The sequence below is a fragment of the Frischella japonica genome, assembly GCF_014489845.1.
Lineage (GTDB): Bacteria > Pseudomonadota > Gammaproteobacteria > Enterobacterales > Orbaceae > Frischella > Frischella japonica.
The window spans coordinates 346,029-461,371 of the sequence record NZ_JABURY010000006.1; the positions used below are offsets into that span (position 1 = coordinate 346,029).

The 115,343-nt window shown below is 34.5% G+C and carries 109 protein-coding genes and 1 riboswitch (2 of these 110 cut by a window edge); of the genes, 66 read left to right on the top strand and 43 right to left on the bottom strand.

Features of this window, described 5'->3' with window-relative positions; translation table 11 throughout:
- The 5 genes from FcAc13_RS02950 to FcAc13_RS02970 all read left to right on the top strand — a co-directional run.
- On the top strand, positions 1-154 hold the 3' portion of the coding sequence (locus FcAc13_RS02950) for a pyrimidine-nucleoside phosphorylase (protein WP_187754700.1). It extends 1,148 nt beyond the left edge of the window; only the last 154 of its 1,302 coding nucleotides appear in the window; its start codon lies off the left edge, out of view; its stop codon occupies positions 152-154.
- A gap of 830 nt (positions 155-984) precedes the next feature.
- Complete coding sequence (gene mukF / locus FcAc13_RS02955) at positions 985-2,307, top strand: chromosome partition protein MukF (RefSeq protein ID WP_187754701.1); 1,323 nt, start codon at positions 985-987, stop codon at positions 2,305-2,307.
- A complete protein-coding gene (gene mukE / locus FcAc13_RS02960; RefSeq protein WP_187754702.1) occupies positions 2,288-3,076 on the top strand; it encodes a chromosome partition protein MukE in 789 nt (262 codons plus the stop codon). Before mukF ends, mukE begins: the two co-directional genes overlap by 20 nt.
- Positions 3,077-3,078: 2 nt before the next feature.
- Positions 3,079-7,485 (top strand): chromosome partition protein MukB, encoded by a 4,407-nt coding sequence (gene mukB, locus FcAc13_RS02965; protein ID WP_187754703.1) that lies wholly within the window; start codon positions 3,079-3,081, stop codon positions 7,483-7,485.
- Positions 7,486-7,971: 486 nt separating this feature from the next.
- Positions 7,972-9,561, top strand: a complete 1,590-nt coding sequence (locus FcAc13_RS02970; protein WP_187754853.1) for a hypothetical protein — start codon at positions 7,972-7,974, stop codon at positions 9,559-9,561.
- A gap of 84 nt (positions 9,562-9,645) precedes the next feature.
- Here FcAc13_RS02970 and FcAc13_RS02975 read toward each other — a convergent pair whose 3' ends face one another.
- Both FcAc13_RS02975 and dapD read right to left on the bottom strand, forming a co-directional pair.
- Entirely contained in the window at positions 9,646-10,137 is a 492-nt protein-coding gene (locus FcAc13_RS02975) for a YajQ family cyclic di-GMP-binding protein (protein WP_187754704.1), read from the bottom strand.
- A gap of 80 nt (positions 10,138-10,217) precedes the next feature.
- Positions 10,218-11,042, bottom strand: coding sequence for a 2,3,4,5-tetrahydropyridine-2,6-dicarboxylate N-succinyltransferase (gene dapD / locus FcAc13_RS02980; protein WP_187754705.1), 825 nt, complete (start codon positions 11,040-11,042; stop codon positions 10,218-10,220).
- Between the two features lie 348 nt (positions 11,043-11,390).
- Between dapD and prmB the strand changes: the two genes are divergently transcribed.
- The 5 genes from prmB (at position 11,391) to plsY (ending at position 18,195) form a co-directional block, all read left to right on the top strand.
- Positions 11,391-12,293 carry a 50S ribosomal protein L3 N(5)-glutamine methyltransferase gene (gene prmB / locus FcAc13_RS02985; RefSeq protein WP_187754706.1) on the top strand — a complete coding sequence of 301 codons (903 nt, stop codon included), beginning with the start codon at positions 11,391-11,393 and terminating at the stop codon, positions 12,291-12,293.
- 44 nt (positions 12,294-12,337) lie between these two features.
- The gene (gene aroC / locus FcAc13_RS02990; RefSeq protein ID WP_187754707.1) at positions 12,338-13,423 is read left to right on the top strand and encodes a chorismate synthase; all 1,086 of its coding nucleotides are present in this window, start codon (positions 12,338-12,340) and stop codon (positions 13,421-13,423) included.
- Positions 13,424-13,646: 223 nt separating this feature from the next.
- Positions 13,647-14,405, top strand: coding sequence for a TSUP family transporter (locus tag FcAc13_RS02995; protein ID WP_187754708.1), 759 nt, complete (start codon positions 13,647-13,649; stop codon positions 14,403-14,405).
- Between the two features lie 292 nt (positions 14,406-14,697).
- Entirely contained in the window at positions 14,698-17,529 is a 2,832-nt protein-coding gene (gene uvrA / locus FcAc13_RS03000) for an excinuclease ABC subunit UvrA (protein ID WP_187754839.1), read from the top strand.
- Positions 17,530-17,601: 72 nt separating this feature from the next.
- The gene (gene plsY / locus FcAc13_RS03005) at positions 17,602-18,195 is read left to right on the top strand and encodes a glycerol-3-phosphate 1-O-acyltransferase PlsY (protein ID WP_220679606.1); all 594 of its coding nucleotides are present in this window, start codon (positions 17,602-17,604) and stop codon (positions 18,193-18,195) included.
- A 716-nt stretch (positions 18,196-18,911) separates the two neighbouring features.
- On the opposite strand, the gene FcAc13_RS03010 is transcribed toward plsY, so the two are convergent.
- From FcAc13_RS03010 to mtnN, 3 genes are all read right to left on the bottom strand, one after another.
- Positions 18,912-21,266, bottom strand: a complete 2,355-nt coding sequence (locus tag FcAc13_RS03010) for a TonB-dependent hemoglobin/transferrin/lactoferrin family receptor (RefSeq protein WP_187754709.1) — start codon at positions 21,264-21,266, stop codon at positions 18,912-18,914.
- A 204-nt stretch (positions 21,267-21,470) separates the two neighbouring features.
- Positions 21,471-22,109 carry a TRIC cation channel family protein gene (locus FcAc13_RS03015; protein ID WP_187754710.1) on the bottom strand — a complete coding sequence of 213 codons (639 nt, stop codon included), beginning with the start codon at positions 22,107-22,109 and terminating at the stop codon, positions 21,471-21,473.
- 15 nt (positions 22,110-22,124) lie between these two features.
- Positions 22,125-22,823 (bottom strand): 5'-methylthioadenosine/S-adenosylhomocysteine nucleosidase, encoded by a 699-nt coding sequence (gene mtnN / locus FcAc13_RS03020; RefSeq protein ID WP_187754711.1) that lies wholly within the window; start codon positions 22,821-22,823, stop codon positions 22,125-22,127.
- 122 nt (positions 22,824-22,945) lie between these two features.
- Here mtnN and FcAc13_RS03025 point away from each other — a divergent pair, with 122 nt between their 5' ends.
- Both FcAc13_RS03025 and FcAc13_RS03030 read left to right on the top strand, forming a co-directional pair.
- On the top strand, positions 22,946-23,719 hold the full coding sequence (locus FcAc13_RS03025) for an SDR family oxidoreductase (RefSeq protein WP_187754841.1): 774 nt from the start codon (positions 22,946-22,948) through the stop codon (positions 23,717-23,719).
- A 25-nt stretch (positions 23,720-23,744) separates the two neighbouring features.
- Complete coding sequence (locus tag FcAc13_RS03030) at positions 23,745-24,614, top strand: co-chaperone YbbN (RefSeq protein WP_187754712.1); 870 nt, start codon at positions 23,745-23,747, stop codon at positions 24,612-24,614.
- A gap of 70 nt (positions 24,615-24,684) precedes the next feature.
- Here FcAc13_RS03030 and FcAc13_RS03035 read toward each other — a convergent pair whose 3' ends face one another.
- Both FcAc13_RS03035 and FcAc13_RS03040 read right to left on the bottom strand, forming a co-directional pair.
- Positions 24,685-27,945 (bottom strand): sel1 repeat family protein, encoded by a 3,261-nt coding sequence (locus FcAc13_RS03035; protein WP_187754713.1) that lies wholly within the window; start codon positions 27,943-27,945, stop codon positions 24,685-24,687.
- Between the two features lie 57 nt (positions 27,946-28,002).
- Positions 28,003-28,689: a JAB domain-containing protein gene (locus FcAc13_RS03040; RefSeq protein ID WP_187754714.1), complete on the bottom strand. Its 687-nt coding sequence runs from the start codon at positions 28,687-28,689 to the stop codon at positions 28,003-28,005.
- A 577-nt stretch (positions 28,690-29,266) separates the two neighbouring features.
- Here FcAc13_RS03040 and prlC point away from each other — a divergent pair.
- The 6 genes from prlC to FcAc13_RS03070 all read left to right on the top strand — a co-directional run bounded on the left by prlC (position 29,267) and on the right by FcAc13_RS03070 (position 36,402).
- Positions 29,267-31,306 carry an oligopeptidase A gene (gene prlC / locus FcAc13_RS03045; RefSeq protein WP_187754715.1) on the top strand — a complete coding sequence of 680 codons (2,040 nt, stop codon included), beginning with the start codon at positions 29,267-29,269 and terminating at the stop codon, positions 31,304-31,306.
- Positions 31,307-31,336: 30 nt separating this feature from the next.
- The gene (locus FcAc13_RS03050) at positions 31,337-32,053 is read left to right on the top strand and encodes a class I SAM-dependent methyltransferase (protein WP_187754716.1); all 717 of its coding nucleotides are present in this window, start codon (positions 31,337-31,339) and stop codon (positions 32,051-32,053) included.
- 189 nt (positions 32,054-32,242) lie between these two features.
- Positions 32,243-33,061 carry a purine-nucleoside phosphorylase gene (locus tag FcAc13_RS03055; protein ID WP_187754717.1) on the top strand — a complete coding sequence of 273 codons (819 nt, stop codon included), beginning with the start codon at positions 32,243-32,245 and terminating at the stop codon, positions 33,059-33,061.
- A gap of 75 nt (positions 33,062-33,136) precedes the next feature.
- Complete coding sequence (locus tag FcAc13_RS03060) at positions 33,137-34,369, top strand: nucleoside permease (RefSeq protein ID WP_187754718.1); 1,233 nt, start codon at positions 33,137-33,139, stop codon at positions 34,367-34,369.
- A 258-nt stretch (positions 34,370-34,627) separates the two neighbouring features.
- Entirely contained in the window at positions 34,628-35,533 is a 906-nt protein-coding gene (locus tag FcAc13_RS03065) for an EamA family transporter (protein WP_187754719.1), read from the top strand.
- Positions 35,534-36,213: 680 nt separating this feature from the next.
- On the top strand, positions 36,214-36,402 hold the full coding sequence (locus FcAc13_RS03070) for a hypothetical protein (RefSeq protein ID WP_187754720.1): 189 nt from the start codon (positions 36,214-36,216) through the stop codon (positions 36,400-36,402).
- A 69-nt stretch (positions 36,403-36,471) separates the two neighbouring features.
- On the opposite strand, the gene FcAc13_RS03075 is transcribed toward FcAc13_RS03070, so the two are convergent.
- On the bottom strand, positions 36,472-37,122 hold the full coding sequence (locus FcAc13_RS03075) for an NAD(P)H-dependent oxidoreductase (RefSeq protein WP_187754721.1): 651 nt from the start codon (positions 37,120-37,122) through the stop codon (positions 36,472-36,474).
- A 14-nt stretch (positions 37,123-37,136) separates the two neighbouring features.
- Positions 37,137-38,387 (bottom strand): AmpG family muropeptide MFS transporter, encoded by a 1,251-nt coding sequence (locus FcAc13_RS03080; protein ID WP_187754722.1) that lies wholly within the window; start codon positions 38,385-38,387, stop codon positions 37,137-37,139.
- Between the two features lie 316 nt (positions 38,388-38,703).
- On the opposite strand from FcAc13_RS03080, the gene FcAc13_RS03085 reads away from it, so the two are divergent.
- Positions 38,704-39,696 (top strand): NAD(P)-dependent oxidoreductase, encoded by a 993-nt coding sequence (locus FcAc13_RS03085; RefSeq protein ID WP_187754842.1) that lies wholly within the window; start codon positions 38,704-38,706, stop codon positions 39,694-39,696.
- 187 nt (positions 39,697-39,883) lie between these two features.
- Here the strand turns inward: FcAc13_RS03085 and FcAc13_RS03090 are convergent, their stop codons facing one another.
- Positions 39,884-40,471, bottom strand: a complete 588-nt coding sequence (locus FcAc13_RS03090) for a Maf family protein (protein ID WP_187754723.1) — start codon at positions 40,469-40,471, stop codon at positions 39,884-39,886.
- Between the two features lie 119 nt (positions 40,472-40,590).
- Positions 40,591-41,607, bottom strand: a complete 1,017-nt coding sequence (gene galE / locus FcAc13_RS03095) for a UDP-glucose 4-epimerase GalE (protein ID WP_187754724.1) — start codon at positions 41,605-41,607, stop codon at positions 40,591-40,593.
- A gap of 221 nt (positions 41,608-41,828) precedes the next feature.
- On the opposite strand from galE, the gene creB reads away from it, so the two are divergent.
- The 7 genes from creB (at position 41,829) to FcAc13_RS03130 (ending at position 47,661) form a co-directional block, all read left to right on the top strand.
- A complete protein-coding gene (gene creB, locus FcAc13_RS03100; protein ID WP_187754725.1) occupies positions 41,829-42,515 on the top strand; it encodes a two-component system response regulator CreB in 687 nt (228 codons plus the stop codon).
- Between the two features lie 10 nt (positions 42,516-42,525).
- A complete protein-coding gene (gene creC / locus FcAc13_RS03105; RefSeq protein WP_187754726.1) occupies positions 42,526-43,989 on the top strand; it encodes a two-component system sensor histidine kinase CreC in 1,464 nt (487 codons plus the stop codon).
- An 11-nt stretch (positions 43,990-44,000) separates the two neighbouring features.
- Positions 44,001-44,696: a YggN family protein gene (locus FcAc13_RS03110; RefSeq protein ID WP_187754727.1), complete on the top strand. Its 696-nt coding sequence runs from the start codon at positions 44,001-44,003 to the stop codon at positions 44,694-44,696.
- Between the two features lie 157 nt (positions 44,697-44,853).
- Complete coding sequence (gene folD, locus FcAc13_RS03115) at positions 44,854-45,705, top strand: bifunctional methylenetetrahydrofolate dehydrogenase/methenyltetrahydrofolate cyclohydrolase FolD (RefSeq protein ID WP_187754728.1); 852 nt, start codon at positions 44,854-44,856, stop codon at positions 45,703-45,705.
- A 70-nt stretch (positions 45,706-45,775) separates the two neighbouring features.
- Positions 45,776-46,267, top strand: coding sequence for a peptidylprolyl isomerase B (gene ppiB / locus FcAc13_RS03120; RefSeq protein ID WP_187754729.1), 492 nt, complete (start codon positions 45,776-45,778; stop codon positions 46,265-46,267).
- 16 nt (positions 46,268-46,283) lie between these two features.
- Complete coding sequence (locus FcAc13_RS03125; RefSeq protein WP_187754730.1) at positions 46,284-47,024, top strand: UDP-2,3-diacylglucosamine diphosphatase; 741 nt, start codon at positions 46,284-46,286, stop codon at positions 47,022-47,024.
- Positions 47,025-47,292: 268 nt separating this feature from the next.
- On the top strand, positions 47,293-47,661 hold the full coding sequence (locus tag FcAc13_RS03130) for a RidA family protein (protein ID WP_187754731.1): 369 nt from the start codon (positions 47,293-47,295) through the stop codon (positions 47,659-47,661).
- An 80-nt stretch (positions 47,662-47,741) separates the two neighbouring features.
- Here the strand turns inward: FcAc13_RS03130 and fabA are convergent, their stop codons facing one another.
- On the bottom strand, positions 47,742-48,263 hold the full coding sequence (fabA, locus tag FcAc13_RS03135; RefSeq protein WP_187754732.1) for a bifunctional 3-hydroxydecanoyl-ACP dehydratase/trans-2-decenoyl-ACP isomerase: 522 nt from the start codon (positions 48,261-48,263) through the stop codon (positions 47,742-47,744).
- 74 nt (positions 48,264-48,337) lie between these two features.
- Positions 48,338-50,071 (bottom strand): AAA family ATPase, encoded by a 1,734-nt coding sequence (locus tag FcAc13_RS03140; RefSeq protein ID WP_187754733.1) that lies wholly within the window; start codon positions 50,069-50,071, stop codon positions 48,338-48,340.
- Positions 50,072-50,320: 249 nt separating this feature from the next.
- Here FcAc13_RS03140 and FcAc13_RS03145 point away from each other — a divergent pair, with 249 nt between their 5' ends.
- The 5 genes from FcAc13_RS03145 (at position 50,321) to FcAc13_RS03165 (ending at position 54,449) form a co-directional block, all read left to right on the top strand.
- The gene (locus FcAc13_RS03145) at positions 50,321-52,060 is read left to right on the top strand and encodes a DUF3413 domain-containing protein (protein ID WP_187754734.1); all 1,740 of its coding nucleotides are present in this window, start codon (positions 50,321-50,323) and stop codon (positions 52,058-52,060) included.
- 125 nt (positions 52,061-52,185) lie between these two features.
- Positions 52,186-52,656 (top strand): NanQ anomerase/TabA/YiaL family protein, encoded by a 471-nt coding sequence (locus tag FcAc13_RS03150; RefSeq protein ID WP_187754735.1) that lies wholly within the window; start codon positions 52,186-52,188, stop codon positions 52,654-52,656.
- A 31-nt stretch (positions 52,657-52,687) separates the two neighbouring features.
- Positions 52,688-52,945 (top strand): YcgL domain-containing protein, encoded by a 258-nt coding sequence (locus FcAc13_RS03155; RefSeq protein ID WP_187754736.1) that lies wholly within the window; start codon positions 52,688-52,690, stop codon positions 52,943-52,945.
- A gap of 21 nt (positions 52,946-52,966) precedes the next feature.
- A complete protein-coding gene (locus FcAc13_RS03160) occupies positions 52,967-54,022 on the top strand; it encodes a lytic murein transglycosylase (protein WP_220679617.1) in 1,056 nt (351 codons plus the stop codon).
- 1 nt (position 54,023) lies between these two features.
- Entirely contained in the window at positions 54,024-54,449 is a 426-nt protein-coding gene (locus tag FcAc13_RS03165; RefSeq protein WP_220679618.1) for a YcgN family cysteine cluster protein, read from the top strand.
- Positions 54,450-54,532: 83 nt separating this feature from the next.
- Here FcAc13_RS03165 and FcAc13_RS03170 read toward each other — a convergent pair whose 3' ends face one another.
- From FcAc13_RS03170 to FcAc13_RS03205, 8 genes are all read right to left on the bottom strand, one after another.
- Complete coding sequence (locus FcAc13_RS03170) at positions 54,533-55,360, bottom strand: heme biosynthesis HemY N-terminal domain-containing protein (RefSeq protein ID WP_187754737.1); 828 nt, start codon at positions 55,358-55,360, stop codon at positions 54,533-54,535.
- A 9-nt stretch (positions 55,361-55,369) separates the two neighbouring features.
- On the bottom strand, positions 55,370-56,800 hold the full coding sequence (locus tag FcAc13_RS03175; RefSeq protein WP_187754738.1) for a uroporphyrinogen-III C-methyltransferase: 1,431 nt from the start codon (positions 56,798-56,800) through the stop codon (positions 55,370-55,372).
- An 8-nt stretch (positions 56,801-56,808) separates the two neighbouring features.
- Complete coding sequence (locus tag FcAc13_RS03180) at positions 56,809-57,576, bottom strand: uroporphyrinogen-III synthase (protein WP_187754739.1); 768 nt, start codon at positions 57,574-57,576, stop codon at positions 56,809-56,811.
- A 36-nt stretch (positions 57,577-57,612) separates the two neighbouring features.
- On the bottom strand, positions 57,613-58,533 hold the full coding sequence (hemC, locus tag FcAc13_RS03185) for a hydroxymethylbilane synthase (RefSeq protein WP_187754740.1): 921 nt from the start codon (positions 58,531-58,533) through the stop codon (positions 57,613-57,615).
- A 135-nt stretch (positions 58,534-58,668) separates the two neighbouring features.
- Positions 58,669-60,036 (bottom strand): adenylosuccinate lyase, encoded by a 1,368-nt coding sequence (gene purB, locus FcAc13_RS03190; RefSeq protein ID WP_187754741.1) that lies wholly within the window; start codon positions 60,034-60,036, stop codon positions 58,669-58,671.
- Positions 60,037-60,096: 60 nt separating this feature from the next.
- Positions 60,097-60,735: a high frequency lysogenization protein HflD gene (gene hflD / locus FcAc13_RS03195; RefSeq protein ID WP_187754742.1), complete on the bottom strand. Its 639-nt coding sequence runs from the start codon at positions 60,733-60,735 to the stop codon at positions 60,097-60,099.
- Between the two features lie 30 nt (positions 60,736-60,765).
- Complete coding sequence (mnmA, locus tag FcAc13_RS03200) at positions 60,766-61,881, bottom strand: tRNA 2-thiouridine(34) synthase MnmA (protein WP_187754743.1); 1,116 nt, start codon at positions 61,879-61,881, stop codon at positions 60,766-60,768.
- 261 nt (positions 61,882-62,142) lie between these two features.
- Positions 62,143-62,859: a LexA family transcriptional regulator gene (locus FcAc13_RS03205; RefSeq protein ID WP_187754744.1), complete on the bottom strand. Its 717-nt coding sequence runs from the start codon at positions 62,857-62,859 to the stop codon at positions 62,143-62,145.
- Positions 62,860-63,035: 176 nt separating this feature from the next.
- On the opposite strand from FcAc13_RS03205, the gene FcAc13_RS03210 reads away from it, so the two are divergent.
- Positions 63,036-63,251, top strand: coding sequence for a helix-turn-helix domain-containing protein (locus tag FcAc13_RS03210; protein WP_187754745.1), 216 nt, complete (start codon positions 63,036-63,038; stop codon positions 63,249-63,251).
- A gap of 164 nt (positions 63,252-63,415) precedes the next feature.
- Here the strand turns inward: FcAc13_RS03210 and tpiA are convergent, their stop codons facing one another.
- Complete coding sequence (gene tpiA / locus FcAc13_RS03215) at positions 63,416-64,180, bottom strand: triose-phosphate isomerase (RefSeq protein ID WP_187754746.1); 765 nt, start codon at positions 64,178-64,180, stop codon at positions 63,416-63,418.
- 98 nt (positions 64,181-64,278) lie between these two features.
- Between tpiA and zapB the strand changes: the two genes are divergently transcribed.
- Complete coding sequence (gene zapB, locus FcAc13_RS03220; protein ID WP_187754747.1) at positions 64,279-64,524, top strand: cell division protein ZapB; 246 nt, start codon at positions 64,279-64,281, stop codon at positions 64,522-64,524.
- A 233-nt stretch (positions 64,525-64,757) separates the two neighbouring features.
- Here the strand turns inward: zapB and FcAc13_RS03225 are convergent, their stop codons facing one another.
- Genes FcAc13_RS03225 through FcAc13_RS03240 form a run of 4 tightly spaced genes read right to left on the bottom strand, consistent with a single transcriptional unit; the run spans position 64,758 to position 66,906 of the window.
- Positions 64,758-64,955: a YpfN family protein gene (locus tag FcAc13_RS03225; protein ID WP_187754748.1), complete on the bottom strand. Its 198-nt coding sequence runs from the start codon at positions 64,953-64,955 to the stop codon at positions 64,758-64,760.
- 5 nt (positions 64,956-64,960) lie between these two features.
- Positions 64,961-66,094, bottom strand: coding sequence for a succinyl-diaminopimelate desuccinylase (gene dapE, locus FcAc13_RS03230; protein ID WP_187754749.1), 1,134 nt, complete (start codon positions 66,092-66,094; stop codon positions 64,961-64,963).
- 4 nt (positions 66,095-66,098) lie between these two features.
- On the bottom strand, positions 66,099-66,449 hold the full coding sequence (locus FcAc13_RS03235; protein ID WP_187754750.1) for an ArsC family reductase: 351 nt from the start codon (positions 66,447-66,449) through the stop codon (positions 66,099-66,101).
- Between the two features lie 19 nt (positions 66,450-66,468).
- A complete protein-coding gene (locus FcAc13_RS03240) occupies positions 66,469-66,906 on the bottom strand; it encodes a YaiI/YqxD family protein (protein ID WP_187754751.1) in 438 nt (145 codons plus the stop codon).
- 285 nt (positions 66,907-67,191) lie between these two features.
- Between FcAc13_RS03240 and ilvI the strand changes: the two genes are divergently transcribed.
- Both ilvI and ilvN read left to right on the top strand, forming a co-directional pair.
- On the top strand, positions 67,192-68,910 hold the full coding sequence (ilvI, locus tag FcAc13_RS03245; protein ID WP_187754752.1) for an acetolactate synthase 3 large subunit: 1,719 nt from the start codon (positions 67,192-67,194) through the stop codon (positions 68,908-68,910).
- Positions 68,910-69,404, top strand: a complete 495-nt coding sequence (gene ilvN, locus FcAc13_RS03250) for an acetolactate synthase small subunit (RefSeq protein WP_220679621.1) — start codon at positions 68,910-68,912, stop codon at positions 69,402-69,404. The genes ilvI and ilvN overlap by 1 nt, the downstream gene beginning before the upstream one ends.
- A 52-nt stretch (positions 69,405-69,456) precedes the next feature.
- Here ilvN and cyaY read toward each other — a convergent pair whose 3' ends face one another.
- The 3 genes from cyaY to FcAc13_RS03265 all read right to left on the bottom strand — a co-directional run bounded on the left by cyaY (position 69,457) and on the right by FcAc13_RS03265 (position 71,189).
- On the bottom strand, positions 69,457-69,768 hold the full coding sequence (gene cyaY, locus FcAc13_RS03255) for an iron donor protein CyaY (protein ID WP_187754753.1): 312 nt from the start codon (positions 69,766-69,768) through the stop codon (positions 69,457-69,459).
- 166 nt (positions 69,769-69,934) lie between these two features.
- A complete protein-coding gene (locus FcAc13_RS03260) occupies positions 69,935-70,447 on the bottom strand; it encodes a surface-adhesin E family protein (RefSeq protein WP_187754754.1) in 513 nt (170 codons plus the stop codon).
- A gap of 1 nt (position 70,448) precedes the next feature.
- Entirely contained in the window at positions 70,449-71,189 is a 741-nt protein-coding gene (locus tag FcAc13_RS03265) for a hypothetical protein (RefSeq protein ID WP_187754755.1), read from the bottom strand.
- Between the two features lie 488 nt (positions 71,190-71,677).
- On the opposite strand from FcAc13_RS03265, the gene thrS reads away from it, so the two are divergent.
- The 11 genes from thrS (at position 71,678) to FcAc13_RS03320 (ending at position 82,047) form a co-directional block, all read left to right on the top strand.
- Positions 71,678-73,606, top strand: a complete 1,929-nt coding sequence (gene thrS, locus FcAc13_RS03270) for a threonine--tRNA ligase (RefSeq protein ID WP_187754756.1) — start codon at positions 71,678-71,680, stop codon at positions 73,604-73,606.
- Between the two features lie 43 nt (positions 73,607-73,649).
- On the top strand, positions 73,650-74,189 hold the full coding sequence (infC, locus tag FcAc13_RS03275) for a translation initiation factor IF-3 (protein ID WP_187754846.1): 540 nt from the start codon (positions 73,650-73,652) through the stop codon (positions 74,187-74,189).
- An 86-nt stretch (positions 74,190-74,275) separates the two neighbouring features.
- On the top strand, positions 74,276-74,473 hold the full coding sequence (gene rpmI / locus FcAc13_RS03280) for a 50S ribosomal protein L35 (RefSeq protein WP_187754757.1): 198 nt from the start codon (positions 74,276-74,278) through the stop codon (positions 74,471-74,473).
- A gap of 18 nt (positions 74,474-74,491) precedes the next feature.
- On the top strand, positions 74,492-74,845 hold the full coding sequence (gene rplT / locus FcAc13_RS03285) for a 50S ribosomal protein L20 (RefSeq protein WP_024496189.1): 354 nt from the start codon (positions 74,492-74,494) through the stop codon (positions 74,843-74,845).
- Between the two features lie 267 nt (positions 74,846-75,112).
- Complete coding sequence (pheS, locus tag FcAc13_RS03290; protein WP_187754758.1) at positions 75,113-76,096, top strand: phenylalanine--tRNA ligase subunit alpha; 984 nt, start codon at positions 75,113-75,115, stop codon at positions 76,094-76,096.
- Between the two features lie 15 nt (positions 76,097-76,111).
- Positions 76,112-78,499, top strand: a complete 2,388-nt coding sequence (gene pheT / locus FcAc13_RS03295) for a phenylalanine--tRNA ligase subunit beta (protein ID WP_187754759.1) — start codon at positions 76,112-76,114, stop codon at positions 78,497-78,499.
- A gap of 5 nt (positions 78,500-78,504) precedes the next feature.
- A complete protein-coding gene (locus tag FcAc13_RS03300; RefSeq protein ID WP_187754760.1) occupies positions 78,505-78,798 on the top strand; it encodes an integration host factor subunit alpha in 294 nt (97 codons plus the stop codon).
- A 54-nt stretch (positions 78,799-78,852) separates the two neighbouring features.
- Positions 78,853-78,897, top strand: a riboswitch (PreQ1 riboswitch).
- Between the two features lie 2 nt (positions 78,898-78,899).
- Positions 78,900-79,373: a preQ(1) synthase gene (queF, locus tag FcAc13_RS03305; RefSeq protein ID WP_187754761.1), complete on the top strand. Its 474-nt coding sequence runs from the start codon at positions 78,900-78,902 to the stop codon at positions 79,371-79,373.
- Positions 79,374-79,410: 37 nt separating this feature from the next.
- Positions 79,411-80,070, top strand: a complete 660-nt coding sequence (gene queC, locus FcAc13_RS03310) for a 7-cyano-7-deazaguanine synthase QueC (RefSeq protein ID WP_187754762.1) — start codon at positions 79,411-79,413, stop codon at positions 80,068-80,070.
- 21 nt (positions 80,071-80,091) lie between these two features.
- Positions 80,092-81,252: an acyltransferase family protein gene (locus tag FcAc13_RS03315; protein ID WP_187754763.1), complete on the top strand. Its 1,161-nt coding sequence runs from the start codon at positions 80,092-80,094 to the stop codon at positions 81,250-81,252.
- Positions 81,253-81,369: 117 nt separating this feature from the next.
- Entirely contained in the window at positions 81,370-82,047 is a 678-nt protein-coding gene (locus FcAc13_RS03320) for a 7-cyano-7-deazaguanine/7-aminomethyl-7-deazaguanine transporter (RefSeq protein ID WP_187754764.1), read from the top strand.
- A 102-nt stretch (positions 82,048-82,149) separates the two neighbouring features.
- Here FcAc13_RS03320 and fis read toward each other — a convergent pair whose 3' ends face one another.
- Together fis and dusB are read right to left on the bottom strand one after the other, a co-directional pair.
- On the bottom strand, positions 82,150-82,446 hold the full coding sequence (fis, locus tag FcAc13_RS03325; RefSeq protein ID WP_187754765.1) for a DNA-binding transcriptional regulator Fis: 297 nt from the start codon (positions 82,444-82,446) through the stop codon (positions 82,150-82,152).
- 15 nt (positions 82,447-82,461) lie between these two features.
- Complete coding sequence (gene dusB / locus FcAc13_RS03330) at positions 82,462-83,448, bottom strand: tRNA dihydrouridine synthase DusB (RefSeq protein WP_223064511.1); 987 nt, start codon at positions 83,446-83,448, stop codon at positions 82,462-82,464.
- Between the two features lie 325 nt (positions 83,449-83,773).
- Between dusB and cmk the strand changes: the two genes are divergently transcribed.
- From cmk to FcAc13_RS03375, 9 genes are all read left to right on the top strand, one after another.
- Positions 83,774-84,463: a (d)CMP kinase gene (cmk, locus tag FcAc13_RS03335; RefSeq protein WP_187754766.1), complete on the top strand. Its 690-nt coding sequence runs from the start codon at positions 83,774-83,776 to the stop codon at positions 84,461-84,463.
- Positions 84,464-84,556: 93 nt separating this feature from the next.
- Complete coding sequence (rpsA, locus tag FcAc13_RS03340) at positions 84,557-86,239, top strand: 30S ribosomal protein S1 (RefSeq protein WP_187754767.1); 1,683 nt, start codon at positions 84,557-84,559, stop codon at positions 86,237-86,239.
- 131 nt (positions 86,240-86,370) lie between these two features.
- Positions 86,371-86,655 (top strand): integration host factor subunit beta, encoded by a 285-nt coding sequence (locus tag FcAc13_RS03345; RefSeq protein ID WP_187754768.1) that lies wholly within the window; start codon positions 86,371-86,373, stop codon positions 86,653-86,655.
- A gap of 321 nt (positions 86,656-86,976) precedes the next feature.
- Positions 86,977-89,271: a DNA internalization-related competence protein ComEC/Rec2 gene (locus FcAc13_RS03350; protein WP_187754769.1), complete on the top strand. Its 2,295-nt coding sequence runs from the start codon at positions 86,977-86,979 to the stop codon at positions 89,269-89,271.
- Between the two features lie 57 nt (positions 89,272-89,328).
- Complete coding sequence (msbA, locus tag FcAc13_RS03355; protein ID WP_187754848.1) at positions 89,329-91,071, top strand: lipid A ABC transporter ATP-binding protein/permease MsbA; 1,743 nt, start codon at positions 89,329-89,331, stop codon at positions 91,069-91,071.
- Positions 91,072-91,092: 21 nt separating this feature from the next.
- Positions 91,093-92,079, top strand: a complete 987-nt coding sequence (gene lpxK, locus FcAc13_RS03360; RefSeq protein ID WP_187754770.1) for a tetraacyldisaccharide 4'-kinase — start codon at positions 91,093-91,095, stop codon at positions 92,077-92,079.
- Positions 92,080-92,103: 24 nt separating this feature from the next.
- Positions 92,104-92,301 carry a Trm112 family protein gene (locus FcAc13_RS03365; protein ID WP_187754771.1) on the top strand — a complete coding sequence of 66 codons (198 nt, stop codon included), beginning with the start codon at positions 92,104-92,106 and terminating at the stop codon, positions 92,299-92,301.
- Positions 92,298-93,062 (top strand): 3-deoxy-manno-octulosonate cytidylyltransferase, encoded by a 765-nt coding sequence (kdsB, locus tag FcAc13_RS03370; RefSeq protein WP_187754772.1) that lies wholly within the window; start codon positions 92,298-92,300, stop codon positions 93,060-93,062. The genes FcAc13_RS03365 and kdsB overlap by 4 nt, the downstream gene beginning before the upstream one ends.
- Positions 93,059-93,751 (top strand): DUF2461 domain-containing protein, encoded by a 693-nt coding sequence (locus FcAc13_RS03375; protein ID WP_187754773.1) that lies wholly within the window; start codon positions 93,059-93,061, stop codon positions 93,749-93,751. Before kdsB ends, FcAc13_RS03375 begins: the two co-directional genes overlap by 4 nt.
- 36 nt (positions 93,752-93,787) lie before the next feature.
- On the opposite strand, the gene FcAc13_RS03380 is transcribed toward FcAc13_RS03375, so the two are convergent.
- The 8 genes from FcAc13_RS03380 to FcAc13_RS03415 form a co-directional block, all read right to left on the bottom strand.
- The gene (locus tag FcAc13_RS03380) at positions 93,788-94,450 is read right to left on the bottom strand and encodes a MarC family NAAT transporter (RefSeq protein ID WP_187754774.1); all 663 of its coding nucleotides are present in this window, start codon (positions 94,448-94,450) and stop codon (positions 93,788-93,790) included.
- A 757-nt stretch (positions 94,451-95,207) separates the two neighbouring features.
- Positions 95,208-95,429, bottom strand: coding sequence for an IS3 family transposase (locus FcAc13_RS12490; RefSeq protein WP_187754775.1), 222 nt, complete (start codon positions 95,427-95,429; stop codon positions 95,208-95,210).
- The gene (locus tag FcAc13_RS03390; RefSeq protein ID WP_187754849.1) at positions 95,426-95,872 is read right to left on the bottom strand and encodes a DDE-type integrase/transposase/recombinase; all 447 of its coding nucleotides are present in this window, start codon (positions 95,870-95,872) and stop codon (positions 95,426-95,428) included. The genes FcAc13_RS12490 and FcAc13_RS03390 overlap by 4 nt, the downstream gene beginning before the upstream one ends.
- Positions 95,857-96,027: a hypothetical protein gene (locus tag FcAc13_RS03395; protein WP_187754776.1), complete on the bottom strand. Its 171-nt coding sequence runs from the start codon at positions 96,025-96,027 to the stop codon at positions 95,857-95,859. Before FcAc13_RS03395 ends, FcAc13_RS03390 begins: the two co-directional genes overlap by 16 nt.
- A gap of 41 nt (positions 96,028-96,068) precedes the next feature.
- On the bottom strand, positions 96,069-96,350 hold the full coding sequence (locus tag FcAc13_RS03400; RefSeq protein ID WP_187754777.1) for a transposase: 282 nt from the start codon (positions 96,348-96,350) through the stop codon (positions 96,069-96,071).
- A gap of 226 nt (positions 96,351-96,576) precedes the next feature.
- Entirely contained in the window at positions 96,577-97,191 is a 615-nt protein-coding gene (locus tag FcAc13_RS03405; protein WP_187754778.1) for a thiamine diphosphokinase, read from the bottom strand.
- A gap of 41 nt (positions 97,192-97,232) precedes the next feature.
- Positions 97,233-97,679, bottom strand: coding sequence for a ribosomal protein S18-alanine N-acetyltransferase (gene rimI / locus FcAc13_RS03410; protein ID WP_187754779.1), 447 nt, complete (start codon positions 97,677-97,679; stop codon positions 97,233-97,235).
- Positions 97,654-98,070, bottom strand: a complete 417-nt coding sequence (locus FcAc13_RS03415) for a DNA polymerase III subunit psi (RefSeq protein WP_187754780.1) — start codon at positions 98,068-98,070, stop codon at positions 97,654-97,656. Before FcAc13_RS03415 ends, rimI begins: the two co-directional genes overlap by 26 nt.
- Before the next feature lie 80 nt (positions 98,071-98,150).
- Between FcAc13_RS03415 and rsmC the strand changes: the two genes are divergently transcribed.
- The 3 genes from rsmC (at position 98,151) to mgtA (ending at position 102,833) form a co-directional block, all read left to right on the top strand.
- On the top strand, positions 98,151-99,182 hold the full coding sequence (gene rsmC, locus FcAc13_RS03420; RefSeq protein WP_187754781.1) for a 16S rRNA (guanine(1207)-N(2))-methyltransferase RsmC: 1,032 nt from the start codon (positions 98,151-98,153) through the stop codon (positions 99,180-99,182).
- Between the two features lie 512 nt (positions 99,183-99,694).
- Positions 99,695-99,817, top strand: coding sequence for a hypothetical protein (locus FcAc13_RS12270; RefSeq protein WP_255562860.1), 123 nt, complete (start codon positions 99,695-99,697; stop codon positions 99,815-99,817).
- Positions 99,818-100,133: 316 nt separating this feature from the next.
- Positions 100,134-102,833, top strand: coding sequence for a magnesium-translocating P-type ATPase (gene mgtA / locus FcAc13_RS03425; RefSeq protein WP_187754782.1), 2,700 nt, complete (start codon positions 100,134-100,136; stop codon positions 102,831-102,833).
- Positions 102,834-103,010: 177 nt separating this feature from the next.
- Here mgtA and FcAc13_RS03430 read toward each other — a convergent pair whose 3' ends face one another.
- Positions 103,011-103,706 carry a helix-turn-helix domain-containing protein gene (locus FcAc13_RS03430; protein WP_187754783.1) on the bottom strand — a complete coding sequence of 232 codons (696 nt, stop codon included), beginning with the start codon at positions 103,704-103,706 and terminating at the stop codon, positions 103,011-103,013.
- Positions 103,707-104,136: 430 nt separating this feature from the next.
- Here FcAc13_RS03430 and FcAc13_RS03435 point away from each other — a divergent pair, with 430 nt between their 5' ends.
- The 7 genes from FcAc13_RS03435 to FcAc13_RS03465 all read left to right on the top strand — a co-directional run bounded on the left by FcAc13_RS03435 (position 104,137) and on the right by FcAc13_RS03465 (position 112,470).
- Positions 104,137-106,230, top strand: a complete 2,094-nt coding sequence (locus FcAc13_RS03435; RefSeq protein WP_187754784.1) for a 3-hydroxybutyrate oligomer hydrolase family protein — start codon at positions 104,137-104,139, stop codon at positions 106,228-106,230.
- Between the two features lie 406 nt (positions 106,231-106,636).
- The gene (gene cspE, locus FcAc13_RS03440; RefSeq protein WP_187754785.1) at positions 106,637-106,846 is read left to right on the top strand and encodes a transcription antiterminator/RNA stability regulator CspE; all 210 of its coding nucleotides are present in this window, start codon (positions 106,637-106,639) and stop codon (positions 106,844-106,846) included.
- Positions 106,847-106,952: 106 nt separating this feature from the next.
- Positions 106,953-107,822, top strand: coding sequence for a carboxylate/amino acid/amine transporter (locus FcAc13_RS03445; RefSeq protein WP_187754786.1), 870 nt, complete (start codon positions 106,953-106,955; stop codon positions 107,820-107,822).
- 267 nt (positions 107,823-108,089) lie between these two features.
- Positions 108,090-109,223, top strand: coding sequence for a 23S rRNA (uracil(747)-C(5))-methyltransferase RlmC (gene rlmC, locus FcAc13_RS03450; RefSeq protein WP_187754787.1), 1,134 nt, complete (start codon positions 108,090-108,092; stop codon positions 109,221-109,223).
- A 3-nt stretch (positions 109,224-109,226) separates the two neighbouring features.
- A complete protein-coding gene (locus tag FcAc13_RS03455; RefSeq protein WP_187754788.1) occupies positions 109,227-109,916 on the top strand; it encodes an aspartate/glutamate racemase family protein in 690 nt (229 codons plus the stop codon).
- A 178-nt stretch (positions 109,917-110,094) separates the two neighbouring features.
- Positions 110,095-111,654: a glutamate--cysteine ligase gene (gshA, locus tag FcAc13_RS03460; protein WP_187754789.1), complete on the top strand. Its 1,560-nt coding sequence runs from the start codon at positions 110,095-110,097 to the stop codon at positions 111,652-111,654.
- An 18-nt stretch (positions 111,655-111,672) separates the two neighbouring features.
- The gene (locus FcAc13_RS03465; RefSeq protein ID WP_220679641.1) at positions 111,673-112,470 is read left to right on the top strand and encodes an endonuclease/exonuclease/phosphatase family protein; all 798 of its coding nucleotides are present in this window, start codon (positions 111,673-111,675) and stop codon (positions 112,468-112,470) included.
- Positions 112,471-112,537: 67 nt separating this feature from the next.
- Here the strand turns inward: FcAc13_RS03465 and FcAc13_RS03470 are convergent, their stop codons facing one another.
- From FcAc13_RS03470 to rnhA, 3 genes are all read right to left on the bottom strand, one after another.
- Positions 112,538-113,779: a transglycosylase SLT domain-containing protein gene (locus FcAc13_RS03470; RefSeq protein ID WP_187754790.1), complete on the bottom strand. Its 1,242-nt coding sequence runs from the start codon at positions 113,777-113,779 to the stop codon at positions 112,538-112,540.
- Positions 113,780-113,820: 41 nt separating this feature from the next.
- Positions 113,821-114,543, bottom strand: a complete 723-nt coding sequence (gloB, locus tag FcAc13_RS03475; RefSeq protein WP_187754791.1) for a hydroxyacylglutathione hydrolase — start codon at positions 114,541-114,543, stop codon at positions 113,821-113,823.
- A 73-nt stretch (positions 114,544-114,616) separates the two neighbouring features.
- Entirely contained in the window at positions 114,617-115,087 is a 471-nt protein-coding gene (gene rnhA, locus FcAc13_RS03480; RefSeq protein ID WP_187754792.1) for a ribonuclease HI, read from the bottom strand.
- An 86-nt stretch (positions 115,088-115,173) separates the two neighbouring features.
- Between rnhA and dnaQ the strand changes: the two genes are divergently transcribed.
- Positions 115,174-115,343 carry the 5' portion of a DNA polymerase III subunit epsilon gene (dnaQ, locus tag FcAc13_RS03485; RefSeq protein ID WP_187754793.1) on the top strand. The gene runs 580 nt beyond the window's last position, so only the first 170 of its 750 coding nucleotides appear in the window; its start codon is at positions 115,174-115,176; its stop codon lies beyond the right edge, outside the window.

Here is a 115,343-nt window from a genome sequence, read left to right on the forward strand (position 1 = left end):
AGTTGGCGATCATGTTGAAACAGGTGAATCATTATTAACCATTCATACTAATCGTGAAGATATCAACGCAATCAAGCAAAAATTGTATGAGAATATTAAAATTGCTGATCATGCAGAAAGAATCCCATTAATTTATTCAGTGATAACTGAATAAAAATATAAAATTGATTTATGTATAATAACTGTATGTGGTTATTTATTTTTAATTAAAATTTATACCCGGTTAATTTTTGTTACAATTGTTAATCGGGTCTGTTGTTTAATAATTTGAGTTGACTTAAAATTTCCGCCATTCAATAAGTAAGATTATTCACTTGCCTAATAAAATATATTAAATCATTTAGTTATATTGTTTGTATTATGTCTATTCAAATAATATTCGATCACTTTTAAACTCACTAACGATTGACCGTTTGATAAATTATTACTCATGTTTTTTTATATAGTATTGCTTTATAAGCAATATACATAAAGTCTTCGCAACTTAATTGTGATGATCATAATTAGACTAAATCAAAAGATAAGTAATACGATAAAGTGATAAGAGTGGCTAAGTTTAAAATTTTGTGCTCTTGAAAGTGAACTTTATCATAACGTCTAAATCACTATTATCGGATTGATTAGTCTTTTTCTTTCAAAACTCTTCCAGAAATGATGATCAGTGATGTTTACAAGAGGATTATGCCTTTGAAGAATAAGTCATTAAGACCGATGATAACGCAAACTATGATAAACAAGAGAAAATTATTAGTAACATAAATGTCAACCTGATGTTGACTACCAATTTAGAAAGTGATGATTTATGAAGTTTAAATATCAGAGTTTTCAATTAACGTTGTGTTGTACCCCAACAATCCCATTACAATTTATTTACATTTGTTATATAATTAATGATATTTAAGTTTATTACACAACACTTCTCAAACAGATAATAATAACGTTGTTTTAAGCTAGTTAATTAACCGTTTGCTATCAAGGAAAACTATGACTGATTTTTCTCAATCAGTGCCAGAACTCGTCTCATGGGCAAAAAAAAATGATTTTTCGATCTCACTACCTGCGGAAAGATTAGCTTTTTTATTAGCCATTGCCGCCCTTAATGGAGATCGGTTTAATGGTGAAATGAGTGAAGCTGAATTAGTTGATGCATTTCGCCATGTTTCTAAAGTGTTTGCGCAGAGTAATGATACTATAATTGTGAGATCGAACAATGCTATCAATGACTTAGTACGTCAACGTTTAATTAATCGTTTCACCAGTGAAATAAGTGATGGATTAGCCATTTATCGACTTACTCCACTGGGGATTGGTATTACAGATTATTATATTCGTCAACGTGAGTTCTCTTCTTTAAGATTATCCATCCAATTGTCGATTGTGGCACAAGAGCTAAAAAGGGCCGCTGATGCCGCATTAGAAGGGGGAGATGAATTACATTGGCATCGGAACATATTTGCACCATTAAAATATTCAGTTGCCGAGATTTTTGATAGTATTGATATGACGCAACGCATTATGGATGAGCAACAAACTGAGGTAAAGCAAAATATTGCTGCCTTACTGAGCCAGGATTGGCAATCAGCAATAGCGAATTGTGAACGTTTATTATCAGAAACTTCCCTAACTTTACGTGAATTACAAGATACCCTTGAAGCCACCGGCGATAAATTACAAGCAAGCCTATTGTTAATTCAAGATGCTACATTAGGTGATCCCACACTTGAAAAAATTAGTAATGTGGTCATCGATCTGCAAGGCAAACTTGACCGTATTATGAGTTGGGGACAACAAGCGATTGATTTGTGGATTGGTTATGATCGCCATGTTCATAAATTTATCCGTACAGCAATTGATTTAGATAAAAATCGTGTTTTCTCACAACGACTGCGTCGTTCTATTCAAAGTTATTTCACTGCGCCATGGGCATTAACCTATGCTAATGCAGAACGATTGTTAGATATGCGTGATGAAGAACTTGCTTTACAAGATGATGAAGTAATGGGTGAGTTGCCTTCAGAACTGGAATTTGAAGATATTAAACAAATTCAAGAACACATCATTGCTCATATAGAACAAAATCTATTGGTTTTTAAAGAAAAGCAACTACCGCTAGATATGAGTAATGCTATTCATAGTTATTTAACACAATTCCCGCGTGAACAACATTTCGATGTTGCCCGTTTATTTATCGATCAGGCGATCCGCCTTGGGATTGCCGAGGCGGATTTAGCTGGTTTACCTGCTAAATGGAAACCAATCAACGATTATGGAGCTAAGGTACAAGCACATGTCATCAATAGATATTGAACAACTTGATCAAGCGCATAGTGCTGCGCGTAATGAGGGGATTAATCGAGCTAATATTTCATCTCAAGCTTCGATTGAAAAATATATGCCAGTCAAATTGGCACAGGCGATTGCGGCACCATTATTTCCTGAATTAGATAGTATATTGCGTTCAGGACGTCATATTGGCATTGATGATCTTGATAATCATGCTTTTTTAATGGATTATCAAACTGAGCTGGAATTATTTTATCAACGTTATAATGTGGAACTTATTCGTGCACCAGAAGGTTTTTTCTATTTGCGACCACGTTCAACTACATTGATTCCTCGTTCAGTATTATCTGAATTAGACATGCTAGTGGGTAAAGTATTGTGTTACCTCTATTTGAGTCCAGAAAGATTGGCTCATGAAGGAATCTTTAGCTTACAAGAGTTGCATGAAGAGTTAATCGCATTGTCAGATGAAAGTAAATTATTAAAATTAGTTAATCAACGTTCCACTGGGTCAGATTTAGATCGACAAAAATTATATGACAAAGTGAAAACATCACTTAATCGCCTACGTCGATTAGGGATGGTGTTTTTTATTGTCGGCAATGACAGTAGTAAATTTCGGATTAATGAAGCGATTTTCCGTTTTGGGGCTGATGTTAGAAGTAATGATGATATGCAAGAAGCGCAACTGCGCTTAATTCGGGATGGTGAAGCAATGACGATTGAATCGTCGTTATCTTTAACTGATGATACCAATGATTTAACAGATGCTAATGACGAGACGGAGGAATAATTATGATGAAACACGGTAAATTTCGTTCATTAACATTAGTTAATTGGAATGGTTTTTTTGCTAGAACGTTCGATTTAGATGAGTTAGTTACAACTTTATCAGGAGGTAATGGGGCTGGAAAATCTACCACCATGGCGGCATTTGTCACGGCTCTAATCCCCGATTTAACCTTACTCCATTTTAGAAACACTACCGAAGCAGGGGCAACAGGAGGGTCACGTGATAAAGGATTACACGGTAAATTACGCCCAGGTGTATGTTATTCACTTTTAGAAACAGTTAATTCACGCCAGCAACGAATTATCTGCGGAGTTAGATTACAACAGATCGCAGGACGTGATAAAAAAGTTGATATTAAACCTTTTATTATTCAGGGTGTAGAACATAGCATTGTACCGATAGATTTAGTTACCGCTCGAATTGATGAACGTCAGGCTCGAATATTGTCGTTAGCCGAATTAAAAGAGAAGCTAGACAATATCGAAGGTGTCATTTTTAAACAGTTCAATTCCATAAGTGATTATCATTCATTAATGTTTGATTTTGGGATTCTACCTAAAAGGTTACGTTCACCATCTGATCGCAGTAAATATTATCGTTTAATTGAAGCCTCATTGTATGGCGGTATATCAAGCGCAATTACTCGTTCATTGCGTGATTATTTATTGCCAGAAAATAGTGGTGTGCGCAAGGCATTTCAAGATATGGAAGCGGCATTGCGCGAAAATCGTATGACATTGGAAGCGATACGAGTGACACAGTCAGATCGCGATTTATTTAAGCATTTGATCACCGAATCAACCGATTATGTGGCTGCTGATTATATGCGCAATGCTAATGAACGTAAAACACATGTTGAAATGGCATTAATGTTACGTCGTGATTTGTTAACCACAAAGCAGCAATTGAACCATAATCAATATCGTCATGTTGAAATGGCAAGAGAACTACAAGAAAGTAGTGAAGCGCAATCTATATTGGAAATGGATTATCAAGCGGCTAATGATCACCTTAATCTGGTACAAACTGCTTACCGACAACAAGAAAAGATCAACAATTATCAACATGATTTGGATGATCTGAACGAAAAGTTACTTGAGCAGGGTGAAATTGTTGCCGAAACTAATGAACAATATTTAATTTATCAAGAACAAGCCCAAGCCACTGAACAAGAAGTTGATGAGATCAAGACCCAACTAGCTGATTATCAACAGGCATTAGATGTTCAGCAAACTCGTGCTATTCAGTATCAACAAGCTTTACAAGCATTAGAAAATGCTAAACAACTTTGTGCTATGCCAGATTTAACGGTAACAAATGTTGAAAAATATTTTACGATGTTTAAAGCGCAAGAAGAGCAAATAACGGAAACCGTATTACAACTGGAACAAAAACTTGGTGTGGCAGATGCCGCAGTTAATCAGTTTGATCGCGCTTATCAACTCGTGACTAAATTGGTTGGCGAGGTAACGCGGAGTGAAGCATGGCAAGTGGCAAAACAGGCAATGCAAGCTTGGCCCTCAATGCAATATCAAGCACAAAACGCTGAGATATTGCAATTACAATTAGCAGAGTTAGAACAACGTTTTCATCAACAAAAAGATGCCGAAACGTTATTACAGCAATTTTGTAAGCGAATTGGTCGTCAAGTCAATTTTGATGAATTGGATGAGGTTAAATTCACATTGGAAGCGTCGCTAGATGAAAAAGCGACTATGGCAACTGAATCGAGTGAAAAACGCATTGCCATTAAGCAAGAATTAGAACACATTCAACTACAAATGGCTGATTATCGCCAAAAAGCACCGAATTGGTTAAAGGCTCAAGATGCATTAATGACTTTGTGTGAACAAATCGATTCGTCATTATCTGACAGCCAGCAAGTTACCCAATATCTGCAAAAACTATTAGAGCAAGAACGTGAGTTAACCCAAGAGCGCGATAGAGTAGTACAGCGTCGTGATGAATTAGATAAATTTATTAATCAATTAAATCAACCTAATGGTTCTGATGATGGCCGTTTAAGTGCCTTAGCTGAGCGATTTAATGGGGTATTACTTTCTGAAATTTATGAAGATGTTACTATTGAAGATGCCCCTTATTTTTCTGCATTATATGGACCATCTCGTCAAGCAATAGTTGTGCCAGATTTAAGTCAAGTTAAAGCTCAGTTAAATAATTTAGATGATTGTCCAGATGATCTTTATTTTATTGAAGGTGACCCATCATCTTTTGATGACAGTGTGTTTGATAATGAAGAATTAACTAACGCCGTTTTAGTCAAAACCGGTGATCGGCAGTGGCGTTATTCACGTTTTCCACAGGTTCCATTGTTCGGTCGTGCAGCACGTGAAAAACATTTAGAAAAGTTAACTCACGAACGCGATGAATTGCATGAACATTATGCTAGGTTATCGTTTGATTTACAAAAAATTCAACGCATTGAACAAAATTTCAGTCAGTTCGTTGGTCAACATTTAGCGGTTGCTTTTGAAGTTGATCCAGAGGCGGAAATCCAAAAATTAACGGTTCGCCGTAATGATATTGAGCGTGATTTTAATCAGCAACTGATTGTTGATCAACAAAATCAACAACAGGTGACTGAAATCAAAGAACAGCTTAATTTAGTAAATAAACTATTATCTTATTTGCATTTATTAGCTGATGAAGAATTGGCTGATCGTATCGATGAATTGCGCGAACAAGTGCTAGAAGCTCAGGATGCGGTAAATTATGTGGTTAAAAATCAACAATTGATTGTTGAACTTGAACCATTAGTGAATGTGTTACAAAGTGATCCACAACAAAATGATAATTTGCATCAACAATACGATCAAACTATCCATCAACAACGTAAGATTAAGCAACAAATATTTGCATTAACTGAAGTGATACAACGCCGAGTACATTTTAGTTATGCTGATTCAGCCGGTATGTTAACAGAAAATTCTGATCTCAATGAGCAGTTACGTCATCGCTTAGAAATTGTAGAACAAGATCGGCTTACAGCACGTAATAAAATGCGCGACGCCCAGGAGAAATACAATCAAAGCCACCAGACTTTAGCATCGCTAAAAAGTGCCTATGATACTAAACGGGCTGTTCTGGAGGATTTAAGGCAAGAGATTGAACAGATTGGCGTTAAGGCTGATGAAACTACCGAAGAACGTGCTCGTCATCGTCGTGATGAGATACATCAGAAAGTTAATCAAAATCGTCAACAGTGTTCATCACTTGAAAAACAAATTGTTATGTGTGAAAACGAAATGACCCAATTACAAAAGAAATTGCGTCAAGTTGAAAAAGACTATCAAGCACAACGAGAGCAGGTTGTTCAAGCAAAAATTGGTTGGTGTATTGTATTACGTTTAGTGAAAGATCATCGTATCGAACGTCGTTTGCATCGCCGTGATCTGGCTTATTTAAGTGGTGATGAATTACGTTCAATGTCGGATAAGGCATTAGGTTCATTACGTTTAGCCGTTGCCGATAATGAACATTTACGAGATGTTTTGCGATTATCTGAAGATTTAAAACATCCTGAACGTAAAATTCATTTTTATATTGCCGTTTATCAGCATCTGCGTGAACGCATTCGTCAAGATATTGTGAAAACTGATGATCCCATTGAGGCGATTGAACAAATGGAAATTGAACTTAATCGCCTAACCGAAGAGTTAACCACTCGCGAACAGCAACTAGCAATTAGTTCAAAGAGTGTAGCCAATATTATTCGTAAAACAATCCAACGCGAACAAAACCGTATTCGTATGCTTAATCAAGGTTTACAGGCAGTATCATTTGGTCAGGTCAACGGGGTTCGTTTAAATGTAAATATTCGTGAAGCTCATGCTACTTTATTAAGTGCTTTGTCTGATGAACAAGAGGGACATCAAGATCTGTTTACCAGTAACAAAATGACATTTTCAGAAGCATTGGCAAAATTATATCAACGTTTAAATCCACATATCGATATGGGGCAACGTACTGCTCAAACTATCGGTGAGGAACTACTTGATTATCGTAATTATCTTGATTTAGATGTAGAAGTAAATCGTGGTGCAGATGGTTGGTTACGGGCCGAAAGTGGTGCGTTATCCACTGGTGAGGCAATTGGTACGGGGATGTCAATTTTATTAATGGTGATTCAAAGCTGGGAAGAAGAATCAAAACGATTACGTAGTAAAGATATTTTACCATGTCGTTTACTTTTTCTTGATGAAGCAGCACGGCTTGATGCCAAATCAATTGCGACATTGTTTGAATTATGTGAAAAATTGGCAATGCAGTTAATTATCGCAGCACCTGAAAATATTAGTCCTGAAAAAGGAACCACCTATAAATTAGTGCGTAAAGTGGTTAACAATCATGAGTATGTTCATGTGGTTGGTTTAAAAGGTTTTGCCTAATAGAAGATGCCTCCAATAGGCATCTTTTTTATTTGCAACATCAATATCAGTGATTAAATATATCATTAACATATTTTACTTTGTTAAGCATTGTTTCATTAAATGGTAGTTATTTTTGAAAATCTGGCTTGAGGATGATGTGACAATTAAGCGTATTTTTAAAATTAGATATAGCGAACCATTATCTTTAATTGATTATTGCGCTAAGACTTGGCTATTTAATCATTGTTAATAATATTAGATTGTATAATTTAATTTGGTTGTCATCTTTTTTCTTGATTTTACGCAATTTTTAGGAAAAAAATAATCGTTTCAAAGTTTTTTTAAACATATCTTTACATAAATAATTTCTAGATTTTAAATTGTTATTTTATAATTTTTAAACATTAATAATATTATCTTTTATTAAAAAAATAAAAAATAGTCAGTAATAATAAAAAAAAACAATCATATAACATTAACAAGTATTCAAGGAAAGATAAAAATATGATACAATATGGTCTTAAATCGGGCATCGGGCATCGGGCATCGGGCATCGGGCATCGGGCATCGGGCATCGGGCATCGGGCATCGGGCATCGGGCATCGGGCATCGGGCATCGGGCATCGGGCATCGGGCATCGGGCATCGGGCATCGGGCATCGGGCATCGGGCATCGGGCATCGGGCATCGCTTAGTTAAAAAACTATCATTTTTTGATAAAACAGCATTTTGGTTTAAACTTTTAGTATTATCTGTTTTATGGATGGTGAGTTATTATAGTCATGGTATTTTGTCAAATACATCCCAAAGATCCATTATGGGTAATGCTCCAGAAATTATCGTCCTTCCTTCTTTACTCAATTCATTTGGTTTTACTATCAATAATGAATTTTATAGTCAAAGTAACAATAATATTGCACAAGATATGATTAAACTCGTTGATGGTAACTTAACTTTCAATGATTTTAAGCAGCAAGATATACATGCATTATTGGCGAATTTTGATATTGCACAACATTATTATGATCAAGAAGGCGATCCAGTTGATTTAACCGAACCATTCACTATACAATCTGTTAAACATATTTGGTATGACAATAAAGATCAACAGATTCCTGAAAGTGATTTTGGTAAAATTATTGGTTGTGGTAGTGGGTATTCCATGCCATTAAAACTAAATATTAAAGTAACGGTTTCAACACAATCGCAGTTTGGTTCCCCTAGACAGAGTGAACCAGTAACGCTGAGTAAATCTTACCAAATTGCTCCAATATCAGAATTATGTTATGCGAAACCTAATTCAATGATTGTGAAACCTGATAAACAATGGGGTGGTGTTGATAAAACCACTGATACTTATTTTTGGAATCAAGCAAAGTATGCTATGCGTGATTCGTTAACTGGGGGAGGTTATACTCAGGACTTTGTTCCCAATTATGGATTTAAAGCTGAGCCAGTTTTATCTGATAAAAAATTTCCAACTACTGGATTTCCGGGAGCAAAATTTCAATTAGTGATGACTGGAGCCCAAACTGACTATCGTTTTGAGCTTTTAAATAATCAAGGACAAGCTGTAACGATTGATCAAAATGGTATGGTCCAATTAAATGCTAAGCCTAGTGGTGCAATAAAGGTACGAGCAACATTGTTAAGAGATGATTCAATAATGCATGATTATGTATTTAATCCCACTAATCCTTGGATTGAACCACAAGATTTCAGGAGTAATTTTGACGATACTCTAGGGAAATGTGGTGGATTGCAATATATGTTAACTATGGAGGAATTAACTAATTCACCACGATATGAGGTAAAGGCAAACGTACAAGATTCAGGAGATACTGTACTAATATTATCTAATACTTATACACGGGAAATAGGCAATTCTGTTCTTGGGGAATGGGGATGGACGACAAAAACAACTTACCCCGATTCACAATGGCAAGATTATTCTATGCCTTTTAAAAGTCGATATTGGACAACGAAAATCAATGCTTATTTGATGACTGGGTACGTGGTACATAATCACGATGGTTTTGTTGGCGCCTTTTTATTATATGATGATAGATTGGGATATGCTGTTTGTAAAAAATAGTGCATTTTGTCTTTATAGCCAATAGTTAAATATTAAAAGTCGTGTAGTCAGTTATCTGCACGACTTTGATTATAATTAATTCTATTAATCTCTAAAATTATTAAATTGAAAAGGCTGGCCAAGATCTGCGCCCTTTATTAATGCAATAACGCTTTGTAAGTCATCACGCGCTTTACCAGTAACGCGCACTTGCTCGCCCTGAATTTGCGCTTGCACCTTGAGTTTACTATCTTTAATTAATTTCACGATTTTTTTGGCAAGTTCTTTATCAATCCCTTGTTTAAGTTTAACGTTAGTAGAATAAGTTTTTCCACTGTGTTCTAACTCTTCGGATATATCTAATGCACCGCCATCAATACCACGTTTAGCGAGTTTATCTCGAAGAATATCAAGTAGTTGCTGTACCTGAAAATCCGATTCACTCGATACTTTGATGGTTTCATTTTTTTCATTTAATTCAAAAGAAGCAGGAATATTGCGAAAATCCCAACGGGTGTTTAATTCACGGGTGGCATTTTCAACACCATTACGAACCTCAGGCATATCAATTTCTGAAACAATATCAAATGAAGGCATGATTTACTCCCATAATAAACGTCGCTACTAGAGCGACGAAAAAACTGATTAATTTACGTTAAAATAGAATTATACGTGAATCAATCGATAGTACGAAGTAATTCATTAATACCGACTTTACCAAGCGTTTTGGCATCGACCTTTTTAACAATTACAGCACAATATAAACTGTAAGAGCCATCTTTAGAAGGTAAATTTCCAGATACAACGACTGAACCAGCTGGTACACGGCCATAGTGTATTTCACCGGTAGTGCGATCATAAATTCGGGTACTTTGACCAATGAATACACCCATGGAAATCACGCTGCCTTCTTCTATGATCACCCCTTCTACGATTTCACTACGCGCACCAATAAAGCAATTATCTTCAATTATAGTTGGATTTGCTTGTAATGGTTCTAACACACCACCAATACCGACCCCTCCAGATAAATGAACATTTTTACCTATTTGAGCACAAGATCCTACCGTCACCCAAGTATCGACCATTGTTCCTTCGTCAACATAAGCACCAATATTGACATAAGATGGCATTAATACTGTATTGCGGGCAATATAAGCGCCTTTACGAGCAATGGCAGATGGAACCACCCGGAATCCTTCTTCTTTAAAACGTGCTTCATCATAATCAGCAAATTTTAGTGGCACTTTGTCATAGTAGTTGGTTTCACAACCATCAATTAATTGATTTTCGTTAATACGAAACGATAATAATACTGCTTTTTTTAACCATTGATGGGTTACCCAAACACCATTGATTTTTTCAGCTACACGCATTTTACCGCTATCTAAAAGTTTGATAGCTTGATTAATGGCATCGCGAGTTGCAGCATCAACGTTATTAGGGGTAATTTCTGCACGACGTTCAAAAGCCGCTTCAATGATTGTTTGTAATTGTTGCATGATTGTTTTGTCCTTATTAGATCGGATTTGTTAACCCATACGGATTAAAATTAGCCCAACAGTATAATATAAATTTACATAGATTTTAATGGTAGCGATAGTTTTCTTATAATCGTGAAAGTTTAATAATATTTAGTTATTTTGGATTGTTCTTCATCAAACATAGTTTAGCGTAATCAAATGATCTTTATGTTACTGTGAAAGCATGTCATTTATACGCGTTAAACAGTTTTGCAGCGATATTCCGATAAAGTGATCTTATATAACTTATCTTGTATTCTCTGGTTATTCACCCTACAATAGCCAAATCGAGTAAAAGTGTAATAAACTTAGGGCATCAGGGCTGTTATGAGCAATATCATTAATCAATTACATACTATTGGGGACTATATACGTTGGGCGACATCTGAATTTAACTGTTCCGATATATATTATGGGCATGGTACCGACAATGCTATTGATGAAGCTAAACTGCTTGTGCTGTCAGTGTTGCATTTACCATTAACTATCCCTGCTGAGTTTTATACAGCTAATCTGACTAATGAAGAAAAACAACAAGTTATCAAATATGTGTTAGCAAGAACCCAAGAACATATTCCAACCCCTTATTTAACCAATAAAACCTGGTTTTGTGGTCATGAATTTTATGTTGATGATCGTGTGCTTATTCCACGCTCACCAATTGGTGAATTAATCACTCAACATTTAGCCGGCATTATTGAGTTTGAACCAAGGAATATTTTAGATCTTTGCACGGGTAGTGGTTGTATTGGTATTGCGTGTGCTTATGAATACCCAGAGGCTGAAATTGATGTTGCGGATATTTCTGGTGAGGCATTAGAAGTGGCTCAAATTAATATCGAAGGTCATCATTTACAACATCGGGTTTTTCCTATTTTATCCGATCTGTTTGATGATTTACCCGAAGTTGAGTACGATGTTATCATTTCTAATCCGCCTTATGTTGATCAAGAAGATATGGATGACTTACCGAAAGAGTTTACCGTTGAACCTGAATTGGCATTAGCAGCGGGTGCTGACGGCTTAGATATTGTGGTGCGTATTTTGAAACAGGCCGCTGATCATTTATCTAAATATGGCGTTTTAATCTGTGAAGTTGGCAACAGTAGTGTGGCATTACAACAACGTTTTCCTCAAGTTCCTTTTAAGTGGTTGCAATTTAAGCATGGTGGTGATGGTGTTTTTATGCTAACGAAAAAACAGCTCATGGAATATAATAATTTATTCTAATTATATTCTTCAGTATAAAATTATTTACCGATAAAAGGTTAATTATGGCAGGAAACTCAATAGGCAAACTCTTTAAAGTCACAACATTTGGTGAGTCACACGGATTAGCATTAGGTTGCATTGTTGATGGAGTACCACCAGGATTAGATTTGGCGGAGTCGGATCTGCAACATGATTTAGATCGGCGTAAACCGGGCACTTCACGTTATACCACCCAACGCCGAGAAGCGGATCAGGTGAAGATTTTATCGGGTGTATTTGAAGGTAAAACGACGGGTACCAGTATCGGTCTATTAATCGAAAACGCTGATCAACGTTCACAAGATTATAGCCGTATTAAAGATATATTCCGTCCCAGCCATGCCGATTATACCTATCAACAAAAATATGGCGTGCGTGATTATCGTGGCGGGGGGCGTGCGTCGGCCCGTGAAACGGCAATGCGAGTAGCTGCTGGCGCTATAGCCAAAAAATATCTATTTGAAAAATGTGGGATTACGATTCGTGGTTATTTAGCCCAAATGGGCGACATACAATGCGAATTTAAAGATTGGCAACAAGTATCACAAAATCCGTTTTTCTGTGCTGATGAAGAGAAGTTAATACAGCTAGATGAATTATTACGAGAATTGAAAAAAACTGGCGATTCTATTGGTGCCAAGGTGACAATCGTTGCCGAAAATGTCCCTGTTGGCCTAGGTGAGCCCGTATTCGATCGGTTAGATGCCGATTTAGCACATGCCTTAATGAGCATTAATGCCGTTAAAGGAGTGGAAATTGGTGATGGATTTGCCGCTGTTACTCGGCGAGGAAGTCAAAATCGCGATGAAATAACTTCAGCGGGATTTCTGTCTAATCATGCCGGCGGCATTTTAGGTGGGATCAGTTCTGGTCAAAAAATCTGTGCAAATATTGCTTTAAAAGCAACGCCGAGTATTGAAATAGTAGGCAAATCAATTGACATTCATGGCAAAGATGTTGATGTGTCAACACATGGTCGTCATGATCCGTGTGTTGGGATTCGAGCAGTGCCGATTGCTGAAGCAATGATGGCGATCACGCTCATGGATCATTATCTGCGGCATAGAGCACAGTGTAATGATGTTGATGCTATTAATTACTTTAAATAAGAAAAATTTATGCCGCTATATGAATTTGAATTCTATTTTATTTGTTTTTTAAGTTTGTTTTTAGTGATTAGCATTTTAATTGATCGGTTTTTATTTAATGGAAAATTAGCTGAGCTATCTTATTACGCAATGGGATTTTTAATCGGTATTTTGACTGTTATTGGTATTGCTATTTATGTTTATTTAAGGCTCAAACTTGTTCATTAAATAATGGAGAAAGGTAATGGAAATAAGCTACGAATTACTCACCCTTTTATTTGCCGTGGCTTTGGTTGCCGGATTCATTGATTCAATTGCTGGTGGTGGAGGACTACTTACAGTTCCAGCTTTACTCGCAGTGGGGATTCCTCCAGCAAATGCGTTAGCGACGAATAAATTGCAAAGTTGTGGTGGCTCTTTTTCCGCAAGTCTTTATTTTGTTCGTCGACGTATGGTTGATTTACACGACATAAAATTATCCATAGCGCTCGCTTTTATTGGTTCACTATTTGGTAGTTTTTTAATACTCAATATTAATGCTGAATATTTACGTATCTTATTACCGGTTTTAACTATTAGTGTTGGTCTCTATTTTCTGTTTTGTCCGAAGATTGGAGAACAAGATCGTAAACGAAGATTATCAGAATCACAATTTGCTATTTTAGCCGCGATGGTGATTGGTTTTTATGATGGCTTTTTTGGACCAGGTGCGGGATCATTTTATGCTTTAGCGTATGTGACCTTAGCCGGATTCAATCTTACTAAAGCAACCGCACATACTAAAGTGCTCAATTTCACATCTAATTTAGCAGGATTAGTTTTTTTTATTTTTAGTGGTAAAGTCTTTTGGATAATTGGGTTAATAATGTTGGTTGGACAGTTTATTGGTGCGAGATTAGGCGCCAAAATGGTCATCTCTAAAGGTAAAAAATTAATTCGTCCCATGCTGATTATTGTTTCTAGTGTGATGAGTATTAAATTAATTTGGGAAAACTTTTTTTGATGACTGTTATCTATCTTTATTTAGTTGAATAAAAAATATTTTTACTTTTCAATTAAATAATTTTGTTTGTGATAATGCTATTTATTTTATTGAGAATAGTGAAAATTCATTTCATATACATTATAAATAAGTATTTATAATTCATTAGGTTATGTCATATTTCTTTCATATTGAAATCTGCATATAATTGATATATTTTTCTCACAATTACTGATATAGTAAGCGAATTTAAGTGAACATATTTGTTTAAAATATTTTAGTTTCAGCGTCGATAAAGAAGAGATACATGTCAATCAAAGATATTGAAATTCGTGGTGCCAGAACGCACAATCTTAAAAATATTAATGTAACCATTCCTCGAGATAAATTAGTTGTTATTACTGGATTATCTGGTTCGGGAAAATCATCCTTAGCGTTTGATACGTTATATGCCGAAGGACAACGTCGTTATGTTGAGTCATTATCTGCCTACGCACGTCAATTCCTATCCTTAATGGAAAAACCGGATGTTGATCATATTGAAGGTTTATCACCAGCAATCTCAATTGAACAAAAATCCACCTCACACAATCCACGCTCTACAGTTGGCACAATAACGGAAATTTATGATTATTTGCGTTTACTATATGCGCGCATTGGTGAACCACGTTGCCCAATTCATCATTTACCCCTTGCGGCACAAACTGTATCGCAAATGGTAGATAGCATTATGGCTCTAGCACCATCTGAAAATCGCTATATGCTTTTGGCGCCAGTGATTACGGAACGAAAAGGTGAATTTGTTAAATTATTTGAACAACTTGCCGCAAGTGGCTATACCCGTGTTCGTGTCGATGGTGATATTTATGATCTGTCTGAACCACCGCAATTAGAATTGCAAAAGAAACATACTATTGAAGTCGTGGTCGATCGTTTCCGAATTCGCGATGATCTTAAATTACGGTTAGCTGAATCGATCGAAACCACATTAGCCATTACCAATGGTATAGTAAAAGTTGCTAACATAGATGATTCAAGCAGCCAGGAACTTATTTTATCTGCAAATTTTGCCTGTCCAATTTGTGGTTACAGTTTACCTGAACTAGAACCTCGCTTATTCTCATTTAATAATCCAGCAGGGGCTTGTCCTGAGTGTGATGGTTTAGGTGTTCAACAGTTTTTTGATCCCAAACGGATTGTACAAATGCCTGAAGTATCCTTAGCAGCTGGAGCAATAAAGGGTTGGGATCGCCGTAATTTTTATTATTTTCAAATGCTTAAATCGCTAGCCGAGCATTATCATTTTGATATCGATTTACCATTCAATGAGATTCCCGAACAGATTCAAGATATTATTATGAATGGCTCAAATGGAGAAGCAATTCAATTTGTCTATACTAATGATCGGGGGGATTCGGTTATCCGTAAGCACCCTTTTGAAGGGATTTTAAATAATTTAAGCCGCCGTTACAAAGAGACTGATTCACAAACAATACGTGAAGAGCTGGCAAAATATATCAGTCACCGCTCATGCGCTAGTTGTCATGGTTCCCGTTTACGAACAGAGGCACGTAATGTCTTTATCAATGATACTAATTTACCGACTATCACTGAATTGAGTATTCAAAATGCTAAAGGTTTTTTTGATTCGTTAACGTTAACGGGTCAAAAGGCGCAAATTGCTGATAAAATTCTTAAAGAAATCAATGAACGATTACAATTTTTAATTAATGTTGGTCTCAATTATTTAAATTTATCACGTTCTGCAGAAACACTATCAGGCGGAGAAGCACAACGGATCCGGCTTGCCAGTCAAATTGGTGCCGGATTGGTAGGTGTAATGTATGTTTTAGATGAACCCTCAATTGGTCTTCATCAACGTGATAATTCTAAATTAATTGATACCTTAACCCATTTACGTGATTTAGGTAATACAGTAATTGTTGTTGAGCATGATGAAGAAGCTATGTTAGCGGCTGACTATCTCATTGATATTGGTCCGGGAGCTGGCGTTCATGGTGGTGAAATTGTAGCGCAAGGTACGCCTGCACAAGTGATGGAAAATTCAAACTCGATCACAGGGCAATATTTAGTCGGTAAACAAAAAATTGCTGTACCAGCAAAGCGAACCAAAATCGATAAAAAGAAAATATTATCTTTGATTGGAGCAACTGGAAATAATTTAAAAAATGTTACCTTAAATATTCCAGTGGGTCTATTTACCTGTATTACTGGTGTATCGGGTTCGGGTAAATCAACATTAATTAATGATACGCTTTATCCTTTAGCCCAGAATGAGTTAAATCGAGCAGAAAAAAGCGATATTGCTCCTTATAAAGCCATTAATGGACTTGAGTATTTTGATAAAGTTATTGCAATTGATCAAAGTCCGATTGGTCGTACTCCGCGTTCTAATCCAGCAACTTACACCGGTTTTTTTACTGCGATTCGTGAGCTTTACGCGGGTGTACCTGAATCACGAGCTCGTGGTTATAATCCTGGGCGTTTTAGTTTTAATGTTAAAGGTGGGCGCTGTGAAGCTTGTCAGGGTGATGGTTTAATTAAAGTTGAAATGCATTTCTTACCAGATATCTATGTAGCTTGTGATCAGTGTCACGGTAAACGTTACAATCGTGAAACATTAGAAATCAAATATAAAGGTAAATCGATCAATGAAATACTTGATATGACCGTTGAGGAAGGTCGAGAATTTTTTGATGCTGTGCCTATGATCGCTCGTAAATTGCAAACCTTAGTGGATGTCGGTTTAGCCTATATTACCATTGGTCAATCAGCTACCACTTTATCAGGTGGTGAAGCGCAACGCGTCAAACTTTCTAAAGAGCTCTCTAAGCGCGATACCGGCAAAACGCTATATATCCTTGATGAACCTACGACGGGATTACATTTTGCGGATGTAAAACAATTACTTAATCAATTGCATCTACTCAGAGATCGCGGTAATACTATTGTGGTTATCGAACATAATTTAGATGTCATTAAAACTGCCGATTGGATTGTCGATCTTGGTCCAGAAGGTGGAAGTGGTGGGGGTGAGATTGTTGCTGAAGGAACACCAGAAGACATTGCAAAATGTAAAAACTCTTATACGGGCATTTATTTAAAACCGATATTAGCAAAATAGTAAAGTTAACCTAAAGTTAATGAGTTTTTTAACTTAAATACAATAAATGTAATAACGGAAGAGGAAAAATTATTGCTATTAATTACGGTAATGATAATTGTTGCCTATTTATGTGGTTCTTTATCAGGAGCATTTATTGTCAGCGAGCTAATGCATTTGCGAAATCCTCGTGATTATGGTTCACATAATCCAGGGGCGACCAATATGTTACGTGTCAATGGCAAGTTACCTGCACTGTTCGTGCTAATCTTTGATATGTTAAAAGGATTATTACCGGTTTATATTGCTTATCGGTTAACGATACCATCATTTTATTTAGGAATTATTGCTATTGTTGCTTGTTTAGGGCATATTTTTCCGTGTTTTTATCATTTTCGTGGTGGTAAAGGTGTTGCAACCGCATTAGGCTCGATGATGATGATTGGTTTTGATTTTACCGGGCTATTTATTGCAACTTGGATTACAACTGTTCTTATTACGGGTTATGCATCAGTGGCGGCAATTATCAGTTTTTTACTTGCTCCGCTTTATGTCTGGTTCATTCGTCCCGAATTCACAATGCCTGTAGCCATGTTATCTTGTTTAGTGTTGATTAAACATCATAGTAATATGGTGCGACTCTCAAAGGGGTTAGAACCTAAAGTTGTTTTTCCTATGAAGAAATAGGGTATTGTAGTAAATGATAATTATGTATAACTAATGTCTAATTTGCTCTTAGTTGAGCGAAATACATTGAAGGCTGACCAGTCTTTAATCAGGGCATTAATAAATATTAATGTTGTACTTCTACTATTCATGTCCGCCCCTATAGTTTAAGAAACACGTTTCTTAACTTGCAAACTCACTGCTATTGTTAATAATTGTGAACCGATGCTTTCATGATAACTCCGCTATGCATTTCCATTTTCAAGCAACGGCACAATATACGGTTGAGGGTGCTCAGACAACCTGAAGGTTTGTAAACAAAATTCCTGGCTACCGTTTTCTGTTGTTCAGGGCGGAGATTGAGAAGTACCTAGTGATGTTTCAAATTATCAATCTGTTAATTAAATAATGCTGTTTAGCTTTCCTACTTAATGATAATTGAGTGAAGCGATTATCATAGAATATTCGGCAGGGATGCCGAATAAGCTGTGGGTGTATAGCGGATCAACCAAACGCGTGGTAAGTCTTATTGTGAACAAAAGAAGTCACGTTGTGGTGGAGCGCTAGTGGTTTGGGGTGTGAGACTCGCTTACGCCCCTTAATTCGGCCATGAGTAACATGTTTAATATCACACTGCTGCTGTAAATACCTGAAACAATCATGATGGTAAAAAAGAAAATTACTCATTAATCCTTGCGTTAGCAAGTCGGTTTTATTGGTTAACGTTAGCCCAATCCTTAAAATTTAACGATGATACTCGCTTTTATATTGCGGCCCATTCCATAAGTATTTTCACCTAAATAAAGTCGATAATCTTTATTAAATAAATTATCTACAGCAAACTGAATTTCTGCCCTTGGCGTATAAGTAGGTTGCCAAGTAGCAAATAAATTATGTAAGGTATAACCAGACGAAGGTCCTAATGCGTAAGCGCCTAAATCGCTAATACCATCATGATTGCGATCTTCTTTACCCGTTCGATCTTGTTTACGAACAAATTGAGCATTCCATCCTGCTTTTATATTCCAAGAGGGTATTTTAAAACCGGTAGTTAATGTTGCTGTGCGTGGTGCAATGGTTGCCACATAAGTCTTATTATTTATCCATGGTGCTTGTGGTGCGGTATCACGTTCACCTTTTTGAATCGAATAAGTCGCGCTAGCAAACCAGTATCGACTATCATAATATGTTTCAAACTCTAATCCTTTAATTATCTTTTTACCGGGAATATTATGGTAATTAGATTGACCTAGTGGACATTGTCGACCTGGACCACAAATGGTTCCATTAAAACCACGGGTAATAAAGATTTCATTGCTGACACGTTGTTTAAATAGCGTTGTTCTAATTTGTAATTTATCATCGTATGAAAATATATTATTAAAATCTAACATGTTACCTATTCTAAATGATAAATCACGTTCTTTATCTAAATGTCGACTTGTGGCACTAATTTTACCTGAACCACCGTTACTTGGTGTAAATTGTACCTCATAACTTTCATCAACAGTTGGTGCGCGCCAGGCATAACTAATATCGCCGAAAAAGCCAAGATTATTGGTTGCTTGCCAGTAACTACCAAAACGCGGTGTCCAACCAGAATAGCTAACGGGTGAATAGTCATGACCAAAGCGAGGATCAGGATCATTGTAAGCTTGAGCGTAATTTTTTTTACCATGATTACGTACATAATCATAACGCAAACTTGGTGTTAACACTAAATTAGCAATCGACAGTTGATCTTCGATATAAAAACTATAAGTTTGTTGTGTACCTGATGGCATGTAAGCAGGTTGGAAATAACCGTTATTATAATTAGGATTGTTTTTGTATCGTTCATAGTACATTAATGTGTCACGATCATGTAAATGGATTTGCGTTCCAATTAATAATTTGTGGTCTAAAATACCGGTATCAAAAGTACTGATATTTTCCAACTCAAATGTTTTATCAGTGTAACTGACCCAACTCTCATTTCCCATAGTACCTAATGATGCAACTGGATTGTATTTTTTAGGGCGAGTATCATGCTGTTTCGTTTTTGAATATGTGGTATGAAAAGTTAAATCAATTAATGGATTATATGTAGGTTGATAATTCCATTTGAATTGCGCTGAACTATCGGTTTGATCACGTTTTACTAACTTTCTTAACCAGGCACCTTTATAGCCGTATCTTTGGATTTGTTGAGCGGTAGGTGGTGTCATTTTTTCAACAAATTTTGCAGCCCATGGTTGCCATGAATCGCGTTTTGATCTTAATCCCGATATGGTGAAGGTATGTTCTTCATTTGGTCGAAAATTCAATTTTCCCATATAGCTATCCATATCATCTTCTGAAAACATAAATCGACTTCCATCGGGACGTTTAAAATTACCACTATTACGCTTGGTATAATAAATGAGCCCATCCAAGAGATCATCTTCTGTTCTACCATAAATCGCACCGGTGACTAGGTTTTGATGATTATTAGAATGAAAGCTGTGTTTAATCATTCCACCTAATAATCGATTAGGTCCAAGTAAATCAATAGCATCTTTAGTTTCCATTCTAATGACCCCACCAAATCCACCATTCCCAAACTTGACGTCATGAGGACCTTTATTCACTTCAACTTGTTTGAGTAACTCAGGTTCAACAAAAATTGACCCTTGTTGATATTTTTGAAAGCCTTTATGTGCACCATCAACAATAATTTTGACATCTTCGACTTTACTAAATCCCCAGATATTGATCGATTGTCCTCCAGGTCTAACCGATCCGGCTGTGCTAACCCCAGGCAAAGTATTTAATAATTCAGCGACGTTATCAGCCTGTTTTTGTTCGATTAAACCTAAAGACAGCGTTGAGCGTCCTGCTATTATGCTATTCATCTTTTTTAATTGCTCGGCTGATGTTGTATCGGCAATAACCGTCATTACATCTTCAACTTCTTTATTACTTTTAGTTTGTTTTGATCTTGAGCCATTATTAGTATGTGACGATTGTTCTTCTTCTGTATTTTGTTGCTCATTCTCCATGACGGTCGATTGCTGTGCATGGCTCGTAAAACCAAGGAAAAGCAGTAAGATACCTGTCTTTTTAAAATGCATATTTATTCCTTTCATTATGATTAAAATAGTAGCCAACTTGTAAATCACAAGTTAATGATAATCATTATCAATTAATAAGGTTTGGCAGTATATGTTGTCTAATTATTAATAGAAAGAAAAAAATGAAATTTTTTTGTTTTTTTTAACGAAATGATGAAGAAATTACCAAGAGGATACCTAATCCTCTTTGATTGATTAACTTGATTATTCATTAAACTTACTCGTTTTAATACAAATAGCTGGTAATTTTAATTTGCAATAGATCGCTAATAACCGAATCGTTAAAGTAGTGACTATGCCGAATAAAGTAGCGGTTTCTATTGATAAATTCAAATAGCAATAAGAAACCGCATGAATAGTGCCACCGATTAAGCAAGCCGTGGCATAGATATCAGTACGAAATACCATAGGTATATCACGTGCCAGTACATCACGTAAGATACCACCGCCAACACCAGTTAGTACTCCCATACAGATCATAACAAGCTGATTTACTTGCGAAGCAACCGCTTTATTTACGCCAATCCCAACAAATACCGCTAAACCGATAGCGTCTAATACTGGCATCAACCACTTGGGATATTTATCATAGCAAGAATAGCGTATAAATAGCATAGACACTAATGAGGTAATGATCGCAACCCATAGATCGGTTGAATCGGTGATCCAAAAAATGGGACCATTATTTAAAATGATATCGCGAATTGTGCCACCACCTATCGCCGTTATCACTCCTAAAACTAAAGCACCAATTGGATCCATCTCTTTTTTCGCAGCTAACAGCACACCAGAAATTGCAAAGACAATTGTACCTAAAATATCACACCAAAAAATATAATTCATATTATCAAACAATCATTATTTTTCGGCTAGATGTTGTAACATTGTTTCAACAATCAAAGAGGATTGTTTAGCAGCGAGAGGTAAAAATTCTTCAAAGTTTACCGCTGAGGCTTTATCACCATTATCAGAAATGGCTCTTACCACAATGAAAGGAATCGAAAATAACCAACACACATGCGCAATGGCAGCTGCTTCCATTTCAACGGCGATAGTTTCAGGGAATAGATTTTTGATTGTTGCTATTGCTTGCTCACCATTAATAAAACTGTCGCCACTGGCAATCATTCCTTCAACAGCATTTACACCTTGTGCTTCAATCGCTTGTTTAGCGATATGACGTAAGTTATCATCAGTAGTAAAGGTAATGGGGCAACCAGCCATTTGTCCGGGCTTGTAGCCAAATGGGGTTAAGTTAACATCATGATAAGCTGCTTGGGTAGAAACCACAACATCACCAATTTTAAGACGTCGATCAGTACCACCTGCTGAGCCTGTATTAATCACAGCATCGACTTCGTAACGATCTAATAATAAAGTGGTTGCCGTAGCAGCAGCAACTTTACCGATACCACTTTGTAATAATACTATATCACAGCCTTGAATTTGACCGGTTAAGAATTCAAAACCTTGAATATTTTCGATTTGGCAGTCGATAATTTTGGTTTTCAAAATAGCGACTTCTTCTGCCATTGCAGCAATAATTGCAATTTTCATATTAACCTTTTTCGTAATGAGAAAATATTATTAAATAATTGGTTATGTTATGATAAGCAGTTAATTACAAATTTACAATATGAAAGCTGATTGATACGCTTAATTAAATGAAGGAATATTCAATCATGAAATCCATTTTTATAACCGGTTGCTCCAGTGGCATAGGTTTTTTAGCCGCTAATGCATTAAAAGCCAGAGGTTACCGCGTTATTACATCTTGCCGTAAACCGCACGATGTTGAACGCTTGGTAGCTTTAGGATTTGAATCGGTTTTGCTAGATTTAGATGATCCTCAGTCGGTCACACAAGCCGCCCAACAAGTATTAGCCTTAACGGATAATAATCTGTATGCGTTATTCAATAATGCAGGTTATGGTGTTTATGGTAAATTATCAGCAATCAGTCGACAACAGTTGGAACAACAATTTTCAACTAATTTTTTTGCGGTACACCAATTAACACAATTACTTTTACCGGCCATTGAGGCACATGGAGGTGGGCGTATTATTCAAACTAGCTCAATTGTTGGCTTTATTGCTACTCCTAGGCGAGGCGCCTACAGTGCTAGTAAATATGCCTTAGAAGCTTGGTCAGATGTAATGCGTTTAGAATTGGCCTCAAATAATGTGAAAGTGTGTTTAATTGAGCCGGGCCCGTTAACGACTGATTTTAAAGCTAATGTTCAACAAGTAGAACATAATCATACTGTGAATAATCCGCCAATTGCAAAACGATTCACTTTATCACCAGAAGCAATCTTACCTAAACTTTATCATGCTCTGGAAAGCCGATCGCCTAAAGTTCGTTATCGGGTCACAATAGTAACAAAATTAGCTGCCATTGCTAAACGTGTACTACCTGATAAACTAATGGATAAAATCTTAGTGACGAAATAGTGTTTAATTATTGATGGAAAAAACGATGCAAACCTCATTCATTTTCGAAGTTAACGAGCAAAATATTCAACAAATTTTGCAACAATCAACTGAACTACCAGTAATGTTTTATTTTTGGTCTGAGCGTAGTAATCAGTGTCAAGAACTAACAGCTACGCTTGAACGTATTGCAAAAGAATATCAAGGTCGCTTTATTTTGGCAAAACTAAACTGCGATCAAGAGCAAATGCTGGCAGCGCAATTCGGATTGCGTGCAATCCCAACCGTCTATTTGTTTCAAGATGGACAACCGGTGGACGGATTTCAGGGGCCGCAACCTGAGGCTACAATTAAAACTCTATTAGACAAGGTGTTACCAAATGAAGATGAATTGAAACTGATTGAAGCTAAGCAATTAATTGAAGCACAAAATTACGCGGATGCTTTACCATTACTGAAAAAAGCTTGGCAAAATCTGACTGATCATTTAGGTAAATCACGCAGTGATATTGCTTTTTTATTAGCTAAAGCACAAATAGAGTTAAAACAACTTGATGACGCCAAAGCAACTTTAATAACGATCCCATTACAAGACCAAGATTCAACCTATCATGGTTTGATTGCGGAAATTGAATTACTGGAACAAGCTGCTAATTCACCAGAAATTCAGCAATTACAAGCGGCCTTACAACAAGATCCTAATAATATCGAACTTTTGACGCAATTAGCCACTCAATTTATGCAAGTTGGTCGACAAGAGGAAGCGTTAGAATTAGTATTTAAGCCATTAAGTAACGATCTTAATGCGGGCGATGGTCAACTTAAAAAAACCTTACTGGATATGCTCGCTGCACTTGGTACGAGTAATCCACTTGCGGCCAGTTATCGTCGCAAATTATATACTTTACTATATTAATTTATTAGTTAATCATTAAATTTATATTTTAACAGGGCGCATTAACTATCGCCCTGTTATTATTATGAGATTAACGTAATGGCATTTCCGATTGAACTACCTTAATCATAGAATTGCTATGTTTCGATTTCCTAAAATGGTTGGTGATCCATAATTTATGGTGAGGCTGACATTGTGGCCCTAAATAAACTTTGGCAATAAACTCTTCCACTTTACCATAATTAATAAATAGGCTATCTGCTAATCCATATTCATTTGGTGCTTGAATTTTTTCATCAGCAATATGGGTGATATACATAGCTCGACATTCATCCTCATCTTCAAATGCGGCATGTTTGATTAGGCTAGTAATCGGTAAGAGAGCCAAGGTGATAAGTTGATCTAAATTGGTCAATTGTTTTAATTTCTTCGATGAGTTCATTTTATCTATTATTTTTTTAATTTTTTCTAATTTTTTGCGAATCGTAGCAATTTTATTTTCTTCATCTAATACCTGAATATAATGACGCCATTTTTCGTCGATTTCATCTGGCGTATAGCCTTGATATTCCATGTAAAATGAAAATTTATTTCGTTTGGCAATACTGAGATAACCATTATTTGGATCAAAATAAAGACAGCGGAATAATGGTAAAGTATCAAGAATATTGTCTTTTATTATATTGAGGCTTTTATCTGGTGTTTGATTCGTAATCATTGTGGTTTTTGCACATAGCGCAGATATATTTTGGCTTAAGTGACAAAAATCTTCGGGATTAATTTCTTTGACGATATTGTTGGCAAAAAAATCCGGCTTAAGTATGATACTAACACTAGAACCATTAATGTTATTTTCATTACCATAAATCCGAAATTGATTTAATGAGTTATGATTAAATGAAAAACTGGCTAGAAAACTTTTGATTTCAGCATTAGGATCCGTTTTAACATTTAACCAGTTAGTGAGAAGTCGGTTTTCTGTTGGATCACTCATAAAATCAACCACATTTAAGCGAAAATCACTCGGCTGTTTTAATAAACTAAATAATACATCTGGACGGGTATAATGCGCTACTTGGCGTTCAGGTTGTATGACTTGGGCATTTTTCGATTTGTCCAAACTAAAATTAACCAATAGCTGTTGTTGAATATCTAAAGTCAGTTGTCTGATTTTAGTAAGTGGTTTGATTAGAAACTCATCACGTTGAGATTTATCTTCAAAAATAGTTTGAGATTTATGTTTAATCACTTCTAACATAATTTGCGCTGTTAAATATCCGTGAAATGCGGCATTAGAATAGGGAATGCTCTGATAATAGTATTCGGCAGATTTCAAATCAGTAACAACATTTTTATTAAAATAGACACAATCTCCTAATCGGCAATTAATATAACTAAATAGATATTGATCTTCACTTTGACAACATTCTAAAAAAAATTTACTCGCTTGTGGCAGATTATTTTTATTATCTTGATAAATGACACCCAACAAAAATTGAGCTAATTCAAAGGCCTGTTTATTAGCATTTTTGTCAATGTTTAAGTAATGCTGTTCTGCTTGATCGAGATTTTTTTCCTCTATTTGAAAAATATAACCTAAATTTAGTTGTGCTTGGGAGTAAATCAAGGCGTTACTTTTATCAATGTTTAAGTAATGTTGTAGCGCAAGCGCAACATTTTTTTTGTCAAATTGATAAATTTGGCCCAAATTAAATTGTGCTTGAGTATAAATTAACGGATCAACGCCATTTTCAATATTTAAGTAATGTTGTTGGGCTAGCTCTAAATCATTCTTTTCGAATTGGTAGATTTGACCTAAATTAAATTGTGCTTGAATATATATTTTAGGATCATAAGTTTGATCTATATTGAGATAGTGTATTTCAGCTTGCTCATAATCGGCTTCATTAAAATAAAACTGAGCTAATTCGAATTGTGCTTTAGTATAGGCTTTAGGATCATCTTGCTGAGCCACATTTAAATAATGACGTTTAGCTTGTGCCAAATCTTTCCTATCATTTTGATATATCATACCTAAATTAAATTGTGATTTTGCATAAGCTTGCGGTTCATCATTTTGCGTTACACTTGAATAATGGTATTGCGCTCGTTCAAGATCATTTTTTTCAAACTGATAAATATAACCTAAGTTGAATTGTGCTTTTGCATAAGCTTCACTATCATCATTTTTGGCAACATTTAAATAATGAAATTCGGCATATTCAAGATTATTTTTTTGAAATTGCTCAATATAACCCAAATTAAATTGCGCTTTTGCATAAGCTTCGCGGTCATCATATTTTTCAACATTTAAATAATAACGTTTAGCTTGTTCAAAATTATTTTTCTCAAATTGGTATATAAACCCTAGGTAGATTTGAGCCTTAGCAAAGGTTTCAGCATTATCAGCTCTTTTAATATTTAAATAATGTAATTCGGCTTGTTTAGGATCTTTTTTATCAAATTGATAAATTTCTGCTAAATTTAGTTGTGCCAACGCATATGCTTCAGGATCATCTGTTTGACTTATATTTAAATAGTGCTGCTCCGCCTGCTGAAAATTTTTTTTCTCATTAAGACAAATTTGTGCTAAATTGAATTGAGCCTTTGCATAAAGTTCTGGATCGCCCTCTTTAATCACGCATGAATAATATTTTTCAGCCATTGCAAGATTATTTTTTTCCAGTTGATAAATCTCACCTAGACTAAATTGTGCTTTAGTATAATATTCAAGGTCATTTTCTTTCTTTATGTTCAAATAATGCTGTTCGGCTAATTCAAGGTTGTTTTTCTCATGTTGATAAATTTCAGCTAAATTAAATTGTGCTTTGGCATAAGTTTGTGTGTTATCGCTTTTCTTTATTTTTAAGTAATAGCGTTCGGCAAGTTCAAGATTATTTTTTTCCAGTTGGTAAATTTCAGCTAAATTATATTGTGCTCTGATATAAGCTTCGGCATAGTCGGTTTTATTAATATTCAAATAATAGCGTTCGGCAAGTTCAAGATTTTTTTTCTCAAACTGGTAAATTTTACCTAAATTAAACTGTGCTTGCGCATATATTTTAGCATTATCTTTTTTTTCTATGTTTAAATAATGTGATTCTGCTTTATCAAAGTTATTTTCTTCAACTCGATAAATATTTCCTAAATTAAATTGCGCTCTTGCAAAGGCTTTAGCATTATCATCTTTGCTAATGCTTAAAAAATATTTTTCTGCTCGTCCGATATCTTCTTTATCAAAGTAATAAATGACACCCAATTCGGATTGGGCCTGTGCGTAACTCGCTTTACCATCTTTAAGCGTGATTTTTTTGAGTTGCCGAATTCTTTTGTCAATATTTTTTCCATCCATTTTGATATCCTATTCTTTTTTCTTATGTTTAATCAAACATACATATAGTTTTCATTATTATATAGGCGTAACTTTGAGTATTTTTTCTAATTGTTTTACTGTAATATTCAGTATTTTGGCAATCGTTTCCTGATCGACAGCTTTATTAATTAATTCTATTGCTAATAAAGTCGTTTGGGTTTTAGCTCGTTTTTCCGCTTCCTTAGCTGCTTTAGTTTTATCTTTTTCGACTGCTAATTTTTGTTTTGCTATCGCTTGTTCTTGTTTTCGGATTTGTTTAGCGATTTGGTAATTTGGTACATATTTTAAACTTTTTTCTAATTCTGTCATTAATTGTATCTGTCGAAAACTCAGATAGTTTTCGGGGGTAATTATCAAATGATCGACTAACGCTATATTTAATATTTTACCAACCTGAATAAGGCGATCTGTAATATCTCTGTCTTCATTGGAAGGTGTTAAACGACCCGATGGATGATTATGTACCGCAATAAGGCGCGTTGCATTTTTCATGATCGCAACCCGAAACACATTCATTGGCTCAACGGGAACTTCACGTACACTACCTAGAGCAATTAGTTCAATATAAAGAATAAATCCTGCTTCATTCAGACCAAGAATCCAAAAATGTTCTTTATCTCTATCGATTTTATCATCACGTAATAATACTTTTTGCATGATATTAAAGACATCCTCAGTGCCTTCAATAAACTTTTTATCATTTTTGCCGAATTTTATTTCCATATTTTGCCATAAATAAGGTATTTTAAAAATATAACACATTTTAGCAGTAAGTTTACTGTTAGCTAGTGAATTTACTTTCAAGGTTATAATTTTGCGATCTGGATTCTAATTTTAATCAATTTTTTCAAATTGTTGGAACATATAAACAGAAAAACTGTAAAATACAAGATTTAAATTATTTTGTAGTAAAATATAGCCTCTCGATAATCGTAATTATATAGTAATAATTTATTAACGATGGGTTTTTATATTCCATCGTATTATTGCGTAAAAAAGATTTATGTTTATATGTGATTACATGGAAATTTTTATTAGATGGGTTCAATTTTTTATGAACAAGATGATATCATTTCATAATGAAACCATAATTATTATCATGACTCTTGATAAATTTATTAAATCAATATGTTATAAGTAAAATTTAACATAGATTTTATTTTCTATGTCTAAGGAAAAGAATGGCGTTGAACGTTATAAATTATTGCAATGATTAATTATTGTTATTTCCCTTGAATTTATAAAATTTAAGCCAATATAATAGGGTAATCTTTTTAAAATACTTTATAAAGGTATTGTCATGACAAACCCATTATTAATCCAATCAGAATTGCCGTTGTTTTCTAAAATTAAACCTGAACATGTTGTGCCGGCTGTTAAACAGACGATTAGTGATTGCCGTGAGGTAATTGAACGTGTAGTAAATCAAGATCATTATACGTGGAATAATCTGATTCAACCCATTGATGAAGCCGAGGAAAAATTTAATCGAGTTTGGTCGCCAGTCAGTCATTTAAATTCTGTTAAAAATAGCCCAGAACTGCGAGAAGCTTATGAAACGTGTTTACCTTTATTATCCGAGTATAGTACTTGGCTTGGTCAACATAAGGGGCTTTATCAAGCTTATAAAACATTAAAATCTAGCGTGGAATTTAATCAATTAACCAAGGCGCAAAAGAAAGCTATTAACGATGCTTTACTCCAATTTAAATTATCGGGTATTGGTCTACCTGAAGCACAACAAAAACGCTATGGTGAAATTGTCGCTAAACTATCAGAATTATCTTCAAACTATAGCAATAATGTGTTGGATGCCACAATGGGGTGGACTAAATTGATCACTAATCCTGATGAACTAGCTGGCTTACCAGAAAATGCATTAGCAGCTGCCAAAGCTCAAGCGTCAGCTAAAGGTCAAGAAGGTTGGTTACTGACATTAGATATGCCAAGCTATATACCGGTGATGATGTATTGTGATAACCGGGATTTGCGCTATGAAATGTATTACGCTTATACTACACGCGCTTCAGATCAAGGACCAAATGCTAATAAATGGGACAATACCGATAATATAAAACAAATTTTAGCGTTACGTCATGAATTAGCTCAATTATTGGGATTTGACAGCTATGCTCATAAATCTTTAGCCACTAAAATGGCGAAGCGACCAGAGCAAGTGCTTGCTTTCTTAACCGATTTAGCCGAAAAAGCCAAGCCTCAAGGCGAAGAAGAATTAGTCCAGCTTAAACGTTATGCTTATGAGTTTTTTGGTGCCAGTGATATTCAACCGTGGGATATCAGTTATTATAGCGAAAAGCAGAAACAATTCTTATATACAATAAATGATGAGGAATTGCGCCCTTATTTTCCAGAAGAGCGTGTTATTAGTGGCTTATTCGAGGTGGTTAACCGTATATTTGGCATTACCGTTAAAGAACGTAAAGGCGTTGAAGTATGGTCTCCTGAAGTACGTTTCTTTGATCTATTTGATAAACAAGGTCAATATAAAGCGAGTTTTTACTTAGACTTATACGCTCGTGAAAATAAGCGTGGTGGTGCATGGATGGATGATTATATTGGTCAGATGCGATTTGCCGATGGACATTTACAAAAACCGGTTGCTTATTTAACCTGTAATTTTAATCGCCCCGTTGATGATAAGCCAGCATTATTTACCCATAATGAAGTGACTACTTTATTCCATGAGTTTGGTCATGGTTTACACCATATGCTAACCGAAATCGAAACCTCTTCAGTTGCTGGCATCAATGGTGTGCCATGGGATGCGGTGGAGTTACCAAGTCAATTTTTAGAAAATTGGTGTTGGCAGCCCGAAGCTTTAGCCTTTATTTCAGGACATTATCAGACAGGTAAACCTTTACCTAATGATATGCTAAATAAAATGTTGGATGCTAAGAATTTTCAGGCTGCGCTATTTATTTTACGGCAATTAGAATTTGGCTTATTTGATTTCCGTTTACATGCAGAATATTCACCTCAACAAGGGGCATTAATTATGGAAACGTTACAGCAGGTTCGAAAACTTGTTGCCGTGACACCAACAGTTGAATGGGGACGATTTCCACATGCCTTTAATCATATATTTGCAGGTGGTTATGCTGCTGGTTACTATAGCTACTTATGGGCTGAAGTTTTATCTGCCGATGCGTTTTCCCGTTTTGAAGAAGAAGGTATTTTTAATGTTAAAACGGGAAATGACTTCCTTGATCATATTTTATCGCAAGGTGGTAGTGATGAGCCGATGGTGTTATTTAAAAACTTCCGCGGTCGAGAGCCTAAACTTGATGCACTATTACATCATTATGGCATTAAAGCCTAATTGAATAGTAATTAAGGACTCTTTTGATTCATGAACTTGTTTGAACAAGCTAATCATTGGTTGGCTGAACATCAGCTTGATAAGATTTTTAAATTATCAAATGATAATGGTTATTTAACGTTATTTAAAATTGATGAACCAAAATTAGGTGGTATTTTCGTTGATTTTATTGGTGGCGCATCAGCCCATCGCCGGCGCTATGGTGGTGGTAGGGGGGAGGCCATTGCCAAAGCGGTTGGTATCAAAGGCGATTATTTACCAACGGTGCTTGATGCTACCGCTGGACTTGGGCGAGATGCTTTTGTATTAGCCGCTATTGGCTGTCATGTGACTATGTTTGAACGTCATCCGGTAGTGGTTGCATTGCTAGATGATGGTTTAAAACGTGCTTATCTTGACCATGAAATCGGAGAAAGATTACAACAGCTATTGACGTTATTTCACAATAATATTTTAAATAGTCTAACTAATATGCCTGAAAAAGTGGATGTTGTGTATTTAGACCCTATGTTTCCTCATCGTCAAAAAACAGCGTTAGTTAAAAAAGAGATGCGAGTTTTCCAACATTTGGTTGGCAGTGATAATGATGCTGACGGATTATTGTCTTTGGCACGACATATAGCTAAAAAACGGGTAGTGGTTAAACGTCCTGATTATGCGGATTACTTAGATAAGCAAAAACCTGTTTCCTCAATCAAAACGAAGAGTCATCGTTTTGATATCTATGCACCAATCGTCAATGATTGAAAGTAATTATTGTTACTTACATTAGGTAATCAATATGTATATCTCCCAATATTGCCTCTTACTAAGTAAAAATTAATTAAGTTTGGTGTTTTTTACAAGATAATGTTTTGTTATGCATTTTTTTCTGCCATAATTTGCAGCGAAAATTGTCTTGTTTACAATTAACTTTATAATTTGAGGAATTACACCATGCATAAGACCAATGATATTCAAGAAGCGGTCAACTATATACAAAAATTAACTGATATTAAACCTAGTATTGGTATTATATTGGGATCAGGTCTTGGTCCTTTTGCCGATACCTTAGAAAATGCTGTTCGTATTCCTTACGATAATATTCCTCATTTTGCCCAATCTGCTGCCGTGGGGCATGCTAATGAATTAGTCATTGGTGAAATCGCCGGTAAAAAAGTTGTTGCCATGAAAGGTCGTTTTCATTATTACGAAGGATTTACTTTGGATCAGGTTACGTTCCCTGTACGAGTAATGAAAATGCTTGGTGTTGAAAAACTTATCATAACCAATGCATGTGGGGCAGTGAATACTGAATTTGCGCCAGGTGACTTAATGTTAATTACCGATCATATCAATTTAACAGCGAATAACCCACTTATCGGACCAAATAATCCAGAACTTGGCGTTCGTTTTTTAGATGTTAGCGAAGTTTATAGCAAAAAATTACGATCGATTGTGGCAGATGTAGCTAAAGAAATGCATATCACCTTACGCCATGGTGTTTATGCTTGGTGGACTGGTCCTACTTACGAAACTCCGGCCGAAGTACGTATGATACGTGTTCTTGGTGCTGATGCGGTTGGTATGTCGACCGTACCTGAGGCCATTATTGCCCGCCATTCTGGTATTGAAACGGTGGGAATTTCTTGTTTAACTAATATGGCTTGTGGCATTTTAGATCAACCATTAGGTCATGAAGAAGTGATCGAAACGGCGGAAAGAGTCAAATCGACATTCTTAAAACTTGTTACCCAAACAATTGCTAAATTTTAATGTCAATTATTGCTATGTTGATATTTCTATCACGGAAATATCAACAAAAAATATAATAACAGCTAGGATAGAATAATGGATATTAAGTGCCGCTTAAAAGTCATGTTATTTTTACAGTATTTTATTTGGGGATGTTGGCTGATAACACTGGGAGCTTATATGAATAAAACATTAGGCTTTTCAGGAACTGAAGTTGGCTTAGTGTTTAGTTCAAAAGGAATGGCTGCAATATTTGCTCCATTAATCATTGGTATTATTGCTGATAAGTTTATACCTGCTAAATATCTCTATATGTTATGTCATTTAATTGGTGCCATATCATTGTTTTATGCGGCATCAGTCACCGATTCACAGATTATGTTTTTAGTAATGCTAGTAAATATGATGGTATTTATGCCAACAATCGCATTATCGAATTCGATCAGTTATATTACATTAGCCAAAGAAAAATTAGATACAGTAGCCGTATTTCCTAAAATTCGGGTTTTTGGTACTGTAGGTTTCATTATAGCAATGTGGATAATTAGCCTTATGAAATTTGAACTTAGTAAAGTTCAATTATATATGGCATCAGCAGCATCACTAGTGCTGGTGATTTATTCAGCGACGCTTCCTGTTGTGCCTTTAGCGAAAAAACCAAGTCAGTCATGGATCACTTCGTTAGGACTTGATGCCTTTGTGTTATTCAAAAAACCAACAATGGCCGTATTCTTTTTATTTGCTATGTTACTGGGTGCGGTTTTACAAATTACCAATACGTTTGGTGGTACGTTCTTACGCGATTTTGGTTCTAACCCAGCTTATCAAGATAGTTTAGTTGTTCAATATTCAGCAATTTTACTCTCGGTATCGCAAATGGCTGAAATAGGATTTATTTTAGTTATTCCTTTCTTTTTACAACGTTTCGGTATTAAGAAAGTGATGATTATCAGTATGTTAGCATGGACGTTGCGATTTGGTTTATTTGCTTTTGGCGATCCTTCACCAATTGGATTTGGCTTACTTATACTATCCATGATTGTTTACGGCTGTGCTTTTGACTTTTTTAATATTTCTGGATCGATTTTTATTGAAAAAGAGGTATCACCAACCATTCGCTCGAGTGCGCAAGGTTTGTATATGACTATCGTTAACGGTATTGGTGCGATGATAGGTGCTATCGTCAGCGGTAAAGTGGTTGATATATTTACCCATGATGGAATAAAAGATTGGCATACAATTTGGCTGATTTTTGCAGGTTATTCGTTAGCCTTAGCGGTAGTTTTCTGTTTTACATTTCATTATAAATCCAATTCTAACGCTATATAACATCACAAATTAAATATATTTTTTTATTTAACGTTAATATCGGTATTGTAACAATACTGATATTAACGTTTTGCGGTTAAAAATCGGGATAGCATTGTAATAATAGCGTACCCGTTAACTTTATTTCGATTGAATAGCTTAATGTCAATATCACTTTTATCGTGTAATTTTTATTTAATTTTTTTAATTAGCATCATAATTGAATTGATTTTTTAGCGGTTAATCCGGTAAAAATAGTTTAAATAGTAGGTATAAAGTATGAAACAACGTTTTTGGGGCGGTGCACTTGTTTTTTTAGGTGCATGTAGTTTTGGAGTATTATCATCAATCGTTAAGACCGCCTACAAAGCTGGTTATACATTAGGTCAAGTAACCGGTGTTCAAAATTTATTTGGTATGTTAATGTTATGGATTTTATACATTGTTTATAAATTTTTTAGACATTCATCTTTAGCATTGACTGTAAAGCAGCAAACAACCAAAAATTGGCAAGTCTGTTTAGCGGGCATTTTTCCATGTTTAGTCGCCATTTTCTATTATCAGTGTGTTCAATTGGTTCCTGCATCAATTGCTATTATCCTATTAATGCAATATTTATGGATAAGTGTAATTGTGGATTATCTACGCTTCAGAAATAAACCCTCATTACCACAAATCATTGCCGTGGTAATGATTATTGGTGGTAGTATCTTTGCGGCTGGTATATTTAATCAAAATATAACTCTTAACATAAAAGGATATATATTCGGTTTTTTAGCTGCGATTACTTATACTTTATTCATTATTACCAGTAACCGAGTGGGTGTTGACTTGCCTACGCTAAAAAAGAGTGCTTTGATGATTACCGGAGCATGTATTTTAGGATTTATTATTTTTCCACCTATATTTTTATTGCAATTTGCTTGGGATGAAAAACTATATCAATGGGGTTTATTACTCGCATTATTAGGCACCGTGATCCCGCCGTTTTTATTTGCAATTGGGATCCCTAAAGTCGGTATTTCGGTCAGTGCAATATTAACTGCGGTCGAATTACCAGTTGCGGTATTGGCTTCTTATTTTTATTTAAACGAATCAGTCAATGCCAGCCAGTGGTTAGGTGTTTTGATCATATTAATCGCAATTGTTGCTTCGAATTTATTTGTAGCTAAAAAATTAAAATAGAACCTTGTTTGTTAAATTGTGACGATTGTTTTGGACATAAATTGTGAAAATGTAATATTTAAAATTTTTGTTGTGCCAGAATCTAACACTGCTGATTCCGCGATGCTTATTGCTAGCATTAAGGACGCCGTTGGACCTTCCGTCTTTGTCAAATTTTAATGTATCGCGCATAATTTGCTGCTGGCAAAGCACAGGTATGTCACACATTCATGTGTGACATATAACCTTGGAAAGTCATCAGCCCTTTGTAAAGTGCCAATCAAAGTTAATAAATATAAAATTATTCAATAATATATTTAAATAAATAAAAATAACGACTAATTCTACGCTACGCAGCAGTAGGCAGGAACTGGGGTTTTCGTTTAAAAACTTTAGATCGCCTGAGCACATTTAGTGATATATTTTCCCTTTAATTAAAAAGGGCAAACAAGTTGTGCGGTGATTTATTTAGCTCCCTGTTTCACAAAGTTTAACGTTGCAGTGAGTGGATATTTATCTCGAAAATTGTATTTCCCTAATGCTGACTATTAATTTTTTGTATTTTTGGTTTTTAAATAATATGTTTTTTGTAAAAAAATTGTTAAAATATGTTTTTCCCTTGAAAAACAAATAATTACCTTCATAATAACCTCGAACCGTTAATCGGTTTGTGTTTGTTTCTATTGAGGAGATGTGTACTTATGAAAGAAAATTTCACTAAGGAAAAGCTCGAATCTGTTTTGCGTAAGATTAATTGGGCACAGCAGATTTTAGATTCTGCACGTGATAGCTCTGATGATTTACAAGTTATTGATATTTTATCAGGGGTATCGTTTATCATGGATTCAGCATCTGATGATGCTGAGAATCTTTATCGTTCATTGCGTTAGTTTTTAGTGAACGAATTTTTTCATTTATCCTTCAATCCCTTATTAGCCCGCTTTTTTGCGGGCCTTTTTTTATAAAAACGTGGTAATATCGTCCATGGACCAGCGTATTTGTTTTGGCTGTGGATTTTTGCGATAACCAAATGCTAAACATAGTGTAATACCAAAATTGTTGCGACTAAACTGAGGTGTGGCTTTTTCGAGTATTTGAATAACTTTATCTGGCTCGAAACCTCCAATAGTACAAGAATCAATGCCTTGATATGCTGCTGCGGTTAACATATTTGCACTGGCGATGTATCCTTGCATTTCAGACCAATGATCTAGATTGGTTCCCTGTGCTAATAAAAAGTTGGCATAATTAATAAAATATTGGCAAGCAACATCTAAATCATAACTTGTCGCATCACTTGTTAAGCTTCTCTGTTCTGTTTGGCGCAGATATTCACTTTGCATGGTGAACTGTCCTGCTTTGCGGTGTAAAACAATTACTAGATGTGAGCAGCTGGTAACCTGCTCTTGGTTAAAGCATGCTAATTTTAGTTCCGCTTTAAGCAAATCATCTTTAACTACAACGAAATGCCAAGGCTCTAAACCAAATGATGATGGTGATGTTCTTCCTGCCTCAAGGATGTAATTCAAATCATCTGATGGTATTTTTTTTGTTTCATCAAATAGTTTACAAGCATGGCGAAAATGAAAGGCCTGAGTTAATTTATCCATATACTCTCCAAAAATTATTTTTCTATGTTCCACGGTGCGACTTTAAGTAATAAAACCATTCCAGGGAATGCTAAAATAAAGCATAACCAGAAATAGTTAGTCCAACCTAGGCCTTCAGACAATATGCCAGATGTTGCATTGATAAATGTTCTGGGTATAGCCGTAAGGCCTGTCAATAATGCAAATTGCGTGGCGGTAAATTGCGGATTGGTATTCTTAGAAATATAGGTAACCAATGCAGCACTGCCCATTCCGACGCCGATTGATTCAAAGCTGATAACCATTGCGAGCATCGTTAGTTCATAAATGCCAATCGTAGCAAATGGACCTTTACTACTCAGCCATACAAAACCTAATATCGATAGCATTTGTACTAAACCGGAAATCCATAATGCCCGATTCAATCCTAATTTAGCAATCAATATACCGCCAGCAAAAGCACCGAAAAGACTCGGCCATAAACCTGCATTTTTGGTGATAGTACCAATTTGCAACGTATCAAAATTCATATCTACATAGAAAGGTGATGCTAATGCAGTGGCTAGGTTGTCGCCTAGTTTATACCAAATGATAAATAAGATTATCAAGATACTATATTGTAAAGTATTACGATCAAAGAAATCTTGAATTGCATGTTTAAATAATGATTTTTGTTGCTGCTTTTTAAAATGATGAATCGGTTCTTTAATAAATAGTGTGATAATGATGACCGGTATCATAAACGCAGCAGTGAAAAGATAGACCTCAGACCATGGTAGGAATTTGGCAATAATTAATGATAAACCACCCGGTATTAGTCCCGCAATACGGTAAGCATTGGTGTGAATGCTGTTACCAAAACCAAGTTGTTCATCAGTAAGAATTTCTCGTCGATATGCATCAACGGCAATATCTTGTGTTGCTGATAAAAATGCAGTAATTAAACTCAATGAAATAATGATATTGATTTCAGCATTTGGATTAAATATTCCAAAAGCCGGCAAAATTAATAATAGACCAATCTGCGTAACCAATAACCAACCTTTTCGATACCCTAGAGCGAAAGGTGATATTTTGTCTAGCAGTGGTGACCATAAAAATTTTAATGTATATGGGAGCTGTGTTAGGGCAATAAATCCAATGGTTTTTAAATCAACTTGATTAATACGTAGCCAAGCCGGAATTAATTGTAAAATAAAATAAAGTGGTAGCCCAGAACAAAATCCCGTGTAAATACACAATAAAAATTTTTTATTGAAAAACGATGAGGGCTTGGAATAATTCATTAATGATACAGTATTTCTATTTCGCGGATTAAAAAATTTTGGTCATCATAGCATGATATTTCATTTTTCTAAAATCTGTTTTAAAAGTCGTTACTTATTAAAGCAAGAAGAGAACAACTCGATTATGTAGGAGTTAAATCTGCTAGTTTTTAATCTAAAATGATGGGATTACTAAGGATGTTACAGTGAATTTCCACCGTTCGCTAAGTTATTAACGATAGCTGTTATTGCTTTATCTTTATTACGGATTATGCTAATAATTAATAAAATTTAGTACTTAAGCCCTTATAAGGAGTAAGGTTTTATGAAAGATAAATTGAAAATCGCGGTTTTTAGTAGTAAACATTATGACCGTGAACATTTAGAGTTAGCTAATCAGAGTTTTGGTTTCGATCTTGAATATTATGAACATAAATTTAGTTGTAAAACAGCGGTTACTGCGAAAGGTTTTGATGCGGTTTGTATATTTGTTAATGATGAAGCTGATAAAAAAGCGCTGCGAGAATTATCGTCAATCGGAGTAAAGATCCTAGCGTTACGTTGTGCTGGCTTTGATAATGTTGATTTGGATGAAGCTGCAAAATTAGGGATTACGGTTGTACGAGTGCCGGCTTACTCCCCAGAAGCAGTGGCAGAACATGCTGTTGCGTTAATGATGACGCTTAATCGTCGTACTCATAAAGCCTATCAACGGACGCGTGATGCAAACTTTTCTTTAGATGGTTTAACCGGTTTTAATATGCATAACCGTACTGCTGGTGTGATTGGAACAGGTAAAATTGGTTTAGCTATGATCCGTATCCTAAAAGGATTTGGTATGACAATATTGGCTTATGACCCTTATCCAAGTGATACGGCTGTGGAATTAGGTGCACAATATGTCAGTTTGGATGATCTGTATGCGAAATCAGATGTAATCACTTTACACTGTCCAATGTCACCGGAGAATTATCATCTACTAAATGCTGAATCATTTAATAAAATGAAAAAGGGTGTAATGATTATTAATACCAGTCGTGGAGGTCTATTGGATGCAACCGCAGCCATTGATGCATTAAAACAAGCTAAGATTGGTGCGTTAGGAATGGATGTTTATGAAAATGAACGTGATCTATTCTTTGAAGATAAATCCAATGATGTGATTCAAGATGATGTATTTCGTCGTTTATCATCTTGTCATAATGTAATTTTTACAGGTCATCAGGCGTTTTTAACCCAAGAAGCATTGCTAAATATCTCTGAAACCACGTTAGCTAATATTCAAGCTGTTTATGAGAATAAACCTTGCCAGAATATTGTTAAGAAATAAGCTTATTAGCTAATGTGATAACGATTGTTAAAGAAATAGTGTATACTTCAATCGTAATACATGAAAAGTTAAAGAAACGGTGGTAGCTATTTCTTTGATTTTTGTTACACATTAAGCCAGAAATGTTGTTCGCAAAAAGATTAGCTTTTTTTATGCGATTTAAAACACGCTATGGCGAATAAAGAAATTATTTGATTAATAGAGGATTAAAGCCCATCCTAATCATAATTTGATTGAGTTGAATTAAAGGCAAGCCAACGAGAGCATTAAGATCGTTACCATCAAGTTTTTCAAAAAGCGTAATTCCTAGTTCATCACATTTAAAACTTCCGGCACACTGAAAGGGTTGATCTTTATCGACATAAGCCGTGATTTCCGCCAGAGATAATTGTCGAAAAGTGACGTTAAAGGGTTCGTAAGTGGTAATATTCTGTTGGCTAGCAAGATGAATGACGCTTAATCCGGTATAGAAATTAACAGTTTTACCACTACTGGCAAGTAGTTGTGCAATAGCTTTCTCACGAGTATACGGTTTACCAATAATTTTGCTGTCTAACAGACCCACTTGATCGGAACCGATCACAATCGCATCAGGATATTTTTTAGCAATGGACTGGGCTTTAATTTGCGATAATCTTAATACTAGATCTATAGCAGATTCTTGTGCTAAGGGTGTTTCATCACATGTAGGTGCAATACATGTGAAAGGTAGTGCTAATTTTTTCAAGATTTTTTTACGTGATGCGGAGGTGGAAGCTAATATAATGTTTGTCATAGTCAATAAATAATAAATTTCAAATTGAGTTTAAACAGTATTGCAGGTGAAAATTAACTTTGAACGAGGTAGAACATGCGCTACCTCGTCATTTATTGATAATATTATGTGCTCAGTTTTTATTCATCCGGATAGCCATTGGGATTTTTAGATTGCCAATTCCAGCTATCATTTGCCATGTCTTGTAGATTATATTGGGTGCGCCAATTTAATTCTTTTTCTGCTTTGCTTGCATCTGCCCAAAAGGCAGCAATATCACCCGCACGCCGTTCAACAATTTGATAGCTTAATTTTTTACCACAAGCTTTTTCATAGGCGTGTAATACATCGAAGACACTACTGCCGATTCCAGCACCTAAATTATAGATATGGACGCCCGATTGATTCATTTTGTTTAAGGCAACAACGTGGCCTGCTGCTAAATCTTCTACATGAATATAGTCTCTTACTCCCGTACCATCTTGAGTGGGATAATCATTACCATAAATAGATAATTTATCTCGCTTACCAATAGCAACTTGGGCGATATAAGGCATCAAATTATTCGGGATACCTTGTGGATCTTCACCCATTAATCCAGAAGGGTGGGCGCCTACTGGATTAAAATAGCGTAATAATGTTATGCTCCATTGGGGCGAAGCATGAGCAAAATCTTGATAAATCTGCTCTACCATATATTTACTCCAACCGTATGGATTGGTGATATTTCCAGTCGGAAATGTTTCCAGATAAGGTGTTGGATTTTTTTCACCGTAGACGGTTGCTGAAGAACTAAAAATAAGATTATATACCTGATATTCTTGCATAACTTGTGCTAAACAGATCGAACCATAAACATTTTTTTCATAATATGTTAATGGTTTAACAACAGATTCGCCGACAGCCTTAAGACCAGCAAAATGGATGACGGCGGCAATTTGATGCTTTGCAAACACTGAAGCTAAAAATTCTTTATCACAGACATCCCCATAATAAAAAATGGGTTGTTGATTGGTTAATTGTTCAATACGATTTAAGACACTTTTTTTACTATTATATAAATTATCAATGATGATAGGCGTAAAACCTGCCTCAATTAGCTTAACGCAGGTATGACTGCCAATATAACCTAAACCACCCGTTACCAGTATGTTCATAGTATTTTATTAATTAGTTGATATTGTTTTAGTATAACGTGAGTTTAGCTTGAAATATAGTATTATTGCTTTATGATTTTGGCTATTAACTTTAAGTCGCTAATTTAATATTGCGTTCAAAATTAAATTAATAAACTCAATAAAATGGATAACTTAAACTATTAAATTGCTCAGTTTACGATATAATTATGTTAAAATTTTATTAAAATAAAAAAAACAAAATGATGTTAAGTATTTGGTTAGTTGAAGACGAAGCGTATATTGCCGATTCTTTAATCTATATGTTGGAAAAAAATCACTATCAAGTACGATGGTTTGAAAGAGGCGAGCTTATGCTAAAGGCATTGAGTACGAGTCAACCTAATTTAATGATCCTTGATGTGGGACTTCCTGATATTATTGGTTTTGAATTAGCCAAACAAGTTTTATTAAAATATGATATCCCAATTATTTTCCTCACTGCTCGTGATGATGAGATAGATCGAATTATTGGTCTTGAGATCGGCGCTGATGATTATATTGTCAAACCCTTTTCATTAAGAGAAGTTTTAGCTCGAATTAAAACGGTATTGCGTCGATTTCATAAGCAATCCCCTCCGATAGCCAATATTGCCTTAGGACCATTTATGTTAAACGAAGAAGGTTCGGTTATTTATTATTATAATGAAAGACTTTCTTTAACCCGTTATGAATATTCATTATTAAAAACAATGATTAAAGCCCCTAACCGAATTTTTTCCCGAAAACAATTGCTGGATATTGTTTGGCAGGATAATTTATCTTCTATGGAACGTACTGTTGATACTCATATAAAAACAATTAGACAAAAATTAACGATGGTATACTCCGCCGACGAGCAACCCATTCAAACTCACCATGGCTTGGGTTATTCATTAAAAATTGATTAAGGTACGATTCATGCGTATTGGTTTGCAGTTACTTTTTGGCTATGTTTTAGTTGCTATTTTGGCTTGTTATTTAGTATTTACCATTTTTGTTAAAGAGGTTAAACCCACAGTTAGGCGTGCTACTGAAGGTCTATTAATTGATACCGCAACATTATTAGCTTCCATTGTTTCGCAAGAACTTTCTTCCATTAATCAAATAAAAAAAAGTCATTTAGGTAGTGCGTTTGAACATATTAATGAGTTACCTTTTAATATCAATATTGATGGGGTTATTAAGAGTAAAATGGCTTATCGGGTTTACATTACTGACATTAACGGGATAGTTATATTTGATTCTGATAAACGTGATGAAGGTAAAGATTATTCTCGTTGGAATGATGTGTATTTAACGTTGCGTGGAAAATATGGTGCTAGAACAACCCGCGAAAAACCTGAGGATCCTACAACATCGATAATGTATGTTGCAGCACCTATAAAAATTGATGGTCAATTAGTCGGTGTTTTAACGGTAGCAAAACCTAACCAAAGTATGTCCAGTATTATCATTAAAGGGGAAAAAAGAATACTTATTGGTGGTGTTATATTGATTATTGCAGCATTATTAATTGGTATTTTTATTATTTGGTGGATTAATCGTTCAATCAAAAAGTTAGTCGATTATGCCCAACGAGTATCCAACCATGAAGTGGTTAATCTGCCTAAGTTTAGTTCGCCTGAACTGAGTATGTTAGGTCATGCTTTAGAAGTCATGCGTTTAAAATTGGATGGCAAAGATTATATTGAAAAATATGTTCATACCTTAGCGCATGAAATTAAGAGTCCATTATCATCGATTCGGGCGGCAACGGAAATTCTACAGGATACGACTAAAAAAGAACTGGACACTTCCAAAGATATCGAAGAAGTTAAACACACTCAGCAACGTTTTCTATCAAATATTGAACAACAAACGGAGCGGATGAATATTTTGATTGAACGAATGTTACAGTTAGCTCGATTAGAAAGTCGTGTAGGTGTAAATTTTCAAACGATTCAAATGCAAAATCTTATTCAAGACGTGATATCGAGTAAAATGGCAGATGCACAATTACAAGGTGTCAATTTAATTATTGAGCATAATGTAGTAATTAAATTAAAAGGTGATAAATTTCTTTTGATTCAAGCATTATCGAATTTATTAAGCAATGCATTAGATTTTACCCCTAGTGGTGGTACAATTAGGGTCGATACTGAGATTAATGATGGTTATTATTCTATTAAAGTGATTGATTCAGGTATTGGTATACCTGATTTTGCTTTAGAACATGTTTATGAACGGTTTTATTCATTACCAAGACCAAATAAAGGTAAAAGTAGTGGGCTGGGTTTAGCTTTTGTTAAAGAAGTTGCATTGCTACATAATGGTAATATTGTGCTGAATAATCGTGTTAATGAGCAAGGTGCCATTGCAACGTTAATTTTAAAAATTCACTGAAAGGATGTTTTATGTTAAAAAAATTACTATTATTAAATTTATCAATACTACTTATGTCAATGACAAATAGCATTCATGCTAAAACTAAAGAGTGTCCAATCAAGCCAGCTTTTGATATTGTTGTGAGCGACAATTCAGCACACTTGGTTAATAATATGAAAAACATTATTATTGATGCTAATGGTATGATTAATATGAATGGATCTCCACGCAAAGTCGGAAATAATGTGCAACAACAAGCCAAAAATTTGCATGCTTTTCTTCGCCAACAGTTACCCGATTTAGCATATCAATCACAACAACATTTAGATAATCTTCGTAGTGCTTTTAAAACAGCAATTCGCAAGAATTTAGGCAATAAAAGTAAGTTAGCAGAAAATTTAGACGGTTTATATTTCGAAGTAAAGCAGTTATTACAAAATACAATTATTACCCGCGATGGTGTAACCTATTTTTATTATCAACCATTTAACACTTTTAAAAAAGATGGTGAAGCGCTTGGGAAAAAAAGAATTTATAAAATAGTGGGTAATAGTGTTTTACATTTTGATGTTTTTAAAAATTTTTCAACGGTGAAAACAATAGCTGAAAATGAATGGAAAGAGCAAAAAGTTAAACTGGAAAAATTTGATTCGCACGTCTGTGAACTTATCACTCAAATTGATCACAAATATAATCAATTGATTTTACAACTCGGTCAATATTAAATAGTATGATGATATCGTTAACTTTTGTTGCTGCATGCACTCATGTTGGGCATTATTTCGTGTTACAATAAAACGATTATTGACATGTTAAGATTCAATCAAGCTAAATGATTGGCGTTTTATAATTTAAGAACTATATCGGGGAGTTTAAAAGCGAATGAGTGCTAAAATCATCGATGGGAAGTTATTGTCTCAACAAATTAGAGCAAACATTGCTATACAAGTAGCAAATCGTAAACAACACGGTTTACGAGTACCGGGATTAGCGGTTATTCAGGTTGGTACTAATCCGGCATCAAGGATCTACGTTCAAAATAAACAAAAAGCATGTGATGAAGTCGGTTTTCGTTCATTTGCTTATGAATTTGCCGAATCAACAACCGAAGAATTACTCAATCTCATTGATCAATTAAATCATCAAGCTGATGTTGATGGTATTTTAGTTCAATTACCTTTACCGGATAATATTGATAAAACACGCGTACTTGAGCAAATCAATCCGAAAAAGGATGTTGATGGTTTTCATCCATTTAACATAGGCCGTTTATTACAACGAGAACCAATTTTAAGACCATGTACACCTTATGGTATTGTCACAATGCTTCAATCAACGGGTATTAACTTGTCTGGGCTTAATGCGGTGGTAGTTGGTGCTTCGAGTATTGTCGGTAGACCAATGGCATTAGAATTGTTGCTGTTAGGTTGTACAACCACCATTACCCATAGTCGGACTAAAGATTTAGCAGATCATGTTCGCCGAGCAGATATTGTAATTGCTGGAGTTGGGATCGCTAATTTCGTTAAGGGTGATTGGATAAAACCGGGTGCGATTGTGATAGATGTTGGCATTAATCGTTTGGATAATGGTAAAATAGTTGGTGATGTTGAATTTAGTGAAGCTGTCGAACGCGCTGGATTTATTACTCCCGTACCTGGAGGGGTTGGACCAATGACAGTGGCAACATTATTAGAAAATACCTTACAAGCCTGTGAAAAATTTGGCATTTAAAGTAAATAAGTAACATGAAGTGATTTCTGCCACAGCAAGCAGATTAAGATAAGTAATTAAGGAACATTATATGATTATATTTCATACCAATAAAGGTGATATTAAAATTGAAACTTTTGCCGATAAAGCACCGGAAACAGTGAGAAATTTTATTGAATATTGTCAGGATGGATTTTATAACAATACAATTTTTCATCGAGTCATAAATAATTTTATGATTCAAGGTGGTGGTTTTGAACCTGGTATGAAACAAAAACGCACTAAAGCAGCAATAAAGAATGAAGCTAATAATGGTTTGACCAATCAACGTGGTACGTTAGCAATGGCACGGACAATGGATCCTCATTCAGCCACTGCGCAATTTTTTATCAATGTGGTGGATAATGATTATTTGAATTTCCGTTCAGCGGATGCTAATGGCTATGGTTATTGTGTGTTTGCTAAAGTTGTTGATGGTATGGATGTGGTCGATCAAATTAAAACCGTCAAAACGGGTCGCCATGGTATGCATGCTGATGTTCCGGTAGAAGACATTATCATTGAACGTGTTACGGTTGAGTAAAGGCAATATATTCGTAATGCAACGCTTTTTTATTGCCGATATTCATCTTAATGATCATGAGCCTGTAATTACTACAGGCTTTTTACAATTTATTGATAGTTTACCTGCTTATAGTGAATTATATATTTTAGGTGATTTATTTGATTATTGGATCGGTGATGATGAATTGACCCCACTTCATCAGCAAATTGCTTCAGCACTCTGTCACCTTAGACAACGTAACGTTACTGTCTATTTTGTACATGGTAATCGTGATTTTTTGCTGGCGCAAAGGTTTGCGCAAGCTTGTCAAATGCAACTTCTGCCAGATATTAATTTGATTAATAATCAGCATTCAAAATTATTAATTTTACATGGCGATTTATTATGTACTGATGATCAAGATTATCAGAAATTTCGCAAGAAAATGCATAATCGCTGGTTGCAGAAACTGTTTTTATCTCTTCCGTTATTTTTGCGCCGTAAAATCGCCACTAAATTACGAGGTGAAAGCCAACAGCATAATAATCGAAAATCTGAACGCATCATGGATGTTAATCAGCAAGCTGTAGTAGAAATGATACAACAGTATCAAGCTGATATGATGATTCATGGTCACACCCATAAACCGGCAATTCATATTTTTAACGTAAATGCGAAAGAAGTGAAACGAATGGTATTGGGAGCATGGCATGATGGTATCAACTATATTTACCAAAGCGCAGAAGAAACGCTTGAATTTTATCAATTACCAATAGACATTGACCCACCAGCGTAGACATTTTTATAATAAAAGCTTTACGATTTGTTGCGGTTGTATAATCATTTGATTTGTGGTTAGGTTATTTTTGTTTAAATTTTTGATATTTTTATTAAAAAGATAATGGAAATATACTATGTTATTCACAATATTCACAATATTCACAATATTCACAATATTCACAATATTCACAATATTTATAATAAAATTAGCCAAGCAAAAAATGTTTATCTATTTGTAAGTTAATGAAATACAAGCACTTTAATATAAAGGATAAAGAAATACGATGACAATAGAATATATCGATCCGATGGAATGTTGGTCAGAAGCTGTTATCTACAATGGTATTGTATATTATACCAGTGTACCGATAAATTTAGTGGATGATGCTTACATCCAGACGCAAAGTGCCTTGACTGAAATTGATAAGATGTTAGTACGGGTAGGTAGTGATAAAAATCTTATTCTTGATGCAACAATTTTTATTGTTGATAAAGCTGATTTGCCAGCCATGAATCAAGCGTGGAAAGAATGGGTTGTGAAAGGAAGAGCACCGGTGCGATGTACTGTGCAATCTAATTTAATGCATGATGATTATAAGGTCGAAATTAAAATTATAGCGGGGTTAAAGAACAATATGAGTAAACAAATATGATATCAGCAATAGCATTAGCAAATGATAGCCAATAATACATAGTGGGTTTGCTTTTATACCCACTATGGTAAAGAACTAGTCTAAAATGAAGTAGTATCTTGGAATAACCCAACTTTTAGATCAGTTGCTTGATAAATTAATTTACCATCGACAAATACTTCACCATCGGCAATTCCCATGATTAATTTGCGATTAATCACGCGTTTAAAATGGATTTTATAAGTTACTTTTTTAGCTGTTGGTAATACTTGTCCGGCAAATTTAACTTCGCCGACACCTAATGCTCGGCCTTTTCCTTTGCCACCTAACCAACCTAAATAGAAACCTACTAATTGCCACATGGCATCAAGTCCTAAGCAACCAGGCATAACCGGATCATTTTTAAAATGACATTTAAAAAACCATAGATCAGGATTAATATCAAGTTCTGCCTCAACATACCCTTTATTATGTTTACCACCATGTTCATTCATTTCAATTACACGGTCCATCATGAGCATTTGATCGGATGGTAATGGCGGACCATCATGACCAAATAGTTGATTATCACCTGATTTAATTAAATCTTCTTTGGTATAGGATGATTTTTTTTCAAAAGTCATATAAAGCCTTTTATTATTTGAAGTCATAAAAAATTAGCTTACAAGTGTAAGCTTAATTAAATGCTTTTGCAATGCTATTTACGCCATTTATCAAACCAACGAGACGAACGCTTATCACCATTAGTGATAGCCTCAATACGGGCTTTAATTAATTTATAAAGGCTGATTGCTTTATCATCTTTATAAGGAATACCGGTTAATAAATATAATGCATCAGCTATGTTTTCTACGGCCCAAATATGGAATTGCTGATTTTTAACAGCGGTAACTATTTCATCGCTTAAGCATAAATGGTACTGATTAGCGGCAGGAATAATCACACCTTGCTGACCTGTTAAACCTTGATGCTGACAGATAGCAAAGAACCCCTCAATTTTTTCATTAACCCCACCAATGGCTTGTACATGACCAAATTGATCAACAGATCCAGTAACTGCGAGTTGTTGATCAATCGGTTGGCCAGATAAAGCGCTAATAATCACCGATAATCCTGCTAACGAAGCACTATCACCATCCACTTCATTATAGGATTGTTCAAAAACTAATGACGCAGAAAAAGGGAAGGGGTGCGTTAGGGCAAACTGGGCGGTAATGAATGAGTGCATTATCATCATCCCTTTAGAGTGAATATTTCCTGCAAGGTCATTTTTACGTTCAATATCATTGATTTCACCATCACCGTTATGGATAAGGCAGCTTATACGTGTAGGTTCGCCAATTGCCTTTGGATAACCTGGGTACTCAATTACGGATAATCCATTAATTTGGCCTACAATCTGATCATGGGTGTTAATTAAAATCTGTTTATTTAAAATAGCCTCTCTTAATCGAAGTAGTAAATAATTTTCATGCCAGTTTTTACGTTCGGTTGCTTTTCTTATAGCATTATCATCGATATATAGGTCATTTTCTTGAGCAGCATTAACTAATTGTGTATTAATCCAATCAGGGATGAGTGGCAGATAGTTTTGATCTTCAGTGTATTTTATGCCATTTTTGACTAATTCAGCAAAAGCTGTGTTTTTAATACTTGGTAATTTTTGAAATTGAGCAATTGATTTAACATAGCCAGCCCAATGTTGAATAGTTTCATCAGTATTTATAGCTACTTCATTTTCGAACTCACAATATAATGCTGAATTATAAAACTCGGGATCGTAATCTTGTAATTCAGCCATACTTAGTCGATCACCTAGTAATATAATACGAAGATCTAATGGCATAGGTGGAATACTAATCGGTAAGGGATTAGCATCATCAGTGGAAATCCAATTAAATTCTTCATTGATAACCATATGTTTGAGTTTTTGCCAAATATTGGCTTGTGCCATTAATGATCGTAAACTTAAAATTAATATTCCACCATTAGCTTTATGTACGATGCCTGGTTGTAATTTAAAGCGATTGTCTTCGGGTTGTCTGACACAGCCGAATAATCTTTCACTTTCTACGCTGATGGAAAATATACAGCTATCAGTTGCAGCAAAATTATCTTGAGGGCTTTTAGCTTTAGATAATGTCATTTTATTATCTTGGCTATAGTAGGCAAATCCACCCTGATTGATCGGTGTATTTAATATAATATTTCGTTGAAGTAGTGAACCAAGTAAATGGCTGTCAGGTGCTTTTAATAACATAAAACGTGGGTGATAAGGTTTTCTGACTTTTGGACATAGCAACGATAGCGTTGATTTAATTCGCGGTTGCAGTGTTAAAAGATCAGCTTCACGATCGCGTTTATTTAATATAGCAATAAGTTCTTCAACATTTGGCGTAATTGCTTGCCAAGGTAATGTGGTAATAGTCAATTTTTATCATCTTAAAAATAAATTATTTTTTAATTATACTCGAATAGCAACAGTTTGTAATAAATTACACAATAATTTTATCTATAATTAATTGTTACCTTTCAGAAAAAAGGATTAAATTGGACACTCTAATAAAAAGTGTAACGCTTATTAAAATATTGATTCGTTGTAAAAATATACAGAAAGATTTTTTAAAATCAGTTAAACTAATTAGAATTTAACTTAAGCTAGCTAAAATGATTCTCTTTTATGGTCAAACTTGAAAATAATGCATTACATAACGATCGCTGTTCACAGATTATCAGTTGGGGACACTGGTTTGCACTATTTAATATTTTTTTAGTGATTGCTTTTGGAAGTCGCTACCTTTTTATTGCCGATTGGCCTCCTACATTCCTTGGTCGTTTGTATGCCATAATTAGTTGCATTGGGCATTTTAGTTTTTTAACGTTTATTGTCTATTTGATTTTAATATTTCCTTTTGGCTTTATTACTCAATCGGTAAAATGGAATCGGATTGTGGCAGTTATGATTGCGACGATTGCTATAACTTTATTACTGATTGATATAGAGATGTTTTCGGGTTTCAGAATGCATCTGAGTTTTTCGCTCTGGCAGGTTTTAACTTCACCAAATGATAATATTTTAAGTTCTCAATGGCAAAAACTATTTATTTTTGTACCGTTTATTCTACTTATTGAAACGATTTTTGCGTTATGGAGTTGGCGTAAATTACGTAGCTTAAATAAAAGACGTCGTTATTTTCGCCCAGTGATTGGTATATTTATCTTATGTTTTGTTTCGTCACATTTAATTCATATTTGGGCGGATGCCAATTTTTATCGACCAATTACGATGCAACGTTCAAGTTTACCGATTTCCTATCCGCTTACTGCGCGCCATTTTTTAGAAAGATATGGATTTATTCAAGCGGGTAATTATGAAATGCGCGTTGAGCAAGAAGGTAATCCTTTTGCTATTGCCGTTGAATATCCATTAGGTAAGATTTCATTTAATCCATTATCAAAACCGTATAATATTTTAATGATTGTCGTTGATGATTGGTATTCTGTCGATCAATTATCGAATCTGCCTAAGTTAGAAAAATTTGCCAAGCAACATATTCAATTTACTAACCATTTTTCTGCTAGTAATCAAAACTATTTGGGTGAATTTTCTCTGTTTTATGGTTTAGATGCAAATTACTATAATAGTATTCTTGCCAGCCATAAATCATCAGTGCTAATAGATACCTTAACAAAGCAGCATTACAATATTGGTTTATTTTCTGCACAAGGTTTTGCTCACCCTTTGTATCATTATGCTTTACTGTCTAATTTCTCCTTAACTGAAGCAAAAAAGCAAACCAATTTGGAAGTAACACAATTATGGAATAAGTGGTATGCGAATATAAAGGAACAGCAAAACCAGGCACCATGGTTCTCATTTATTCAGTATAAAATTGATCGTCGTAGCAAAGTAAATCTCACTAATCAAATGAAAGGGCTCGATGATAATATCGAAAATATTGTGACCACGTTACAACACTATAATGCCTTTGCTAATACGATCGTGGTCATTACTGCGGCCAATAAACTACATGATCATGATAATCATTTCCAAAGACAATTATTCAATGTACCATTGATTGTTGCTTGGCCTGATAAGAGTAGTGCCATTATCGCTCGGCCAACTGCTCATGTTGATATCATGCAGACTTTGATGCAAGATGCTTTATCAGTAACTACTGCAAGTAAACAATATAGTCAAGGGCAGAATTTATTTGTTGATAATGAGCGTAAATGGTTGATTGCCGGTAAAGAGAATCAAATTACAGCCTTTTTCGCAGATAAGAGTATTGTGATTAATAATACCGGTGGCTATCTTATCTACGATGATCATGATAAACCACTTCATCACGAACAGATTGGTTTAGCGACTTTTTTACAGTTGCTTACTGAAAATAGGCGATTTATGGTAACTAATTAAAATGCCTTAATATAATTGGCTAAAAATGGTTTTATTATTGATTAAATTACCAATATATAATAAGTCGCTTAATACCTATGGTATTTATCTCGCTAGAAAGATAAAGAATTATGGAGATACAATGAATGATTATTGGCAACATTGAACATTTAGATCGGGTTCCTTTTTTACCTAAAAAATTGCAAAGAGCAATCGAATATGTACGTGATAATGTTAATAGCAATACCCCATTAGGGCGGTATGAAATTGAAGGGAATGATATTTTTTTTATCGTTTCAGATAGTTCAACTCGCTTTATTGATGAGGCTTTGCCTGAGTATCATAAACGTTACATTGATGTTCAGATTGTGATTAATGGTGCGGAAGGCATGGCAATTGCTACATTACCAGCGCATACTGAGATAGTTGACGATCGTCTTGAAAAGGATGATATTGCTTTTGTTAAAACACCTTCTGAAGAAACAATGTATGTTGCTCATGTTAATGATTTCGTAATCTTTTATCCTGGTGAATTACATAAACCACTTTGTGCTATAAATCAGCAATTGGCAAAAATTCGTAAAGTAGTGGTTAAAGTTGATGTGAATTGCTTATAATGAAGCAAACTATCAATAAGGATTTAAAATTATGATGTGGTGTTATATTTACCGCAGTACAAATAAAGAAAATAGCTATTTGTATATTGGTAAAGAAAATGATTTTTCAACGGTACCTGAAGTACTCATGAAAGCCTTTGGACAGCCGATTTTTGTTATGAAAGTATTGTTAGATGGTAAGCGCCAATTTGTCGCTGGTAGTGCGCAACATATAGAGGATAAAATTCAGCAAGATGGTTTTTTTCTACAAATGCTCAAAGATAATGATTTTGTTGTTAAAACCCATTAAGGTGATATTAAAGGAGTATTAATGAAAGTTATTCATATCGTTATGACGATAACCATCATGCTTTTTGTAACGAGCTGTGAAAGTGAAACTGCTAATTTAACAACAAATCAATCCTTATTTAGTTTTCACAAACCAAGAGAGGAGCGCTACTTCTCTGATTACGTAACAATGTTAAAAAAATATGCTAAAGCTCAAGGAATTGATAATCAAACTATCGATTTAGCATTTGATAATATCCATTATATTGAACATGTGGTAACTGCAGATAAGAGTCAGCCGGAAAAAAAATCATCAATTAATGATTATTTAGCGCAGCGGGTATCATCAGCCAGAATAAATTTAGCTAAGCAGAAATATTTGCAATATCATAACCAACTAAGCGATGCAACGTTGTTAACCAATATACCGCAACCCTATATTTTAGCCTTATGGGGGGTAGAAAGTGGTTATGGTAAATATCAGGGGAAGGAAGATATCGTATCGGCTCTATCTACCTTAGCTTTTGAGGGTAGACGAGAACCGTTTTTTCTCAAAGAGTTAATTGCCGCTTTAACCATTTTACAAAATGGACATATCCAAAAAAATGAATTCAAAGGTTCATGGGCGGGGGCAATGGGGCAAAATCAATTTATGCCTTCATCTTATTTAGCCTTTGGGTTAGATGGTGATGGCGATGGTAAAATCGATATTTGGAATAATCTATCGGATATTTTTGCTTCGATTGGTAATTATCTTGCTACGATTGGTTGGAATGAAAAAGAAGGTTGGGGGGTAAAAGTTAAATTGCCTGACAATTTTGATCTTGCGCAAGTCGGTTTAGATAATGACAAAGCTAAATCTATTGATGATTGGTTAAAAAATGGAATTACTATTGATAATGTTAAAATGATAACGAATAATCAGACAAAAGCATGGCTAATTATTCCTGATGCCGATAGTCTAGAAGGTTATTTAGTGTTCAACAATTTTAAAACACTTATGCACTGGAATCGATCTTATCACTTTGCCATTAATGTGGGGATGATAGCCGATAGTTTAGTCGGCGGCAATCTAAATACAAGAGTCGGTAAGCAATAATATGAATGCATTTTGGCAAAATAAAACACTGGCACAACTCACTGATGAGGAATGGGAACTGTTATGTGATGGTTGTGGTCGTTGTTGCCTAAATAAATTGATTGATGAAGACACAAATCAAATTCTTTACACTAATGTGGCCTGTAATCAACTTGATAGTCGTACGGGGATGTGTCGTCATTATCATGATCGCTTTCGTTACGAGCCTGATTGTATAAAGCTCACCAGAGAAAATCTGCTGACAATTGAATGGTTACCTAAAACCTGTGCTTATCGCTACTTTGAGGAATTTCAGACGCTACCTGAATGGCATCCCCTAATAACAGGTAATAAGAAAATGATGCATAAAAAAAGAATATCAATTCGCAATCGTGTCGTTTATGAAAAAGATGTGATTCATTGGGAAAATCATATTATTCAAGAATAAAAAAGCGCTGTCAGTTATTATGACAACGCTTTTGTAATCATATCTATAATTATTAGTTAACAATTGATTCCTAAATCAGATACCTAATTATCATTGCCTTCAATTAACAATTTATATTCATTGTTATGGCGGATTGCTTTAGGTTGTTCATTCCACCAACTTTTTAATTCAATGGCGTTATTTTTGGCAAGCAACTGTTTGATTCTTGCTGTATAAGCGACATGTTTTATTTTATCAAGTTGCTCTGTTGTATAAGCATTTGCTTTATACATTGAAGGTAATATTTCTATTAAAGCTTGATAGTCAGCACATTCATTGAATAATAAATAAGCTAAGCGAAGTACTTCTCTGTTTCGAGGGTTTTCATCTAATAGTTTTTCAACATTCTCTTTTGCTGACTCATATAGTTGTGATTTTAGTTGCAATTTTAATTGTACTAAATGAAAAGCAAATTGATATTCAGGTGGACAAGGTTGTTTAATTTGTTCTAAATGATTGTTTGCTGACTTTAACTGATCATGATTAATTTCAATTTGTGCAGCTTGTAGATGTGATAAGACTCGATTTTGTTTACATTTCGCACTTTTTTCTAGCAATTTAAGGGCCTTATCGTCTTCACCCGCTAATAAATAACCTTGGGCTTGTTCAAAGCGTTTTATGGCTTTTTTTCGTGAACTTATATTTACCCATTCACTAAACAATGTGTGTGAAGTAACAAGTGTTCTTAAGATGACAAAAAACACATAAAGTAACACACAGAATATTATTTCGATAATAACAAAAGCCGTTAGGCTCGTTGAAATGCGATAGCCGGCTACTTGGAATAACACTGAGCCTTGATGATTAGCCAATAACGGACCAACAATGATACCAGCAATGAGTACTAAAAAAATAATCAATATACGTAACATCGCTGTCTCCTAATTTGCTAACATTGCACGAACACGTACTTGCATCAATTTGTTCAATTCATTATAACTAGCAAGCTGCTGAGGGACATTTTCATTACTGATGGTTTGTTGTTGTAATGATTTAAGTTCATAAGAGAATGCTTGTACCGCGCTAGCATTTTTATCAAAGTAGATATTTGTCCATTTTATTGCATCATTCAATGCATGTTGATAGATTGTTTCTTGATGTCGAGGAACGGCTTGCGCTGCAATTAATAATCTTAATTTAATATTTTCTCTTAAATAGGGCGCTTGTTCTGGCAGGAGAATAGCATTGTGCTCTTGGCATTGATTAAGCAATTCTTTATCTTGACCAGCATTAGTAATACACTCATTGAAACTATCGTATTTTTCCACTTGAATAAATTTATTGAAAAAAGATTGTGAACTTTTAACTAAATTCTGATACCAATCAGCAATCGAAAAGGAAATACTCGTATCGTTAGCATTATGTTGAGAAGTCACTGAAATTTCATTATTATCTGCTGTCATTTCAATATTGTGATAGTGATCGACTAATGGCAATTGGTTGATCGTGTTAGTTAGATTCATCAATTTAAGCACAATCCCATCAAGATCGGTAAAACTAATTGTCGCCAATGAGGCAATATCTTGGTTTATTGCTTGTCTGGCTGGCAATAAACTTGGATCATTGGCTTGGGCAAGACTCATATCGGCATTTTTAAGTAATAGACGAGCTGTGGTATAGTCTTGATCATTCCATATTTTTCGGCCGGCTAAATTGACGTAATAGTTAGCTTGTGAAATAAGCCAAATATTATTATCTGAGGTTGATAATGCCGCAATACGTTCATTTAAATGCTCAATGTTTTGTTCCGCAACTTGCACGGTGTTACTAATTTGGGACATAAATTTTTGTTGTGATTGTGCTTGCGTAGTTAGTTGCTGATCAACTTTTTGAGTCAGTTCATTTAGTTGCTGATTTTGTTGTTCAGTTAAACTTGCTAATTTATGATTTACAAAATCAAGGAGCGATTGGGATATGGATTGTTCTAAAGAAGATAATTTTAATTGTAATTGTTCAATAGTTTGTGTTTGTTGTTTAGCTTGTTCATGAGCATGGTAATAGAGAAAACCACCTAAACCAAGCGTTAAACCGATAGCGACAAGTGACAGTTTAGAGATAGGTGTTTTGATGGTCGTTCTTTGCTTTGGTTGGCTTGTCTGTTGTTTAGGTAATGAGTTATCACTATTTTTATCTGCCGGTATATCGGCATCAGTTTGTCGAGTTGGTTTCTTCATATCTTGCTGCTCTATAATGGATGGTTGCATTGGTTCGGCATGATTTAATTTTGTGTTAATGACGGTACTGATATTCGAAAGTGTTGCATTAGCACTAACCAAATATATCTTTGACGATGAGATTTTGTTTTTTACCATAATAACATTTAACCTAAAGAGTTTGCCATTGTTACATTATGATGTAGAGTGGAAATCGCGCTCAACAAATTTTGATTGTTGGCATTTTGCGCTAAGTGAATTTTATTCCATCCTAGTGTTTTTGCGAATTGTTTAATTCGCATGCTGCTGACAATTAATATTAATTGCTGTTTTTGTTTTTCAAAACAATATTTTTCGATCTCTAACAAATGTGCCACGCTCGTTACTACCAAAATGTTAATATTAGACAATGTATCGATGTAGTCGTCAAGTACAGTAATGGGGTGTATTATTCTATCTTTATGATAAATATATATATTTTCAACATTTGTTACTAGCAATGATAAACGATCTTTGAGCAAAGTACGCCCATTGGTGCCACATAAAATAAGTATTTTTTGTCGAAGTAGGGGTCTTGGTTGCATAGTTAAAAACTCGAATAATCCTTCACTGCTTTCGTCAGTTGACGGTGATTCGACGATTTGCTGAGTTAACAGGCTAAAGCGAGTTGCAGTTTGCTTACCTACCGCACAATAGCGAATGTGGGGCGGAAATTTAATCGTTGTTTGGTATTGATTAATCATTTCAATAACTTGTGAAGAAGTGACAATCACTACATCATCTGCTTTTAAGGTATTAAGATGATTTTGTAGCGTTTTTGCATCAATTGCTGCGGTGATGTTAAACAAGGGTAAATGTTGGGCAACAAAACCCTTTGCCTGACAGAGGGCCATTAATGATTCACCGTATGGTGAGGGACGCGTAATAATAATCATATATTTCCTGATATGATAATCATGAATATTATCTGATTAATTCGTTCTAAGCAGCTTGCTAGCGCCGCGTTTAAGTAATTGCTGTGCTAATGTCATGCCTAAATCTTGTGCTTGCCGTTTTTTGCCAACAACATGTGCTAATATCATTTGATCACCGTCTAAACTTCCAACTAACCCATGTAATTCAAGTTGATCACCGTTTAGTTTTGAGTGAGCAGCAATTGGTACCTGACAACCACCTTGAAGATGAAAATTCATAGAACGTTCAGCAATAATTTGATAGCGTGTATCCTCATCATCTAGGGGGTTAAGAAGTGATGTTATACGCTTATCATTTACGCGTGTTTCAATACCGATAGCGCCTTGTCCAACGGCTGGCATCATTAATTCAATAGGTATGTATTGTTTAATTCGTTCGGTTAAATTAAGGCGTTTTAAGCCAACTGCTGCAAGTACTATAGCATCATATTCGAGATTATCCAATTTAGCTAGTCGTGTTCCCACATTACCTCTTAAATCTTTGATTTTTAAGTGTGGATAGCGTGCTTTGAGCTGACATTGTCGACGTAAACTTGAAGTTCCAATGGTTGCTCCTGGTGGTAATTCATCAAGATGCTGATAACAATTTGATACCAAGGCATCTCTTACTTCGTCTCGTTGACAAATTGTCGTTAACACTAAACCATAAGGCAATTCAGCCGGAATATCTTTAATAGAATGAACCGCAATATCTGCTTCACCATTTAATAACGCAAGCTCGAGTTGTTTAACGAACAGTCCTTTACCGCCAATTTTTGCAAGTGGACTGTCAAGTAATACATCACCTTGAGTCACCATCGGAATTAATTCGACTGCTATACCAGGGTGATGATTCATCAATTGTGCTTTCACATAATTGGCTTGCCATAGTGCTAATGGGCTCTTGCGGGTGGCTATTTTAATAGTATGATGCGGCACAAAATTTCCTTCTCGAACGACTAAAATTTAACATATCCTTTATAGCGTTACAGGATAACTTCCATAATATTTTTGACATAATTTATATCTCATCAGACCATTAGTTTTCATGGTCAGAGAGTAGATTTTACTGAGTTAAATCTTATTTACCATTTCTTCCGCATAACCGATATAGTTAGCTGGTGTAAGTTGTTTTAAACGTCGCTTTTCATATTCAGGTAATGGCAAAGTATCAATAAATTGTTGCATACCTAATGCATCAACACGTTTACCACGGGTAAGCTCTTTGAGTTTTTCATAAGGCTTTTCAATCCCATAACGACGCATTACCGTTTGAATTGGTTCAGCAAGTACTTCCCAGTTATAATCAAGTTCAGCTAATAAATGTGCTTGGTTGACTTCGAGTTTATTTAGTCCCTTTAAGGTTGATTGATAGGCAATCAATGAATAGCCCAAACCAACTCCGAGGTTACGTAATACGGTTGAGTCTGTTAAATCTCGTTGCCAGCGTGAAATAGGTAGTTTACTCGCTAAATGTTGCATGATCGCGTTGGCTAACCCCAAATTGCCTTCAGAATTTTCAAAGTCAATTGGATTTACTTTGTGTGGCATAGTCGATGAACCTATTTCGCCGGCAACGGTTTTCTGTTTAAAATGATTTAATGCAATATAACCCCAAATATCGCGATCAAGATCAATAATGATGGTATTAAAACGTGCAATGCAATCAAAGAATTCAGCAATATAATCATGCGGTTCTATCTGCGTGGTGTATGGATTCCAGATTAAACCTAATGAAGTAACAAATTGTTCACTGAATTGATGCCAATCAATTTCAGGGTAGGCCACCATATGTGCATTGTAATTTCCCGTAGCACCATTGATTTTACCTAAAATTTCGACAGCCTTGAGTTGCTTTAATTGGCGTTGTAAACGATATACAACGTTGGCAAATTCTTTGCCGATGGTTGATGGAGTGGCTGGCTGGCCATGGGTGCGAGATAATAAAGGAATCGATTGATATAAAGCTGCTTTGATTTTTAACTCATCGATCAATTTTGTCCAGTAAGGTTCAATAATCTCTTTACGTGCTGTCTTAAGCATGAGTGCATAGGAAAGATTGTTAATGTCCTCTGATGTACAGGCAAAATGAATAAATTCCGATACAGCCTCTAATGTTTGATTGCCCTCAATTTTTTCTTTCAAGAAATATTCAACCGCTTTAACATCATGATTAGTCGTTTTTTCAATATCCTTAATTCGTTGCGCATCTTCTTCACTAAAGTTAGCAATAATGGAATTAAGTAAATGATTGGTCTGCTCATCAAAAGCTAAAACTTCTTTGATTGCTTCACATGCGGATAATTTTTGTAACCATCTTATTTCAACTTGTACGCGATATTTAAGTAAACCATATTCACTAAAGATTGGTCTTAGTTCTTGAATTTTGTCACTATAACGACCATCAATAGGAGAGAGAGAAGTTAATGCGGATAATTCCATTGGTTTGCTCCATTTTAGTCAAATTAATCATGTTAATTTGAATTATTTTGAAAATTAGTTTTATTGTTGCAAAAGAACCTTGGCTGTATTGATGATCTTTTTTCTAGCAAATAAGAAATGCCACCGATTACCACCGACTTGATACCATAATACAGCCGCTCTAACACAACCAAAAAGCGCACTACGAACTTTTGCCTGGATTAAAGAGTTTTGTAAATATTCAATTTTACCTTTTACTCGAATTTTTGTGGTTAACGGACTAATGATATCTGTATATATACCAGCTAATGAATAGGATAATTGATCGTGCTGTGCTTGATGTTCATTGTCAAGTTCGTGGCCGTAAAGTGATTTTATCCGTTGTAAGCGTTGAGAAATTTGCTCAAGTTCATTGATTTTTTTTAACAATTTAACAGCGATACGTAATGTACTAAAAATATAGTCCATTACTTCAAACTTTTCTTTATCTTGCTGATTACTCGATAATAATTGGATTAAGAATTCTAGGCCATCGCGAATATTAGCCAAGCCATCAAATACCTCTTCTGTGCTTGTGGGCGAAGTATTTAAAATACTTTTCAACGAAGTGTTATATAAATGGGCATTACATTGGCCAGTGTTAGCCAATTGTGGTACTAACAATGCACTTTGACAGATGCCAGCTAATGCGATAGTAATATGATGATATTTATCAGCCATGGTTTTCTCTTTATAATTTTTTATTGTTAGTTAGCGAAGCATTTCACCTTGACGTAATATTCTTTCTTCAATAATCCCCCCACCTAAGCAGACCTCATTCGAATAAAACACAGCCGATTGTCCTGGGGTCACGGCAGCAACAGGCTCATCAAATATAACTTCTATTTGCTGCTCATTAATAGGGTTGATCTGACAAGGAATATCTTGTTGACGATAACGGGTTTTTACTGTGCAACGTAAGCTTGTTGTCAGTGGTTGCCGATCTACCCAATGCAGTTGTCCGGCAATTAAGCCTCCGGAAAAAAGTGCAGGATGATCATGCCCCTGGGCTACAATCAATTCATTATGGGCGATATCTTTATCGACCACATACCAAGGTGTTTCGTCAGCATTTTTTAAACCACCAATGCCTAATCCCTTTCTTTGCCCTAATGTATGATACATCAGACCTTGATGTTCACCAATGACTTCGCCATCAACGGTTCGAATAAAACCTGATTGTGCTGGCAGATAACGTGCTAGAAAATCACGAAACTTTCGTTCACCGATAAAACAAATACCTGTGGAATCTTTTTTGGTTGCAGTAACTAAATCAAGTTGTTCGGCAATTTTTCTGACCTGCGGTTTTTCCAGTTCACCTACTGGAAATAATGATTTACTAATTTGCGTTTCACTCAAGGTATATAGGAAATAACTTTGATCTTTATTTTTATCTAATCCTCTAAGCAGTTCGACCTTGCCATTTTGTTCTCTTTTACGTACATAATGACCCGTTGCGATATAATCAGCACCAAGATCTTCAGCTGCGTAGTCAAGGAATGCTTTAAATTTAATCTCTTTATTACATAAAATGTCTGGATTAGGTGTGCGCCCTGCGCGATATTCAGCTAAGAAATGTTCAAAGACATTATCCCAATATTCTGCAGCGAAATTAATTGTGAGCAGTTTTATACCTAATTTATCACAAACAGCTTGTGCATCCGCCAGATCGGATGCTGCTGAACAGTATTCTTCATTATCATCTTCTTCCCAGTTTTTCATAAATAACCCTACAACATCATAACCTTGCTGTTGCAGTAAATAGGCTGAAACCGAAGAATCAACACCGCCAGACATTCCAACAATAACTCTAATCTTTGAATTCATAATATTACTAGTTTTATCTAATGACATAAATAATTTAATAAAAATACCGATAAAAAATTTCTAACGATTTTAGCATGAATGATTTAATAGCTGTATTTTATGTTGTAAAAAAGTCAAATTAATATAATCGTATATATTTATTAAAATTTGATCAAAACTATTTGGCGGTATCGTTCCGCCCAATAGCATTGTAATTTTTGTAGGTCAACATATAACATATGTTGTTAAAAATGCTAGTAATTTTTCACTTTTTTAAGAAGGTCATGAAAGATCTTTTAAAATAGCAATGACCTTTCCGATAATTTTTAATTCTTGCTCGCTATTAGTTTTATCGATTTGAATTGACTGATATTTGTCGTTATCGGATATCAGTAAGAAATATTTTCCATGATTTTGTATTCTTTTTACACTCAATGCATCACCATATTCAATGATATACAGATAACCATCAAACAATTCCGTATTACCTGTATCTATAATAATCGTGTCATTATTGTTAATAGTGGGAACCATTGCATCACCTTTTGCCCAATAAAAATAAAGGTCATTTGGATTAAAATCATGCGATTTAATACATCTCAAATCAAATGGCATTCTATTCATAACTTGATATCTAATATTATGAGGTACTGCTTTATTGGTTGAATTTTTAGGAAAAGGATAAACAGGAATAGAGATGATTTTAGTTGTTTGTTCATCCATTAATAGGCGACATTCACCTTTTCCTGTGGCTAACCATTCAATTGGTACATTACAGCTTTTGGCAATTTGTGCTAATCGATTTAATGAAGGATAGGTTTTACCTGAAAGGTAATCTCGAATTACTGCTTCAGACATCCCCACCTTTTTGGCGAAAGCATTACCAGACATCCCTTCTTGAGCAAGTGAGAGTCTATTCTTAAATTCAATAACTCCAGTGTCTTCTAAAAGCCTCTTCTTTTCATGACCAAACGATGTTATTTTTATATTTTCACTCATTTTTCATCCATCTTGTATAAGTTTATTTGTGCTTTTTTATGTAAAAAAGTGTATTTTTTTGTTTAAATTCGTTTTTTTGTGTGGTATTCTTTGGACTCGATTTATATTCATACATAGTTAATATTTTACAACGATAATCATAACTATATCTATATACACAATAAGAGGATCTCATAATGGGAGTACAAGATCAAGATTGGTTACCTTCAAGAGTTGTTGGGGAAATCAAAATTAGAGGTGGAAGTTTGCGTGAATTGTCTCGTTCAAATGGTTTACAAGCTGATACCTTAAGAAATGCACTATATCGTCATTGTCCAAAATATGAAAAAATTATTTCTGAGTATTTAAATGTTCCTCTAGAAAAAATCTGGCCAAGTCGATATAAAAAATAGTGGTTGCACTATTTTTCTAAATTTTTTATTTCTCTGTAAAATAGATTACTTTCGCTAGCTTAATTAATTATCTATTATCAATCTATTTTACACCTTACTAAAGTACTGAAGAATGGATAAAGCAGTAAATAATTTTATTTACTGCTTTATTTCATAGAAAGGATTTATTTTTTCGCTTTCGCGGCAGCTTTAACGATCACGGCAAACGCGTCCGCTTTTAGTGAAGCTCCGCCGACTAATGCACCATCAATATCTGGTTGAGTGAAAAGTTCAGCAGCGTTTTTATCATTTACAGATCCGCCATATTGGATAATGACTTTTTTCGCTACATCTGCATCAAGTTTAGCAATATGCTCACGAATAAATTTGTGAACAGCTTGTGCTTGCGCAGGTGTTGCCGATTTGCCAGTACCAATTGCCCAGATTGGTTCATAAGCAATCACTGCATTATCAAACGCTTTTACGCCAAGTAGGTTAATAATAGCATCAATTTGTTTAGCACAAACAGATTCTGTTTGACCCGCTTCATTTTCAGCTTCTGTTTCACCAATACATAAAACTGGAGTCAAATTATTCTCTTTTAATACAGCAAATTTTTGCGCGATAAATTGATCGGATTCTTTATGATAAGTACGGCGTTCTGAGTGACCAATAATCACATGAGTTACGCCAACTTCTTTAAGCATAGCAGCTGATATATCACCAGTATAAGCACCCGATAAGTGAGTATCAACATTTTGCGCACCAAGAATGAATTTTGAATCATCTAATAGTGTTTGTACATAATCTAAATAAACAACTGGAGGAGCAATTGCAACATCACATCCTTCAACACCAGCAAGTTCTTTTTTTAGCCCTGTAACGAGATCTAAAGCCATTTGTTTACTGCCGTTGAGTTTCCAGTTACCCATAACAAGTGGTTTACGCATAAAAATTCTCCATTAATTGATTTTTAATAAGTGTAGATTTAAAAGGAATTGGTTATAATGGTGCTCATTATACACAAATATTATTGTTGAGGATCAATATGTCTTTAGAAATACTAAACCAATTAGAAGCTAGAATTCAGCATACCGTTAATACCATAAAAACCTTGCAAGATGAGATTGATATTTATAAGCAAAAAAACAATGATTTAGAGCAATTGATCAATGACGAAGCTGAAGAAATGAAAAAATTACAAGCTGAAAATGAAAAGCTAAAACAAGAACAAAATCTTTGGCAAGAACGTATTTCTACGCTATTAAATAAAATTGGCGAAATTTCCCAATAAATGATTGGGAAAAATATAAGCATATTTTAAAGATAAAATAACACCAATAATAATGCATGATTGAACCCCCATTAGGAGTTGGATTTGTAGTGCGTTAATTTTATTTTAAGTTAATTTAAAGTGTTATGTTTAAGGTATGAATTTATATAAAATAATCAGCGAAATTGTCATTATCATGATTTATTATGTTTCATGAAGTAATGCAAGATATTTCAATTTCGCTGAAAGTAAAGTTATTGATTATTATCATCCAACTTTTTGTTTGAAGATGTCTTTTCAGTTGGTGAATCATCATCGTAAGGAATAGGTTTTATATTTTTGTTTTTTAAATAATCTTTGAATGATGTTTTTTGCAAATCTTTAATCGTGTTGATAAAAATCCCCGCTAAGAATATAAGAATTAACCACCAGTAATTTTCTAGCCATTCCATAATATTTAGTGACCCAAAAGTTGAATTAAAATTTCGTGGTAAATATTTTTTAAATTAACAATATCATCACATGATACATGTTCATTTACTTTATGGATAGTTGCATTGGTAACACCAAGTTCAATAATTTGGCAACCCATTTTGGCAATGAATCTACCGTCAGATGTACCACCAGTAGTTGATAGCTGACTGTCAATATGCATTACTTTTTTAATTGCCTGACAAGCAATTTCTGTTAATTTACCCTGTGGCGTTAAAAAAGGATGACCAGATAAACGCCAGTTTAAAGTATAGTTCAATTGGTGTTGATTAAGAATAGTTTCAACTTGATGTTTTATTTTTTCATCAGTTAATTCACTGCTAAAACGAAAATTAAATTGTACTTTTAGATCGCCCGGAATCACATTTTCAGCCCCGGTACCACCATTGATGTTAGCGATTTGCATCGATGTCGGCGGGAAATAGATATTACCGTTATCCCAAATCGTATTAACAAGTTGGTTTAATGCAGGAGCAAAACGGTGTATTGGGTTTTCTGCTAGCTGTGGATAAGCAACATGACCTTGAATGCCATGAATGGTAAGATTAGCAGTAAGTGAACCTCGTCGTCCATTTTTGATTTGATCGCCTACAATTTTTTCACTGGAAGGTTCACCAACAATACAATAATGCACCTGCTCTTGACGCTTAATCAGTGTTTCAACTACTTTGATAGTACCATCAGTAGCTTCTGCTTCTTCATCAGATGTCAATAAAAATGCAATTCGACCTTGATGATGTGGATACTGCTTTATATACTCTTCAACGGCACAGATCATTGCGGCAACGCCACTTTTCATATCAGCTGCACCTCTTCCGTATAAATTGCCTTGTTGGTCAATGGTCGGTTTAAATGGTGGAAAACGCCATTTTGATTCATCACCAGCTGGTACGACATCGGTATGACCGGCAAACATAATCGTTTCGCCTTCACCATGATATGCCCAGAGATTTTTTGTTTGATTGATATTCAATGTTTCAATAATAAACCCGAGGGATTTTAATCGTTCGATAATAATGTTTTGACAAGCTTTATCATCGGGGCTTATAGATTTTTGTTCAATTAATTGTTTAGTGAGTGCTATGACATCATCAGACATAAGATTAGTTCTCAAAAAATTGTTGATATAAATCGGCCGAAAAACCGGCTAATGCTTTATTTCCCATGATAATAATAGGGCGTTTAATGATTGATAAATTTTGTAAAATCAGCTCCTGAGCGGTTTCTTCATTTATTATACGTGTTTTAATCGCTTCATCGAGCTTACGCCAAGTCGTGCTTTTTTGATTAAGTATTGTCTGCCAACCGATTAAATTGCAAAATGATTGCAACTGTTTACGGCTGAGTCCATCCGTTTTGTAATTGTGAAATTGATAAGTAATGGCGTGTTCATCTAACCATTTAAAGGCTTTTTTTATGGTATCGCAGTTTTTAATTCCATATATAGTAATCAAGCTTATTCTCCTTATTCGGTTAAGAAATAAATTTATTTAATTGATTTGCAAAATTTTCACGGTCTTTACTAGAAAATGGTGCTTGACCACCAGTTTGAATGCCACTTGCTCGCATGGTTTCCATAAAATCACGCATAGTTAAAATTTCCTTGATGGTATCAAGTGTATAGTTTTGTCCGCGTGGTGTTAATACTTTAGCTTGCTTATTTAATACCTCGGCAGCTAAGGGAATATCGGCAGTAATAACAAGATCATTAGGTTGTACATGTTCAACGATAACGAGATCCGCAATGTCATAACCTTTAGCGACTTGCTGCATCTTAATGTAGGCAGATTTGGGTAAAGTTAACCATTGATTAGCAACAAAAATAGTAAAGATTTGTCTACGAATAGCTACCCGACAAATGATCGTTTTGATCGGGTTAGGGCAAGCGTCGGCATCAATCCAAATCTGCATATTATTCCTTAAATATACTCTATTATTGCCATTATAGCAGCACTTTCTTATCTATATGAGTTAAAATCGAGATTGCGAGTGTTTTTATTTGTTAGATTGTTAAGGTAATATCAATTCCCTTATGGGATGATAAATGTATCTTAATTTAATTTTACATCGAAAAACCTTTTATTATCTTATATAAACTCAGGGATATTTACTTAACAATTATAAATTAATCATTATAATCTATGGATAAATAATGAATAAAGATGATCACATTTTAAAATCTTATTGGAGGCTTGCATGGCAAAATTGTCAGGCGCAGAGATGGTTGTTCAATCTTTGGTGGATCAAGGAGTAAAACAAATATTTGGTTATCCCGGTGGAAGTGTGTTAGATATTTACGATGCACTTCATACGCTTGGTGGTATTGAGCATGTGTTAGTTAGACATGAACAAGCCGCGGTGCATATGGCTGATGGTTATGCAAGAGCAACCGGTGATGTAGGTGTTGTGCTAGTGACCTCAGGACCTGGTGCAACGAATACTATTACCGGCATAGCTACCGCTTATATGGATTCGATCCCTATGGTTGTTATTTCAGGTCAGGTACCAAGCCATTTAATTGGTAATGATGCGTTCCAAGAGTGTGATATGATTGGAATCACTCGTCCGGTTGTTAAACATAGTTTTTTTATTAAACGTTCTGAAGATATTCCTGAAACCATTAAAAAAGCATTCTATATTGCTTCGACTGGGCGCCCTGGACCAGTTGTTATTGATCTACCAAAAGATGTGATGAATCCTGCTGTAAAATATAATTATAGCTATCCACAATCTGTCACAATGCGTTCATATAACCCAACGATGCAAGGTCATAAGGGGCAAATTAAAAAAGCACTAAAAGTGCTATTATCCGCTAAAAAACCGGTTTTATATATTGGTGGTGGAATTATATCGGCCAATGCCGAAGCCGCGGTAAAAATGCTAGCCGAAAAATTAAATTTACCTGTTACCACAACGCTTATGGGAATTAGTGCTTTTCCTGGAACGCATAAGCAAAATTTAGGTATGCTGGGAATGCATGGCGTATATGAAGCGAATATGGCAATGCATTACGCGGATGTAATATTAGCCATTGGCGTGCGATTTGATGATCGTACAACCAACAATCTCGTTAAATATTGTCCCGATGCCAAAATCGTCCATGTGGATATTGATCCAACCTCAATTTCTAAAACCGTGATGGCAAGTGTGCCGGTCGTCGGTGATGCCAGATTTGTTATTAATAGTATGCTTGAACAATTGGATGATGAACAAAGTCATCTTGATTTGGATGCGTTAGTTAATTGGTGGAAGCAAATTGAACATTGGCGCGCTAAGCATTGCTTAGCTTATAGTAACGAGGGAGAATTAATTAAACCTCAAGCAGCGGTAGAAATGTTATATAAATTGACCAAAGGTGAAGCTTATATTGCAACGGATGTCGGTCAGCACCAAATGTTTACCGCACTTTATTATCCATTTGACAAACCACGCCACTTTATTACCTCAGGTGGTTTAGGTACCATGGGCTTTGGTTTTCCGGCTGCTTTGGGGATTAAGTTAGCTTTTCCAGAACAGCGTGTTGTCTGTATCACCGGTGATGGAAGTATCCAGATGAATATCCAAGAACTTTCTACCGCTTTGCAATATGATTTACCTATTTTGATTCTTAACTTAAACAATCGATTCTTAGGGATGGTTAAGCAATGGCAAGATATGATTTATGCAGGACGCCATTCAAGCTCTTATATGGAATCACTTCCAGATTTTGCGAAGATTGCTGAAGCATATGGTCATGTTGGAATTTCAATTAAAAAACGTAGTGAACTCGAACCAATGCTAAAAAAAGCATTATCAATTAGAGATAAACTTGTCTTTGTTGATGTTATGACTGATGCTACAGAGCATGTTTATCCGATGCAAATTCGTGGCGGAGCAATGAATGAAATGTGGTTAAGTAAAACGGAGAGAACATAATGCGTTATATATTATCGATTTTAATTGAGAACGAACCCGGCGCATTATCACGAGTGATTGGATTATTTTCGCAACGAGGTTTTAATATTGAGAGTGTTACGGTTGCACCGACTGAAGATCCTACTATGTCCCGTATGACGATTCGAACCAGTGGTGATGCACATGTGATAGAGCAAATTCAAAAACAACTTCATAAATTGGTTGATGTTTATCGGGTTTATGATTTGACTGAAGGCCCTCATGTTGAACGTGAAATTATGTTGATTAAAATTGCCGCCAAAAGTTCTCAAGCAAGAGAAGAAGTGAAGCGTTGTGTTGACATTTTTCGTGGTTCTATTGTGGATGTAAAAGCGACGCAATATATAGTTCAGTTAGTTGGTACCAGTGAAAAATTAGCATCTTTTTTAGCAGCTATTCGTGAAACATGTGATGTGATTGAAATGGTTCGCTCTGGTATTGTTGGTTTATCACGAAGCGATAAGACAGCTAAATGATTGACATTAGGTCTAACAAACAAGGCGCATTGTATTGCGCCCTGATTGTCAATCAGTGTTCCATTTGTTCTATTACTGCTTGAGTAAAAAGCTGCTTGAATGATTGATGACTTCGATTACAGAACCAGGTGTTATCTTTATAGTCAAAGTGATATCCTTGTCGTCGTGTTGCCATCCAAATCTGTAATAGCGGTTCTTGAGTATTAATAATAATTTTGCTCTGATTTTCAAAGGTGATTGTCACAACATTACCATGACTTTCTAAATCAATATCAGTATCATACTTTTCGGCAAAAGTATCAATTTGTTGTTCCACTTCAGCAAATAGCGCTTCTGCTAATTGGTGAAATTGTTTAATATTCATAATCACTTCCAAAGTAGTTGTTTTTCATTTATTTTAACATTGATCGTATTTTGAAACAAAAAACGGAGATACTTTATCGGTATTTTAGCAAAATTAGCATTTAGCGATGTTTAGAATGATTAGTTAAATAACTATAAAAGCGCAATCGTGCGCTTCTATAGTTATTTTAATTATTCAACGGCAAAGAACAGATCACTTGTAAATTTTGACGTGCTTTGGTTTTTGGAAATGTTGCTATTAAACGTTTTGGCGTATTATTACTATCTTCAAGTTGACCTTCACCAAAATAGTTTTCATAAAATTGGATTAATCCTCTAGCATATTCCTTTTTATCGCAATTTACATATTCATGAATGACTTGAGAACGATAGGAAAATCCTTGTTCACTATCTTCTTTATCTTGCGATAATGCCCGTGAATAATTAATTATTCGTACATAAGTACGAATTAAAGGATTATAAGGATGAAGTTTAACGCTGGTACGATCAACAAAGCTATAACCAACATAATCAGAAATATTCATCTTTTCTAGCGGTAGATAACGTGACGGAACTCTTGGATCATCAAGACTTCTAATTTTCTCATTTGTGTCAATGTCACCAGCAAAAGCAGTATTTGATGCACATAAAATTGATAAGGTAACAAGTATTTGAATAAGGTAATTAGGTTTTTTTTTCATTTTAGTCCCTACTAATTTTGACATCATCACTTTGTTTTTGTGTTGGAATAGCGTGTTCCGTTTGTTGTTCTTGTAATGCTTTTATTTTAGATTCGCGCTTATCAGCCAACTCTTGGTCAATATATTTCATATCAGGATGAATTAAGTAAAGAGTATTTTTATCGATATCACCTTGTAATGAACACAGTAACATGGCGTGATTATCGTCAATTTTTTCAAGATAAATTGATTTTTCAATGGTGTTAGCACGCGGTACGACACCATCAAAAATATACGGGTTATTCTGCCAGCCTTTATCATGATTTTTGCTATCATAGATCCTTGAATTAGCAACGGCAGTCATTTCGTTAAAAGGTTGCCATGATAATTGTGGTAAACGACCCTGTATTTCTTTAATCGAGTTATTCACGGTGAATCCCCAATAATAATATTTACCTAACAAATTGGTGTTAATATAAATGTTTTGATAACCCGCTAATTCCAAACCACGATATTTAATTGGTTCTTTGAACCTATATTCATGATCATTTGTTGATGATACATCGCTGACTGGAATGTAAGCTATATCATCTTTTATAGTCAGATCACTGTAAGGTGAAATGTCTTCAATATTATCTTTTAATTGATGAAAAAAACTATTATCACAATTAAGAAATGAATCTACGACGCTAGTAACATTATCATTACCTATTGCATAATGGCAGACAAAAAGGCAACCCAAAAGAACAGTCTTTTTATTCATCTTATTCTATCCTTGAACGTTAAAGTGTTCAAATTTATTTAAAGTTTTCGATTAAGTATTAAAATTATATCGCTATTTTTATCTAATTTATGTAAAAAGTTTTCTTTTTTGAAAATACTCGAAGGTATACATATTGTCAAATCAAAAAATGTAAAGCATCTAATTTTCAGTTAGACGGTAGATAGCTAAATTATTTTATAGTTTATCACATTGGTTTTTATTAAATAATGAATATCTATATTAACTTAGTTCTTACATTATTTTTACTCTTTTGATTTTTTACTGACGTAACATTTTTATCTTCATATTTTTTACTTTCAAAAAGTGCTTGTTAAAAAATTATGAAGTATTTTAAAGCAAAATAATAAATGATATAATTCGCGACCATAAAATTTGTATCCCATTTTGAATTAATTTTTTTACCTAGCTGATGCAAGTGTACTGTCGTAGGGTACACCACTACATTAATAGGGTTTTAAGGAATGTCCATGCCAGTAATAACTCTTCCTGACGGAAGCCAACGTCATTATGAATCTGCAGTCACTATATTAGAAATTGCACAGAGTATTGGAGCCGGTCTTGCCAAAGCATGTATTGCAGGCAGAGTAAATGGTGAAAGAAAAGATGCCTGTGATTTAATTGAACACGATGCCAATGTTGCTATTATCACGGCGAAAGATGAAGATGGATTAGAAATTATCCGTCATTCATGCGCTCATTTATTAGGGCACGCCATTAAACAACTTTGGCCTAATACCAAAATGGCAATTGGACCTACCATAGATAATGGTTTTTACTATGATGTTGATTTAGATCATACCCTTACTCAGGAAGATCTCGATGCATTAGAAAGACGTATGTTAGAGTTAGCCAAGAAAAACTACGAAGTAAAAAAAGAAGTAGTCAGCTGGCAGCAAGCACGCGATGTCTTTTGGCAACGACAAGAGCCTTATAAAATTGCAATTTTGGATGAAAATATACCACAGGATGCTAAACCAGCCCTTTATCATCATGAAGAATATATTGATATGTGTCGTGGGCCACATGTTCCTAATATGCGTTTTTGTCACCATTTTAAATTGCAAAAAATTGCTGGTGCTTATTGGCGTGGTGATAGCAAAAATAAAATGTTACAACGTATCTATGGAACTGCGTGGGCTGATAAAAAGCAATTAGATAGCTATTTACAATTTTTAGAAGAAGCGGCTAAACGTGACCATCGTCGTATCGGTAAACAATTGGATTTATATCATATGCAGGAAGAAGCACCTGGCATGGTATTTTGGCATAACGATGGATGGACAATTTTCCGTGAACTTGAAGTATTTGTTCGTCTTAAACTAAAAGAGTACCAATATCAAGAAGTGAAAGGTCCATTTATGATGGATCGTGTTCTATGGGAAAAAACTGGACATTGGGCAAATTATCAAGATCTTATGTTTACAACATCATCTGAAAATCGAGAATACTGTATTAAACCAATGAACTGCCCAGGCCATGTGCAAATTTTTAATCAAGGTTTAAAATCATATCGTGATTTACCATTACGCATGGCTGAATTCGGTAGTTGTCATCGAAATGAACCATCTGGATCTTTGCATGGTCTTATGCGTGTTCGTGGTTTTACCCAAGATGATGCACATATTTTTTGTACAGAAGAACAAATTCGTGGTGAAGTTAATAGCTGTATCAAAATGGTTTATGATATGTACAGCACCTTTGGATTTAAAGATATTACGGTAAAATTATCTACACGCCCGGAAAAGCGTATTGGTCGTGAAGAAATTTGGGATATGGCCGAAAGAGATTTGGCAGAATGTTTGACTGAAAATGGTATTGAATTTGAATATTTACCAGGAGAAGGGGCATTTTATGGTCCAAAAATTGAATTTACCCTTCATGACTGTATCGGTCGTGCATGGCAATGTGGTACTGTACAACTTGATTTCATGTTACCCGACCGTTTAGAAGCAAGTTATGTCGGTGAAGATAATGATCGTCACGTACCGGTTATGATTCATCGGGCAATTTTAGGTTCAATGGAACGGTTTATCGGTATTTTAACTGAAAACTGTGCAGGTTTCTTTCCAACATGGTTAGCGCCAACGCAAGTTGTGGTAATCAATATTACTGACAATCAAGCAGATTATGTTAAAAAATTAACCGAAACATTACAAAATGCCGGTATTCGAGCCAAAGCAGATTTGCGTAATGAAAAAATAGGTTTTAAAATACGTGAACATACTCTAAAGCGTGTACCATATATGTTAGTATGTGGCGATAAAGAACTTGAAGCAGGAAAAGTTTCAGTTCGTACACGCCAAGGTAAAGATCTTGGTAGCTTTGCAGTCGAACATGTTGTAGAATTACTGCTCAACGAAATTCGTACTCGTTCTTTGAATCAGATCAGTGATTAAAATGATCTGGTTTTGTTATTGTATTTGATTGGAGGATTTAGGTATTAAAGCTGGAAAACGTATTCAAACAACTCGTGCACATAAAATTAATGATGAAATTACCGCACAAGAGGTCCGATTGACTGGAGTTGAAGGCGAACAAATCGGAATTGTTAGTTTAAAAGAAGCGATTAGGCAGGCAGAAGAGGCATCTTTAGATCTTGTAGAAATTAGTCCCAATGCAGAGCCACCAGTTTGCCGTATTATGGATTATGGCAAATTCCTTTATGAAAAAAGCAAGGCAACAAAAGAGCAGAAGAAAAAGCAAAAAGTTGTTCAGGTTAAGGAAATTAAGTTCCGACCTGGTACAGATGAAGGTGATTATCAGGTAAAACTCCGCAGCCTGATACGCTTTCTTGAAGATGGTGATAAAGCCAAAGTTACGCTGCGGTTCCGTGGTCGTGAGATGGCTCACCAGCAGCTAGGTACCGAAATGCTCGATCGCATTAAGGAAGACTTAGTTGATTTGGCGATTGTTGAATCTTATCCAAGTAAGATTGAAGGGCGTCAAATGATTATGGTGCTTGCACCGAAGAAGAAATAGTAAGGTTTATCAAGTATATTCTTATGTAAATAAGAATAACACCTTCTATTTTATGTCATTAACAATGCGGATGTGGAAGTATTAATATGCCAAAGATTAAAACTGTACGAGGCGCAGCAAAACGCTTCAAAAAAACAGCTTCAGGTGGGTTTAAACACAAGCAAGCTAACAAAAGTCATATCTTAACTAAGAAATCGACTAAACGTAAACGTCATCTTCGTGGTTTGACCATGGTTTCTAAAGGTGATTTAGGTTTAGTCAAAGCGTGTGTTGCACACGTTTAATTATTTAAGGAGAATATTATGGCTCGCGTTAAACGTGGTGTTATTGCTCGTGCTCGTCACAAGAAGATTTTAAAACAAGCTAAAGGTTATTATGGCGCGCGTTCTCGCGTATATCGTGTTGCATTCCAAGCTGTTATTAAAGCTGGTCAATATGCGTATCGTGACCGCCGTCAACGTAAACGTCAATTCCGCCAATTATGGATTGTTCGTATCAACGCAGCAGCGCGTCAATGTGGTTTATCTTATAGCCGTTTTATTAATGGTTTGAAGAAAGCTTCTATTGAAATCGATCGTAAAATCCTTGCTGATATTGCGGTATTTGATAAGAATGCCTTTGCTGCTTTAGTCGAAAAAGCGAAAGCAGCGTTATAATTTTTCTGAGGTCGGATTAGTTCGACCTCAGTTTTTCAAACAGAATAATGTGATTTATGATGAATACAGTTTTTTTTCGTTTCTTTTTTGGCTTTATAAATAAATTCATTTTGAGGCAAAATGAAAACGAAAATAGATTGTAAGTGGCCTCGTAAAGAGGCCTTTTTTTTTGGTATAGTTATTTGAAATGTTCGTTACATCACGTAAAAGAATATTTAAACATCTAGTAGTTAATAAAGTTTTTAACAAATAAAATAAGAGGATGCTATGTCTCAATTAATAGAATTGGTCGACAAAGCCAAATTGGCAATTAGCAATGCACAAGATATTAATGCAATAGAACAGATACGCGTTGATTATTTGGGTAAAAAAGGTCATTTTACTTTGCAAATGGCTTTATTACGCAATGTCCCTGCAGAAGAAAGGCCCGCTGTAGGTCAAAAAATAAATGATGCTAAACAAGAAGTTGTTACGGCTTTAAATGAGAAAAAAGCATTGTTAGAACGTGCAAAACTGGATGCAAAATTAGCTAACGAAACGATTGATGTAACTTTACCTGGACGTAAAATGGAATTGGGTGGGTTGCACCCAGTAACAATAACGATTAATCGTCTAATTGATTTCTTTAGTAAATTGGGTTTTGTTGTTGAAACAGGACCGGAAATCGAAGATGACTATCATAATTTTGATGCATTAAATATTCCTGCACATCATCCTGCTCGGGCTGATCATGATACCTTTTGGTTCGATGCAAATCGTTTACTGCGTACGCAAACTTCTACCGTACAGATTCGGACTATGGAAACTCAAAAACCACCTATTCGTATTATAGCACCAGGGAAAACATATCGTAATGATTATGATCAAACTCATACTCCAATGTTTCATCAAATGGAAGGTTTATTGATTGATAAAAATATCAGTTTTACTCATTTAAAAGGGTTACTGCATGATTTTCTTCACTGCTTTTTTGAAGATAATATGGAAATTCGGTTCAGACCAGGGTATTTCCCTTTTACTGAACCTTCCGCTGAAGTTGACATTAAAGCAAAAAATGGCAAATGGCTAGAAGTATTAGGATGTGGAATGGTTCATCCTAATGTATTACGTAATGTGGGTATTGATCCTGAAGTATACAGTGGGTTTGCGTTTGGTATGGGGATTGAGCGATTAACCATGTTACGTTATGGCGTCACTGACTTACGTTCTTTCTTTGAAAATGATTTACGCTTCTTAAAACAATTTAATTAATCTGGAGGACCAAACATGAAATTTAGTGAAAGTTGGCTACGTGAATGGGTTAATCCAGCAATTAGTAGTGAACAATTATGCGATCAGCTCACTATGGCTGGTCTAGAAGTTGATGATGTAGAAAATGTCGCTGGTGACTTTTCTGGAGTAGTGATTGGGCGAGTGGTTGAATGTCAGCAACATCCTAACGCTGATAAACTTAGGGTTACTAAAGTTGATATTGGTCAAGCGCAATTACTAAATATTGTTTGTGGCGCTCCTAATTGTCGCCAAGGGTTAATGGTTGCTTGCGCAACGATTGGCGCTGTGTTACCAGGTGATTTTAAAATTAAGGCGGCTAAATTACGTGGTGAACCTTCAGAAGGAATGTTATGTTCTTTTTCTGAATTGGGTATTTCCGATGATCATAGTGGTATTATTGAATTACCTGATGATGCACCCTTGGGTGAAGATGTTAGGAAATACTTGCAATTAAACGATAAAATGATCGAAATCAGTGTTACTCCTAATCGGTCAGATTGTTTTGGCATTATGGGTATTGCAAGGGATATTTCATCAATTAATGATGTAAGTCTTACACCTGCAAAATTTGTGGAGCCACAAGTTACTATTGCTGATAAAGTTAATGTATCAGTACTAGAACCTGAGGCGGCGCCACGTTATTTGGCTCGGGTGATAAAAAACATAGATGCTACAAAGTCGACACCTTTATGGATGAAGGATAAGTTACGTCGAAGTGGTATTCGTTCAATTGATATCGTAGTTGATATTACCAATTATGTGCTTATTGAACTTGGTCATCCAATGCATGCTTTTGATTTAGATAAAATTGAAGGTGGCATTACGGTTCGTTATGCTCATCCTCAAGAAAAACTGATTTTATTAGATGGTAATGAAATAGAGATCAAAGACAATACATTAGTCATTGCTGATGATAAAAAAACGTTAGCATTAGCGGGAATATTTGGTGGAAAAGAGTCAGGGGTGTCACCTGAAAGCAAAAATGTGCTATTAGAAGCGGCATTCTTTTCTCCAGTTACTATTGCGGGTAAGGCAAGACAATATGGTTTGCACACTGATGCTTCGCATCGTTATGAGAGAGGCGTGGATCCTTCACTACAACATATCGCAATGGAACGAGCAACAGAGTTATTATTATCGATTTGTGGTGGTTCAGCAGGGCCAATAACTGATGTTACCGATCACAATGCTCTACCGAAACCCGCAGTTATAACGTTGACTCGACAAAAGATTGATCGATTGATTGGGTGTCATATTGCTGGGCAACGTGTCACTGATATTCTTACTCGCCTTGGATGTGAGGTAATAGCTAATGATGATCACTGGCAAGTTAAGGGACCAAGCTGGCGGTTTGATATCCAAATAGAGGAGGATTTGGTTGAGGAAATTGCTCGCATTTATGGATATAACAATATTCCTAATGAACATCTTAATATTGAATTAATGATGCATTCAAACCCAGAAAAGAATATTTCGCTAAATAAATTTAAACAGTTATTAGTTAATCAGGGTTATCAAGAAGCGGTAACATACAGCTTTGTTGATCCTAAAATTCAAAGTCTAATACACCCAAATCAGATGGCATTAGCATTACCAAATCCAATATCAAGTGAAATGTCAGTAATGCGTTTGTCATTATGGACTGGCTTGCTTAATGCGGTTATTTATAACCAGAACAGACAACAACAGCGGGTCAGATTGTTCGAAACAGGGTTGCAATTTGTACCTGATGTGAATAGTGAATTTGGCATTAGTCAGCAAACTTTATTAGCTGGTGTTATTACAGGAAATCTTTATGATGAACACTGGGCAATGAAAAAACGTACGGTTGACTTTTTCGATTTAAAAGGTAATGTTGAATCGTTGTTAGCACTTTCTGGGTTGACCGATCAAGTTCAATTTAAAAAGTCACAACATCCAGCATTACATCCTGGACAGAGTGCGACTATTTATGTTAATGATGAACAGGTTGGCTATTTGGGGGCTATTCATCCTGAAATCGAAAAGAAATTAGGATTAAATAGTAAAACACTTGTTTTTGAATTTATTTTAGATAAAATTAATAAAAAGACAGTACCTATAGCAAAAGATGTTTCTAAGTATCCTGCAAACAGACGGGATATAGCTATCATTGTTGATAGTGATGTCTGTGCAGCAGATGTTTTAAGTGTATGTAAAAATATTGGTGGTGAGCAGCTAATCAACGTCAATCTGTTTGATGTGTATCAAGGTGAAAATATCAAAGAGGGGCAAAAAAGCTTAGCTATCAGCATGATATTGCAAGATAAAGCACGTACACTTGAAGACGAGGATATAACTCACATTGTAAGTAACTGTATTGTTGCTTTACAAGATCGTTTTAAAGCATTATTAAGAGAATAATAATTATGACATTGACTAAAGCCGATATTGCAGAACGTCTAACAGACAAATTTAATCTTGATCGCCAAGAATCCAAAATTTTGGTGGAATTATTTTTTGAGGAAATCCGAGTCGCCTTAGAAAAAGGCGATACCGTGAAGTTATCCGGATTCGGAAATTTTTCTATTCGCGATAAAAAATCTCGTCCTGGACGTAATCCAAAAACTGGTGAAAATGTTGCCATTACTGCTCGTCGTGTAGTAACATTTCGTCCTGGGATTAAATTTCGAGAACGTGTTGAAAAAAATTTAGGGGCCTAATTCAGGCTAATTAAAAGTTTTATCGAAGCACTAACAAATGTTAGTGCTTTATTTTTTACTGTGGTTCGCAATCCTCCCACAAAAAAAAACTAAGGAAAATTATGAGTAACGTTACACTACTTGGCGATCAATCTGTTCGCTATCCAACTGACTATTGTCCAAATATTTTAGAAACCTTTGATAATAAACACCCCGGTAATGATTATTTTGTTAAATTTAATTGCCCGGAATTTACCAGCCTTTGTCCTATCACAGGTCAACCTGATTTTGCGACGATTTATATTTCGTATGTGCCGAATATTAAAATGGTCGAAAGTAAATCGCTCAAACTCTATTTATTTAGTTTTCGTAATCATGGTGATTATCATGAAGATTGCATTAATATCATTATGAAAGATCTGATTAAATTAATGGATCCTAAATATATTGAGGTTTGGGGGAAATTTACACCACGTGGTGGTATCTCTATCGACCCTTATGCTAATTACGGTAAACCTGGTACAAACTGGGAACAAATTGCGCTTAATCGTTTAGCTAATCATGATCTTTATCCTGAAAAAGTCGATAATCGTTAATTTTTTTCGTACACAAATTATATCGGAACCGTTAAAAATGCAAAATCGTAAAGCACTAGTGATATTTTCTGGTGGGCAAGATTCTACTACCTGTTTACTGCAAGCCATTGCTGATTATGGGCGTGAAAACGTTGAAACAATCAGCTTTCAATATGGTCAACGACATGCCATTGAGCTTGAAAAAGCCAAATGGATTGCTGACGATCTTGGTGTAAAGCAAATCGTCATTGACACTTCAGTGATTAAACAAACGACTAATAATGCCTTGATTGATGACTCGCAAGAGATTAAATCAGCTCAAGAAGGGAATTATCCGAATACCTTTGTTGACGGGCGTAATATGCTATTTTTATTGTTAGCCGGGTGTTATGCCAAACAGCACAGTATTAAAGATATCATTATTGGCGTATGTGAAACCGATTTCAGTGGTTATCCGGATTGTCGAGATATCTTTATTAAATCCATGAATGTTTCGATGAATTTAGCCTTGGATTACACGTTTAACATCATCACCCCATTAATGTATCTGACTAAAGCGCAAACATGGGAAATGGCTGATAAACTTGGTTATCTTGATTATATTCGGCAACACACTCACACTTGTTATTATGGGGTAGAGGGGGGATGTGGTAAATGTCCTAGTTGCGACTTACGTGAAAAAGGGTTAAATCAGTATCTAACCCATAGCTTTAAATAGTATTATTTAAAGGAGAAATGCATGTCTGACAATCATCAACGATTAGTCTCATTGGATGTATTGCGAGGAATGACCATTGCAGGAATGATTTTAGTGAATAATCCCGGGTCGCCAAATGCTATTTATCCTTTACTTAGGCATGCTAAATGGAACGGGCTGACTTTTGCCGATCTCATCTTTCCTTTATTTATGTTTATTATGGGCGTGTCGACTTATATTTCCTTAAATAAATTAGATTTTAAGCTTAATAAAATTCTGTTAATTAAAATCTTGAAAAGAACACTGATTATTTTTGCTATTGGATTATTGATTGCTTGGTTTTCGGGTTTTCTTGCTTTGTATAAGTATTTTAATTGGCTGCCGTTTCATGAGCGGATGGTTGAATCTTTGTCTTGTATAGATCAAATCCGAATTATGGGCATTTTACAACGTTTAGCGATCTGTTATTTGTTTTCTTCTCTTATTATTTTATGTTTTGATAGAAAATATTTGCCTGTTCTGATCGTTCAAATATTACTGTTTTATTTTTTCATCTTATATTTGGGCGACGGGTTTGAGCAAAAAAATAACAACATTATTGCTAAAGTCGATAGAATGATTTTGGGTGAAGAGCGTATGTATCTGGATAATGGTATGTATTTTGAACCGGAAGGGATATTAAGTACTTTTCCGGCCATTGCTCAAGTCCTTATCGGTTTTTGTATCGCCAAACAAATATTTGCGGCTAATGTCAATGTCGACAAAATAAAAATCTTGATCAAATACGGGATAATTTTTTCAATAATAGGGTTTATTTTGAGTTTTATTTGCCCAATTAATAAAAAAATCTGGTCACCGTCATTTGTATTGGTGACTTGTGCTATAGGTTGTGTCTTATTTGCCTTATTAATTTGGTTGATTGATATCAAAAAATACAAAAACGCCGTTCATTGTTTTATCCCCTTTGGCATGAATTCTTTATTCATTTTTGTTATCGCCGGTATTATTTCGATTATAACGCGTAGAATGACGCTGGTTTATCATTCTGATTCACTCAGTTTGCGACAATTTCTGTATTCAAAGGTTTTAGGGCAATATTTTGGAAACTACCCCAGTTCTTTTATCTATGCCTTATTCATTGTCGTAATTTGTTGGTTGATTGCTTTTATTTTATATAAAAAGCATTTTTTTATAACAATTTAAAAATATTAGATATCGATGTAATTAAATTCGGGTTATCCGACATTTTTAACCTTAATTACATCATTTTTACATTAAAGATTATGGGTTCTCTCACCCCATTTAAAAAAGGAAACGAATATGTATTTGAATATTCATTCTGAAACACTTCAGAACAAATTTAATTCAGCTCAGCAGCGCAAGGCGCTTTTCTGGCTCTCTTTTTTTCATATTTTAGTTATTGCTTCGAGCAATTATCTGGTACAAATCCCATTTGATATCTTCGGTTTTCATACCACATGGGGAGCATTTACTTTTCCATTTATCTTTTTAACCACCGATTTAACCATTCGGGTATTTGGTGCTAGTCTTGCCAGAAAAATTATCTTTGTTGTTATGATACCGGCATTACTGTTCTCTTATTCCATTTCGGTTGTGTTTTTTGAAGGGCATTGGATGGGATTTTCAGCTTTATCTGATTTTAACAGTTTTGTTTTCCGTATTGCTTTAGCCAGTTTTGCCGCTTATTTAGTCGGGCAATTGATGGATATCACCGTGTTTAATTATTTACGTAAGAATAAAGCATGGTGGGTTGCGCCTTCGGCGTCAGCGGTGTTAGGTAATGGTATAGATACTATTGTCTTTTTTGCCATTGCCTTTTATCAAAGTAGCGACGAATTTATGGCCAATCATTGGATCGAGATTGCTGCAATTGACTATAGTTTTAAAATTCTGATTTGTGGATTATTCTTCTTACCGCTTTATGGCATATTGTTGAACTTGCTATTAAAGCGTTTGGTCACATCAAAGACAAGTTAGATATTGTGATAATATTAATTTAATTTTTAATAATTAGAAAGGCGCTTAATTTGCGCCTTTACTTGAATTAAAATCATATCTCTCATAAGAGACAAGTAATAATTAACTCATGCCATATTGTTTCAATTTTTTACGTAAGGTACCACGGTTAATGCCAAGCATATTTGCAGCTCGAGTTTGATTACCACGAGTATACTGCATCACCATGTCAAGAAATGGTTGTTCTACCTCAGCCAATACAAGTTCATAAAGATCGGTAGGGTCTTGACCATTTAATTGTGATAAGTAGTTCCGTAATGCTTGTTTGACTGAATCTCGTAATGGTTTTTGGGTAATTTGCTCTTGAGAGTTAACAGTTGTGAATTTTAACGCTTCAGCTGTAACACGAATTTCTGACATAGTATTTTTAACTCTTTAATTAAAATTAGTTTTTTGAAAAAATGCTTCTAGTGCATTAATTTGCTGATTGGCATTATCAATGCAACTAAATAAGCGCCTAAAACGATCGCTCCCAACACAATTTTGGGTATACCAAAATACATGCTTTCTTGCAATCTGCAATCCTTTCTTTTCACCATAAAATTGATACAGAGCTTTTAAATGTTGTAATACAATGTTTTTTACTTCATTTATACTCTTTTCTGATTTTGATTTTCCATATTGTAAATAGAACGCTATGTCTTCAAAGATCCAAGGCCTACCTAATGCTCCTCTACCGATCATTATAGCATCAGCTTTGGTATATTGGAAAACTTCTTCCGCCTTTTCGGGGGTTATTATATCTCCATTAGCTATCACGGGAATAGAAATATATTGTTTTACTTGCTTAATCGAATCGTATTCCGCAGAACCTTTAAATAAGCATTCACGTGTCCTACCGTGAATAGTAATCGCCTTTATACCGCATTTTTGAGCAATTTGTGCGATATCTAAACAATTTTTATGCGCTTTGTCCCACCCCGTGCGGATTTTTAACGTAACTGGGACATTCACTGCTTGTACCACGTTAAGCAAAATTTGTTCCACTAATTTTGGATACTGTAACAGGGCAGAGCCAGAAAGATTTTTATTCACTTTCTTGGCGGGACAACCCATATTGATATCAATTAGCTCTGCACCTGAATTCATATTTAAAATAGCTGTTTTTACCATTTCATCAGGATCGGCGCCGATAATTTGTACCGCTTTAATGCCAAGCTCTCGTTCATTAGCAAGTTTTTGTCTTGACTGTTGGGTATGCCAAATTCGCGAATTGGCTAAAAACATTTCTGCGAAAGCTAATCCCGCACCAAATTGATAACATAGTGAACGAAAAGGTAAATCAGAAATGCCAGCCATGGGAGCAGCAATCAACCGATTTTTGATCGTTAAATTACCAATTTCAAATGATTCCAGTATCACAAACAAAATCCTCTATAGGGGCGCGTATATTAGCACTTTTTTTTGTTCTGAAAAGAGGGAAACAGTAAAATAACGTAATATTTTAAAAAAAATTTTTTTATATTCGGTTTTTTCACAGTTTTTACTACAAATTATTGAATAAATAAGTTAATTAAATTAAGGCGTACTTAGCTGATATTGATAAAGTTATATTTTATTTTTTATTGTTTATTACCATATTATGAATATCGACATAGTATAGATCGCTTTATTAATGACTTTAGCGAAAGCGAATTTTTGCCTATAATTAGTGAAATTACACATTATAACACTCAAGGTAATTAATATGAATTCAGAGCATATCCCCGTCATTGCCGTTGATGGCCCTAGCGGCGTCGGTAAAGGCACTTTATGTGTTTTATTAGCTAAGCATCTGAAATGGCATTTACTTGATTCAGGAGCAATATATCGAGTTTTGGCGTTATCAGCAATTAAGCAGCATGTGGCATTGGAAAATGAGTTAGAATTGGCAATACTTGCAAAAAAATTATTACTTAGATTCATTTCAGACGAAACAGGTGTGCAAGTGATGCTAGATGATGAAAATGTATCAGCTCAATTACGTCTGCAGGAGATTGGTGATGCCGCATCTAAAATTGCTTCGCTACCGAAAGTAAGAGAGGCATTATTGCAACGACAACGAGCTTTCAGGACTTCTCCAGGATTAGTTGCGGACGGTCGAGATATGGGTACCGTGGTATTTCCACAGGCTACGGTGAAGATATTTCTCGATGCAAGTCCCCAAGCTAGAGCCGAAAGACGCATGAAACAGTTGCAAAAAAAGAAGATTTGTGCTATATATGACGAGATTTTGCATGAAATTATAACACGGGATGAACGCGATCGTAACCGAGCCATTGCGCCACTTAGATCTGCCACAGATGCATTTTTAATTGATTCAACTGATTTGTCAATTGATGAAGTATTCAAGCAAGCCTTAAATATAATCAATAGCAAAATTAATATTAATGTGTAAGCTTTACCATAGGAAGTGGTGGAGTATTTTAAACAACCCCCATCAGGCAAGAAGCTAGATGGACGTTATTTTAAATTAAAAAAGTATATAAATATGACAGAATCTTTTGCTCAACTCTTCGAAGAGTCTTTAAATCAACTTGATACTCGTTCTGGTAACATGATTCGTGGCGTTGTTGTCGCTATCGATAAAGATGTAGTATTAGTTGATGCTGGTTTAAAATCTGAATCAGCTATTCCAGTAGAAGAGTTTAAAAATGCCCAAGGCGAATTAGAAGTTAAAGTTGGTGATGAAGTTGATGTTGTTTTGGACTCCATTGAAGATGGCTTTGGTGAAACCATTTTATCTCGTGAAAAAGCTAAACGCCATGAAGCTTGGGTAACATTAGAAAAAGCTGTAGAAGATGCAGCGACAGTATTAGGTGTTATTAATGGTAAAGTTAAAGGTGGCTTTACAGTTGAACTTAACGGTGTTCGTGCTTTCTTACCAGGTTCATTAGTTGATGTTCGTCCATTACGTGATACTTCTCATATTGAAGGTAAAGAGATTGAACTTAAAGTTATTAAATTAGATCAAAAACGTAATAACGTAGTTGTTTCTCGTCGTGCCGTAATCGAATCTGAAAGCAGTGCAGAACGTGAACAACTTCTTGAAACCTTACAAGAAGGTTCAGAAGTTAAAGGTGTTATTAAAAATCTTACTGATTATGGTGCCTTCGTTGACCTCGGTGGAGTTGATGGTTTACTTCATATTACTGATATGGCTTGGAAACGTGTTAAACACCCAAGTGAAGTGGTTGAAGTTGGACAAGAAATTTTAGTTAAAGTATTGAAATTTGACCGTGACCGTTCTCGCGTTTCTCTTGGCTTAAAACAACTTGGCGAAGATCCATGGGTATCAATTGCTAAACGTTACCCAGAAGGAACTAAAGTAACTGGTAAAGTAACTAACTTAACTGATTACGGTTGTTTTGTTGAAATTGAAACGGGTGTTGAAGGTTTAGTACACGTTTCTGAAATGGATTGGACTAATAAAAATATTCATCCATCTAAAGTCGTAAGTCTTGGTGACGTGGTTGAAGTTGTGGTTCTCGAGATTGATGAGGAACGTCGTCGCATCTCTTTAGGCTTAAAACAATGCAAACCAAACCCATGGTTACAATTTGCTGATTCACATAATAAAGGTGACAGAGTTAGTGGTAAGATCAAATCAATCACTGATTTTGGTATCTTCATTGGTTTAGATGGCGGTATTGATGGTTTAGTTCATCTTTCAGATATTTCTTGGAATGTTCCAGGTGAAGAAGCAGTTAAAGCTTATAAGAAAGGTGATGATATTGAAGCTGTTGTTCTTCAAGTTGATGCTGAACGTGAACGTATTTCGTTAGGTATCAAACAACTAGAAGAAGATCCATTTAACAGTTTTGCAACTAATTTCAAAAAGGGCATGATTGTTAAAGGTAAAGTGACATCAGTTGATGCCAAAGGTGCAACAGTTGAAATTGCTGAAGGTGTTGAAGGTTATTTAAAAGCACAAGACATTGCTCGTGAACGCATTGAAGATGCAACCACTGCAATAAAAGTAGGCGATGAGGTTGAAGCTAAAATTATTAATTTAGATCGCAAAACGCGTGTAATAACTTTATCAGTCCGTGCTAAAGATGAAGCTGATGAGAAAGAAGCATTGGCCGCTGTAAATAATGCCCCTGCACAAGATGATGCATCATTTACTAATGCCATGGCTGAAGCATTCAAAGCAGCTTCAAAATCAGAGTAATTTTTCAAATTATTTAGGGTTCAAATTAAAGAGGGCATGCCCTCTTTTAATTTTAATAAACATTACGAATAAAATTTATAACAAAAAAATAATTAGCTAAAGTTACAACAAAAATAAAAAGGGTACTACTCATGAACAGATCAGATCTAACTGAAAAAATCGCCAATTGGCGAACGCATCTCCCAGTGCAATTAGTTGATGAAGCCATTAGAGATATTATTGAGCAAATTACTACAGCTATGGAATCGAACGATCGTGTTGAAATCCGTGGATTTGGTAGTTTCGCATTAAATTATCGGGCACCTCGAAAAGCAAGAAATCCAAGAACAGGTGGACAAGTTGAAGTTAGACAGAAGTATATTCCACACTTCAAACCTGGCAAAGAATTAAGAGAAAGAGTTAATAATGGTATATAATTTAGTTTTTCTACTCTTTTAACTATTTAAAGAATAATCAATAGCGTTTGTTCCAAAAGAATAAACGCTTCTACCTTTAATGATCAGTTGTTGTGCAAAATTGATTAAATGATAATTAATTGTAATATTTACTATAATTTTTATTAATCAATTTTGGTGTTTTTTTTATTCGTCAATTTTTAGAATAAAATTTAATTGGAAAAGTTAAATAAAAACACAAATTATTGCGATTTAAATTGCATTTTTATGTTATTTAACCATTCTTCTAGAATAATTATGTAATTCTTTATATTCGTTATACTACGCGATATAAGGGATCATTTGATTAATAAAATTCCATATGACCTAATTTGTTTATCTTATTCTTTAGGTTGTTTACCGCTTCTGTTTATATCTTCTTTACCATCTGAATACAATTGGTATTGTTGGCTAATTCTGGCGATTCTTCTTTGCGGCATTTATTTTTTTTATCAAGTATTTAAACTTCTACCCATCATATTTATCTTACTAGGATTCTTATGGTCAACCAATTATGCCAAGGAATATCTGATTTATGTTCAGCAATATATTGATGAAACGCTAGTAATTCGTGCTAAAGCGATTAGTTTGAATATGAGTGATAATCATGAAGTTGCACAGAAAAATGTCCATTTTTCAATTACTCATATAAATCACCAGTCAGTCAATTCTCCTCTGCCGATCGTTTTATTTTGGCAATCTACAACTTCACCTTATGCTGGTCAAATATGGGATATGAAAATTAAAACAAAAGTTGTTCATAGCTATCTTAACGAAGGAGGATTCGACAGTCAGCGATATGCAATGGCAAATCACCTATTATTAACCGGTACAGTAGAACAGGCAAAAATTGTTGAAGAACAAATTGGTTTAAGACAAATGGCAGTGAACGCCTTATTACCTTATGTAAATTTATTTGAATACAGCGATATTATGTTAGCCTTGGCTTTTGGTGATAGGTCAAGATTAACTCCAGAGCACAAAAAAATAATGTTTGAAACAGGAATAGCCCATCTAATGGCAATATCCGGTATGCATATTTTATTAGTAGCTTTAATGGGGAATCGCCTCACCCGTGGATTACAATTTTTACTTCCTAATCAAATGATTAAATATTGGCACCCATTATTAATCGGTTGGGTAATGGCATTATTTTATGCCTGGCTAACCGGTTTGAATGTACCAGCTTTACGGGCGATTTTGGCACTGACTTTATGGTCAGCTTTTCGTTACTTTAATTACTATTTAACGTCTTGGCAATTGATTAATCGCATTATTGCCATCTTACTAATATATGATCCATTAATGATTCTTGCTGAAAGCTTTTGGTTATCATGTTATGCAGTCTTTTGTTTGATATATATAGCAAATTGGTTTCCCTATCATGTTGTTGATAATAAATGGCAATATTTTAGACAATTGTTGCGTTTACAATGGTTATTAACTTTACTATTTTTACCACTACAACTAATTATTTTTAATGGAATAAGCGGTGTAAGTTTGGTGGCAAACTTGCTAGCAATACCACTTATCACAATAATCATCTTTCCTGCAATTTTGATGTTATTAGTTTTCAGTATAATTGGTAATGTTTATATTACAGTTTGGTTTGGTTTTATTGCGGATCAAACACTTTATTATTTATTTGCTTTTCTCAAACCTATTGCTACATTTTGGATTAATGTAGAACAAGCCTATTTTCTGTTGAGTTTAAGCGGATGGTTAATGCTGATTATTTTGCGGATCAGTTTTTGGCGTAATTATTTTATATCCTGTCTTTTAATTTTGATAATTTTGCTTACTCCCTTATTAAAATCTAACCGAGTTCTATGGCGCGTAGATATGCTAGATGTAGGTCATGGATTGGCTGTTGTAATTAGGCAAAATAAATCGGCTATTCTTTACGATACAGGTGCAAAATGGCAAAATAGTTCTGCTGCAGAAAGAATTATTATTCCCTTTCTAAAATGGCATGGACTTAAACTTGAGGGAATTATCATCAGTCATGAGCATAATGATCATATTGGTGGACTTAATGTAATTCAACAACATTATCCCGAAGCATGGCTAATCACATCAAAAAAGCACTTAACTAATACTTATCCATGTATAGCCGGCAAAGAAATGTCTTGGAAGAATCTAAAAATGACATTTTTATGGCCATTAAAAATGCATGATCAAGCTTTTAATGCCGAATCTTGTGTGGTCAGAATAACAAGTAATAATTTTTCATTATTATTAACCGGCGATTTAGAACGACAACAGGAAGAACAGTTAGTATTAAAATATCGTAAATTATTATTTTCAACAATTTTACAAATCCCTCATCATGGGAGCAATACTTCTTCCTCATTTGCTTTCTTATCACATGTTAATCCAAAACTTTCGATAGGATCTGTTTCACGATATAATCCTTGGAAATTACCGTCTAATAAGGCTTTACATCGTTACGAAGATCTTAAATTAAAGTTTCTTTTAACTAGTAAAACGGGGCAAATATCACTGCTGTTTTATCAAGACAATTGGCTGATTCAATCCTATCGTAATCAAATAAAACCACGTTGGTATCATGATTGGTTTGGTGCTTTTGCTAAATAAAGGTAAAATAGACCAATTCTAAACGTATTATGGATTTTTTTAGTGAATAAAAATACAATAGATAAAGATTTGTCTACCTGGAAAACCTTTAAGCAATTATGGCCAAATGTTTCTAAATATTGGGGCTATTTGCTGATTATCATAATTAGCTTGGTGATCAATGGTTCTTCTGACACTTATATCATTTCTTTAATTCAACCTTTATTGGATAAAGGGTTTGTTAAAAATGACCATGAATTTCTATTCAATTTAGCATTTATTGTATTAGGATTATTTTTTATTAGAGGACTTTCCAGCTATATTTCTGGTTATATTCTCGCTTGGATTTCCGGTAAAATTGTTATGGAGATGCGTCAGAAGTTATTTGCGCATTTTGCTTATTCACCGGTAAGCTTTTTTGATCAGAACTCAACTGGGCGATTATTATCACGAATTATTTACGATTCAGAACAGGTGGCATCTTCCTCTGCTGATTGCTTAATTAGTGTTGTACGAGAATCAATTTATTTAACTGGATTAGTTTGTGTCATGTTTTATAACAGCTGGCAATTATCATTGATTCTGTTAGTAATTGGACCGATTGTCGGCGTTTTGATTGTTGTAATTTCTAAACGATTTAGAAAACTAAGTAAAGTTATTCAAAATAGTATGGGAATGGTGACCGCTTCAGCCGAACAGATGTTAAAAGGTCATAAAGAGGTATTAATTTTCAATGCGCAAGAAACCGAGATTAATAATTTCAAAAAGGCTAGTAATCGTATACGTCAGTTGGGTATGAAAATGGTATCCATTTCTGAACTATCAACACCGATCATTCAAATTATCGCTTCTTTTGCGTTAGCAACAATTTTAATTTTGGCAAGTTATAAAGATGTTTTAGGTTTAACAGCAGGGGAATTTACGGTTGTATTTACTGCAATGATTGCATTAATGAAACCATTAAGAGAATTAACTAAAGTTAATGCAAAATTTCAACGTGGAATGGCTGCATGTCAAACAATTTTTAATGTTTTAGCACAACCTGTTGAAAACGATGATGGAAAAATAGTTTTAGCTAAAGCGATTGGTGAGATTGAGTTTAGAAACGTGACTTTTACCTATCCAACACGTGACAAACCAGCCCTTAAAAATATTAGCTTTAAAGTTGAAGCCGGTAAATCTGTTGCATTAGTTGGGCGGTCAGGTTCCGGGAAGACAACGATAGCAAGTTTATTAACCCGATTTTATGATATCGATGAAGGGGAAATTTTTATCGATGGTCGTAATATTAAAGATTACACGCTTGAATCATTACGAAATCAAATTGGATTAGTATCGCAAAATGTGCACCTTTTTCATGATAGTGTGAAAAATAACATTACTTATGCTCGACAAGGTCAGTATACTGATGCACAAATTTATAGTGCAGCTGAACATGCCTATGCAATGGATTTTGTTAAAAATTTAGAACAAGGTATGGATACAATTATTGGTGAAAATGGTGTATTACTGTCTGGTGGGCAGCGTCAACGAGTTGCGATTGCTCGTGCATTATTACGTGATAATCCAATTCTCATTTTGGATGAAGCAACTTCTGCATTGGATTCTGAGTCAGAAAGAGCTATTCAATCTGCATTAAATGAATTACAAAAGAATCGTACTTCATTAGTTATTGCTCACCGTCTATCAACAATTGAAAATTCAGATGAAATTTTAGTTTTGAGTAATGGTCAGATTGTTGAACGAGGTAATCATCAAGAATTGATAGTAAAAAACGGCGCTTATGCTCAATTACATCAAATTCAATTTAGTGACCAATAAGATTAATAAGGAATAGGGTATATGATAGCCAGAATTTGGTCAGGTAAAAACAAATTGTATTGGCTACTTATCCCTTTTTCACTGTTATATGGTTTGGTAGTTGTGATACGTAAAACATGTTATCGCATTGGCATCTTTAAATCTTGGCGAGCACCAATCCCTGTCATTGTTGTAGGGAATTTATCGGTTGGTGGAAATGGTAAAACACCCCTAGTGATTTATCTTGTTGAACAACTACGTATCAGAGGCTATAAGGTTGGTGTAGTGTCAAGAGGATATGGTGGTTCTAGTGAACATTATCCTTTGATAGTAAATGAAACCACATCTGCACATATTGCAGGTGATGAGCCGGTTTTAGTTTATCAACGTACTAAAGTTCCCTTTGCTGTATCACCAAAGCGAAGTGAAGCAATAAAGTTATTGTTAACACAGCATAAATTAGATTTGATCATTACTGATGATGGTCTACAACACTATGCTTTACAACGTGACATTGAGATTGTCGTTGTAGATGGTAAGAATGGTTTTGGTAATGGTTGGTATTTACCAGCAGGTCCAATGCGAGAATTACCAAGCCGCTTGAAGTGTGTCGATTTTGTGGTGGTAAATGGTCAAAGTCATCATGTATATCAACATGCTTACCTAATGACTTTGTCGCCGCATAAAGCAATAAACATGCTAACAGGTGAACAAAAGCCGGTGACAGAATTACAGTCTGTTTGTGCAATAGCCGGCATAGGTGATCCGAATCGTTTTTTCAACATGCTTAAGGTGCTTAATGTTGATGTAATAAATAATGTTTCGTTTACCGATCATCAGAAGTATTCTTTGCAGCAGTTATCAAATTTAGTCGATTCATCAGGCATTTTGTTAATGACTGAAAAAGATGCTGTTAAATGCGTTTCATTTGCGCAAAATAATTGGTGGTATTTACCGATTGATGCAATACTACCTACACCATTTATTGAAAATTTGACTCACAAAATCAACCAGTTAAAAAATATTTAATCTATCATTTATCGGGTATGGATTATGAAAGAAAAGTTATTAAGCGTTTTAGCGTGTCCGAAATGTTATACTTCATTAGATTATAATGAAAAAGAACAGATTTTAATTTGTTCACATGATCAGTTAGTTTATTTGATTTCGGATGGTATTCCGGTTTTACTTGAAGATAAAGCGAGTATAATTAAAAGTTCTATCATGGAAAGCAATGAGGTAACACGATGAATTATACTGTGGTCATCCCTGCTCGTTATGCTTCGACACGTTTACCTGCAAAACCATTAGCCGATATCGCTGGAAAACCGATGATTATTCGTGTTATGGAACAAGCATTAAAATCTGGCGCTCATCGCGTGATTGTTGCTACTGATAATCAATTGGTGTTTGATGTGGTAACCGCTTATGGTGGAGAAGTAATCTTGACCAGTGATAAGCATAATTCAGGAACCGAACGCTTGGCTGAAGTAATCAATCATTGTCAATTTGCTGATGATGAAATCATTGTCAATGTGCAGGGTGACGAACCACTTATTCCACCGATTATTATTGATCAAGTAGCAGATAATTTAATGAAATATCAGACAGGCATGGCGACATTGGCAGTGCCAATTCAATCAGTGGAAGAAGCATTTAATCCTGGTGCAGTTAAAGTTGTTACTGATAAAGATGGCTATGCCCTTTATTTTTCGCGCGCCACTATTCCATGGGAACGCGATCGATTCGCTCAATCTCAAGAATCGATTGGTAATTTTTATTTACGTCATATTGGTATTTATGCTTACCGCGCTGGATTCATTCGTCGCTATGTTAATTGGCAATCAACTAAGCTTGAACAGATTGAAATGTTAGAACAGTTAAGAGTTCTTTGGTATGGTGAAAAAATTCACGTGGCCATAGCTAAAGAAACACCAGCAATTGGCGTCGATACTCAGCAAGACCTTGATGCTGTAAGAACCATTTTTATTGAATTAGAGGGAAATAAATGAGTCAATTTAAAGGGTTTTCACAAGCTGGTTTAGATTTTTTACAAAATGTCTGTATTTATAACAGCCGTGAATGGTTTACCAAGAATCGTGCTATTTATGATAATGAGTTAGTTAAACCATTCCGTTTATTAGTTGAACAATTAGCGCCTGAAATGTTAAAAATCGATCAATGGTTTGAAACTAAGCCAGCAATCGGTAAAACGTTATCTCGTATCAATCGCGATACGAGATTTTCTAAAGATAAATCTTTGTATCGTGATCGCCTTTGGTTGACATTCAAACGACCAAGTAAAGATTGGAAAGAATCACCATGTTTTTTCTTTGAAATGGATCCATATGGTTATCGATATGGTTTAGGTTACTATTGTGTGCCTAAACAAACTATGGATATCCTCCGTGAGGAAATTAATCAAGATCATGAGAAATTCTTGCAAATGGCAAAATGTGTCAAAAAACCATTTAAGTTGGTGGGCGAAAGTTATAAACGACCTTTAGTCAAAGATTTACCGCCCAAGATTGCTAATTGGTACAACCGTAAAGATTTAGCTGCATTAGCAAGTAGTGATCACATTGAAGATATGTTCAGTGAAAAGTTGGTTGACACACTTAGCAAAGGTTTTAAGCAATTAACACCGCTATATGATTATTTATTAAAAGTCGAAATAATCAAGCATATCCCGACATTGTAATCATCAATCAGGAATAATCCTGATTGATCACTTAGGTCAACTTTGAGTATAAGAATGTATTAACTCTAAGATACCATTTATAATAAATTGTGTACCCATGCAAACTAACAAGAATCCCATGATTCTTGAAGTTGCTTCAATTCCACTTTTACCAATTAGGCGCATAATACTCCCCGCGCTGCGCATACAGAACCAAAGAATAATACACAGTAAAAGGGGGACTAAAATGGAAGCAGTATAAATAACCCATGTTGAAACATCATAGCCATCATTTTGCACCGTAGATGCCATGCTAATGATCATTGCGATGGTTCCAGGACCCGCAGTGCTTGGCATTGCTAAAGGTACAAAAGCAATATTATTAGAGGGTTCTTTCTTTTTTGCATCAGCTTCTGGTGTTTTATGGACAGGTTGTTGCGGAAATAGCATTCGAAAACCGATAAATGCAACAATTAGTCCTCCAGCTATACGCAAACCAGGTATTGAAATACCAAAAGTATTCATTACGATTTGACCACAATAAAATGATACCACCATAATGATAAAAACATAAATACAAGTCATGTTTGATTGGTGATTACGCTCATCATTGGTCATATCACCAGATAAACCGAGCAATAGTGCAACTGTTGTGAGTGGATTTGTCAATGGAATAAACATTAACAGACCAAAACCGACAACTTGTATTAATTCAAGCATAAATTATAATTCTCATATTTTTATTATGCGATATGAAAAATAAATTCTCATAAAATCTGGATGACTTAGTTTACCTTATAAAATGATTAATAAACAATTTTTAATTGCATTTTATTTTCAAATTTAGCTCATCGTTATATACCTAATATATGCTATTAGTGTTGCTCTGAGCATATACAAATCATAATTAATAATTCAATGTATAATTTTTTAGAAAAGTTAGTGTAATGCAATTTATAATTGAGATTAAGAAGAAAACGTATGATTGTACCTTATTAAATAGCTTTAGTTACGTTTAACCAATAAATGAGGCTATATTGTATACATTTTATCATAATAAAGAAATCATGATTGAACATCTATATAGTTTGATTTTTTTATAATTTAAGTGATTCTTATACCAAAGATATCTTATATTTCCTAACTTTAAAATATATTTTGTTTTATTACCAGCCAAAAATTTAAATGCCAAAGCAAAAAATCAAACAATAGAGTATACTCAGCTAGAATAGAATGACTTGAGCAAACCAAAAGATTATTAAGTTTTAGAAACAAATAGCACCATATTTGATGGCTTAATTACAGGGCATTAGCTATTTTGGTTAGACAATTTAATTCAGGCAGTTTATCTGTTTGATTCATGTTTTCACAGGTTTAGAAGCAAGCACATTAGATCTAAAGGAGATGATTATCTGCCTCAGCATACAAAATATATGGCGAGTGAAACTGTGACGGTCAACAAAAATTGGAGACATTCTTAGACAGTTTTTAATAAATTATATTCAAATTCTGCAGGTGAAATAAATCCCAGTTTATAATGTCTTCTTTTTTGATTATAAATAGGTTCGATGTAATCAATAATATCCGCTATGGCTTGCTCTCTACTTACATAATCTCGATAGTTGATCCTTTCTGATTTCAATGATCTCAAAAATCGTTCAGTCACCGCATTGTCTAAGCAATTTCCTGCTCGGCTCATGCTAAGGTAATTTGATAAAATGCTAATATCTGTTGGAACTGTTCACTGCGATATTGAATACCCTGATCACAATGAAATAAAGTTGGGCTTTCTCCTTTTCGCCGCTGTATTGCCATATTTAATGCTTTAACCGTAAAGTTAATATTCGGCTTGTCAGAAAAGGCCCATACAATTATACGCCGAGAGCATAAATCCATGATAACAGCCAGATAGAGCCGGCCTTGTCTGGTGCGAATATAGGTAATATCACCTGACCAATAACGGTTAATCGTCGCTGGATTAAATTGTCGATTTAAATGATTGGATGCTAATATCGACGATTTACCTCCACGAGGATAGACTTGTTGTCTCGGTCTTTTTGCAACGAGACCTAATTTTTTCATTAAGCGTCTGACCTTATCTAAACCAAGCTTAACCCCTTTTTTAATCAGTTCAACGAGCATTCTTCTTTTTCCATATATGCCACCATTTCGTTATGAATTGATTTCATGGCTATTTCAAGCCGAGTATTAATTAATTTAAATGTACGATGCTTAATTCGATAATAAAAGATAATGGGGTGATAATGATAAACACCGACAGATTCGAGCAGCTTCATTTCCTGCCGTCTTCAACATCAACGCTATTGGTTGCCGTTTGTCATTTCCATTGCGAAGAAGGCTGAAGCTTTTTTAATAACTGATTATCACTTTGCAGCTGTTTAACTTGTTTCTCTAAAGCTTGTATTCGTTTTTGCTCAGGAGTCATCGCACTACTTTTAGGTGTAATACCTTGTCGCGCTTTTCTATATTGCGTTACCCAACGCTGGATTGATAAAATACTAACATTCATTCTTTTTGCGGCATCTTTATGTGCATAACCATAATTGAGAACTAATTCTGCACACTCTTGTTCCAATTCACTACTTAATTGTCTTGTCATGAGATAATCTCCTTAGTTGATGGTTTATCATACCGCTAAGAATGTCTACAAGAAAAGTATACCGTTACATTACTCGAATAACTAAGAACTTATTTTAATATGAATCTGCGATAACGACTGATTCTCTGATAGCAATATGTTTGTTTAAATTTAAATCTCGGTTTAATAGTGTTTAAGCTTAATATATTGGTTTTTAGCTGTTAGAATAATAAAAATAATAAGTCATTTATAACGCAATAAACACTAATAAATCGCCTTGTTCAAAATTAATTGTTACTTGATCCTGACAGGCTTTATTACGGATACTGATTAATCCACCAAATTCTAAGTCGGCATTGGTTAATGGATATTCGAATCCTGTAATATTCAATTTATTAACAGGACTTAAGGGAATTAATGAAATGGTTTTATCTTTTACATCATTAATTATCATGGGAGATGTGGCAAAAAAGAATCGACAAAAATTGTCATAAAAAGTGAAATTAAAAAGATGATGATATTGTAACGCTACAGAAAGATTACCTAAAAAGTGATCACTAGCATGTCCATTTGCACCAAAAATATCAAATTGTGTGATGCCCTTACTTGATAAAAACAGTATGGCTTTTTCAAAATCCGTTTTATTTTGATCAGGGGTATAAATAATTTGTATATTTTTATTAATAGTTTGATTAAGTAAGCTATCCAAATCACCTATAATAAATTGTGGCACAATAGCGCTTTCAAGCAAATAATTATGATAAGCACCATCAGTGCAGGCAACAATATCATACTTATCTAACTGTGTAGGTAACGGTTTTGGTGGTTCCCCATTAACAAAAAGTAGTGCTTTTTTTACCATTTTATACTCATATAAGGTTAGATATTGGTTCAATTACCCTTCTAAAATGAAATGTTATAAGCCATAATAATCGCATCTTCATGACCATTTTTCGTCGGATAATAATTTTTTCGGTTACTGATTTCATTAAAGCCAATTTGTTGATAGAGTGCAATTGCAGCAGCATTCGATTCCCTAACTTCTAGCCATAACACTTTAATTTTTTTTGCTTCAAGTTCTGTGATTAAATTGTTTAATATAGATCTCGCTAATCCTTGTTGACGATAATTAGGATCAATCGCTATATTAAATAATGAAGCCTCATCTAATACAGTCTGACAGATAAGAAAACCGACTAAATGATCATCAATCTCAATTTTTTTATTTAAGTAACGTTCTCCTTGATTAGAATAGAAAGTGATTTCGCTCCATGGGTATTCATGACACCGTTTTTCAAGTTGATAAGCCGCTTGAAGATCAGCGTTAATGAGTTTGGAAATTTTTTTCATATTGACAAAGTGTTCGCCAGAGTTGGCGCTTTTGTTGTGGTGATGATGCTAGTTCCCTTAAAGAATAGGTCTTAATAATCGCGGTGTTACGGATATCTTGCTCGGACCAATTTTCGGGTAGAGGTGTATCAATAAACCAAATTACCGATTTGATTTCTTTAGCAGGCATTAATAATTGTGTTGGCATTAAAACCAAACAGTCATCACTTATTACATGAATTGCATTCAATATATCTTGAAAGATCTTTTCAGTAGGATGATTCTGACTAACTACAATTAATCGAATATTATCAGTGATCTCAACTTTTGCTTCTCCTTTGATTGCCTGAGTGTTTCGCAAAATGTATTGAGGTATCTCTAGTTTATTTAAATACCAGTCTCGCTTATTCATAGGGTTTTATTAGTGATAAATGAAAGTTAATTGTATAATCTATCCAATATTTTATAAAGTTATTTATTCGAGGTTAATTAATGTCGGTTTATACGCCTGCCAGTCAAGTTTTACAACGTCATGAAGCAATTTTTATTGATAAATCTATTCTCGTGTCGGGTGATATTCATGATGATTATGTATTGCAAATCGCATCACAACAAACAACGATTCATTGCACGCTATATCATGTTTATTTAATGCTTTGTGCACGTAAAAGCCATAGCCAAATTGAATTCGGTGTGTTTCCTTCTGATTCATGTTATCAGAATGTGGATACGTTAATTTATTACTGGCCAAAGAATAAAGTTGAAGCACAATTTCAACTCTCTTTTCTTTTAAATCACTTACCAAAAAAAGTTGATGTTTTTGTGGTTGGTGAAAATCGAAGCGGTGTGAAAAGTGTTGAAACATTATTAAATGATTTTGGATCAATTCAAAAGATAGATAGTGCCCGACGTTGTGGTTTATATCATTTTCATGGTGAAAATCGTTTGGCTTTTAATGCTGATGAATGGTGGTATCAATATCATTTACAAATGAATGATATGAATTTGATAATAAATAGCTTACCAGGCGTATTTAGTCAAAAAACACTTGATATGGGTAGTCAATTATTGCTTAATGCACTTACTGAACACCCTGAAATTATTAAAGGACGCGTATTAGACCTTGGTTGTGGTTGTGGTGTGTTATCGATTTTTATCAAAAAATTGAATCCACAAATACAATTAGTTTGTTCCGATGTTAATGCAATGGCATTATCCGCAACCAAACAGACATTGGCGAATAACCAGGCCACGGCTGATTTAATTGCAAGTGATGTATTTTCTGATATTTCGGGACAATTTGATTTAATCATATCAAATCCACCATTTCATGATGGCAAAGAGACTGACTATAATGCTGTAGATGCACTAATTCATCAAAGTAAACAGTATCTTACTCAAAATGGCAAATTATGTTTAGTAGCTAACAGTTTTTTACCTTATCATCGTTTATTAGCTGACTGTTTTAACAAGGTTACAGTCATTGCACAAACAAGTAAATTTAAAGTATATTTAGTGCAATAGTCAATGAAGTAATATTACTTATGCCGGTAAAAAGTGTAATGTAAGTTTTACCTCAATCCAAAAAATTTTATATAAGGATGACGCATATCTATCATTATTTAACCATTTGTTAATCAATTGTACCATGATTATAATTTAATTTATTATTAGGATTATTTAGATAAATTTGTTGATAATTTATTTTTTCAACAAATTGGCGAAATTTTCAGTATTTTCCTATTTTTAAACAAAAAATTATTGACAAATAGATAATGAACGCGGTATAAAGTGCGCACCTTATCTATTTTCAGTGTGTGTTATTTTTATATTTTAATTAATAAGTTAAATAATAGTATCGCGTAATAAGGTATGTTGAGTTTAGTTTATAGGAGCTATATGGATACTCAATCGGGTAACCCCAGATTTATTTTGGGGAGCAGTTTTTATCATTCATTTTCGGTTAATTGACCTGTTTAAATAGTCATTTTTTCAGTTCACAGCCGAGATGAGTAAAATCGGTCAAGGTGAACGATATGCAAATTCGTACCAATCAAAGCTATCACACTTATTTTCGTCAACGCAATGTTAAATGTCATTTGGCATTAGATCTATTATCATTTTCTGAAAGGCTTTTAGAACCCCCAAGTTGTATCTAAATTCATATCAATTTATTGATTCGTAATCCAACTAATCACCCCTTTATGGGTATGTTGGTGAAAACTATTGGTTATTATCAATAATTAATCTTTAACTAAAACATTAGGCAGATTATGTCGGTGATTTAAACCGCTGGCGGATTTCGTTCGGACTAATTAATTTAATTCCTTTAATTAGCATGTTGTGATTAAACTTATCATGCATTGTAATGAAGGATTTATTAATTGCTGAATAATGCGCTATCGGGTTTTAGATGATTGAACATAAATTGCATTAGTTAAATGTGGTTAATTCGATAGAATTTAGGTATATGTTATGAAACAAAAAACGAAAGAAAAGAAATTTAATTCTCAAATTAAAGCTGTAATAGAAGCTAAACATTCTTTAGAAGAGACTTTAGCCAATTATCAAACAGATTTAGCTGGATTAACGGAGCATGAAGCTAAGCAACGAATTGAACAATATGGTAAAAATGAAGTAGCTCGGGAACATGTACCTTCAGCTTTTACTCAATTGTTATTAGCTTTTAATAATCCGTTTATTTTTGTATTATTGGCATTAGCTTTGGTCAGTTTTATTACAGATTATTGGCTACCATTACAAAATGGTGAACCCACTGATATTACAGGTATCACCATCATTATAGTTATGGTTTCTTTAAGTGGGCTATTACGATTTTGGCAGGAGTATCGTTCTAACAAAGCAGCCGAAGCTTTGAAGTCCATGATAAAAACTACCGCAACAGTTATGCGTCGTTCAAACAATAATGCTCAGACTCAGTCAATTGAAGTGCCACTAGATCAGTTAGTTCCTGGAGATATTATTTTCTTGTCTGCCGGAGACATGATGCCAGCAGATATACGTTTGATTGAGTCGCGAGATCTTTTCGTGAGTCAGGCTGTATTGACCGGTGAATCAATTCCTATTGAAAAATATGATACGTTAGGCGCTGTATCACAAAAAGGCAGTGAAGGTACACCAACAGAAATAAATAGCAATAATATATTAGATATCAATCATATCGGTTTTATGGGAACGAATGTTATCAGTGGAACCGCAAAAGGGGTTGTTATTGCTACAGGAGCTGATACGTATTTTGGTTCGTTAGCTAAATCCATCATCGGCACGCGTTCACAAACTGCTTTTGACAAAGGAGTCAATAGCGTAAGTTGGTTATTAATCCGTTTTATGTTGGTAATGGTTCCCATCGTATTATTAATTAATGGGTTAACTAAAGGGGATTGGCTTGATGCTGGGTTATTTGCTTTAGCCGTGGCTGTTGGTTTAACACCTGAAATGTTACCCATGATTGTTAGTGCGAATCTTGCGAAAGGCGCAATAGGCATGGCAAAACGTAAAGTCGTGGTTAAGCGTTTGAATGCTATCCAGAATTTTGGAGCAATGGATATTCTTTGTACTGATAAAACTGGGACTTTAACACAAGATAGAATTATTTTAGAGCAACATCTGGATATTAATGGACAACTTGATCCATCGGTTTTACAACTAGCGTGGCTTAATAGCTATTACCAAAGTGGTATGAAAAATTTGATGGATAAAGCCATTATTCGTTTCGCTGAAGAAAAAACCAATGCGAAAACCATGGGATTGGGTAAATATACTAAAATTGATGAATTACCCTTTGATTTTAGTCGGCGACGTTTATCGGTAGTAATGCAAAATGGTAATGATGATCACTTGATGATTTGTAAAGGGGCCGTGGAAGAGATGCTATCTATTGCTTCGCATGTTTATGAACAAGGGCAATATTTACCATTAACCGAAGAAAGGAAACAAAAATTAATTGAATTGGCATATCAGTATAATCAAGATGGATTTAGAGTTTTAGCTGTTGGTTTCAAAGATATTCCAGCACAAGACACAAAAGCCCAGTATGCTGTTGCTGATGAAAAAGATTTAGTAATTCGTGGATTTTTAACATTTTTAGATCCACCTAAAGATAGCGCTAGAGAAGCGGTTAAAGCGTTACGAGAACATGGTGTCGCGGTTAAAGTGTTAACCGGTGATAATGATATTATTACCGCCAAAGTCTGTCGTGAAGTCGGACTTGAAGCTGGCAAGCCTCTACTTGGCATCGAAATTGAGCAGATGAGTGATCAGCAATTAAAACAAGTTATTGAGCAAAGAACAGTATTTGCTAAGTTAACACCATTACAAAAATCACGTATTATTCGTTTATTACAAGACAACGGTCATACTGTTGGCTTCTTAGGTGATGGTATTAATGATGCACCAGCTTTACGTGATTCGGATGTCGGTATTTCAGTCGATACCGCAACAGATATTGCTAAAGAATCAGCGGATATCATTTTGTTGGAAAAAAGTTTAATGGTATTGGAAGAAGGTGTGGTAAGAGGACGTGAAACCTTTGGTAATATCATGAAGTATCTTAATATGACGGCAAGCTCTAATTTTGGTAATGTATTTTCGGTATTGGTTGCCAGTGCTTTTTTACCATTTTTACCGATGTTAGCTATACATCTTTTAATTCAAAATTTACTTTATGATATTTCACAATTATCTCTACCATGGGATAAAATGGATGACGAATTTATCCAAAAACCACGAAAATGGGATGCTTCAAATATTCGTCGTTTTATGATTTGGATAGGACCAACTTCATCCATTTTTGATATCACGACATATGCTATAATGTGGTTTGTTTTTAGTGCAAATAATGTTGATATGCAATCATTGTTCCACTCTGGTTGGTTTATTGAAGGATTGCTATCACAAACATTGGTTGTGCATATGTTAAGAACACAGAAAATTCCATTTATCCAAAGTACAGCAGCTTTCCCAGTTATTGTAATGACTATGTTAATTATGGCTGTTGGGATTTATATTCCATTCTCACCATTTGGTAGCATGATTGGACTTGAGCCATTGCCATGGTCATATTTCCCATACTTGGCTGGGATTTTAATTAGTTACTGTGTTTTAACCCAATGTGTAAAAACGTTTTATATTAAGCGTTTCGGACAATGGTTCTAATTATATAGTATTCAAATTAAGTAAATTGATTGTAATCGATCAATTTACTTTTAATTGCTTCGATAATAACTATTTTAGAATTCACAAATAATTTACTTAATTTGATAATATTTAATGGGTTTAATTTATACGAATAAAGTGTTACATATTAATATAATTATCCTTTTTTATATTACTTTAAAAAACATTCGTTAAAATGTGTTCTACTTTGGCAATGACTTGAAATGGTGTCGTAAGACTATTTTGTTTAATTAAATGATTTTTAAATGTTGGGTTATCATTAATAAGATGATAACCATCTTCAACGGGATCATATTGGATCCGTTTGAGTAGTAATTTGTTATTTAGTAATATAATATAAACACCAGCCAATACACATGTCATTTTATCTTTGCCAAATTTGATAATAGCAACATCACCATTTTTAATGGTGGTATCCATATTGTTGTAAGGAATTTGTACTATAGCTAAATTTTCCGAAGATAAACCCGATCGGAATAACCAATCTCGGCTTAAAGCCCACTCTGTGATAATGTGTTGCTTTTGCAAACCTTCTGAATTATCTTGCAATTCTATATTTAATAGTGTGTTAAATTCTATTTCAGGTATTGCTATAACAATATTTTTATTATCTTTCGATAAAAGTGCTGCATTAGACAAAAATGGATCATTACCAGTTGCCAGCCATGCTACAGAAACGTTACCAATATCAGCAATGGTTAACAAATTCTGTAAGGTTGGTTCTGAATCTCCCCTAATGTATTTTCTAATCGCACTTTCTGATAGTTGGCATTTCTTAGAAAAACTTAGTAAAGATTCATTTCCAATGATATATCTTAAGCGTTGTGCGAATGTCGAATAATTTTGTTTCATAAGAGTATTTCTAAAATTGATAAAAACAATAAAAAACAATTCATTATAATTAGCGGTAAAGATTATCTATTTTTAAACCGATAATGTCATATTGCTATCAAAAAATAAAGAAATATAGATAAATAGTAAAGGTTTTATTAATTTAATTTGTAAAGACGATTGCTCTTTATGACACTTTGCGCTACAAATAAAAATAATACAATAGTATTCAAAATTAATTTTAATTACTTAAAACGTTTGACATTGTCATTTTCTATTTTGCACAATTATAAATTATCTTAAATTAATTCATTTAATAATTGTTTAATAATATTCAAATTGATAAATTTTTACGAAAGATATAAAAAAAAATCTATTTAGACGTATAATACCTTGCCATCTGGCAAATAGCTATCAATTACCTGTTTAAAATAACATAGAGTATCGTCTAATGCTAAAACAGTTCTTTCTATTTTTTGTTAATTTATTGTTAATTTTATTCTTTAATAATATTGTATATGCAAAGTCACTATCTTTTTTAAAAAATAAAGATGAGATAAAATTAATTACAAAACCTGCTTGGCTGGTATTAAATGATTCTAATTTTTATGATGCTGAAAGTGATGATTTAGTAACAGCTGGGATCGGTTTTTCTAAATTATCTCATTCTGTTGCAATGACTAAATTCGCAAATAATTTACAACCCTCAATTCATGAACTCAGGCAGGCAAAACTAAATCGCTTTATTGATAAGAAAACCGGTGAAGGTAGTTTATTTGGCTTTAAGTCGACACAATTAACAACCTTATTCGATGGTAAAATACCAGGTACAGAGGTTCAGGCTTTTTTAGATAATCATGGTGTTCAGGTTGCCTTTCTGTTACAGGTTCCATTAGATTTTGATCTGAAAAAGCCCTGCATTGTAGCAATACCGACAATTGATTCTCAGGGAGTATATAATGCAACAGATATGCAAATTCGGGGATTATGGGGTTTAAAGCATAATTGTGCAATAGTATATAATGATAAAGGATTAGGAAATGCATTATATGATTTGACCAAAAAACAAGGGTATTTCATTGATGGCAAAGTATCCAAACAAAATAGCAAAGAAAATAAGTTAATTTACATTGTTAACGATAACATTCCATCTAAATACACTTCCAATCGTTATGCGGTAAAACAGTTACACTCACAACAAAATCCAGAGCAAAATTGGGGTGAATATGTTATCAAATCGTTAGAATTTGCCTTTTATTATTTGAACACCATGTATTCGAAAAATGAGCAGATTCTTTTTGATAAGGATAATACTATAGTCTTGGTTTATGGAGCAACAGATGGCGGTGGAGCAGCGTTAAAAGCAGGAGAGTTTGATACCGAAGGTATGATAGATGGTATTGTTGCAGTAAATCCACAAATTCAAGTTCCTAATAATCCGGAAATACCATTATTCATTCAGCGTGGAGAATCGCCAGAAGAACCACTAATTACTAAATCATTAATAGATTATAGCACTTATGGCGCTTTATATATGCCATGCGCTGTTTCGGCGATACAAGACATTAATTCCGAACTAACTATACCTAATATCGATAAATACTTTTTTGTCAAAAACCGCTGTCAATCATTAAAAAAGGCCAATTTGTTAGTTTCAGATACCGTAAAAGCACAATCTTTCGAAGCACTGGAAAAACTTTATGAATACGGTTGGTCGCCACAAATGATCAATCAATTACCGTTCCATTATTATACGCAAACAATGAATCTGCCGTATAAATATATTAGCCAATATGGTCGTTTTAGTGTCAAAGATCATTTATGCCATTTATCTGTTGCGTCCATTAATCAAGAACTATTATATAACAATGGTGAAGTAGCCCCATTAACAAAAACGAATTTTGCGCAATTATGGGGTAATAATTCAGGTTCCTTACCCATTAAAATGCAAAATAATATTACTGCTATAGATTTAGTGAATGATGATGATCCTAAAGGTCCTCATCAAGAGTTTTTTTCTCGTTCTAAAAATGGAACGAATATAGATTATAATTTGGCTGGTGCAATATGTTTGAGAGATAAAATCACTGAAAGTAGAGTGCAAAATGGGCAAAATGAAGTTTTAGCAAATGGTAATTTACATGGCACTAAAACGATAATAGTTCATGGTCAACTAAACGTTAGGAATTTACCAGATTATTCATCGAGAGCTTATGTGGCGCTAAATAGTTATCGTGAAGGTAATGCAAGTAATTTACGTTATATGGAAATTGAAAATGCCAGTTATATTAATAGCATTATACCATTTGATAATACTCTCATCCCAATTGATTACTATGGTGAGAGCGCTATGGATTGGTTATGGAGTAATATAACCAAACAAACCAGTTTACCTGAAAGTCAGGTTGTTCGCACTGTGGTACGTGGTGGTGATATCGGCGCTGCACCGCAAATAACAGAAAAGAATTTGACGCCAATTGCACAATCGCCGAGAACTGAAAACAGAATCTATGTGCAAAAATCAGTAGTTCGATTACCTAAATGAAGTTTAAGTAAATAAATCATGCGTTATATTATCCGTTGGTAATATGTTAAGTTTCTTAATATTAATTAAGATTTCAAAATTTTTTACCAATTGAAAATATTATTTTTAATTTGCATAAGCTTAGTTTATTAAATTATTTTCTTAAATTTATCTAAAAATGTGATCTAGCTCATTAATTTTACTATTACCTGCTTGATTTCATTAAGAAGTTATGCGGTAATAGTTACCGACAAATAGCACAAAGCATAGAATTTTGTCAGTAACATTAATAATAAAAGAATGTGACCTTTTGCAGATTATTTTGTATTTGTTTATTCCTTTACTTGATGTTTATTTTCAATATTTGTTAGTGCTGTTGTCTAAAATATATATAAAGACAGTAATCAATTTTTTAGGATATAAGTACATGAGTAAGAAAACAGGGCAAGTAAAGTGGTTTAATGAAAGTAAAGGTTTTGGTTTTATCACTCCAGCTGATGGAAGCAAAGATGTATTCGTTCATTTTTCTTCCATTTCAGGCGAAGGTTTTAAAACTTTAGCTGAAGGACAAAAAGTTGAATTTTCAATTCAAGATAGCCCACGCGGACCAGCAGCAGCTGAAGTTGTTGTTATCTAGTTCAGCAAATTGAACTAAATAAAAAGTCTACTATGGAAGTAGGCTTTTTTTATATTATAATCATGCAAATTATTTCTTTTTTATTTTTTTATATCTTCAAAGTTATATGGTATACCTTTTAATCGTTACTGCAATCTGGTCTTTTTCTTTTAGTTTAATTGCTGTTTATTTAAGTGGGCAAGTAGATACTTGGTTTGCTGTCGTTGCTCGAATCACATTGGCATTTTTAGTTTTTAGTCCATTTTTACGTATAAAGTTATTTACACTGAAGCAAATCGTATTATTGATGGGGGTCGGTGCTTTTCAACTCGGCATTATGTATATTTTCTACTATAATGCATTTCGTTATTTAACAGTCCCTGAATTATTATTATTTACCATCTTTACTCCCATTTATGTGACGTTATTTTATGATCTACTACAAAAGCATAAATTAAGAGTATCCTATCTTTTTACTACAATATTAGCCGTTATTGGTACCGCGGTGATTCGTTATGATCATATTTCGGCTGATTATATTATTGGTTTTTTAATGATCCAAGGAGCAAATATTGTATTTGCAATTGGTCAGGTAGGTTACAAACGAATTATGGAACTATATCGTTTACCACAACACAATGCTTTTGCTTGGGTATATGTTGGTGCGGTTATAGTATCAATGATTTGTTGGTTAATCTTTGGTAATACGGAGCGTCTACCGACTACATTTATTCAGTGGGGAGTCATAGTTTGGTTAGGTGTTATAGCTGCTGGTTTGGGCTATTTTCTCTGGAACTATGGTGCAACAAAAGTTGATTCTGGTACATTAGCAATAATGAATAATGTTGTTATACCGGCTGGTATTTTAGTCAATGTAGTATTGTGGAATCAATCAATTGATTGGATACGCTTTTTAGTTGGTTCCGTAATAATTTGTTTATCATTGTTTATTCACCGAAAATGGTGTTCTGGTTCAGAGCGAAAATCTTCATTGTGAATTTTGTTAAAATTTGATTCAGTTATGTATTATAAATAATATGCTGCTATACCAGACAAAAAAGCCATCTGATTAAGATGGCGATGGAATAAAATGAAAAATATGCAGTGGCATATATTAAGACCACGAAAAAATTAATAAGTTCCTAAATATTACATTTTTTTATTTTTATAGCTCAATTAATTATACTCAATTCTTAAATTATGATATTAAAGTCAATATCGTTAATTATATGAAATTCTAAATTCAAGTTGGTCGTTACAATACATGAAATGCTGTTATTATGAACAAAAAAAATGTTTATCTTGTCGATGGATAGAAAGATCATATCCATCACAATTACAAGAGAAACAACAATATATGATTAACCAACTAAGCCAATTTTCTCCTAAGCAGATTTTTCAACCAATAGCTAGTAAAGAATCTCGTTTTCGAAATAAAGCAAAAATGGCAGTACTTGGAACCGTAGAAAAGCCGATTCTTGGTATTTTGAACAATAACCAACCTATCGATCTTTGTGATTGTCCCCTTTATAGTGAAGCAATGAAAATAGTACTTCATAAAATTAAGATATTTATTAAAAAATTACAATTGGTTCCCTACAATATCACCAAAAAAAAGGGGGAATTAAAATTTATTATTATTTCTGAAGCAGAAAATCAATTTATGCTTCGCTTTGTTTTGCGTTCAAATAAGTATCAATTAAAAATTGCTAATGCAGTGGATGAACTAAAAGCGACAATTACTGGTCTCGCTGTTATTACGGTTAATATTCAACCACAACATGCAGCAATTTTAGAGGGAAAGGATGAAGTAATCTTAACCCAGCAAAAATATTTACCAGCTAAACTAAATCATATACCTTTATTTTTACTAAAAGGCAGTTTTTTTCAAACTAACACATCGGTTGCAGCGCAGCTTTATGCAACAGCTCGCAATTGGCTAACAAATTTACCAATTCATTCCGTTTGGGATCTATTTTGTGGAGTAGGTGGTTTTGGATTGCACTGCGTTACACCTGAAAGAAAATTAATAGGAATTGAAATCAATCATGAAGCAATTGAATGTGCTAAATTATCAGCTAATCTATTAGGCTATTCACAATTGCATTTTCAATCACTGGATGCGAGTCAGTTTGCACTGAGTCAAAAAAGTCATATTCCTGATATCATTTTAGTTAATCCTCCTCGGCGTGGAATTGGCAATGTATTGATTGACTATTTACAAACCGTATCACCTAATTATATCTTATATTCAAGTTGTAATTTAAGCAGTTTAGTTGCTGATTTGAAAGCGTTAGCTAATTACCAAATTCACTGTGCACAACTTTTCGATATGTTTCCACATAGTGAGCATATGGAGGTTTTAGTATTATTAAATAAAAATAATAAGGAAAATTAAGGCATGAAAACCATTGGTTTAATTGGTGGTATGAGTTGGGAAAGCACGGCAACATACTATCAAATTATTAATCAAGTGATTAACAAGCAATTAGGTGGTTTACACTCAGCTAAGTGTGTTTTATATAGTGTTGATTTTCAGGAGATAGAACAATGTCAGTCTAGCAATGATTGGCAAAAAAGTGCGCAAATTTTATTACAAGCCGCGTTAAGTCTACAGAAAGCAGGGGCTGACTTTATTGTGATTTGTACTAATACAATGCATAAGGTTGTTCCACAAATAATACCTCATCTTAATATACCAATTCTCCATATAGCCGAAATGACTGTAAAGGCTTTAAAAAAACAGAATATGACAAGAATAGCTTTATTAGGTACCAAATACACCATGGAACAACATTTTTATAGAGAAATCATTATTCAGCATGGTATTGAGGTTATTATTCCAGATGAGCAAGATCGACAAATAATTAATGACATTATTTTTAAAGAATTATGCCTAGGTGTCATTAAATTAAATTCTAAAAATGCTTACTTAGCTATTATTGATAAATTGTGTAGATTAGGTGTGCAAGGTGTTATTCTGGGGTGCACAGAAATCGGTTTATTGATAAATCAAAATGATACAGCGATCCCGTTATTTGATACCAGTTTAATTCATGCGCAAGAAGCTGCATTATATGCTTTAGGTTAATTTGAGAAGTTTTCTTTTCTATTTAGTCAAAAATCAATAGTAATTAATTTATTGAAAAATTTATTTTAAATTGATAATTTGCGATGATGTTACAATTTAATCAATTAAATCGTAACATCATCTAATCTATATTATGCTAATATGGTAAAGATTAAATTTAAGTAGGAAGAACAATATTATGATTCCAGATGTATCAAAATCATTAGCATGGCTTGAAAAACATTATACTATTCTGGAGGGGATTCAACGTGGCGTTGAACGAGAGACGTTAAGGATCCGGCCTGATGGTAGTTTGTCACCAACACCATTTCCCACTGAAATTGGTTCAGCTTTGACACATCCCTGGATTACAACTGATTTTGCTGAATCCATGCTTGAATTTATCTCGCCAGTTAATACTAATATCGAATATACACTAACATTTTTACGTGATTTACATCGGTATGCCAACATACAAATTCATGATGAGCTAATGTGGCCATTAAGTATGCCCTGCTTTGTTGGTAATGAAACTGATATAATTTTGGCTCAATACGGTAATTCAAATGAAGGTCGATTAAAAACGCTTTACAGAGAAGGATTGAAAAATCGTTATGGGGCGATGATGCAAATTATTTCGGGTGTGCACTATAATTTTTCTTTACCAACGGCTTTTTGGCAAGCTAAAGACGGCATTAAAAATGCTGAGGAAGGAAAAGAGGTCATATCAGATGGTTATTTAAAATTGATCCGCAATTATTATCGATTTGGTTGGGTTATTCCGTATTTATTTGGTGCTTCTCCATCGGTATGTCAATCATTCATTAAAGATCCGCAAAAATTAGCTGAATTTTCAAAACAAACCAATGGCAGTTGCTTTTTACCTTATGCAACGTCTTTAAGATTAAGTGATATTGGTTATACCAACGATGCTCAGAAACAATTAGGCATAACGTTTAATGATCTACAAACTTATGTAGATGGTTTACGCAAAGCGACACATACTCGTTCGGAACGATTCAGTCAAATTGGCGTGAAAGTTAATGGAATTTATCGCCAAATTAATGATAATGTTTTGCAAATAGAAAATGAATTTTATGCACCAATAAGACCAAAACGTGTACCTAAAAAAGGTGAAACTCCATCTGCAGCGTTATTGAGAGGGGGGATAGAATATATAGAAGTACGTTCTTTAGATATCAATCCTTTTTCACCAATTGGTATTACTGAAGAACAAATTCGATTTATTGATCTTTTTTTAATTTGGTGTGCCATAGCGCCGGCACCAGAAATGACCAGTGATGAGTTGCAATGTGCTAAAGTCAATTGGAATCGAGTCATTATGGAGGGGCGTAAACCTAATCAGATCATTAGTTTGGGATGCGGTAATTACCATGAACCTTTAGCAAAAGTCGGTCACGATTTATTTAAAGATTTATTACGTGTTGCTGATGTATTAGATCATAAAGACTCACAACGCCGTTATCATCACGTTTGTGAGCATTTAGATGTTATGTTTGATCATCCCGAACTAACTTTGTCTGCACGTACCCTACAAGCAATAAGTGATATGGGAACAGCAAAGTTTGGTACAGCTTTAGCCAAGCAATATAAACAACAGCTTAATGCAGAACCGTTACAGATCTTGACTGAGAATGACTTCATTTCCCAACGTAATCAATCATTATTAAAGCAAACTACTAAAGAGCAGCAACAACAATTGTCATTTGATGATTACATTCAGCAAGTGAATAAATAAACATATTGGTAGCTTATTATGCATATATTTAAAATGAATAAATTATTATTCGATACTGATTATGTGATCCGCTATCAATCAGGACAAACCGCAAAACTGGTTGAACCGAACGAAATGAATTTTCTGCCGACATCAATTGTGGATTCAAAACGACTCAGTATTTTAGTGTGGAATATTTTTAAACAAAAGCGATCCGAATGTATTCATTTTTTGGATACATATGCTAACACAACAGCATTACTTTTGTTGCAAGAGGCTCAAACTACCCCTCAATTAATAAATTTTATTCATCGCAATCATAAAATTGCCGATCAAGTTCCTGCTTATACATTTAAAGATGTCTATTCTGGTGTGATGACTGTTTCTAATGTTACACCAATAAATGCTATAGGGTTTAAAGAAAAAGAACCTTTAATTCGTATTCCTAAATCTGCCTTGATCACACAATATCAATTGTTAGAAAATCAAAAAACATTGTTAGTCGCTAACATTCATGCAGTAAACTTTAGTTTAGGAATTAAAATATATAATCAACAAATTAAGTTATTATTAAATCAACTTGCCACCCATGAAGGACCAATTATTTTGGCGGGTGATTTTAATTCTTGGAGTAGACAACGTTTGCATATACTTTATCGTTTGATTCGCATGAGCAATTTAAAAATGGTTAATTTTACAAGCGATATGCGCAAAACATTTATGGGACGACCATTAGATTTTGTGTTTTATCGAGATTTAGCCATAGACCAAGCGAAAATAATTCATACCGATGCATCCGATCATAATCCGTTATTGGTTGATTTTATTATTAATTAACTAAAAAAACAAAGCATATAATTGAATCTTCATGTGAGAAATTTTTTTCTAATAACTTTAATAATTATTAACGGTTTTCAATGTTGATAGTTAATTTATCCCCGGGTTTAAGTTTATTGCTATTTGTCAGCTTATTCCACTTAATGAGTTCGTTAACTTTAACTTTATAATTCTTGGCAATTTTATAAAGATTATCACCATTTTTAACTTGATAAATTATTTGACTATAACGTAAATGTTCTTTTTCATAAAAACGAATATCAATATCATTAATTTTAATATATTTGTTGTTAGTCAGCGCGATTGCATCAAACGAATTTGGCATCGAATGGTTAATGTTTTCTAAATACATCAAATCAACAATGTTAGGTGAGGCTAATTGTAACTCTTTAAGTTTTGTAATTAAGTTGTCAGCATATGCTGTTGGGATAAACAGATGATATGAGCCACCTTTAACTACCTTTTTAAGGTAGGCAGCATTATATTCTAATAATTCATCGAGCGAAATTCCTGAATACTGCGCTATCTTTTCTAAACTAATTTGCTGAGTTAATTCAATTCGTACAAGAGAATTTTCATATTCACATGTTGGTAAAGACAGTTTATATTGCTCATTATTTTTTAGAACATCAACTAAAGCGAGAAATTTTGGAACATATTGCATGGTTTCTTTTGATAAATTAAGTGCCCAAAAATTAGTCGGTAATTTCTTATCTTGATTCCATTTAATTGCTTTACGTATACGGCTTTCGCCAGCATTATAGGCAGCAATGGTTAATAACCAATCACCATCAAAACGTTGATTAAGATATTGTAATAGATTTATGGCTGCATCAGTTGATTGAATAAAATCTCGTCTTGAATCGAAGTATCTGTTTTGTTCCAGACCATATTGCTTGGCCGTAATGGGAACGATTTGCCATAGCCCGGCAGCCTTAGCATGAGAGGTTGCTAATTGATTATAGGAGCTTTCAATTACAGGAATAAGCGCTAATTCAACCGGCATTTTACGTTCATTAAGTTGTTTGACTATATAGTATATATAGGGTTCAGAACGCTGCAAATTGGTTTCTAATGAAACACGATTTTTTAGAATTTTTTGCTTTTCCGCTTGAATTCGTTTATTTTCTGGAATATTAATGTGCAATTGCTTTTGGACAAAGTTCCAAGGATCTTGGCTAATCAAAGATGAACTGGCATTTAATTTAGACAAGTTATTGCGATATTTTAAACGTTGTTGGCCTGTCGATGATGACTGACAGCCAACTAATAATCCTATAAGTAAAGTAGTGACAATAAACTTTTTCATTAGTATTTATTTTTAGTATATAAAAATGGCGGTTATTATACCTAAAAATTATCTTTTTGGATCCGCAAAAAAGTAAAAAGATCTAATGCATTGCTAATATTAAAATGATGTTGTAAATTTTGCTCATCACATCGTAAAAATAAATTTATTTGCTTTTCTTTAAGCATGGTTGTCGGTAGTGTAATGAGCTGATTCCGTATCTGCTGGTAATAGGTTTTTATCAATCTATCGTCAGGAAGAATGGTGAGAGCAAATTGTAAATTATTTATTGTGTATTCATGAGCAGGACATACTATCGTATCATTGGGAAGTTGTTTTAATTTGTTGAGTGATTGGTACATTGGTTGATATGATCTTTCAAAAACGCTTCCACAGCCAGCGGAAAATAACGTATCACCACAAAATAAATAGGGTGCACAATAATATGCAATATGACCTAATGTATGACCTGGAACAGGAATAATATTAAATAATTGTTCATCAATGAAGAATTCAGCTTTATCAGAAATATGGGTGATTGGTAATGGCACCTCTAATGGACCATAAACTTTAATAGTCCGATAATGTTGTAAAAGCGCCATTACACCATCAATATGATCTTTATGATGATGGGTAAGAATAATAGCAACTGGTGTCAAATGGTGATTAACGAGATAATCGATGACAGGTTTTGATTCTCCAGGATCGACAATGACTACGCGTTTCTTGGATGTTTCTAATAACCATATGTAGTTATCTTTTAAAGCAGGAACTCTATGTAACATTTTTCCTCCGTTAGTTAATAAGATGTTGGTGATTAAGCACGATCTAATATAAAAACATAAGAAATCTAATTTTTTATTTATTGTCCTGAATAAAGCCGTCATCACTGAGTGATGGTTGATTAGCTGCTTCTTTAGCGAGAATGTCGCAACGCTCATTTTCTTCGTGACCGGCATGACCTTTAACCCACTGCCAATCGATTTGATGGTGAGCCACGACATCATCAAGGCGGCGCCATAAGTCGGCATTTTTTACCGCTTTTTTATTAGTGGTTTTCCAACCATTTTTTTTCCAGTTAACAATCCATTTTAAAATACCATTACGTAAATATTGGCTATCAGAATAAAGCGTGACAGCACATTTTTGTTTTAAGGCCTCTAAAGCGACAATAGCAGCCAATAATTCCATGCGATTATTGGTGGTAAGTGTATAACCCTGAGTGATAACACGTTCAGTACGTTTATATCTTAATATAGCAGCATAACCACCTGGTCCAGGATTACCTAAACATGAACCATCAGTAAAGATTTCGATTTTTTTTAGCATATTGAAAAGAACATTGGGTAATTGATAAATAAAAGGTAAACTATATTACAGATTTAAAACATAATGAAAAGTATTAATGTGATTTTATGAAAAATAACAATATCTTAACCCCTGAAAGACAGATAGTTCTTGATACTGAAACCACTGGTATGAACCAAAATGGTAAAAACCACTATGAAGGTCACAAAATTATCGAAATTGGTGCTGTTGAAGTCATTAATCGGCGTCTTACCGGCAATCATTTTCATGTCTATAT

What these genes read in the sequence shown, in the direction of transcription:
- FcAc13_RS03365 (WP_187754771.1), top strand. Translation starts at nt 92,104, where the DNA reads ATGAAAGAAAAGTTATTAAGCGTTTTAGCGTGTCCGAAATGTTATACT.
- fis (WP_187754765.1), bottom strand. Translation starts at nt 82,446, where the DNA reads ATGTCAGAAATTCGTGTTACAGCTGAAGCGTTAAAATTCACAACTGTT.
- rlmC (WP_187754787.1), top strand. Translation starts at nt 108,090, where the DNA reads ATGAAATGCTGTTATTATGAACAAAAAAAATGTTTATCTTGTCGATGG.
- FcAc13_RS03265 (WP_187754755.1), bottom strand. Translation starts at nt 71,189, where the DNA reads ATGAATAAAAAGACTGTTCTTTTGGGTTGCCTTTTTGTCTGCCATTAT.
- ppiB (WP_187754729.1), top strand. Translation starts at nt 45,776, where the DNA reads ATGATTATATTTCATACCAATAAAGGTGATATTAAAATTGAAACTTTT.
- FcAc13_RS03035 (WP_187754713.1), bottom strand. Translation starts at nt 27,945, where the DNA reads ATGGATGGAAAAAATATTGACAAAAGAATTCGGCAACTCAAAAAAATC.
- prmB (WP_187754706.1), top strand. Translation starts at nt 11,391, where the DNA reads ATGAGCAATATCATTAATCAATTACATACTATTGGGGACTATATACGT.
- rnhA (WP_187754792.1), bottom strand. Translation starts at nt 115,087, where the DNA reads ATGCTAAAAAAAATCGAAATCTTTACTGATGGTTCATGTTTAGGTAAT.
- cmk (WP_187754766.1), top strand. Translation starts at nt 83,774, where the DNA reads ATGAATTCAGAGCATATCCCCGTCATTGCCGTTGATGGCCCTAGCGGC.
- FcAc13_RS03145 (WP_187754734.1), top strand. Translation starts at nt 50,321, where the DNA reads ATGGTCAAACTTGAAAATAATGCATTACATAACGATCGCTGTTCACAG.
- mukE (WP_187754702.1), top strand. Translation starts at nt 2,288, where the DNA reads ATGTCATCAATAGATATTGAACAACTTGATCAAGCGCATAGTGCTGCG.
- FcAc13_RS03210 (WP_187754745.1), top strand. Translation starts at nt 63,036, where the DNA reads ATGGGAGTACAAGATCAAGATTGGTTACCTTCAAGAGTTGTTGGGGAA.
- FcAc13_RS03315 (WP_187754763.1), top strand. Translation starts at nt 80,092, where the DNA reads ATGTCTGACAATCATCAACGATTAGTCTCATTGGATGTATTGCGAGGA.
- cspE (WP_187754785.1), top strand. Translation starts at nt 106,637, where the DNA reads ATGAGTAAGAAAACAGGGCAAGTAAAGTGGTTTAATGAAAGTAAAGGT.
- mukF (WP_187754701.1), top strand. Translation starts at nt 985, where the DNA reads ATGACTGATTTTTCTCAATCAGTGCCAGAACTCGTCTCATGGGCAAAA.
- mtnN (WP_187754711.1), bottom strand. Translation starts at nt 22,823, where the DNA reads ATGAAAATTGCAATTATTGCTGCAATGGCAGAAGAAGTCGCTATTTTG.
- FcAc13_RS03445 (WP_187754786.1), top strand. Translation starts at nt 106,953, where the DNA reads ATGGTATACCTTTTAATCGTTACTGCAATCTGGTCTTTTTCTTTTAGT.
- FcAc13_RS03380 (WP_187754774.1), bottom strand. Translation starts at nt 94,450, where the DNA reads ATGCTTGAATTAATACAAGTTGTCGGTTTTGGTCTGTTAATGTTTATT.
- zapB (WP_187754747.1), top strand. Translation starts at nt 64,279, where the DNA reads ATGTCTTTAGAAATACTAAACCAATTAGAAGCTAGAATTCAGCATACC.
- FcAc13_RS03225 (WP_187754748.1), bottom strand. Translation starts at nt 64,955, where the DNA reads ATGGAATGGCTAGAAAATTACTGGTGGTTAATTCTTATATTCTTAGCG.
- FcAc13_RS03415 (WP_187754780.1), bottom strand. Translation starts at nt 98,070, where the DNA reads ATGAATAAGCGAGACTGGTATTTAAATAAACTAGAGATACCTCAATAC.
- FcAc13_RS03060 (WP_187754718.1), top strand. Translation starts at nt 33,137, where the DNA reads ATGGATATTAAGTGCCGCTTAAAAGTCATGTTATTTTTACAGTATTTT.
- cyaY (WP_187754753.1), bottom strand. Translation starts at nt 69,768, where the DNA reads ATGAATATTAAACAATTTCACCAATTAGCAGAAGCGCTATTTGCTGAA.
- pheT (WP_187754759.1), top strand. Translation starts at nt 76,112, where the DNA reads ATGAAATTTAGTGAAAGTTGGCTACGTGAATGGGTTAATCCAGCAATT.
- FcAc13_RS03030 (WP_187754712.1), top strand. Translation starts at nt 23,745, where the DNA reads ATGCAAACCTCATTCATTTTCGAAGTTAACGAGCAAAATATTCAACAA.
- hflD (WP_187754742.1), bottom strand. Translation starts at nt 60,735, where the DNA reads ATGGCTGATAAATATCATCATATTACTATCGCATTAGCTGGCATCTGT.
- FcAc13_RS03050 (WP_187754716.1), top strand. Translation starts at nt 31,337, where the DNA reads ATGAACTTGTTTGAACAAGCTAATCATTGGTTGGCTGAACATCAGCTT.
- FcAc13_RS03375 (WP_187754773.1), top strand. Translation starts at nt 93,059, where the DNA reads ATGAGTCAATTTAAAGGGTTTTCACAAGCTGGTTTAGATTTTTTACAA.
- thrS (WP_187754756.1), top strand. Translation starts at nt 71,678, where the DNA reads ATGCCAGTAATAACTCTTCCTGACGGAAGCCAACGTCATTATGAATCT.
- FcAc13_RS03405 (WP_187754778.1), bottom strand. Translation starts at nt 97,191, where the DNA reads ATGGTAAAAAAAGCACTACTTTTTGTTAATGGGGAACCACCAAAACCG.
- FcAc13_RS03470 (WP_187754790.1), bottom strand. Translation starts at nt 113,779, where the DNA reads ATGAAAAAGTTTATTGTCACTACTTTACTTATAGGATTATTAGTTGGC.
- FcAc13_RS03345 (WP_187754768.1), top strand. Translation starts at nt 86,371, where the DNA reads ATGAACAGATCAGATCTAACTGAAAAAATCGCCAATTGGCGAACGCAT.
- FcAc13_RS02975 (WP_187754704.1), bottom strand. Translation starts at nt 10,137, where the DNA reads ATGCCTTCATTTGATATTGTTTCAGAAATTGATATGCCTGAGGTTCGT.
- mnmA (WP_187754743.1), bottom strand. Translation starts at nt 61,881, where the DNA reads ATGAATTCAAAGATTAGAGTTATTGTTGGAATGTCTGGCGGTGTTGAT.
- dapD (WP_187754705.1), bottom strand. Translation starts at nt 11,042, where the DNA reads ATGCAACAATTACAAACAATCATTGAAGCGGCTTTTGAACGTCGTGCA.
- FcAc13_RS03175 (WP_187754738.1), bottom strand. Translation starts at nt 56,800, where the DNA reads ATGGTAAAAAACAAAATCTCATCGTCAAAGATATATTTGGTTAGTGCT.
- FcAc13_RS03300 (WP_187754760.1), top strand. Translation starts at nt 78,505, where the DNA reads ATGACATTGACTAAAGCCGATATTGCAGAACGTCTAACAGACAAATTT.
- FcAc13_RS03160 (WP_220679617.1), top strand. Translation starts at nt 52,967, where the DNA reads ATGAAAGTTATTCATATCGTTATGACGATAACCATCATGCTTTTTGTA.
- rsmC (WP_187754781.1), top strand. Translation starts at nt 98,151, where the DNA reads ATGTCGGTTTATACGCCTGCCAGTCAAGTTTTACAACGTCATGAAGCA.
- FcAc13_RS12490 (WP_187754775.1), bottom strand. Translation starts at nt 95,429, where the DNA reads ATGAGCCGAGCAGGAAATTGCTTAGACAATGCGGTGACTGAACGATTT.
- gshA (WP_187754789.1), top strand. Translation starts at nt 110,095, where the DNA reads ATGATTCCAGATGTATCAAAATCATTAGCATGGCTTGAAAAACATTAT.
- FcAc13_RS03040 (WP_187754714.1), bottom strand. Translation starts at nt 28,689, where the DNA reads ATGGAAATAAAATTCGGCAAAAATGATAAAAAGTTTATTGAAGGCACT.
- FcAc13_RS03150 (WP_187754735.1), top strand. Translation starts at nt 52,186, where the DNA reads ATGATTATTGGCAACATTGAACATTTAGATCGGGTTCCTTTTTTACCT.
- FcAc13_RS03260 (WP_187754754.1), bottom strand. Translation starts at nt 70,447, where the DNA reads ATGAAAAAAAAACCTAATTACCTTATTCAAATACTTGTTACCTTATCA.
- FcAc13_RS03390 (WP_187754849.1), bottom strand. Translation starts at nt 95,872, where the DNA reads ATGCTCGTTGAACTGATTAAAAAAGGGGTTAAGCTTGGTTTAGATAAG.
- FcAc13_RS03320 (WP_187754764.1), top strand. Translation starts at nt 81,370, where the DNA reads ATGTATTTGAATATTCATTCTGAAACACTTCAGAACAAATTTAATTCA.
- FcAc13_RS03165 (WP_220679618.1), top strand. Translation starts at nt 54,024, where the DNA reads ATGAATGCATTTTGGCAAAATAAAACACTGGCACAACTCACTGATGAG.
- creB (WP_187754725.1), top strand. Translation starts at nt 41,829, where the DNA reads ATGATGTTAAGTATTTGGTTAGTTGAAGACGAAGCGTATATTGCCGAT.
- fabA (WP_187754732.1), bottom strand. Translation starts at nt 48,263, where the DNA reads ATGACTTTTGAAAAAAAATCATCCTATACCAAAGAAGATTTAATTAAA.
- folD (WP_187754728.1), top strand. Translation starts at nt 44,854, where the DNA reads ATGAGTGCTAAAATCATCGATGGGAAGTTATTGTCTCAACAAATTAGA.
- dapE (WP_187754749.1), bottom strand. Translation starts at nt 66,094, where the DNA reads ATGTCTGATGATGTCATAGCACTCACTAAACAATTAATTGAACAAAAA.
- queF (WP_187754761.1), top strand. Translation starts at nt 78,900, where the DNA reads ATGAGTAACGTTACACTACTTGGCGATCAATCTGTTCGCTATCCAACT.
- FcAc13_RS12270 (WP_255562860.1), top strand. Translation starts at nt 99,695, where the DNA reads ATGCAAATTCGTACCAATCAAAGCTATCACACTTATTTTCGTCAACGC.
- prlC (WP_187754715.1), top strand. Translation starts at nt 29,267, where the DNA reads ATGACAAACCCATTATTAATCCAATCAGAATTGCCGTTGTTTTCTAAA.
- lpxK (WP_187754770.1), top strand. Translation starts at nt 91,093, where the DNA reads ATGATAGCCAGAATTTGGTCAGGTAAAAACAAATTGTATTGGCTACTT.
- FcAc13_RS03435 (WP_187754784.1), top strand. Translation starts at nt 104,137, where the DNA reads ATGCTAAAACAGTTCTTTCTATTTTTTGTTAATTTATTGTTAATTTTA.
- FcAc13_RS03070 (WP_187754720.1), top strand. Translation starts at nt 36,214, where the DNA reads ATGAAAGAAAATTTCACTAAGGAAAAGCTCGAATCTGTTTTGCGTAAG.
- rplT (WP_024496189.1), top strand. Translation starts at nt 74,492, where the DNA reads ATGGCTCGCGTTAAACGTGGTGTTATTGCTCGTGCTCGTCACAAGAAG.
- FcAc13_RS03055 (WP_187754717.1), top strand. Translation starts at nt 32,243, where the DNA reads ATGCATAAGACCAATGATATTCAAGAAGCGGTCAACTATATACAAAAA.
- kdsB (WP_187754772.1), top strand. Translation starts at nt 92,298, where the DNA reads ATGAATTATACTGTGGTCATCCCTGCTCGTTATGCTTCGACACGTTTA.
- mukB (WP_187754703.1), top strand. Translation starts at nt 3,079, where the DNA reads ATGATGAAACACGGTAAATTTCGTTCATTAACATTAGTTAATTGGAAT.
- mgtA (WP_187754782.1), top strand. Translation starts at nt 100,134, where the DNA reads ATGAAACAAAAAACGAAAGAAAAGAAATTTAATTCTCAAATTAAAGCT.
- FcAc13_RS03155 (WP_187754736.1), top strand. Translation starts at nt 52,688, where the DNA reads ATGATGTGGTGTTATATTTACCGCAGTACAAATAAAGAAAATAGCTAT.
- FcAc13_RS03180 (WP_187754739.1), bottom strand. Translation starts at nt 57,576, where the DNA reads ATGATTATTATTACGCGTCCCTCACCATACGGTGAATCATTAATGGCC.
- FcAc13_RS03075 (WP_187754721.1), bottom strand. Translation starts at nt 37,122, where the DNA reads ATGGATAAATTAACTCAGGCCTTTCATTTTCGCCATGCTTGTAAACTA.
- ilvI (WP_187754752.1), top strand. Translation starts at nt 67,192, where the DNA reads ATGGCAAAATTGTCAGGCGCAGAGATGGTTGTTCAATCTTTGGTGGAT.
- FcAc13_RS02970 (WP_187754853.1), top strand. Translation starts at nt 7,972, where the DNA reads ATGATACAATATGGTCTTAAATCGGGCATCGGGCATCGGGCATCGGGC.
- FcAc13_RS03205 (WP_187754744.1), bottom strand. Translation starts at nt 62,859, where the DNA reads ATGAGTGAAAATATAAAAATAACATCGTTTGGTCATGAAAAGAAGAGG.
- FcAc13_RS03125 (WP_187754730.1), top strand. Translation starts at nt 46,284, where the DNA reads ATGCAACGCTTTTTTATTGCCGATATTCATCTTAATGATCATGAGCCT.
- gloB (WP_187754791.1), bottom strand. Translation starts at nt 114,543, where the DNA reads ATGTTACATAGAGTTCCTGCTTTAAAAGATAACTACATATGGTTATTA.
- FcAc13_RS03430 (WP_187754783.1), bottom strand. Translation starts at nt 103,706, where the DNA reads ATGAAACAAAATTATTCGACATTCGCACAACGCTTAAGATATATCATT.
- FcAc13_RS03065 (WP_187754719.1), top strand. Translation starts at nt 34,628, where the DNA reads ATGAAACAACGTTTTTGGGGCGGTGCACTTGTTTTTTTAGGTGCATGT.
- FcAc13_RS03130 (WP_187754731.1), top strand. Translation starts at nt 47,293, where the DNA reads ATGACAATAGAATATATCGATCCGATGGAATGTTGGTCAGAAGCTGTT.
- FcAc13_RS03400 (WP_187754777.1), bottom strand. Translation starts at nt 96,350, where the DNA reads ATGACAAGACAATTAAGTAGTGAATTGGAACAAGAGTGTGCAGAATTA.
- FcAc13_RS03170 (WP_187754737.1), bottom strand. Translation starts at nt 55,360, where the DNA reads ATGTTACGTATATTGATTATTTTTTTAGTACTCATTGCTGGTATCATT.
- FcAc13_RS02995 (WP_187754708.1), top strand. Translation starts at nt 13,647, where the DNA reads ATGGAAATAAGCTACGAATTACTCACCCTTTTATTTGCCGTGGCTTTG.
- FcAc13_RS03240 (WP_187754751.1), bottom strand. Translation starts at nt 66,906, where the DNA reads ATGCAGATTTGGATTGATGCCGACGCTTGCCCTAACCCGATCAAAACG.
- rimI (WP_187754779.1), bottom strand. Translation starts at nt 97,679, where the DNA reads ATGAAAAAAATTTCCAAACTCATTAACGCTGATCTTCAAGCGGCTTAT.
- pheS (WP_187754758.1), top strand. Translation starts at nt 75,113, where the DNA reads ATGTCTCAATTAATAGAATTGGTCGACAAAGCCAAATTGGCAATTAGC.
- FcAc13_RS03465 (WP_220679641.1), top strand. Translation starts at nt 111,673, where the DNA reads ATGCATATATTTAAAATGAATAAATTATTATTCGATACTGATTATGTG.
- queC (WP_187754762.1), top strand. Translation starts at nt 79,411, where the DNA reads ATGCAAAATCGTAAAGCACTAGTGATATTTTCTGGTGGGCAAGATTCT.
- FcAc13_RS03080 (WP_187754722.1), bottom strand. Translation starts at nt 38,387, where the DNA reads ATGAATTATTCCAAGCCCTCATCGTTTTTCAATAAAAAATTTTTATTG.
- aroC (WP_187754707.1), top strand. Translation starts at nt 12,338, where the DNA reads ATGGCAGGAAACTCAATAGGCAAACTCTTTAAAGTCACAACATTTGGT.
- tpiA (WP_187754746.1), bottom strand. Translation starts at nt 64,180, where the DNA reads ATGCGTAAACCACTTGTTATGGGTAACTGGAAACTCAACGGCAGTAAA.
- galE (WP_187754724.1), bottom strand. Translation starts at nt 41,607, where the DNA reads ATGAACATACTGGTAACGGGTGGTTTAGGTTATATTGGCAGTCATACC.
- ilvN (WP_220679621.1), top strand. Translation starts at nt 68,910, where the DNA reads ATGCGTTATATATTATCGATTTTAATTGAGAACGAACCCGGCGCATTA.
- rpmI (WP_187754757.1), top strand. Translation starts at nt 74,276, where the DNA reads ATGCCAAAGATTAAAACTGTACGAGGCGCAGCAAAACGCTTCAAAAAA.
- FcAc13_RS03110 (WP_187754727.1), top strand. Translation starts at nt 44,001, where the DNA reads ATGTTAAAAAAATTACTATTATTAAATTTATCAATACTACTTATGTCA.
- creC (WP_187754726.1), top strand. Translation starts at nt 42,526, where the DNA reads ATGCGTATTGGTTTGCAGTTACTTTTTGGCTATGTTTTAGTTGCTATT.
- FcAc13_RS03455 (WP_187754788.1), top strand. Translation starts at nt 109,227, where the DNA reads ATGAAAACCATTGGTTTAATTGGTGGTATGAGTTGGGAAAGCACGGCA.
- FcAc13_RS03015 (WP_187754710.1), bottom strand. Translation starts at nt 22,109, where the DNA reads ATGAATTATATTTTTTGGTGTGATATTTTAGGTACAATTGTCTTTGCA.
- rpsA (WP_187754767.1), top strand. Translation starts at nt 84,557, where the DNA reads ATGACAGAATCTTTTGCTCAACTCTTCGAAGAGTCTTTAAATCAACTT.
- FcAc13_RS03010 (WP_187754709.1), bottom strand. Translation starts at nt 21,266, where the DNA reads ATGCATTTTAAAAAGACAGGTATCTTACTGCTTTTCCTTGGTTTTACG.
- FcAc13_RS03395 (WP_187754776.1), bottom strand. Translation starts at nt 96,027, where the DNA reads ATGAAGCTGCTCGAATCTGTCGGTGTTTATCATTATCACCCCATTATC.
- purB (WP_187754741.1), bottom strand. Translation starts at nt 60,036, where the DNA reads ATGGAATTATCCGCATTAACTTCTCTCTCTCCTATTGATGGTCGTTAT.
- FcAc13_RS03090 (WP_187754723.1), bottom strand. Translation starts at nt 40,471, where the DNA reads ATGACAAACATTATATTAGCTTCCACCTCCGCATCACGTAAAAAAATC.